This window comes from Burkholderia sp. Nafp2/4-1b (genome assembly GCF_003635165.1).
Lineage (GTDB): Bacteria > Pseudomonadota > Gammaproteobacteria > Burkholderiales > Burkholderiaceae > Burkholderia.
Genome location: NZ_ML058599.1, coordinates 1 through 114,716, shown reverse-complemented (window position 1 = coordinate 114,716; position 114,716 = coordinate 1). Strand labels below are relative to the sequence as shown.

99 protein-coding genes, 2 pseudogenes and 1 riboswitch (1 of these 102 running past the window's edge) are annotated in these 114,716 nt (G+C 66.1%); of the genes and pseudogenes, 43 read left to right on the top strand and 58 right to left on the bottom strand.

The window, feature by feature from the left end:
- The 7 genes from C7H84_RS07030 to C7H84_RS07000 all read left to right on the top strand — a co-directional run.
- On the top strand, positions 1-385 hold the 3' end of the coding sequence (locus C7H84_RS07030) for a type VI secretion system Vgr family protein (protein WP_121858292.1). It extends 2,384 nt beyond the left edge of the window; the window shows 385 of its 2,769 coding nt (coding positions 2,385-2,769); the start codon falls outside the window, past its left edge; its stop codon occupies positions 383-385.
- A 160-nt stretch (positions 386-545) separates the two neighbouring features.
- On the top strand, positions 546-2,717 hold the full coding sequence (locus tag C7H84_RS07025; protein ID WP_121858122.1) for a hypothetical protein: 2,172 nt from the start codon (positions 546-548) through the stop codon (positions 2,715-2,717).
- Positions 2,714-4,195: a virulence factor gene (locus tag C7H84_RS07020; protein WP_240461992.1), complete on the top strand. Its 1,482-nt coding sequence runs from the start codon at positions 2,714-2,716 to the stop codon at positions 4,193-4,195. The genes C7H84_RS07025 and C7H84_RS07020 overlap by 4 nt, the downstream gene beginning before the upstream one ends.
- A gap of 68 nt (positions 4,196-4,263) precedes the next feature.
- Entirely contained in the window at positions 4,264-4,521 is a 258-nt protein-coding gene (locus tag C7H84_RS07015; protein WP_121858120.1) for a PAAR domain-containing protein, read from the top strand.
- A gap of 18 nt (positions 4,522-4,539) precedes the next feature.
- Complete coding sequence (locus C7H84_RS07010) at positions 4,540-4,848, top strand: TrfB-related DNA-binding protein (protein WP_121858291.1); 309 nt, start codon at positions 4,540-4,542, stop codon at positions 4,846-4,848.
- A gap of 105 nt (positions 4,849-4,953) precedes the next feature.
- Positions 4,954-5,547, top strand: coding sequence for a hypothetical protein (locus C7H84_RS07005; protein ID WP_162999227.1), 594 nt, complete (start codon positions 4,954-4,956; stop codon positions 5,545-5,547).
- Positions 5,548-5,765: 218 nt separating this feature from the next.
- Positions 5,766-7,274, top strand: coding sequence for an aminotransferase class V-fold PLP-dependent enzyme (locus C7H84_RS07000; protein ID WP_121858118.1), 1,509 nt, complete (start codon positions 5,766-5,768; stop codon positions 7,272-7,274).
- Positions 7,275-7,355: 81 nt separating this feature from the next.
- Here the strand turns inward: C7H84_RS07000 and C7H84_RS06995 are convergent, their stop codons facing one another.
- Positions 7,356-8,444, bottom strand: coding sequence for a DJ-1/PfpI family protein (locus C7H84_RS06995; protein ID WP_240461991.1), 1,089 nt, complete (start codon positions 8,442-8,444; stop codon positions 7,356-7,358).
- 115 nt (positions 8,445-8,559) lie between these two features.
- On the opposite strand from C7H84_RS06995, the gene C7H84_RS06990 reads away from it, so the two are divergent.
- On the top strand, positions 8,560-9,570 hold the full coding sequence (locus tag C7H84_RS06990; RefSeq protein WP_121858116.1) for a helix-turn-helix domain-containing protein: 1,011 nt from the start codon (positions 8,560-8,562) through the stop codon (positions 9,568-9,570).
- 314 nt (positions 9,571-9,884) lie between these two features.
- A complete protein-coding gene (locus C7H84_RS06985) occupies positions 9,885-11,417 on the top strand; it encodes an amino acid permease (RefSeq protein WP_121858115.1) in 1,533 nt (510 codons plus the stop codon).
- A 147-nt stretch (positions 11,418-11,564) separates the two neighbouring features.
- Here C7H84_RS06985 and glyA read toward each other — a convergent pair whose 3' ends face one another.
- The 3 genes from glyA to C7H84_RS06970 all read right to left on the bottom strand — a co-directional run bounded on the left by glyA (position 11,565) and on the right by C7H84_RS06970 (position 15,200).
- A complete protein-coding gene (gene glyA, locus C7H84_RS06980; protein ID WP_121858114.1) occupies positions 11,565-12,812 on the bottom strand; it encodes a serine hydroxymethyltransferase in 1,248 nt (415 codons plus the stop codon).
- Between the two features lie 320 nt (positions 12,813-13,132).
- Positions 13,133-13,912, bottom strand: a complete 780-nt coding sequence (locus C7H84_RS06975; RefSeq protein WP_121858113.1) for an SDR family oxidoreductase — start codon at positions 13,910-13,912, stop codon at positions 13,133-13,135.
- Positions 13,913-13,952: 40 nt separating this feature from the next.
- Positions 13,953-15,200, bottom strand: coding sequence for a D-arabinono-1,4-lactone oxidase (locus tag C7H84_RS06970; protein ID WP_121858112.1), 1,248 nt, complete (start codon positions 15,198-15,200; stop codon positions 13,953-13,955).
- A 311-nt stretch (positions 15,201-15,511) separates the two neighbouring features.
- On the opposite strand from C7H84_RS06970, the gene C7H84_RS06965 reads away from it, so the two are divergent.
- Positions 15,512-16,465: a helix-turn-helix domain-containing protein gene (locus C7H84_RS06965; protein WP_240461990.1), complete on the top strand. Its 954-nt coding sequence runs from the start codon at positions 15,512-15,514 to the stop codon at positions 16,463-16,465.
- A 182-nt stretch (positions 16,466-16,647) separates the two neighbouring features.
- Here the strand turns inward: C7H84_RS06965 and C7H84_RS06960 are convergent, their stop codons facing one another.
- The 3 genes from C7H84_RS06960 to C7H84_RS06945 form a co-directional block, all read right to left on the bottom strand.
- Positions 16,648-17,043 carry a 2-oxoglutarate dehydrogenase gene (locus tag C7H84_RS06960; RefSeq protein WP_240461989.1) on the bottom strand — a complete coding sequence of 132 codons (396 nt, stop codon included), beginning with the start codon at positions 17,041-17,043 and terminating at the stop codon, positions 16,648-16,650.
- Positions 17,044-17,109: 66 nt separating this feature from the next.
- On the bottom strand, positions 17,110-18,981 hold the full coding sequence (locus tag C7H84_RS06955) for a peptidase S10 (protein WP_121858109.1): 1,872 nt from the start codon (positions 18,979-18,981) through the stop codon (positions 17,110-17,112).
- 838 nt (positions 18,982-19,819) lie between these two features.
- On the bottom strand, positions 19,820-21,631 hold the full coding sequence (locus C7H84_RS06945; RefSeq protein ID WP_121858108.1) for an ExeM/NucH family extracellular endonuclease: 1,812 nt from the start codon (positions 21,629-21,631) through the stop codon (positions 19,820-19,822).
- Between the two features lie 282 nt (positions 21,632-21,913).
- A riboswitch (yybP-ykoY riboswitch) is annotated at positions 21,914-22,089 on the top strand.
- Positions 22,090-22,162: 73 nt separating this feature from the next.
- Between C7H84_RS06945 and C7H84_RS06940 the strand changes: the two genes are divergently transcribed.
- Both C7H84_RS06940 and C7H84_RS06930 read left to right on the top strand, forming a co-directional pair.
- Positions 22,163-23,173, top strand: coding sequence for a sodium:calcium antiporter (locus C7H84_RS06940; protein ID WP_121858107.1), 1,011 nt, complete (start codon positions 22,163-22,165; stop codon positions 23,171-23,173).
- A 202-nt stretch (positions 23,174-23,375) separates the two neighbouring features.
- Positions 23,376-23,744: a hypothetical protein gene (locus tag C7H84_RS06930; protein ID WP_121858106.1), complete on the top strand. Its 369-nt coding sequence runs from the start codon at positions 23,376-23,378 to the stop codon at positions 23,742-23,744.
- 21 nt (positions 23,745-23,765) lie between these two features.
- Here the strand turns inward: C7H84_RS06930 and C7H84_RS06925 are convergent, their stop codons facing one another.
- The 3 genes from C7H84_RS06925 to C7H84_RS06910 form a co-directional block, all read right to left on the bottom strand.
- On the bottom strand, positions 23,766-24,686 hold the full coding sequence (locus tag C7H84_RS06925; RefSeq protein ID WP_121858105.1) for a LysR family transcriptional regulator: 921 nt from the start codon (positions 24,684-24,686) through the stop codon (positions 23,766-23,768).
- A 98-nt stretch (positions 24,687-24,784) separates the two neighbouring features.
- A complete protein-coding gene (locus C7H84_RS06920; protein WP_121858104.1) occupies positions 24,785-26,269 on the bottom strand; it encodes an FAD-dependent oxidoreductase in 1,485 nt (494 codons plus the stop codon).
- A 266-nt stretch (positions 26,270-26,535) separates the two neighbouring features.
- Positions 26,536-26,880, bottom strand: coding sequence for a cupin domain-containing protein (locus tag C7H84_RS06910; protein ID WP_121858102.1), 345 nt, complete (start codon positions 26,878-26,880; stop codon positions 26,536-26,538).
- A gap of 198 nt (positions 26,881-27,078) precedes the next feature.
- Here C7H84_RS06910 and C7H84_RS06905 point away from each other — a divergent pair, with 198 nt between their 5' ends.
- The 3 genes from C7H84_RS06905 to C7H84_RS06895 all read left to right on the top strand — a co-directional run bounded on the left by C7H84_RS06905 (position 27,079) and on the right by C7H84_RS06895 (position 30,589).
- Positions 27,079-27,966 (top strand): helix-turn-helix transcriptional regulator, encoded by an 888-nt coding sequence (locus C7H84_RS06905; protein WP_121858101.1) that lies wholly within the window; start codon positions 27,079-27,081, stop codon positions 27,964-27,966.
- A 160-nt stretch (positions 27,967-28,126) separates the two neighbouring features.
- Positions 28,127-29,077: an agmatinase gene (speB, locus tag C7H84_RS06900; protein WP_121858100.1), complete on the top strand. Its 951-nt coding sequence runs from the start codon at positions 28,127-28,129 to the stop codon at positions 29,075-29,077.
- 30 nt (positions 29,078-29,107) lie between these two features.
- Entirely contained in the window at positions 29,108-30,589 is a 1,482-nt protein-coding gene (locus C7H84_RS06895) for an aldehyde dehydrogenase family protein (protein ID WP_121858099.1), read from the top strand.
- Positions 30,590-30,896: 307 nt separating this feature from the next.
- On the opposite strand, the gene C7H84_RS06890 is transcribed toward C7H84_RS06895, so the two are convergent.
- Positions 30,897-31,301 (bottom strand): nuclear transport factor 2 family protein, encoded by a 405-nt coding sequence (locus C7H84_RS06890; protein WP_121858098.1) that lies wholly within the window; start codon positions 31,299-31,301, stop codon positions 30,897-30,899.
- A 147-nt stretch (positions 31,302-31,448) separates the two neighbouring features.
- Positions 31,449-32,261, bottom strand: a complete 813-nt coding sequence (locus C7H84_RS06885) for a methyltransferase domain-containing protein (RefSeq protein ID WP_121858097.1) — start codon at positions 32,259-32,261, stop codon at positions 31,449-31,451.
- Between the two features lie 265 nt (positions 32,262-32,526).
- On the opposite strand from C7H84_RS06885, the gene C7H84_RS06880 reads away from it, so the two are divergent.
- Positions 32,527-33,117 carry a GNAT family N-acetyltransferase gene (locus C7H84_RS06880; protein ID WP_121858096.1) on the top strand — a complete coding sequence of 197 codons (591 nt, stop codon included), beginning with the start codon at positions 32,527-32,529 and terminating at the stop codon, positions 33,115-33,117.
- Between the two features lie 27 nt (positions 33,118-33,144).
- On the opposite strand, the gene tam is transcribed toward C7H84_RS06880, so the two are convergent.
- The 3 genes from tam to C7H84_RS06865 form a co-directional block, all read right to left on the bottom strand.
- Positions 33,145-33,933, bottom strand: coding sequence for a trans-aconitate 2-methyltransferase (gene tam, locus C7H84_RS06875; protein WP_121858095.1), 789 nt, complete (start codon positions 33,931-33,933; stop codon positions 33,145-33,147).
- 157 nt (positions 33,934-34,090) lie between these two features.
- Positions 34,091-34,291: a hypothetical protein gene (locus C7H84_RS06870; RefSeq protein WP_121858094.1), complete on the bottom strand. Its 201-nt coding sequence runs from the start codon at positions 34,289-34,291 to the stop codon at positions 34,091-34,093.
- Between the two features lie 30 nt (positions 34,292-34,321).
- Positions 34,322-35,650, bottom strand: a complete 1,329-nt coding sequence (locus C7H84_RS06865; RefSeq protein ID WP_121858093.1) for a DUF3422 domain-containing protein — start codon at positions 35,648-35,650, stop codon at positions 34,322-34,324.
- A gap of 161 nt (positions 35,651-35,811) precedes the next feature.
- On the opposite strand from C7H84_RS06865, the gene C7H84_RS06860 reads away from it, so the two are divergent.
- Complete coding sequence (locus C7H84_RS06860) at positions 35,812-36,687, top strand: LysR family transcriptional regulator (RefSeq protein ID WP_121858092.1); 876 nt, start codon at positions 35,812-35,814, stop codon at positions 36,685-36,687.
- 30 nt (positions 36,688-36,717) lie between these two features.
- On the opposite strand, the gene C7H84_RS06855 is transcribed toward C7H84_RS06860, so the two are convergent.
- From C7H84_RS06855 to C7H84_RS06835, 5 genes are all read right to left on the bottom strand, one after another.
- The gene (locus tag C7H84_RS06855) at positions 36,718-37,284 is read right to left on the bottom strand and encodes a hypothetical protein (RefSeq protein ID WP_121858091.1); all 567 of its coding nucleotides are present in this window, start codon (positions 37,282-37,284) and stop codon (positions 36,718-36,720) included.
- A gap of 101 nt (positions 37,285-37,385) precedes the next feature.
- Positions 37,386-37,766 carry a hypothetical protein gene (locus tag C7H84_RS06850; RefSeq protein ID WP_121858090.1) on the bottom strand — a complete coding sequence of 127 codons (381 nt, stop codon included), beginning with the start codon at positions 37,764-37,766 and terminating at the stop codon, positions 37,386-37,388.
- Between the two features lie 467 nt (positions 37,767-38,233).
- Positions 38,234-38,824 (bottom strand): methyltransferase domain-containing protein, encoded by a 591-nt coding sequence (locus tag C7H84_RS06845; protein WP_121858089.1) that lies wholly within the window; start codon positions 38,822-38,824, stop codon positions 38,234-38,236.
- A gap of 503 nt (positions 38,825-39,327) precedes the next feature.
- Positions 39,328-41,049, bottom strand: a complete 1,722-nt coding sequence (poxB, locus tag C7H84_RS06840; RefSeq protein WP_121858088.1) for a ubiquinone-dependent pyruvate dehydrogenase — start codon at positions 41,047-41,049, stop codon at positions 39,328-39,330.
- A gap of 263 nt (positions 41,050-41,312) precedes the next feature.
- Entirely contained in the window at positions 41,313-41,840 is a 528-nt protein-coding gene (locus C7H84_RS06835) for an Lrp/AsnC family transcriptional regulator (protein WP_121858087.1), read from the bottom strand.
- Positions 41,841-42,005: 165 nt separating this feature from the next.
- Here C7H84_RS06835 and mdeB point away from each other — a divergent pair, with 165 nt between their 5' ends.
- On the top strand, positions 42,006-44,735 hold the full coding sequence (gene mdeB, locus C7H84_RS06830) for an alpha-ketoglutarate dehydrogenase (protein WP_121858086.1): 2,730 nt from the start codon (positions 42,006-42,008) through the stop codon (positions 44,733-44,735).
- 171 nt (positions 44,736-44,906) lie between these two features.
- Here mdeB and C7H84_RS06825 read toward each other — a convergent pair whose 3' ends face one another.
- A complete protein-coding gene (locus C7H84_RS06825) occupies positions 44,907-45,407 on the bottom strand; it encodes an Lrp/AsnC ligand binding domain-containing protein (RefSeq protein WP_121858085.1) in 501 nt (166 codons plus the stop codon).
- Positions 45,408-45,598: 191 nt separating this feature from the next.
- Between C7H84_RS06825 and C7H84_RS06820 the strand changes: the two genes are divergently transcribed.
- Positions 45,599-46,615 (top strand): 1-aminocyclopropane-1-carboxylate deaminase, encoded by a 1,017-nt coding sequence (locus tag C7H84_RS06820; RefSeq protein WP_121858084.1) that lies wholly within the window; start codon positions 45,599-45,601, stop codon positions 46,613-46,615.
- Between the two features lie 70 nt (positions 46,616-46,685).
- Here C7H84_RS06820 and C7H84_RS06815 read toward each other — a convergent pair whose 3' ends face one another.
- The 12 genes and pseudogenes from C7H84_RS06815 to C7H84_RS06760 form a co-directional block, all read right to left on the bottom strand.
- A complete protein-coding gene (locus C7H84_RS06815; protein WP_121858083.1) occupies positions 46,686-46,871 on the bottom strand; it encodes a hypothetical protein in 186 nt (61 codons plus the stop codon).
- Positions 46,868-47,443 carry a heparin lyase I family protein gene (locus tag C7H84_RS06810; protein WP_121858082.1) on the bottom strand — a complete coding sequence of 192 codons (576 nt, stop codon included), beginning with the start codon at positions 47,441-47,443 and terminating at the stop codon, positions 46,868-46,870. The genes C7H84_RS06815 and C7H84_RS06810 overlap by 4 nt, the downstream gene beginning before the upstream one ends.
- Positions 47,433-48,158, bottom strand: a complete 726-nt coding sequence (locus C7H84_RS06805) for a WecB/TagA/CpsF family glycosyltransferase (RefSeq protein ID WP_276208393.1) — start codon at positions 48,156-48,158, stop codon at positions 47,433-47,435. The genes C7H84_RS06810 and C7H84_RS06805 overlap by 11 nt, the downstream gene beginning before the upstream one ends.
- 56 nt (positions 48,159-48,214) lie before the next feature.
- The gene (locus C7H84_RS06800; RefSeq protein WP_121858080.1) at positions 48,215-49,207 is read right to left on the bottom strand and encodes a glycosyltransferase; all 993 of its coding nucleotides are present in this window, start codon (positions 49,205-49,207) and stop codon (positions 48,215-48,217) included.
- Positions 49,204-50,454 carry a hypothetical protein gene (locus C7H84_RS06795; RefSeq protein WP_121858079.1) on the bottom strand — a complete coding sequence of 417 codons (1,251 nt, stop codon included), beginning with the start codon at positions 50,452-50,454 and terminating at the stop codon, positions 49,204-49,206. Before C7H84_RS06795 ends, C7H84_RS06800 begins: the two co-directional genes overlap by 4 nt.
- Positions 50,451-51,734, bottom strand: a complete 1,284-nt coding sequence (locus C7H84_RS06790) for a hypothetical protein (RefSeq protein WP_121858078.1) — start codon at positions 51,732-51,734, stop codon at positions 50,451-50,453. The genes C7H84_RS06795 and C7H84_RS06790 overlap by 4 nt, the downstream gene beginning before the upstream one ends.
- 21 nt (positions 51,735-51,755) lie before the next feature.
- A pseudogene (gene wecC, locus C7H84_RS06785) lies at positions 51,756-52,987 on the bottom strand (UDP-N-acetyl-D-mannosamine dehydrogenase).
- A gap of 27 nt (positions 52,988-53,014) precedes the next feature.
- On the bottom strand, positions 53,015-54,193 hold the full coding sequence (gene wecB / locus C7H84_RS06780) for a UDP-N-acetylglucosamine 2-epimerase (non-hydrolyzing) (protein ID WP_121858077.1): 1,179 nt from the start codon (positions 54,191-54,193) through the stop codon (positions 53,015-53,017).
- Between the two features lie 19 nt (positions 54,194-54,212).
- Complete coding sequence (locus C7H84_RS06775; protein WP_346428373.1) at positions 54,213-56,420, bottom strand: polysaccharide biosynthesis tyrosine autokinase; 2,208 nt, start codon at positions 56,418-56,420, stop codon at positions 54,213-54,215.
- Between the two features lie 61 nt (positions 56,421-56,481).
- A complete protein-coding gene (locus C7H84_RS06770; protein WP_162999226.1) occupies positions 56,482-56,973 on the bottom strand; it encodes a low molecular weight protein-tyrosine-phosphatase in 492 nt (163 codons plus the stop codon).
- Positions 56,970-58,043: a polysaccharide biosynthesis/export family protein gene (locus tag C7H84_RS06765; protein WP_240461988.1), complete on the bottom strand. Its 1,074-nt coding sequence runs from the start codon at positions 58,041-58,043 to the stop codon at positions 56,970-56,972. Before C7H84_RS06765 ends, C7H84_RS06770 begins: the two co-directional genes overlap by 4 nt.
- 182 nt (positions 58,044-58,225) lie before the next feature.
- Positions 58,226-59,635 carry an undecaprenyl-phosphate glucose phosphotransferase gene (locus C7H84_RS06760; protein ID WP_121858074.1) on the bottom strand — a complete coding sequence of 470 codons (1,410 nt, stop codon included), beginning with the start codon at positions 59,633-59,635 and terminating at the stop codon, positions 58,226-58,228.
- A 705-nt stretch (positions 59,636-60,340) separates the two neighbouring features.
- On the opposite strand from C7H84_RS06760, the gene C7H84_RS06755 reads away from it, so the two are divergent.
- Both C7H84_RS06755 and C7H84_RS06750 read left to right on the top strand, forming a co-directional pair.
- On the top strand, positions 60,341-62,074 hold the full coding sequence (locus tag C7H84_RS06755; RefSeq protein ID WP_346428372.1) for a ShlB/FhaC/HecB family hemolysin secretion/activation protein: 1,734 nt from the start codon (positions 60,341-60,343) through the stop codon (positions 62,072-62,074).
- Positions 62,075-62,221: 147 nt separating this feature from the next.
- A complete protein-coding gene (locus C7H84_RS06750) occupies positions 62,222-65,656 on the top strand; it encodes a GLUG motif-containing protein (protein ID WP_121858073.1) in 3,435 nt (1,144 codons plus the stop codon).
- Positions 65,657-65,817: 161 nt separating this feature from the next.
- On the opposite strand, the gene C7H84_RS06745 is transcribed toward C7H84_RS06750, so the two are convergent.
- From C7H84_RS06745 to C7H84_RS06735, 3 genes are all read right to left on the bottom strand, one after another.
- Complete coding sequence (locus tag C7H84_RS06745) at positions 65,818-68,304, bottom strand: fimbria/pilus outer membrane usher protein (protein WP_205611403.1); 2,487 nt, start codon at positions 68,302-68,304, stop codon at positions 65,818-65,820.
- Between the two features lie 122 nt (positions 68,305-68,426).
- The gene (locus C7H84_RS06740; RefSeq protein WP_240461987.1) at positions 68,427-69,191 is read right to left on the bottom strand and encodes a fimbria/pilus periplasmic chaperone; all 765 of its coding nucleotides are present in this window, start codon (positions 69,189-69,191) and stop codon (positions 68,427-68,429) included.
- 20 nt (positions 69,192-69,211) lie between these two features.
- Positions 69,212-69,811 carry a fimbrial protein gene (locus C7H84_RS06735; protein ID WP_240461986.1) on the bottom strand — a complete coding sequence of 200 codons (600 nt, stop codon included), beginning with the start codon at positions 69,809-69,811 and terminating at the stop codon, positions 69,212-69,214.
- Between the two features lie 173 nt (positions 69,812-69,984).
- Here C7H84_RS06735 and C7H84_RS36255 point away from each other — a divergent pair, with 173 nt between their 5' ends.
- The gene (locus tag C7H84_RS36255; protein WP_162999224.1) at positions 69,985-70,224 is read left to right on the top strand and encodes a hypothetical protein; all 240 of its coding nucleotides are present in this window, start codon (positions 69,985-69,987) and stop codon (positions 70,222-70,224) included.
- A 400-nt stretch (positions 70,225-70,624) separates the two neighbouring features.
- Here the strand turns inward: C7H84_RS36255 and C7H84_RS06730 are convergent, their stop codons facing one another.
- The 6 genes and pseudogenes from C7H84_RS06730 to C7H84_RS37665 form a co-directional block, all read right to left on the bottom strand.
- Entirely contained in the window at positions 70,625-73,600 is a 2,976-nt protein-coding gene (locus C7H84_RS06730) for a hybrid sensor histidine kinase/response regulator (RefSeq protein ID WP_121858072.1), read from the bottom strand.
- Positions 73,601-73,681: 81 nt separating this feature from the next.
- The gene (locus C7H84_RS06725) at positions 73,682-74,341 is read right to left on the bottom strand and encodes a response regulator (RefSeq protein ID WP_121858071.1); all 660 of its coding nucleotides are present in this window, start codon (positions 74,339-74,341) and stop codon (positions 73,682-73,684) included.
- 341 nt (positions 74,342-74,682) lie between these two features.
- The gene (locus tag C7H84_RS06720; protein WP_121858070.1) at positions 74,683-74,871 is read right to left on the bottom strand and encodes a hypothetical protein; all 189 of its coding nucleotides are present in this window, start codon (positions 74,869-74,871) and stop codon (positions 74,683-74,685) included.
- 122 nt (positions 74,872-74,993) lie between these two features.
- Complete coding sequence (locus C7H84_RS06715) at positions 74,994-78,098, bottom strand: ATP-binding protein (RefSeq protein ID WP_121858069.1); 3,105 nt, start codon at positions 78,096-78,098, stop codon at positions 74,994-74,996.
- A gap of 401 nt (positions 78,099-78,499) precedes the next feature.
- Positions 78,500-79,477, bottom strand: coding sequence for a hypothetical protein (locus tag C7H84_RS06710; RefSeq protein WP_121858068.1), 978 nt, complete (start codon positions 79,475-79,477; stop codon positions 78,500-78,502).
- A gap of 93 nt (positions 79,478-79,570) precedes the next feature.
- Positions 79,571-79,749: pseudogene (locus C7H84_RS37665) on the bottom strand (sel1 repeat family protein); the annotation flags it as partial.
- A gap of 357 nt (positions 79,750-80,106) precedes the next feature.
- Between C7H84_RS37665 and C7H84_RS06705 the strand changes: the two are divergent.
- From C7H84_RS06705 to atsR, 3 genes are read left to right on the top strand one after another with little or no spacing between them, the layout of a single operon-like run.
- A complete protein-coding gene (locus C7H84_RS06705; RefSeq protein ID WP_121858067.1) occupies positions 80,107-80,985 on the top strand; it encodes a helix-turn-helix domain-containing protein in 879 nt (292 codons plus the stop codon).
- A 53-nt stretch (positions 80,986-81,038) separates the two neighbouring features.
- Positions 81,039-81,539, top strand: coding sequence for a molybdopterin-dependent oxidoreductase (locus tag C7H84_RS06700; protein WP_121858066.1), 501 nt, complete (start codon positions 81,039-81,041; stop codon positions 81,537-81,539).
- 9 nt (positions 81,540-81,548) lie between these two features.
- The gene (gene atsR / locus C7H84_RS06695) at positions 81,549-83,360 is read left to right on the top strand and encodes a hybrid sensor histidine kinase/response regulator AtsR (RefSeq protein ID WP_121858065.1); all 1,812 of its coding nucleotides are present in this window, start codon (positions 81,549-81,551) and stop codon (positions 83,358-83,360) included.
- 77 nt (positions 83,361-83,437) lie between these two features.
- Here the strand turns inward: atsR and C7H84_RS06690 are convergent, their stop codons facing one another.
- Both C7H84_RS06690 and C7H84_RS06685 read right to left on the bottom strand, forming a co-directional pair.
- The gene (locus C7H84_RS06690) at positions 83,438-83,857 is read right to left on the bottom strand and encodes a secondary thiamine-phosphate synthase enzyme YjbQ (RefSeq protein WP_121858064.1); all 420 of its coding nucleotides are present in this window, start codon (positions 83,855-83,857) and stop codon (positions 83,438-83,440) included.
- Positions 83,858-83,867: 10 nt separating this feature from the next.
- Entirely contained in the window at positions 83,868-84,194 is a 327-nt protein-coding gene (locus C7H84_RS06685; RefSeq protein WP_121858063.1) for a thioredoxin family protein, read from the bottom strand.
- A gap of 239 nt (positions 84,195-84,433) precedes the next feature.
- Here C7H84_RS06685 and C7H84_RS06680 point away from each other — a divergent pair, with 239 nt between their 5' ends.
- The 3 genes from C7H84_RS06680 to C7H84_RS06670 all read left to right on the top strand — a co-directional run bounded on the left by C7H84_RS06680 (position 84,434) and on the right by C7H84_RS06670 (position 86,520).
- Entirely contained in the window at positions 84,434-85,138 is a 705-nt protein-coding gene (locus tag C7H84_RS06680; RefSeq protein WP_121858062.1) for a flavin reductase family protein, read from the top strand.
- Positions 85,139-85,263: 125 nt separating this feature from the next.
- A complete protein-coding gene (locus tag C7H84_RS06675; RefSeq protein WP_121858061.1) occupies positions 85,264-85,596 on the top strand; it encodes a DUF2322 family protein in 333 nt (110 codons plus the stop codon).
- Positions 85,597-85,734: 138 nt separating this feature from the next.
- Positions 85,735-86,520, top strand: a complete 786-nt coding sequence (locus tag C7H84_RS06670; RefSeq protein ID WP_240462000.1) for a hypothetical protein — start codon at positions 85,735-85,737, stop codon at positions 86,518-86,520.
- On the opposite strand, the gene C7H84_RS06665 is transcribed toward C7H84_RS06670, so the two are convergent.
- The 3 genes from C7H84_RS06665 to C7H84_RS06655 all read right to left on the bottom strand — a co-directional run bounded on the left by C7H84_RS06665 (position 86,517) and on the right by C7H84_RS06655 (position 88,695).
- Positions 86,517-87,245 (bottom strand): YebB family permuted papain-like enzyme, encoded by a 729-nt coding sequence (locus C7H84_RS06665; RefSeq protein WP_240461999.1) that lies wholly within the window; start codon positions 87,243-87,245, stop codon positions 86,517-86,519. The two genes, C7H84_RS06670 and C7H84_RS06665, sit on opposite strands and share 4 nt — an antisense overlap.
- A gap of 145 nt (positions 87,246-87,390) precedes the next feature.
- Entirely contained in the window at positions 87,391-87,960 is a 570-nt protein-coding gene (locus C7H84_RS06660; RefSeq protein WP_121858059.1) for a hypothetical protein, read from the bottom strand.
- A 276-nt stretch (positions 87,961-88,236) separates the two neighbouring features.
- Complete coding sequence (locus tag C7H84_RS06655; RefSeq protein ID WP_121858058.1) at positions 88,237-88,695, bottom strand: Lrp/AsnC family transcriptional regulator; 459 nt, start codon at positions 88,693-88,695, stop codon at positions 88,237-88,239.
- A gap of 125 nt (positions 88,696-88,820) precedes the next feature.
- On the opposite strand from C7H84_RS06655, the gene C7H84_RS06650 reads away from it, so the two are divergent.
- The 3 genes from C7H84_RS06650 to surE all read left to right on the top strand — a co-directional run bounded on the left by C7H84_RS06650 (position 88,821) and on the right by surE (position 90,883).
- A complete protein-coding gene (locus C7H84_RS06650) occupies positions 88,821-89,558 on the top strand; it encodes an AzlC family ABC transporter permease (RefSeq protein WP_121858057.1) in 738 nt (245 codons plus the stop codon).
- A complete protein-coding gene (locus C7H84_RS06645; RefSeq protein WP_121858285.1) occupies positions 89,551-89,850 on the top strand; it encodes an AzlD family protein in 300 nt (99 codons plus the stop codon). Before C7H84_RS06650 ends, C7H84_RS06645 begins: the two co-directional genes overlap by 8 nt.
- A 253-nt stretch (positions 89,851-90,103) precedes the next feature.
- A complete protein-coding gene (surE, locus tag C7H84_RS06640) occupies positions 90,104-90,883 on the top strand; it encodes a 5'/3'-nucleotidase SurE (protein WP_121858056.1) in 780 nt (259 codons plus the stop codon).
- A gap of 149 nt (positions 90,884-91,032) precedes the next feature.
- Here surE and C7H84_RS06635 read toward each other — a convergent pair whose 3' ends face one another.
- The 5 genes from C7H84_RS06635 to C7H84_RS06615 all read right to left on the bottom strand — a co-directional run bounded on the left by C7H84_RS06635 (position 91,033) and on the right by C7H84_RS06615 (position 95,420).
- Positions 91,033-91,866, bottom strand: a complete 834-nt coding sequence (locus tag C7H84_RS06635) for an SDR family oxidoreductase (RefSeq protein ID WP_121858055.1) — start codon at positions 91,864-91,866, stop codon at positions 91,033-91,035.
- A 68-nt stretch (positions 91,867-91,934) separates the two neighbouring features.
- The gene (locus tag C7H84_RS06630) at positions 91,935-92,402 is read right to left on the bottom strand and encodes a cupin domain-containing protein (protein WP_121858284.1); all 468 of its coding nucleotides are present in this window, start codon (positions 92,400-92,402) and stop codon (positions 91,935-91,937) included.
- A 270-nt stretch (positions 92,403-92,672) separates the two neighbouring features.
- A complete protein-coding gene (locus tag C7H84_RS06625; RefSeq protein ID WP_121858054.1) occupies positions 92,673-94,025 on the bottom strand; it encodes a pyridoxal-dependent decarboxylase in 1,353 nt (450 codons plus the stop codon).
- Between the two features lie 20 nt (positions 94,026-94,045).
- The gene (locus C7H84_RS06620; protein ID WP_014900516.1) at positions 94,046-94,345 is read right to left on the bottom strand and encodes a helix-turn-helix domain-containing protein; all 300 of its coding nucleotides are present in this window, start codon (positions 94,343-94,345) and stop codon (positions 94,046-94,048) included.
- A gap of 190 nt (positions 94,346-94,535) precedes the next feature.
- Entirely contained in the window at positions 94,536-95,420 is an 885-nt protein-coding gene (locus C7H84_RS06615; RefSeq protein WP_121858053.1) for a LysR family transcriptional regulator, read from the bottom strand.
- Between the two features lie 129 nt (positions 95,421-95,549).
- On the opposite strand from C7H84_RS06615, the gene C7H84_RS06610 reads away from it, so the two are divergent.
- Positions 95,550-96,587, top strand: a complete 1,038-nt coding sequence (locus tag C7H84_RS06610) for an aldo/keto reductase (protein WP_121858052.1) — start codon at positions 95,550-95,552, stop codon at positions 96,585-96,587.
- A gap of 58 nt (positions 96,588-96,645) precedes the next feature.
- Here the strand turns inward: C7H84_RS06610 and C7H84_RS06605 are convergent, their stop codons facing one another.
- Entirely contained in the window at positions 96,646-98,124 is a 1,479-nt protein-coding gene (locus tag C7H84_RS06605; RefSeq protein ID WP_121858051.1) for a PLP-dependent aminotransferase family protein, read from the bottom strand.
- A gap of 131 nt (positions 98,125-98,255) precedes the next feature.
- Between C7H84_RS06605 and C7H84_RS06600 the strand changes: the two genes are divergently transcribed.
- The 3 genes from C7H84_RS06600 to C7H84_RS06590 all read left to right on the top strand — a co-directional run bounded on the left by C7H84_RS06600 (position 98,256) and on the right by C7H84_RS06590 (position 101,194).
- Positions 98,256-98,732 carry a GNAT family N-acetyltransferase gene (locus C7H84_RS06600; RefSeq protein WP_121858050.1) on the top strand — a complete coding sequence of 159 codons (477 nt, stop codon included), beginning with the start codon at positions 98,256-98,258 and terminating at the stop codon, positions 98,730-98,732.
- A 256-nt stretch (positions 98,733-98,988) separates the two neighbouring features.
- Positions 98,989-99,993 (top strand): hypothetical protein, encoded by a 1,005-nt coding sequence (locus C7H84_RS06595; RefSeq protein ID WP_121858049.1) that lies wholly within the window; start codon positions 98,989-98,991, stop codon positions 99,991-99,993.
- A gap of 391 nt (positions 99,994-100,384) precedes the next feature.
- Positions 100,385-101,194, top strand: a complete 810-nt coding sequence (locus C7H84_RS06590; protein ID WP_121858048.1) for a TlpA disulfide reductase family protein — start codon at positions 100,385-100,387, stop codon at positions 101,192-101,194.
- 146 nt (positions 101,195-101,340) lie between these two features.
- Here the strand turns inward: C7H84_RS06590 and C7H84_RS06585 are convergent, their stop codons facing one another.
- Positions 101,341-101,745: a peptide ABC transporter ATPase gene (locus tag C7H84_RS06585; RefSeq protein WP_121858047.1), complete on the bottom strand. Its 405-nt coding sequence runs from the start codon at positions 101,743-101,745 to the stop codon at positions 101,341-101,343.
- 753 nt (positions 101,746-102,498) lie between these two features.
- Between C7H84_RS06585 and C7H84_RS06580 the strand changes: the two genes are divergently transcribed.
- Both C7H84_RS06580 and C7H84_RS06575 read left to right on the top strand, forming a co-directional pair.
- Positions 102,499-102,888 (top strand): fucose-binding lectin II, encoded by a 390-nt coding sequence (locus C7H84_RS06580; RefSeq protein WP_121858046.1) that lies wholly within the window; start codon positions 102,499-102,501, stop codon positions 102,886-102,888.
- 168 nt (positions 102,889-103,056) lie between these two features.
- On the top strand, positions 103,057-103,791 hold the full coding sequence (locus C7H84_RS06575) for a fucose-binding lectin II (RefSeq protein ID WP_121858045.1): 735 nt from the start codon (positions 103,057-103,059) through the stop codon (positions 103,789-103,791).
- A 58-nt stretch (positions 103,792-103,849) separates the two neighbouring features.
- Here C7H84_RS06575 and C7H84_RS06570 read toward each other — a convergent pair whose 3' ends face one another.
- A complete protein-coding gene (locus C7H84_RS06570) occupies positions 103,850-105,220 on the bottom strand; it encodes a M23 family metallopeptidase (RefSeq protein WP_121858044.1) in 1,371 nt (456 codons plus the stop codon).
- Between the two features lie 331 nt (positions 105,221-105,551).
- On the opposite strand from C7H84_RS06570, the gene C7H84_RS06565 reads away from it, so the two are divergent.
- Positions 105,552-106,430, top strand: coding sequence for a mechanosensitive ion channel family protein (locus tag C7H84_RS06565; protein WP_121858043.1), 879 nt, complete (start codon positions 105,552-105,554; stop codon positions 106,428-106,430).
- 55 nt (positions 106,431-106,485) lie between these two features.
- Here the strand turns inward: C7H84_RS06565 and C7H84_RS06560 are convergent, their stop codons facing one another.
- Both C7H84_RS06560 and C7H84_RS06555 read right to left on the bottom strand, forming a co-directional pair.
- A complete protein-coding gene (locus C7H84_RS06560) occupies positions 106,486-107,631 on the bottom strand; it encodes a branched-chain amino acid ABC transporter substrate-binding protein (RefSeq protein ID WP_121858042.1) in 1,146 nt (381 codons plus the stop codon).
- A 69-nt stretch (positions 107,632-107,700) separates the two neighbouring features.
- A complete protein-coding gene (locus C7H84_RS06555; RefSeq protein WP_121858041.1) occupies positions 107,701-108,738 on the bottom strand; it encodes a histone deacetylase family protein in 1,038 nt (345 codons plus the stop codon).
- 125 nt (positions 108,739-108,863) lie between these two features.
- Between C7H84_RS06555 and C7H84_RS06550 the strand changes: the two genes are divergently transcribed.
- From C7H84_RS06550 to dbpA, 5 genes are all read left to right on the top strand, one after another.
- A complete protein-coding gene (locus C7H84_RS06550) occupies positions 108,864-109,352 on the top strand; it encodes an Lrp/AsnC family transcriptional regulator (protein ID WP_121858040.1) in 489 nt (162 codons plus the stop codon).
- A gap of 61 nt (positions 109,353-109,413) precedes the next feature.
- Positions 109,414-109,725, top strand: a complete 312-nt coding sequence (locus tag C7H84_RS06545) for a hypothetical protein (protein WP_121858039.1) — start codon at positions 109,414-109,416, stop codon at positions 109,723-109,725.
- Between the two features lie 455 nt (positions 109,726-110,180).
- Complete coding sequence (mqo, locus tag C7H84_RS06540; protein ID WP_205611402.1) at positions 110,181-111,842, top strand: malate dehydrogenase (quinone); 1,662 nt, start codon at positions 110,181-110,183, stop codon at positions 111,840-111,842.
- A 276-nt stretch (positions 111,843-112,118) separates the two neighbouring features.
- Positions 112,119-112,316 carry a hypothetical protein gene (locus C7H84_RS06535; protein ID WP_040140903.1) on the top strand — a complete coding sequence of 66 codons (198 nt, stop codon included), beginning with the start codon at positions 112,119-112,121 and terminating at the stop codon, positions 112,314-112,316.
- A complete protein-coding gene (gene dbpA / locus C7H84_RS06530; RefSeq protein WP_121858037.1) occupies positions 112,313-113,710 on the top strand; it encodes an ATP-dependent RNA helicase DbpA in 1,398 nt (465 codons plus the stop codon). The genes C7H84_RS06535 and dbpA overlap by 4 nt, the downstream gene beginning before the upstream one ends.
- Positions 113,711-113,753: 43 nt before the next feature.
- On the opposite strand, the gene C7H84_RS06525 is transcribed toward dbpA, so the two are convergent.
- Positions 113,754-114,578 carry a PhnD/SsuA/transferrin family substrate-binding protein gene (locus C7H84_RS06525; protein ID WP_121858036.1) on the bottom strand — a complete coding sequence of 275 codons (825 nt, stop codon included), beginning with the start codon at positions 114,576-114,578 and terminating at the stop codon, positions 113,754-113,756.
- Between the last annotated feature and the right edge of the window lie 138 nt (positions 114,579-114,716).

The following is a 114,716-nucleotide window of genomic DNA, read 5'->3' as shown; positions in this document are numbered from 1 at the left end:
GACTGCGGCCGGTGGACGGCTGGTCGGTACGGCAAGCGATGAAGTCGTGCTCGTCACGTCCGGCGGCGCATATCTCAAGCTGAGCGGCGGCGATATCGAGCTCGGCTGCCCCGGCACATTCGCGGTGAAGTCGGCGGGGCATGCTTGGGATGGTCCCGCCAGCATGACCGCGGACATGCCGGCGTTTGGTCAGGGCACGCTTGGCCGAGTGCCTAAGCTGGTTCGGGCTTCGGATGGCAATGCAGCTGCGGGATTCGACGGGCGGATTCACAAGGCTTCCGGTGCGCTGTCGGACTTGATCGGAGACGCGGCCGGCGAACTACCGGCGGTCGATACAGACCAGTTCGAGAAACTGGCGGTGAAGTTCATCAAGAAGAATGTTTAACGCACATGCAGGTGTCTGGATGACCGATTCGATTCTCGAACCGCGACCGACGGCAGACTCGCTCGCGGGCGAATCCGCTGCGAACCCCGATACATCAAGGGCGGTTGCATCGCGCCGTGAGCCACCACCGATCGTCGTCGGTCGGGGCGAAGGCGTAACGATGTTTGCGAAGAACACGCCGCTCATCTGCATCAAGCAAATGCCCTTGCCCGGTATCGTGATCTTCGTGCATGGGGTGAACTCCGAAGGCGAATGGTTCGAGGCAGCGGAGGAAGGGCTGTGCAAAGGGCTTAATCGGCGCCTCGGGCGGCTGGACGATCAGATGATGTATCACGGTGTCGATGCCGGGCAGTTGACGCCCGCCAAGTACACGGAGAGCGTGACACCGGATGGGTTCTTGAATCCCGAATTGCTGGCTGACTATTACATCAAGCCCGATCCGTCGTTCTCACCCGTCATCCACTTCCGGTGGGGTTATCGCGCGACTGCAGCGGAGCTGAAGGAATACGGCGACAAGATCTTTCTGAACGAAAAGGACTATTGGGGAGGCGGCCCGTTCACGAATGGCTGCGCGAGCCTGCCTGATCTCTGGCATGGCGGTCTCGATGATCGGACGATGGGCTGGATGACTGTGCAAGGCATCAATCCGACCAATCGACCGCTTTACCGCGCGCCGCCCCGCGCGTACGGCGTGCTCGCTGCATTGCGCCTGGCAAGGCTGATCGAATCGATCCGGAGCATGCAGGCTGACGTACCGATTACCGTCGTGTGTCACAGCCAGGGCAACATCGTTGGCCTCACGGCCGCGTTCTTCGGTGATGCGTTTCCCGACGTCGACGATCTGTGGGGGCGCAAGGGCCACTGCGTGGCAGATGCCTACGTGCTGGCTAACGCGCCATATAGCCTGGCGAACGCAGACGGCCCGTACAAATCCGACACGTTCATGGATACGTGGTCGCAACGCGCGACGAGGGATGTCAGCGGTCGTCGTGGTCGGCAAACCTACGCAGCGCGCACTAAGACGTTCGGCAAATTCCTGTCGATTATCGGCGCTCGGAAAGCATGCGAACTGCCCGCCGACAGGGTCGATGAAGACATGGCCAACGAGCGCGTATCGCCGACGAGCAATCGATCATATGCGACACAAGAAGATCGTGCGCGTCATGGCTTGAATGGCTCGACGTATGGCCGCGTCACTGCGTATTGCTGTCCGCACGATCAGGTGATTTCGGCGGTGACCGTCCAAGGCATCGGCTGGCGCGGGATCAGCAAGCATGAACTGGGCGATATCGGCGCGGCGGGAATCTTGACGCAGCGCGTGTTTGCGTCCGGGTTCCCCGTTGGCATTCAGAAACCATATCGATATTGGGAAGACGACTGGCGGTACGGCAAGCAAGGAACGAAACCAGGCTTCTGGTATCCGCCATCGGCGCCGGCCAAATTCAATCTGGTTGGTGCGATCAAGGGAAACGAGTCTGTTCTCGGCGTCGCAGCGACGCTGGTGACTGCGCCGCTCATGTTCGTCGCGACCGGCATCAGTTCGGCGTTGAACATGCTTCGCGTGAACGCCGATCCGCCGAAGGGCTGGACGGTGGTCGCCGATGCGCCCGCGCTTGATGGACCGTTCCCACCGAAGGCGTTGCGATTCGGCAAGCCCGTTGAAACGAAGGACGGTGATGCGATAAGCGACTTCAACGAAGGCAACGATCCGCCGGCTGCGTGGCGCGACGCGAGCAAGACCGACGCGGACAAGCAAGCCGATGATCCGTACGACCAGTACCAGCCGAAGAACGAGGACAGCGCCGCTCAAGGCACAGCCGAAACCGAGGCCGGGCAACGCTACGAGGATCGCGCACTAATGCGAATGGAGGCACGTCGAACGCTGAACACGGAATGGCTCGACCGCGACGGTCACGTGATCGGCGAGGACGGAAAAAGTGCGATTCCCGACGGCTACAAGGAATGGCGCGACAGGCAGATCGTCGACTGGCTCGATCGTGGTGCGACCAACAGCCCGACGAACCATTCGACGACGATGACGAACCCCGAACACGCAGAAAAGGCGCTCGCGTACGACGTTGCCGTGGGCCTCTGCTACTTGTCGGAGAAGCAACTGAGTTCGCTGCGTATTGAAGCGGATTGGAGAATGGGAGACGGCATTCCCGATACCAGCCCGAACAAGAAGTACACCACATACTTTGAATACGGAGCGCTCGATCAAATGCCGATCCACGAATGGGTATATGCGAACGGCAGCGAAGGCAAGATTCCCGACGCGATAGCGGACGAACGTGAGGATGAGTTCTATCTCAAGGTCGGGGGTGTCGTATGAAGACGCTGATTGCTACCTGGCCCCGACGTGTCGCCATTGCTATTTCGGTATGGCTGATCGTCAGCGTGCTCATGGCCATGATGATGGCGCACGTAGAACAACCCGACCCGGGACATTTGGAAATTGGAGATTGGATGAAACGATTCTTTGTTGTACCAGGCCTCGCTGCACTCGTGGCGCTAGTCTTCACCACCGCCATGACGCGCCCGGCACAAGCAGCCCCAATTCGACAACCTGCCGCAAACGCAGCACCAGCAGCCGAAGAGCCGGCAAGGCCGTTCTTCGCGCAAGTTGTCGGCTTGATTTGGTTAAATCCGCTGCAACGCATGGACTACCCGACCGAATGGCAATTGCTGTGGACGCAAGGGCTTGTCGCACCGAACAGGAATGATGACATGGTGCGAACGAAGCCCGAAAAATTTTCGTCACTCCGCTCCATCGGAGCATTGGTCTACGGCAACGAAGGCGAAGAAACGTTCAAGGGCTTCTATCACAAGTACGTAAGAAAATTTCTCTTGTTGCCGCGCTCGCGATATTTTGCAAATGATAGATATTTCTACACCGTTAAGCCTGAAAACTCGAAGAACTGGCGCGAGCTTGCCGGAACACGCATCGAGTTCGCGTTACCTCCGAGGCTAGATCCGATCGAAGCGAAGACGTACTTGATCAAGGCGTTTGTCGAATGCTTCGAGATCGGGCCGCCATCCCCGAAGTCACTATGGAGCCGCGACACGCCCCCTGACGTGCAAATCACCCAAGGCGGCGCAAACGCCGGCTTCACGTCGTTGAACAACGCGCTGGACTACTTGCAGCAGAACCCCGACAAGACCGTCTGGGCAATGAACTGGGACGCACCGAACTTCCCGCCCACCGACGCGCAGATCAACGAAAACCTCGTCGTGCTGTTCCTCGCCGGCCCGAACTTCAACACCGAGCGTGAACCGCTCGCCTGGATCGGCAAAGCCGCCGCTGGCAACACACAAGCGTTTTCGCCGAAGGTCGGCACGACGCGCGCCGTGCAGGCATGGAAAGCCACGATCGATGAAGCGGCACGCTACGCCGGCGTCGCGGTCGCGGACCTCAATTACATCGTCCACGACGCAGGTGCACCGAGTGGCGCGTCGTCGTCGCGTCTTGTGTCGCTCGCGCAGACCTTGACCGAAACGCTCCCGGAATATGACCACCGCAAACAGACGTTCAACACCGCCGCAATGCTCGGCGACATGGGAACCGGTAGCGCATTGACCAACGTCGCACTTGCGATCGGCCGAATCAACCACTTCGGCGGCAATGCTTTGGTGGCCGGCACGACCGATCCGGAGCACCCCGTCGCCGTTGTCGTAAGGCCGCCGTCGAAGCTCACGGCGATCGATCCGGACAAGGACTGGTTCCGCGCCCGAGGCGGCAACAACGCGTACCTGCCGTGGTGGGGACGCCGACACGATACCGACTACGGCATGCAGGGTTACTCGTGGTAACGCAAACCCGCGCAACGGTACATTGCGAGCAAAACGCACACGCGGAAAGCAATCGGAGAGCAAGTCATATGCGAGGAATCATCAGGGTAGGCGACAGCCATACCCACGGCGGCCGGGTCGAGTCCGGAGCCGAAATCAGCAAGGTGATGGGGCGTGCGGTCGCCCGCTTCGGCGACACGTGTTCGTGTCCGATCCACGGGGCCTGCACGATCGCCGAAGGTGATCCTGCATTCAACGTCGAAGGCGAAGCGGCCGCGTTCGACGGTCACGAGACCTCATGCGGCGCGACATTGATTTCTTCACTTCCGAACTCGGGGCGTACCTGAATGCAGGAGACACGACGCATGACCATCGACCAGTTCCGCCTGTTGCGGCTTCACGATACCCGCATCAATCCGTTGAACCAGTGGGCGCTATACCAGATTTTCGTGAAGGGCCGCTCACCACACGAGTTGGCAGCGAAACTGCATTTGAACCGCTCTGCAATGACGCAGCTGGTTCGCAAGACGTGGCAGCGGTATCTGGAACTGCCAGGCAATGCCACCCGCCTCACCACGCTCACAATTACGATTCCGTCGAAATACGAGCAAGCGCTGCACGGATGGGTGCGGGACGCGCATCGCTTAGCGAATCAGGCGGATCAAAAAAAATGACCTGACCTACTGCACCCGAGGCATTCACACCTATTCGATTCATCACTTCCTTTATATCGCATGAAATTTTCGATTAATCCCGATTCGGCTCGGTACGCGACAATCGTGTCGCTCATCTCGGCCGGTATCTCGATCGTCTCGGCGTGGTTTGCTTACCAGGCGATGAAAAGTAACGAACTCGTGTATCGCCCCTACGTAGTGGCAACTCAGCACTTCGACGAATCCGAGAACAGGCACGGCCTTTATCTTTCGAATGCAGGGCTCGGACCGGCCATCATCAAGGACGTGACCGTGACGATCGAATCGCGAAAATATTCCGGCCTCGGTGCGAGCATCTGGCCACGCTTTCAATCCGATGCGGGCATCGACGGTATCGGATGCTTCAGGACCGGCTGGCCGCGCCCCGCCGATCCGCTGAGAGCGGGCGAAATCATTCCGCTTTTGGCCCTGTCCGACAAGGCACCGCCCCAGTGCCTGCCGATGTTGCTCAAATTGCTGGCCATGAACGACATCTCCATCGAGGTGCAATACGAGTCCATTCACGGAGCCGCGTTCTCGTCGACGCGCGACGTCGGCATTCATGATCCAGACGTTCAGCGAATCGCACACCAATATGACGGCGTGCAACGGCGTCTGGCGGAATTGACCAAGCGCATCGAGGCCGAGCGCGCGCGCAATGTGCCGGCCACACGGCCCTGAATGTCGAGCCGGCGTACCTGCCCCGCCGGTCATCCGGCCATTCGCATGACGATTACCACCAAAGCCGCTCGACTCGATAGAAATTTCATTCCCCAATATACGAACACAATAAAACTTTTTTCCACGCCGAGCGGAATTCCCAGCCAACTTTGGATCCTTTTTCCCCGCCCTCCCTCGTATCATTTCCCCCGTTACAAAGAGAAGAGCCAGAGAAGGACATGAGCGATACCACCCCGCTGCACTACCTCGACTACGCAGCCACGACCCCGGCCGATCCCCGCGTGATCGAAGCGATGACGGCCTGCCTCGGTACCGACGGCATCTTCGGCAATCCCGCGTCGAGTTCGCATGCCGCCGGCCGGCTCGCGAAGGAAAAAGTCGAGCACGCACGCGGGCAGGTCGCCGCGCTGATCGGCGCGGATGCCGACGAGATCGTCTGGACGTCGGGCGCCACCGAATCGAACAACCTCGCGCTGAAGGGCTACGCGGAAGCCGCGACCGACAAGCGCCATCTGATCACGAGCCGCATCGAACACAAGGCCATCCTCGACACGATGGCCAGCCTGTCGAAGCGCGGGATGACCACGACCTACCTGACACCCACCGCCGACGGCGAAATCACCGTCGACGCCGTGGCCGCCGCGATCGGCCCCGACACGGGCCTCGTGTCGCTGATGCTCGTCAACAACGAACTCGGCACGCTGACCGACATCGGCGCGATCTCGCGGATCGTGCACGCGGCCGGCGCGCTGCTGCACGTCGACGCCGCGCAGGCGCTTGGCAAGACGCCGATCGACGTGCGCGCGCTCGGCATCGACCTGCTGTCGATGTCCGCGCACAAGGTGTACGGTCCGAAAGGCATCGGCGCGCTGTTCGTCCGCCGCGAGATCGCCGAACGCATCGCGCCGCAGATTCACGGCGGCGGACACGAGCGCGGCCTGCGCTCGGGCACGCTCGCGACCCATCAGATCGTCGGGATGGGCACCGCATGCGAACTCGCCGCGGAAAAACTCGAGCGCGAAGCCGCGCGGATCGCGGCACTCAGCGCACGCCTGACGAACGCGCTGCTCGCGCTCGGCAACATCACGCAGAACGCGGCAGCCGCACGCCGCATCCCGCATACACTGAGCCTGACGGTCAACGCGCCGGGCTTCTTCCCGTTCATGCTCGGCGACTCGCTCGCCGTGTCGTCGACTTCCGCGTGCAATTCGACGAGCGGCGCGCCGTCCCACGTGCTGACCGCGATCGGCCTCGATGCTGAGGCCGCCGGCCGCACGGTGCGCATCAGCTTCGGCCGCTTCACGACCGAGCAGGACGTCGATTTCGCGATCGCGTGTTTCGAACGCGCGCTCGAGCAATGCCGTGCCGCGGCAGCGACCGGCTTCACCGCGTCGCGACAGATCACGCCGGCGGACCTGAAGGCGATTTGCAACGCAGGCTTTCGCGCGGTGATCTGCAACCGGCCGGACGGCGAAAGCGCCGATCAACCGTCGTTCGACGAGATCGCAGCCGCTGCACGCGAACTGGGCATCGATGCGCGCTATCTGCCGGTCGAACGCGACCGGATCGGCGACGCGGAAGTCGATGCGTTCGGCGCGCTGGTCGATGCGCTGCCGAAGCCGCTGCTCGCGTATTGCGGTAGCGGGAGCCGCGCCGGGATGCTGTGGAATCGGCTGACGGCACGCCGGACGGCGGTGGCGGCGACGGCCGCAACGACGACGGCCTGAGCGCCGCACACACGTAACGAAACGAAACCCCGCCCGCGGGTGCGCACCAGGCCGACGCTTGGCCGATAACGCCGGCACCCGCTACTTCGCGTACTCGAGTTGCAGCGCCACCCAGGCTGACGTCGCATCGCCATAGCGCGCCGCGACGTCCTCGAGCACCGCGGGAAGCACCGCTTCGCCACGCTGCCCGTCCGGAATCGTCACGCGTGCGTGTCGCGCATTGGCGGGCTGCGTCAGCAACCGCAGCCCGTGCTTCGATTCGATCACGCGTGCGTCCGCCGTTGCGACCACATCGCTGCGCCACGTCCGCGCCCACGTATCGGCGGCAAGCGCAACCGAGAGCTCGTCGAAGCCGTTCACGACCGGCAGATCGAAAGTCTGATGCCGCCAGAACGCGACGCGATTCGTCAGCGCGGTGGCCACGGCCCGCGCGGTCAACCCGAATCGGCTGCCGTCGTGAACATCGCTCCATTCATCCGCGCCAAACTTGCGCGCCGTTTCGCGCGCCGCCGCCGGCCCCGCCAGCACGTCGACCAACGCGAGCGATGCGGGAATCGACGCCGACACGCCGGTCGTCGTCATCACGTTGCCATCCATCACATAGCGGCGATCGTCGACCCATGACGTATCGACGAAACGCCGGCGCAGCCCGTCGCGCGAATACCAGTGCGCGGTCGCGATGCGATCCCGCAACAGCCCGGCGTTCGCGAGCACCTCTGCGCCATCGCAGATCGCGACCATCGTCGCGCCGTCGGCAGCCTGCTTGCGCAGCCATGCCAGCACGGCCGGCCGGTCGGCGCGATGCAGCGCGGGGACGATCACGATGTCCGCGCCCGAGGGCACGGCCGCGTCGAAGCGGTCGAACGTGGTATCGGCCAGCATCCGCAGTGCGGGCATCAGTTCGACCTCGCCAGCGTCGGCCGACACGGCCACGACATCGACCGCGCCGGAAGTTTTCAAAATCGCGTACGGGACGATGAAGTCGGTCGTCTCCGTTCCCGCGTTGTCCGCGACGATCGCGACGAGCGGTCGCGTGCGGCCCGCCTTCGGGGCGTTCACGGTCAGCGTTTGCGTAACCGTGCGCGCGCCGTCCGCGACCGCCGGCCCCGATCCCCTCGATTCACACGCGCCCAACACCGCGCACACGATCAGCACGATCGTCGCGCGCATCACGCCGTTTCTGTTCCGTTCCCGCATCGCTCACCCGCGTCAATCGATTGCACGTCCGGAAAATTACAAGGATCATGCTCGCGGTCACAAGGACAACTCCACCGCACTTTCCGCCATGTCCCAGTCAACCGGTTCGGCACGCGACGTCGTCGTCGTCGGCTTCGAAGGCGTCCAGTCACTCGACATCACGGGCCCGATGGAGGTGTTCGCGGTCGCGAACCGCCATCTTCCCGGCCATGTCGCGCCCTATCGGCTCACGCTCGCGTCGCAACACGGTCACGACATCGTCACGCACGCGGGCCTGCGTCTTGCCGGCTCGACCGCGCTGGCGGCCCTACCCGAGCGCATCGATACGATCATCGTCGCGGGCGGCAGCGAGGCAGCGCTGCGCCACGCGGCGTCGGACGCCGGCGTGCTGCCGTGGCTGCGCACGCGGATCGCCGACACGCGGCGCATCGCGAGCATCTGCACGGGCGCGTTCGTGCTCGCCGCGGGCGGATGGCTCGACGGCAAGCGCGCGACCACGCACTGGAACCAGTGCGCGACGCTCCAGGCGCTGTGCCCCGACGTGCGGGTCGAGCCGGATGCGATCTACGTGAGCGATCCCCCCTTCCATACGTCGGCCGGCGTGACGGCCGGCATCGATCTGTGTCTCGCGCTGGTCGAGGCCGATTGCGGCGCGCAAACCGCGCTCGCGGTCGCACGCGAGCTCGTGCTCTTCATGCACCGTCCCGGCGGACAGACGCAATTCAGCGTCGGCCTCGACCTTCACGCAAGCGCGACGCCGCGCATGCGCGCGCTGCTCACGGAAATCGCCGACGATCCGGCCGGCGACCTCGGCGTCGCCGCGCTGGCCGCGCGCCTGCACATGAGCGAGCGGACGTTTGCGCGCAATTTCCTGAAGGAAACGGGGCTGTCGCCCGCGCAATTCGTGCTGTCCGCCCGCGTCGAGCGTGCGAAGGCGCTGCTGGAGCGCGCCGACTGGCCGCTGGAACGGGTCGCGGAACGTTCGGGGTTCGGCAGCGTGGATGCGTTGCAGCGGGCGTTCGCGAAGCGGGTCGGCGTATCGCCGCGCGACTACCGGGCGCGTTTCGGGCAGCGACACGGCAAGCGTCGGACGGAGTAGGTTCTAGCCTCGATTCGCATGTCGGCAACGATGGGGCATCCCTGACACGTCGAGGATTACTTACAAATACCTGCACCGCGATGCGATGCAATGCCCCCGAACGGTGCACGCAGCGGATGTTTCGCCCGATTGCCGAAATCCGATAGCGCCTCGAGATTTGGCTTCATACCGTTTCCGCATCGGACCGGAAAGCGACCGTCGTCATCGCATGACGTCGCGTGCCACCGACGAATTCCAGGAGCTGGCCGCGTTGCCGGCCCCGGCCAGCGATGACGGTCCTGCCGCGCAGGACATTCGTGACGGAGCAAACAAACATGGATGCGAAACTCCAGCCTGATGCAGGCATCGACAGCGATGTAAGCCTTCTCCACAAGATGGGATACGCGCAGGAGCTGTCGAGACGCATGAGCGGCTTCTCGAACTTCGCCGTGTCGTTTTCGGTGATCTGCATCCTGTCGGGCGGCATCACGGCGTTCCAGCTCGCGTTTTCCGCGGCCGGCGGCGCATCGATCGGCCTCGGCTGGCCGCTCGGCGCGCTGTTCGCGCTGATCGTCGCGGTGTCGATGTCGCAGATCGCATCGGCCTTCCCGACCGCCGGCGGCCTCTATCACTGGGGCGCGATCCTCGGCGGCAAGAAGTGGGGGTGGATGACGGCGTGGCTGAACCTGATCGGCCTGATCTTCGTGATCGCGGCAATCAACTTCGGCACCTACGATCCGTTCTTCAAGACGCTGATCGCGCCGATGTTCGGCGTCAGCCCGGACAGCCTGACCTGGTGGCACCAGACCGCATTCATCGCGTTCATCACGCTGTCGCAGGCGATCCTGAACGCACGCGGAATCAAGATCGCGAGCAAGATCACCGACCTGTCCGGCTATCTGATCTTCGTCGTGACGATCGCGCTGGTCGTGTCGCTGCTGGTCTACTCGCCGGTCGCGTTCGACCTGCATCGGCTCGTCACCTTCACGAACTTCACCGGTGTCGACGGCGGCGCATGGCCGAAACAGACCACGCCGCTCGCGTTCCTGTCCGGCCTGCTGCTGGTGACCTACACGATCACCGGCTTCGACGCGTCCGCACACACGTCGGAAGAGACCCACGACGCGGCGAAGAACGTGCCGCGCGGGATCATCGGCTCGGTGTTCTGGTCCGCGGTGTTCGGCTACGTGATGGTGTGCACGTTCGTGCTGGTGATGCCGGACCTGACCGCCGCGATGAAACAGGGCACCGGCTTCTTCGAAGCCATCCTCGCGCCGATTCCGAAGACGCTGCGCATCGTTCTCGAACTCGCGATGTTCTTCATCAACTACGTGTGCGGGCTCGCTGCGATCATGTCGACGTCGCGGATGATGTATGCGTTCGCGCGCGACGGCGGGCTGCCGGCGTCGAAGCTGCTGCGCAGCGTGAACCACAACCATCGGACGCCGGGCCCGGCAATCTGGACGTGCGCGGTGCTCGCGATCGTCGTCACGCTGTACGGCGACGCATTCTCGGTGTTGAGCGCGGGCAGCGCCGTGTTCCTGTTCATCTCGTATGCAATGCCGATCGGCTCGGGAATGCTCGCCGAAGGGCGCACGTGGACCGAGAAAGGTCCGTTCCAGCTCGGCATCTGGTCGAAGCCGTGTGCGTTTCTCGCACTGGTCGGCGCCTGCGTGCTCGCATACGTCGGCATCCAGCCGCCGAACGAGAAGGTGCTCTATGTGCTCGTCGCGTTCGTGGTCGTGCTGATGGTGATCTGGTACGGCTTCGGCGTACGCAAGTCGTTCGCGGGGCCGCCGGTGCTCAAGGATGCGCGCAACGACGAGCGTATCCGCGAACTCGAGGCGAACGTCGATCCGACGGTGTAACGCAAACCCGACTCGCACACAGCACAAAAAATCTGGCTCGCATGATGCGAGCCAGATTTTTTTACATCCATCATTTCGGACTTCAGGAGGTTCAACCGCGTCGACGGTCGAACCCGCTTGAACCCGCTTGAACCCGATTACGGCGACTTAGCCGTAAACCGGGAAGCGCTTCGTCAGCTCGGCGACCAGGCCGCGCACGCGTTCGATCGTCGCTGCATCTTCCGGTGCTTCCAGCACGTCGGCGATCAGGTTGCCGACCGTCTCCGCTTCCGCCGCGCCGAAGCCGCGCGTCGTCATTGCCGGCGAACCGAGGCGGATGCCGCTCGTCACGAACGGCTTTTCCGGATCGTTCGGGATCGCGTTCTTGTTCACCGTGATGTGCGCCGCGCCGAGCGCCGCTTCCGCTGCCTTGCCCGTGATGTGCTTCGCGCGCAGGTCCACCAGCATCACGTGGCTTTCCGTGCGGCCCGACACGATCCGCAGCCCGCGCTTGACCAGCGTTTCAGCCAGCACGCGTGCGTTCTCGACCACCTTCTGCTGATATTCCTTGAACTCCGGCGACAGTGCTTCCTTGAACGCCACAGCCTTCGCCGCGATCACGTGCATCAGCGGGCCGCCCTGGATGCCCGGGAAGATCGCCGAGTTGATCGGCTTCTCGTATTCCGACTTCATCAGGATCACGCCGCCGCGCGGGCCGCGCAGGCTCTTGTGCGTCGTCGTCGTCACGAAGTCCGCGTGCGGCACCGGGTTCGGATACACGCCCGCTGCGATCAAGCCGGCGTAGTGCGCCATGTCGACCATCAGGTACGCGCCGACCGACTTCGCGATCTTCGCCAGACGCTCGAAATCGATCTTCAGTGCGAACGCCGATGCGCCCGCGACGATCAGCTTCGGCTTGTGTTCGTTGGCCAGCTTCTCGGCCGCGTCGTAGTCGATGTCTTCGTTCTCGTTCAGCCCGTAGCTGACGACGTTGAACCACTTGCCCGACATGTTGACCGGCGAGCCGTGCGTCAGGTGCCCGCCGTGCGCGAGGCTCATGCCCATGATCGTGTCGCCCGGCTTGAGCATCGCGAAGAACACGCCCTGGTTCGCCTGCGAACCCGAGTTCGGCTGCACGTTCGCGGCTTCCGCACCGAACAGCTGCTTCACACGGTCGATCGCCAGTTGCTCGACCACGTCGACGTATTCACAGCCGCCGTAGTAACGCTTGCCCGGATACCCTTCGGCGTACTTGTTCGTGAGCTGCGAACCCTGCGCGGCCATCACGGCCGGGCTCGTGTAGTTTTCCGACGCGATCAGCTCGATATGATCTTCCTGGCGGCGGTTCTCGTCCTGAATGGCAGTCCAGAGTTCCGGATCGACGTTGGCGACGGTGCTGGTAGAGCGATTGAACATGATGATTGATCAAAAGAGAGTGATGGATTGACCCTGGTAGGCCGGACTTGCCCCGGATCCGCGAAGCCGGGCGCCGCACCGGCGCCCGATGACGTCGACAACCATGCCGCCCCGCGATGCCGGCTGAACGGTTATTCGGCATTGCCATTCCAACAGACGCCAATCCGTTCAGATAGAAGGATTACGACATTCCGCTAGGACGCATCGCGCGGCGCGTGGGCAAAAAAAATCGAAGGTCCGCATCGCTGCGGAACCTTCGACAGAACCGGCCGTTCCTGGAGAGGCTGTCTCCGACCGGCGGCTTCTTGCGAATATGGGGCCTAAACGGCCGAAAAGCAGTTGTCGACGAACAGATGCGTGCCGTTGACGAAGCTCGATTCGTCTGACGCAAGAAACAGCGCGGCGGCGGCCACTTCCGACGGCTCGCACAGCCGGCCTTGTTGCGCCGCGATCGCCGCTTCGGTCGCATCGACGCCCATCGCCTGCAGGTCCTTCAGTTCGCGCATCCCGTGCGGCGTGCGGATGAACCCGGGCGCGAGCGCGTTGCAGCGGATGCCGCGGTCGCGATATTCGACGGCGATCGCCCGCGCGAACATGTGGCACGCGCCCTTGGTCGCGTCGTACAGCACTTCGCCGGGTGTCGCGAGGACTGCCGAAATCGACGACGTGCAGACGATGCTGCCGCGCCCTTTTTCGAGCATCTGCGGCAGCACGGCCTTCGTCATCAGGAACATGCTCTTCACGTTCACGCCCATCAGCCAGTCCCACTCCGACTCGTCGATGTCGAGGAACGGTTTGACGATCAGCGTACCCGCGTGATTGAACAGGATGTCCGCATTGCCGTACTGCTTGCGGGCCGCGTCGACCGCGTTCTGCACGTCCGCCTGCTTCGACACGTCGGCGCCGAGGCCGATCGCCTGCAGGCCCGCCTCGCGCAGTCGCGACGCGAGCGTTTCGGCCGCATCGCCGTCGCGATCGATGATCGCCACCTTCGCGCCCTGCGCGGCGAACAGCTCCGATGCAGCGCCGCCGCAGCCGCCCGCGCCGCCGCTCACGATGGCGACCTTGCCGGCCAGGCGGCCGTCGATCTTCACATTCATGTTTCGTTCTCCAGTCTGGTTCATTCGGACCGCTCACCGCTCAGCTGAACAGCGTCCGAAGATGATCGTTGAGAAAATAGCCTTCGGGGTCCACGCTGCGGCGCAGTTCGCGGAACGCTTCGGCCTTCGGGAACCAGCGGTCCACGTCGTCGCGGTTCGTGAAGTGCAGCTTGCCCCAGTGCGGACGCGAGCCGTAGTCGCGCAGGATGTCGTCGACGTCCTTCAGGAACGGCCAGTAGTCGACGCCGTTCGGGCCGCCCGAGCACGAAATCGTCACGCTGTCCTGATGGTTGAACGGGCTGATCCACGCCGGATCGCCCTTCGTGAAGCGGTACTCGACCGGGAAGATGCAGTCGCGATGCTTCGTGAGGATCAGGTCGCGCACGCGGCGCAGCGCTTCCTTGCCGTGTTCGGCGGGCACCGCGTATTCGAGCTCGTGGAAGTTCGCGACGTAGTGGATCGCATAGACCTCGGCGCTGTACGCGATCTTCTCGTGCTCGCCTTCGTGGAAGGTGCGCTCGTCGGTGAAGTCCATCACCTTGATCTCGCACACGTCGTAATCCTTCTTCGAGTTCGACACCTTCGTGGTATCGGGCAGGCAGTACAGGTGACGGCTCTCGGACGTCGGGCACCAGAAGAAACTGAAATGCCGGTGCTTCGCCGCAAGGTCGTCATACTGTTCCATCAGCGCTTCGAAGTCCTCGCGCCACACGCGGTCGTGCAGCCAGAACGCGTCGGTCACCTGCAGCGTCAGCTCCGACACCACGCCGAACAGGCCGAGGTTCACCTGCGTCGCGTGCAGCAAGTCGAGGTCGCGCTGGTCGCTCACTTCCATGATCGAGCCGTCGGGGCGGACGATCCGCATCCCGACCACCTGCGACGACAGGTTGCTCAAGGTCGTGCCCGTGCCGTGCGTGCCGGTGGCAAGCGCGCCGGCGATGGCTTGCGAATCGATATCGCCCTGGTTGACGAGCGAGAAACCGATTTCCTTCAGGTGGCGCGTCACCGCATTGATTCGCGTGCCGGCCTTCACCGTCACGCGTTTTTGCTGCTCGTCGACCGCAACGACACCCTGGTAGTCCTGCAGCGACAACAGCAGCCCGCTCGTCGCGACGACCGGTGTGAATGAATGGCCCGATCCCGAGCATCGGACGTTCTTGCCCTGGCGCGTCGCCGCGTGCACCAGTTCGGCGATCTCCGCCTCGCCGGTGGGCGACGCCATGTGCGCGGCGACGCACGACTGATTGCCGACCCAGTTCCGCCAGAATCCGCCACGTGGAAGCTCCATCGACGTCTCTCCAGAAGTGTGCCGGCCGTCGTGCGCCGGCAACGATGTTCGGTTCGGCCGGCAACGCCGCGGTATGCCCGGCGCCGGCGCGACAAGTTGCGTTGCGTTGATGCCAAAGGTATTCCGCCGGACAATTTTTCACTATCGGATTTCGGCAAGCGGGGGTTTTCTCCGGGAATCGGGCCGACGGGGTTTTTGACCGGCTCGAGCAGCGGCTACAATCAATCGATCCGGCCAGCCCCCTCCCCACCCCGATGACGCCGTCCGCCAATCCGAGCGATTTTTCTGGCGCCCCGCCGTTCGCGCGAACGGTGGCGTTCTGCGCGTTCACCGACGTCGAGGAACAGGCACGGATCTTCGACGGCTGGAACCTCAACTACACGCAGATCTCGGGCGGCCTGTTTCATGGTTCGTCGTCGATCGTGTCGCTCGGCGGCATCCGGCTGCTGGTCGAGGATCTCGACAAGGTGATCCTGCAGCAGGGCGCGGTGCCGTCGGACCGCATCGCGGTGGCCGTGCCGCTGGAGCTCGAAGGCCATGCGCGCATGTGCGGCGAGAAGAGCAGCCGCGACAGCCTGCACGTGTTTTCGAGCCTGCCCGCGTTCGAGTTCTACTCGCCGGAGCGGCACGTGCTGGTGAACGTCGAGATCGAACCCGACAAGCTGTCGACGGAAGCGCTGCGCACGCTGGCCGCGTCGCTGCGCGCGCGCACCTTCGCTCCGCTGATCCCGATGACGAGCGAGGTCGCGGAGCGCCTGCGGGACCTGCTGCGCTACACGATGGCCGCGGCCGCGAAGAGCACGCCGATCGAGGATGTGACGACCCAGGACCGGATCGAACTGCTCGAACGAACCGTGCTGTATGCCATTTCCGAAGCGATGACCGTACCGCCGCAGGACGCGGACACCGCCGGCGCACGCGCGACCACGACCAAGTACTGGTCGCTCGTCAACGCGGTGCAGGAGCGGCTGCAGGATGCGTCGACGTGCCCGCTGTCGATCGCCGAACTGTGCGTGCAGCTCGGCATCAGCCGCCGTACCGCGCAATACGCGTTCAACGACACGCTCAACCTGAATCCGATCGCGTACCTGCGCGCCGTGCGGCTGAATCACGTGCGTCGCGAGCTGCGCCTCGGCGGGTCGGTCACGTCCGCCGCTACGAAGTGGGGCTTCTGGCACCTGAGCAGTTTCGCGCAGGACTATCGCGCGATGTTCGGCGAGTTGCCGTCGGCGACGGCGAGGCGCTACGCGCACCGGCGCGCGTAAGCGTCGCTCGTGCGATGGCGCGATGCATCGTGCGGCGTCGCGTTGATTAGCGTTGGCTAGCGGTGGTTCGCGTTGATGGCGGGCGTGCCGAACGTGCGCCGCGGCTTGCCGAATATAAGTCGCCACCGCGGTTGGACGGCCGGCCCACAATCGGCACCGGCCGCCCGCCCTCCCCTATACCCTCACTCCTGCTGCTCCTGTTCCTGCTGCGCCTGCACCTGCCGCTGCTGGATGAACTGCCGCACGTCGCTCATCGTCACGCGACCGGTGTGTTTCGCATCGATCTCGTCGAAGTGCTTCGAAACGAACCCCAGCCCGCTGCTCTGCGCCTGCGCTTTCGTCACCGCCGCGCCATTGCTCAGCACCGTGTTGCCGCCGAGCCGCGCATCGACGCGCTTCTGCGCCTGCTGCTGCAGCGTCGCGCCGGTCGACGGCAACACCGGCGCCACGCGAGTCGAGGGAAAGAACGGACCGTCGACGCCGTGCGCGCCGTGCGGCAGCTTCACCGGCGCCACCGCCTGCGGCGGTAGTGCGTAGGCGCTGCTCATCACGGCACCGACGACGATCAACGGAGACATACGCCGCATCAAATTGTTTAAGGACATGATCACTCGCATTCAATGGATGAATAGAGGGTTTCCTGTTCACAAGGAGTCCGTCGTTTGCGGTGCCGCCGCGAGCGTCGTCGCGGCCGTCGCGCCCGGCACGCTGCCGGTCGGCGTGCCGGCCGGGTTCTCGTCCGGCCACGGCGGCGGCAGCATGCGCAGCGTCAGCGCGGTCGGAATCCGCTTGCCCTGATAGAAGATCTTCAGGTCGCGCTTCATCTGCGGCCGAGCGACGTCATCCAGATACGTCATGTGACCGCCCTGGAAGAAGTTCACCTGCAGCTTCGGATTCAGGCCCTTCACCGTCTGCAGCCGCGCGAGCTGCTTCTCGGTGTTGAAGAACGGCGTCGCCAGGTCGTGCAGCCCGTTTTCCGCGAGCACGTGAAGCTTCGGATTGAGCTGCAACGCGCCGAGCAGATCGGGGATCGTGTCGGGCATCGGCTGGCCGTCATGCGAGAAGTCCCACACCTGGATGATGTTGTCGTTCAGCGGCAGGTAGGTCGCATTCGGCGCGGTGTAGCCGAGGTAGTCGGGCAGCTGCGTCGCGAGCGCGTTCGTGAACGGCTGCGAGATCAGGATGTCCGACGGATCGCCGTCCGTCTGCAGCCGCGGATCCGAGTTCGGCAACGACACGCGCCCGTCGTAGCGGCCGATCGTCGTGCCGGGCAGCAGGCTCGTACCGAACGGATTCGCGTTGAAGTACCCGCGCAACGCCTGCTGCGTCAGGCTGGACGGCACCGACCACAGCTTCAGCGTCGCATCGCTCGGGAACACCGGCGTGCCCAGCGCATCCGGAATGCCGAGCTGGCTCAGCACCCACGATTGCGAGTATTGCTGCAGCTGGTTGTAGATCAGCGTCGTGAACAGCTCGGTTTGCAGTGCGTACAGATACGGGTTGACCGGCGCCGGCGACACCTGGTTGAAGTACTCGGCGACCGCCGCGTAGCCAGGCAGGTAGCCGGCCACGGTATCGGTGTCGAGCAGCAGCCCTTCGGTCGACTGCGTGATCGCGACCGCTTCCACCGCATCCGCGAAGTAATTCACGATCGCCGACTGCAGCACGATGCCCGTCAGGTGCACGCCGGCCGATTCGAGCGCGAGCGCGAGCATATCGGTACGCGGCGTGCCGTACGACTCGCCGTACAGGTAGATCGGCGACGTGCCGCGGCCGTTGACGTTCAGGTAGCGCTGGATGAAGTCGCGCATGATGTTCACGTCCGCATCGGAGCCCCAGTACTTCTGGTTCGTGTTCGGCAGCACGGCTTCCGACAGCCCGGTGCCCGGCGGGTCGATGAACACGAGGTCGGTCGTGTCGATCAGGCTTTCGGCATTGTCGACGAGCGGATAGTTCGGCCAGTTGTTGCCGAACAGCGGGTCGGGCGTGGCGACGCGCGTCGGCGCGAACGAGCCGAGCCGCAGCCAGATCGACGACGAGCCGGGGCCGCCGTTATAGACGAACGTGACCGGGCGCGGCTTGCCGTTCGTGCTCGGCGCGGTGTACGCGACATACGACATCGACGCTTCCGCGTTGCCGTTCGCGTCCTGCGCGGTCAGGTGGCCGGTGGTCGTCGTGTAATCGACCGTCGTGCCGCCGGATTTCCACTGGTAGTGCATCACCGCCGCCTTCTCCGAGACCTGCGCGGGGGCGAGGCCGTCGGTCGCGTTCATCGAATAGGCGACGGTGTCGACGTAAGGCTGGTTCGCCGCCGGCGATTGATTCGCGGCTGCTTGCGCGCTGGCCTGCTGGCTCGCGGTGGTCTGCGCGAGACTCGACGCGCCCACTGACGACGAATCGTCGCCGCCGCAGCCCGCGAGCGTGAGTGCGAGCGTCGCGGCGGTCAATGCGCCTAGCCCGGCCAGCCGCCCGCGACGTTCGCGGCGGCTGCCGGTACTGCTCCTGTCTGGTTTCATGCCTCTGTCCTTGTGTTGGATCGGATATCGCTTCACACACAGGCCGTCATCGCCGGCGAAAAACGCGCAGGCATACCCGCCACTCGCGTTGCATGGTCGGCAGACGGCGATCGGGGATTGGACTACTTCGAGAGACTGAACGTGATACAGACACAGCAAACTGCGGGCGGAGAATGATGCGAGAACGCCGCCCCCTTGCAGCTTCAACGACTTTTGTATGACGAAAATTTACGACATGACAAAAATAGGCGGTGCTGCGCCGCGTTGTCAAAGATCATTCGGATATTAAAAAATCTCTTATGATGCGAACGACGATTAGTGTCTGGAATTTGAAAGAAAAACGATTGTTCGAATTGGGCGTGCGGCGGGAATGGTTTTTTCCACGAATATCATTGGTTTCGCGCGTGTCCCGCAGCGCTGAGCAGCTGGTGACAGCGCACGCGGGCGCCCTTCAAATCGACAGGATCTTTCTTTCATTTTAATTATCCCCAATCGATTAGCGCGAATCGTTGAATAAAGTCCGGCAGCATCCATAAAATACCGAATTCGGCGATTTATCGAATATTCGCCGGAATTATTTACGCGTTATCGGAACGGAATCGCAAGCCGCACGGACCGCGCTTTGATGCGTAATACGCGGGTATTCGCAATGAAGAAGCGATCATTCGTGCCGTAGATTGCGGACCGCATTGCCGCTATCGTGAATCGGGCACGTGATGCATTGGGGGGAGAGCGAGGCCGGCGAGCGGCAGCGCGTAATTCACGCACCACCGCGCCGACTCCCGCGCCGACGTGCGGCAGGTGCCGCACGCCGTACTTCAGATGCGCGATTCCGCGCTCAGCGCCCGCCGCCCGGCAGCGCGATATCGATCAGCACCGGGTCGTGATCCGACGAGCGATACGCATCCGGCGCGTAGTACGTCTTCTGCTGCTCGGCCGACTTGTACGCGAGCGTGTATTGCAGCGCGAGCGGCTCGTCCGCGTTGATGTGCCATTCGTGCACGGCCTTCACGTGCGACGCGAGCGGCAGCGACGCAAGCGCGTGATCGAGGTAGCCGGCTTCGCCGTTGTACACGTAGCTGTATGCGTTGGCGCCGATCCAGCGCGACACCAGGTTGCGGTAGCCGCGCGATTCGAGCAGGCGGATCGGGTCTTCATACGTGTAGCTGTTGAAGTCGCCGATCAGCAGCGTGCCCTGCCCCGCGACACCCGTCGGCGTGCCGGCGAGCCAGTCGGCCAGCTTCGCGGCCGCACGCGTGCGCGTGGGGTTCCAGCAGCCCTGGCCGTCGCCCTGGTCGAGGTCGTCGTTCGCCGCGTCCGGGCAGTTCTTCGACTTCAGGTGGTTGACCGCGATCGTGAGCGCCTGCTTGCCGCCGATGCGCCGGAACGACTGCGCGAGCGGCTGGCGATTCTTGTCGTCGATCGCGAGCGTCGACGCGCGGCCGACCGGCTCGACCGCGCGGCTGTCGTAGATCATCGCGACCGTAATCGCATCGCCGCCGAGACGCGACGAACCCGGATCGACGACGCGCCAGTGGCTACCCAGCTTCGCCGCGAGCTGATGCACCGCGCTCAGTTCGCCATAGCCGTTGTTCTGGATTTCCATCAGCCCGATCACGTCGGCATTCAGCGCCTTCAGCGCGCTGACGATCTTCGCTTCCTGACGCTGGAATTCCTGGTAGTTCTTCGCGCCACGGTTGTTCGGGTCGTCGAAACCGCCGCCCATTCCGTTGCCGTTGAAGTAGTTGAGCACGTTGAACGACGCGACGCGCAGGTTCGACTTCGGATCGCGCGCCGGTGCGTCAGTGCGCGGGTTCGCACGCGTGTCGAACGTCGGCGCGGCCGCGCCGGGCAGCGGCTGCACGCGCCATGCGCCGTAACGTACCTCGAGCACGCCTTCGACGTTGCGCACCGTGTAACCCGAGCGCAGCGTGTTCGTGGCCGACAGTTCCGGCGCGGGATACGGCACGGTGGCCGGGTTCTGCTTGTTCGAGCCATCGTCGAGGATCAGCTGATTGCGTGCGTTCGCATCGATCTGCGTGTGCGCCTGCGCCGGAGGCACCACGCTCGTCGGCGTGCGCAGGCGGCCGTTGCTCAACATCACGCTGCCGTAGCGGCCGAGTTCGTAGTTGTCGGTGACGTTCAGCGTCTGCGGCAGACGCACGAGCATCCCTTCATACGCGGCGAACGTGTTCAAATTGTCGACCGGCAGCGTGAGCGTGGCCGGCGTGACCGTCTGGCCGTTCGCGCACACCGCGATCGCGCCCGCCAGCGTGAGCTGCGTCTGCCCGTATTTTTCCTCGACCTTGCCCGTCACGTGCACAAGATCGCCGGCCTTCGCGCGCGCTTTCGGCGCATAGACGAACAGCCCTTCGGACACGCCCGGCTGGTTGCGGCGCTGGGCGTCCGCCTGCTGGACGAAGAAGCCGCCGAAGCCGTCGGTGCCGCCGAAATCGGCGGTGACGACCGCTTCGATCGACACGTTCTGCCCGGCGAGCGGCGACGGCGCGCCCGGGCCCTGGATGTCGGCGATCGGCGTCGTGCTGCCGCCGCAGTTCGGGCTGACGGGGGCCGCGGTGGCGGCGAGCACCGGTGCGGCGAGCGTGGGCAGCAGCAATAGCGGGGCAAACAGGCGGATTGTCGTGCGCATGACGGGGAATCCCGGTTGTGAGGGTGGCGAAAGCTTAGCGGCGCTCAATGACAGTTTTTGGTAATACGCGGATAGTTGGATGTAATGTGCGCGGCGATCCGCCCGACGCAGGCATGCATCTGGCTCACCGTGTGCCAGCGCGGCACGATGCGGGTTGCGGTGGTTGGACCATGCTCGCAAGCAGCCGCCGCGGACGCGCGAATGCGCCCGCGGTGCCGCCGGCGGTACGCGCCGCGGCGCGCGCATGCATGCTTGCCGAAAGCATTCGTCTCGGCTAGACTCCCCTTCGTCTTTGGGGAGTAGCCTGCTTTCCTGCCCCGGAAAGCGAACGCGTCAACACACTCGGCCTGCGGCCGTGGCGCGTTCGGCCGAATCGGTCTGGCGAGACCATGGACGCATCGCGTCGTTCCAGGTCGGACGTCGGCAGATGCGTCATGGCTCGTCCACGTCCGACCACGGAGTCCCCATGTTCCCTCCAGCTTTCCTCTCGCGTTTCGCTACTGCTCGCATGCCAGCCTGCGGAGGTGCCGCATGACGTTGATGCTCGTCGAACTGGCGTTCATGCTGATCGTCATCCTGATTGCCGCCGAACTCTTCACGAATGCGCTCGAACACCTCGGCGAACGCCTGAAGATTTCCGAAGGCGTCACGGGTTCGCTGTTCGCGGCCGTCGGCACCGCGCTGCCCGAAACGATGGTGCCGCTGCTCGCGCTCGCGGGCGGCACGTCGAACGCGGCCGTGAACGAGGAAATCGGCGTCGGCGCGATTCTCGGCGCGCCGCTGATGCTCGCGACGCTGACCACATTCCTGATGACGCTCGCCGTGATCCGCACACGCGGCCTGACCGGCACGATCGCGCCCGAACGAACCGGCTTCGTACGCGACCTCAACTACTTCCTCGCCGCGTTCGCGCTCGCCACCGTAGCGATGTTCGTCCCGCATCACGTGTGGGCGGTCCGCGCGCTGCTCGCCGCGATGCTGGTCGGCGTCTACGTGCTGTACGTCGTGATGACGTTCCGTGCGTCGACGCAGCTCGTCGATGCCGGGCACGGCACCGAAGCGCCGCATACGATGTTCCTGTCGCGCATCGGGCTGCCGACCAATCTCGCGACCATCGCGCTGCAGCTCGGGATCGGCGTCGCGCTGCTGGTCGGCGGGGCGAAGGGCTTCATTCACGGCGTCGAAGGCGTGTCGCACCTGCTCGGCATTTCCGCGCTGCTGCTGTCGCTGATCATCGTGCCGATCGCGACGGAGTTGCCGGAGAAGGTCAACAGCGTCCTGTGGATTCGCCGCAAGAAGGACACGCTCGCGTTCGGCAACATCACCGGTGCGATGGTGTTCCAGGGCACGCTGCTGCCGGCAATCGGCATCATGCTGACGCCGTGGGAGCCGCGCCCCGAAGTGCTGACCGGCGTAATCATCACGCTCGCGGCGGCGGCCTGGCTGCGCGTCAATGCGCGTAAGCGCGGGCTCGCGATCTGGGCGTTGCTGGCGAACGGCGCCGGGTATGTCGGTTATCTGGCCGTGACGCTGACGCGCTGAATCCGCCGAATCTTCCGAATACGCTGAAGCCGCCGTGCGCGTCCAGTACGATCTGGCCGCGGACGGCGGCCGGTTGCGGCCCCGTCGTCGTCCAGGTCATGCGTGAGTTCGAGTCGTGGCTGAAGGCGCGCGATGCGTACCGCGACGCGGAAGCAGAAACCGCGCTGCCCCGATAACCCACCTTCATACGCAGGAAAACATCATGGAACTACACGCCACCGTCGGCGCGGCCACATTCGATGGCGACGACGATGAAAGCTGCGCGAACATCTATTGCCACGACGCGGAGCAGAACTATTGCTTCTCGCTGCTGCGCTTTCCGGACGAAACGTCGATCGAAGTGATGGTGCTCGATCAGCTCACCGCGCACGTGAAGGATCTGACGGTGCGTCTCGCGGGCGACACGCTAGACGTCGAACTCGATGAACGTACCGCCGCGCGGCTCGACGGCAACACGCATTACGTGATCCATCTCGCGCCGGGCGAACACGATCCGGTCGTGCTGCGTGCCGCATTGAAGGAAATCTTCGACGGCAAGAACGGATATCGCGACGACAGCGCGAGCGTGTGATCGTCACACGGGCGGCGCGCGCTACGCAGCCAGCGCGACCGCCCTGATGTTGAACGCGCGCAGCAAGTCCTCGCGGAATGCATCGACGATCGGCTTGCCGCTCGCGTTGCGCTTCATCGCGAGATGCAGCGGCACGTCGAAGCTGAACGTCGCACGGCCGATGGCCTTCACGAGCCCGCGCTGCTCGAACGGCTCCGCGTAGTGCGCGGGCAAATAACCGAGATGGCCACCCGACAGGATCAGGATCGTCGCGGCCTCGATGCTGTCCGCACTTGCGGTCACGCGCCGCTCCGGCAGCGGGCACTGCTCCTCCGGCACCGGATACGTACGCCACACCCAGTCGTGCGCCTGCAGGTCGCTCACCGACACCGGCTGCGACGCATGGAACAGCGGATGACCGCGACCGCAGTAGATCACCTGTTCCTCGGTAAACAACGGCGTGTAGTCGAGCCCCGGCACGCGATGCCAGAAATACCCGATCGCGAAATCGAGCTGGTTGTTGACGAGGCCTTCCTCGAGTTCCTGCGGCGACGCGACCTTCATCGAGAACGTGACGGCCTGGTCGCGCTTGCGGAACGCGCCGATCGCGTCGGCGACGCGCGCATTCTCGACCAGCGGTGCCTGCCCGATCAGCCCGATCGACAGCGTGCCGACCAGCTTGCGGTCGATGTCGCGCACGCGCGCGACGAACTCCGACGTCGCCGCGACCAGCGTGCGCGCGGTGGCCGCGAAGCGTTCGCCCTTCGACGTCAGTCGAAAGCCGCCGCGACCGCGGTCGCACAGCTTGAAACCGACGCGCGCTTCGAGCGCGGAAAGCTGCGTGCTGATCGTCGACTGCCGCACGCCGAGCGATGCCTCGGCGGCCGTGATGCCGCGCGCATCGACGACAGCCAGGAAGACCCGGATGAGCCGGAGATCGAGATCGGTGGTATTCGAAAACATGCTTGAAGCCGTTGCGCGTTCGCCGATGGACCTGACCGGATGCGCGCCATCATCGGCAACGGCGCGCACCCTACCCGTCGTTCGTCAACGACCGTCACCTACATCGGGAAGCCCATCGCCTTGATCCCGTTGATCCATGCGCGCTTCCAGCCGCCTTCGTCATCGGCACCGTCGAACGCATGGAACGTGATCTTCGCGGCAACCCAGCGCATCGGCTCCGGCGGGATATAGCTCGGGCTCTGGTTCGCGATGTCGAGCTTGCGCTCCGGGCTGTCGCGATCGAACAGGATGTTCAGCCCCATGAACGCGCCGAACCGGCTCGCCGCGACGCCGAAGCCCGTGTAGCCCGCGACGAATACGGCCTTGTCGCCGAGATAGCGCTTCGCGAACACCGAGCCGCGCGAGCAGTAGTCGATCGGGCCGCCCCATGCGTGCGAGAAGCGCACGTCGCTCAGTTGCGGGAACGTGCGGTAGAACGCTTCCGCGAGCCGCGTGTAGGTTTCGCGCTCGCCGTCCTGATGCGGGTCGGGGTCGCCGTCGAAGTGATAGCTGACCAGCCCGCCGAAGATGATGTTGTTGTGCTTCGTCAGCCGGAAATAGTTGAGCTGCGTGCGCGTGTCGTACACGCCCTGGCGATTCTTCCAGCCGATGCGCGCGAGCTGCTCGTCGGTGAGCGGTTCGGTCGCGAGCACGTGATCGCGAACCTGCATCACGCGGCGGTTGATGTCGGGAATCCCGACCTTCGCGGTGCCGCTGCCGAACACGACGCGCGGCGCACGCACGCTGCCCTTCGGCGTCGTCACGAACACCGTGCTGCCTTCGTCGGTCACGGTCGTGAGCGGCGTGTGCTCGTACAGCTTCACGCCGAGCTGCAGCGCCGCGCGCTTGAGTCCCCACGCGAGCTTCGCCGGATGCACGATGCCGCTGCGGTTGCGCGACCACAGCGCGCCCGCGAACAGCGGCGAATTCAGTTGCTCGAGTGTTTCCTCGCGATCCAGCAGCACGACGTCGTGCCCGTATTCGCGATGCAGGTCGTAGTCGCCCTTCAGGTGCGCGATGTGCTCGGGGTCCACCGCGACGGTCATCTCGCCGTTCCACTCGATGTCGGCGTCGATGTCGTAGCGCTTCAGCGTGTCCTCGAAGCCGTCGAGATTGCGATGGCCGAATTCCTCGAGCTGCGCGATGTCGTTCGGAAACACCCGCACCGCGTTCGGCAGCCCGTGCATCACCGACGTCGAGATGATTCCGCCCGCGCGGCCGGATGCGCCGTGCGCGACCTTGCCGGCCTCGATCAGCACCACGTTCAGGTGCGGCATCTGTTCCTTCGCCTGTACGGCCGCCCACAGCCCGGTGAAGCCGCCGCCGACGATCAGCAGGTCGGCCGTCGCGTCGCCGACGAGTTCCGGCTCGGTGGCCGGCGCGGCCGGGTTGTCGAGCCAGTACGGGAACAGCTTCGTGTTCGCGAGCGCTTCGGTGGCGCTCAGCGCGACCGGTGCGCGACGCGCGGCGTGCGCGTTAGCCGGTGCGGGTTGCGTTGCGCCTTGTGTTGCACCTTGCGTTGCTTCGTTGACTTCCATTTCCATGATCCCAGCCATTCAACGTGATCGCGACCCGCGCAGGTGATGCGTGCACGGCGTGCCGAATTCGCCGATTTCCCCGATGTGCCCGCTTGCCGCGGTTTCGCCGATGGCGACGATCGGCGCGTGCACCGCAAGCCGCGATGCGTGCCGCCCGCGAAAACGCAACGGACGTCGACGTCGCTTGCGGTCGATCGAAACCGCCACCGCCGCCGGCCCTGCGTCAACCTGACGACGAACACGCCACGGCGGCGGTCGCTTACATCCTCACATCACGACTTCTCGAGCAGCACGTAGAACTTCTTCGCGTCCTCGATCGTCTCCCAGCGGCCCGCGAAACCGGCCGGCAGCAGGTAGCCCTGCCCCGGCGTGAATTCCTTGCGGTTGCCTTCGACGTCGGTCAGCGCGATCCGGCCCTCGACGAGCCACACGGCCTCGTCCGCCGCCGTTTCCGGGAACTCCACGGAGCCGGCCTTGCCTTCCCACCAGCCGATGAGGTAGTTGCCGCTCTTGCCTTCGGCCGCGCGCCAGTCGCTTTCGTCCATCCCGAAGTCGAGCTTCGTGAATTCGCCGATGCCTGCGCCGAGCGGCAGGATGTCCTTGATCAGTTTGGTCATCTGAATCTTTGTCTCTCGATTGAAAAAAGCAGAGACAAAGTTACTCATTTACACTGCCCCGGTATGCCCCCCTTCGGGGGGGACAAGCCGCGTTTTCCGGGTGTACGCGCGGCCCCAGGACTCCGTACGGTATTTCCCTTAATGACCTTTTCGGCGTTGAACGCTACAATCGCGCCCGCTTTTCACCCGGGGAACCGCATGCTGCTCAACGTGAACCCCTTCCACCGCGACACCGACCGTTTCAACGTGTCGTTCAAGGCGCTGGGCGAGCTGATCGAAACGGTCGGCACGCCGCACTTCGTGCCGCGCCTCACGCAACTGCTGAACGAGGTCGTACCGCTCGACGTCGCGCACGTCGAACGCTCGCGCGTCGATGGCTCGATGCCCACGGGCTATCGCTGCGAATGGATCGGCAGCAGCGGCATCGGCACCGAGGCCACCGAAATCTCCGACGTGATGACGCTCTATTACGAGCGCTTTCTCGACAGCGACCCGCTGTTTGCCGGGTTGCGCGGCAAGACCGGCACGATGCTCGTCGTGCGCGACATCGCGGCGATTCCGCCCGGCGAATTCCGCCAGCGGATATTCGACGACGTGCATATCGGCCACGAATGCGTGCTCGCGCGCGGCACCCGCTACGCGCAGCATTCGATCGCGCTGGAACGCGGCCGCGATCGCCCGCCGTTCACGCTCGCCGAGATGAACCGCTTTCGCAGCATCAGCGACGTGCTGTTCCCCTTGCTCGAACTGCACGCATCGACCACTGCCGCGCGGCGCGTCGCGCATCCGACGCCCGAAGTGCATCCGCTCGCGCAGTTCGATGCGCGGATCGCGGCCGACGGCGTGAAGCTGTCGAAGCGCGAATACGAAACCTGCAAGCACCTGATCTCCGGCAAGACCGTGCCGGAAACCGCCGACATCCTCGGCGTGCGCGTCGCGACGGCGGAGTCGTACGTGAAGCGCGCGTTCCAGAAGCTCGGCGTGCGCACGAAGCGCGAGCTCGCCGCATGGGGCGCGGCCACGCCGGCGTTTCCATCCGCCGGCACGCATGACGACGACGCCACCCCGCCTGCAATCGTCGGCTGAACGCTGACAGCCACGTCGCCGACGGTCGCGTCGCATCGATGCCGCGACACCGCTCGCATCGAGACCCGTCGATGTAAACGTTGCGACTTCAAAATCTTCTCACCCGCGTTCTCCTCTACCATCGGCCGATCGCTTTTCACCGGAAAGAGGAGACGGCCCCATGCACCACGAACTGAATCAACCGATGGGCGGCAACGAGATGCCGCGCTTTGGCGGCATCGCCACGATGATGCGCCTGCCGCAGGCGAGCACGACCGACGGCCTCGACGTGTGCTTCGTCGGCGTGCCGCTCGACCTCGGCACGTCGAACCGCTCGGGTTCGCGCTTCGGCCCGCGCCAGATCCGCACCGAATCCGTGCTGCTGCGCCCGTACAACATGGCCACGCGCGCCGCGCCGTTCGATTCGCTGCAGGTCGCCGACATCGGCGACGTCGCGACCAACCCTTACGACCTGAAGGATTCGGTGCGCCGCATCGAAGAGGCGTACGACGAGATCGTCGCGAACGGCTGCCGCCCGATCACGCTCGGCGGCGACCACACGATCGCGTGGCCGATCCTGCGCGCGCTGCACAGGAAGTACGGCCGGGTCGCCGTGGTGCACGTCGATGCGCACGCCGACGTCAACGATACGATGTTCGGCGAGAAGATCGCGCACGGCACGCCGTTCCGCCGCGCGGTGGAAGACGGCCTGCTGCAATGCGACAAGGTCACGCAGATCGGCCTGCGCGGTACCGGCTACCACGCGGACGATTTCGACTGGTGCCGTCAGCAGGGCTTCACCGTCGTGCAGGCGGAAGAATGCTGGAACAAGTCGCTCGCGCCGCTGATGGCGCAGGTGCGCGAGCGCATCGGCGACACGCCGGTGTATCTGAGCTTCGACATCGACGGCCTCGATCCGTCGTACGCACCCGGCACCGGCACGCCGGAAATCGGCGGGCTGTCGGTGCATCAGGGCCTCGAGATCATTCGCGGGATGAAGGGGCTGAACATCGTCGGCGCGGATCTCGTCGAAGTGTCGCCGCCGTACGATCCGACCGGCACCACCGCGCTCGTCGGCGCGAACCTCGCGTTCGAGATGCTCTGCGTGATGCCGGGCGTCGCGTACCGCTGATCCGCCCACCCGACCGACAGGAAAACCGTCATGTCCACCGCTGAGCTTTCCCCTTCCGCCGCAATGCTCGTGCTGCCCGCCGCCCGCATCGCCGGTGAGCCCGTACGCACGCATTCCGACGCAGCCGGCGCGCCGATCTTCAACGCATCGACCGGCGAGACGATCGGCTGGCAGGAATTCGCGACGACCGCGCACGTCGACGCCGCCGTCCGCGCCGCGCGCGACGCGTTCGCCGGCTGGCGCGACACGCAGCCCACCGAACGCGGCCGCCTGCTCGCGACGATCGCCGAGCGCGTCGAGGCCAACCGCGAGCGCCTGGCGGCGCTGCAGATGCAGGTGAGCGGCAAGCCGCCGTTCGAGGCCGATGCCGACGTCGGCGACGTCGTCGCGACCTTCGCGTACTACGCGCAACTATGCAACGACCCGGCACTGTTCGCGGCCGAGCCGGTCGCGCTGCCGAGCGACGCCGTCGCGGCCGAGCGCTTTTACGATGCGGTCGGCGTGGCCGCGCTGATCATGCCGTGGAACTTCCCGATGGTCACGACCGCGTGGAAGCTCGCGCCCGCGCTCGCGGCCGGCTGCACGGTCGTGCTGAAGCCGTCCGAACTGACGTCGCCGACCGAACACGCGCTGCTCGACCTGATCGCCGAAGCCGGCGTGCCGGCCGGCGTCGTCAACGTCGTGAACGGCGGCGTCGAAGTCGGCGCGGCGCTCACTGCCCATCCGCTGATCGACAAGATCTCGTTTACCGGCAGCACGGCGGCCGGCCGCAAGGTCATGCAGGCCGCCGCCGAGGACATGAAGCGCGTGACGCTCGAACTCGGCGGCAAGTCGTCGCTGATCGTGCGCGACGACGCCGATCTCGACGTCGCGGTGTCGCTCGCCGTCGCCGGCGCCTTCACGAACGCGGGCCAGATGTGCTCGGCCACCGCTCGCATCCTCGTGCACGACAGTCTCTACCGCAGCTTCATGGCCGCGTTCGAAACGGCCGTGCGCGCGCTCGTCGTCGCGCCGCCGGGCACCTGCCAGGTCGCGATGGGGCCGCTGATCTCGGCCGCGCAGCGCACGCGCGTCGAGGCGATGCTCGAACAAGGCATCGCGGCGGGTGCGCGTGTCGCGTTCACCGGCCGCGTCGCCGACGCGGGCGGCAACGGCTTCTTCATGGCGCCCGTCGTGGTCGCGGAACCGGCCGCCGACAACCTGCTGTGGACCGACGAGGTGTTCGGCCCGGTCGCGTGCGTCAAATCGTTCCGCACCGACGACGAGGCAATCGCGCTCGCGAACGACACGCGCTACGGGCTCGTCGCGACCGTCGTCACGCGCGACGGAGAAGCCGCGAAGCAGTTCCAGGCGCGCGTGCGCGCCGGGCTTGTGTGGATCAACGCGCCGCAACTCATCTATCCGCATGTGTGCTGGGGCGGCTTCGGGTTGAGCGGGATCGGCCGCGAACTCGGCGTGACGGGGCTGCGCAGCTATCAGGAATTGCGCCACGCGATGCGCGCGATCGATTGATCGGGGCAGCCGTGCAAGGCGCTGGTGGCGCGGTGCACGGTGCGTCGGCAGCGCTTTCTTTAGGGTGGCCGTTGCGGAATGGTGCGACGCACGGGAGAACCGGGTTGCATTCCGCACGGCGCTCACGCTGGCGCTCGCCGGCGACGCACCGCAGGTCCGAAGCCAGCGATGCGCTATCGATCGCGGCCAGCCACGGGATGCGATTCATGCTTCCGATGGTGACGATGTCCGCGCACGACAGCGGCGACTGGACGCGCTATCTTCCGAGGAATCCGGGCTTCAAGTGACATCGCTTCGCGCGACACCGTCACCGTCGATGAGCAGTCGCTTCGGCCTCGGTATCGTGATACTCGACGAACGCCGCGATCTTTCCGCCGTCGATCGTGAACAGATGCACCCAATCGTCCTCGTACGTACGCCCGGTCGAATGGACGCGCCAGCGCTGCGTGCCGAGCACCACGACGCGGTTGCCGCTGGCGATGAACTCGAGCGGCTCGAACCGTTCGGCGGTCTGCGTCGAGGCGAGCGCCGCGAAGAACGCCGCGACCGCCTGCGGCCCGTGTCGTCGGCCGACGAATGGAACGATGTCGGCCGGCCCCGGGATGAACCAGTCGATGCTGTCGGACAGCGTCTGCAGGATGCCGTCGATATCGGCCCTGCCGAACGCCGCATACGCCTGCTGCACCAGTTGCACGTTGGCTTGCTCGCTCATCGCGCCCTCCCGTCATCGCCGGTTCGCCGTATCGCGGCGCGGAGTCCGGGCCGCTGACAATTCAGCATAGGCGAACCGCCGCGCATCGCACCGGAGATTCGCGAGCAAGCCGGCCGAGCGGATTTGATGTGAGCAATCGACGCAGCGCTATCCCGCAGCCACGATCACGTGCGCCTGGATCTTGCCGGCCACCGGCCCGTCGCCGTGGCGCGCTGCAATGGCGTCCGTCGCGCGATCCATCGCGCTTTGAATCAGGCCGGCATCGCGCGAGACGATTTCGTCGTACAGCGGCGTGCCTCGACAATAAGCGACGGCCACGTCGCGTGCCGAGGCCGCATGACTCGTCTTCTCGCGCGTCGCGATGTCGACGTCGATAAAACCCGCGCGATGCAGCTCGTCGCGGATCAGCGCGACATCGTGATAGCCGTGCGGCGTTCGGGCGAGGAATCGCGGCGGGTCGTGCGGAAACAGCTCGGCGATCGCACTGGTGATTGCGTCGGCAAACGCGTTTTCCTCGATGCGGTCCCAGACGCTGAAGACGAAGTGCCCGTGCGGCGCCAGCACGCGCCGCGCCTCGGCGTAGCCGGCAACCCGGTCGGGAAAGAACATCGCGCCGAACTGACAGCAGACGACGTCGAACGACCCGTCGTCGAACGGCAGCGCGAGCGCGTCGGCCTGCCGCCATTCGATACGGCCGTCGGGCCCCTGCCGGGTGAGGGCGTAATCGAGCATCGGCTGGTTGAGGTCGGTCACCACATAGCGCGCATCGGCGCCGAGCCGCGGCGCAAGCGCCCGCGTGACCGCGCCGCTGCCGGCGGCCGTTTCGAGCACCGTGCGGGGCGAGAATCCGGCGACGAGCGCGGCCAGGTCTGCCGCATAGGCGTCGAAGATCAGCGGGACCATCAGCGTGTCGTAGAACGCCGGGATCGAGCCTGCAAACACCATGTCGCGATCGGTCATGACGGCCCCCTTCGTTCGCGCATTCGTTTCGGCACACGCCGGGCCATGCCGGCGCGAGACAAGCTTCATACATGATAGGTGCTGGAACGCTCGGATGTAGCGCGCGACGGAGGGATGCCAGCGCGTTCCTGTTGGCGACGATGACACTCGGCAATCGATGCGCTTCAGCGTTCGCGCCGATATCCCGCATAATCAGCCGTTGAACCGCCGCAACGGGGAAGCATTGTGAGAGCGCGGCAACTCGAAACACGAAGGACACCGACACATGGACCGAGCCGAGCACATCAGCATCGAACAGGCGGTCGATCTGCCCGCCGACGAACTGAACGGATGCGACTTCTCGTTCGAGATCGCGTGGGAGCTGAATGCGCCGTACCAGGATCTGCTCGATTTGCGCGCACTGCCCGTGCGGCGCAAGGACTACGGCTTCGACCCGGCCGGCTGGGCGCGCGAGGCGTGCGGCGGCACCGCGCTGTTCCGCGCGACTGCGAGCGGGCGCCTCGCGGGGTTCGTCGCGATCACCGAAAGCTGGAACGGGATGGCCGAGATCGCGGAACTCGCGGTCGAGCGCACCTGCCGGCGGCAAGGGATCGGCCAGTTCCTGCTGGCGGCCGCGGAAGCATGGGCGCGCAGCCGCGGCTTCGGCTTCATGCGGCTCGAAACGCAGGCGAACAATGTCGCGGCCTGCTGCACGTACGCACGCGCCGGCTTCGTCGTGGGCGGCCACGACCGCTTCCTGTACGCCGACGGCGCGAACGACGGGGAAGTTGCGCTGTTCTGGTACAAGGATCTGCGCGACGGGCAAACCGCGAAGAGCCGGACCGTCGATCCGGAATCGATGCGGCCGCTGTCCTGACGCGCGAACGCCTGCCTTACTTTTCCATTACTTTCGGGTCGCGACGATGAACAGGCGCGGGAACGGCAGCAGCACGGTGCCGTCGTCGAACACCGGATAGCCGCTCGGGCCGGCCAGTGCATCGCGATAGCGCGCGATGAATGCATCGCGCTCGCTGTCGTCGTCCAGCGCCGCGAGGAACGGCCGCAGTGCGCTGCCCTTGAACCATTCGACGACCGCATCGGCGCCGCCGCTCAGCGGATGGTAGTAAGTCGTGCGCCATACATCGACCCGCGCGCACAGCGGCGACAGCAGCGTGTAGTAGTACCGCGCGTCGAATCGCTCGGTGCGCGCCGCGTTCTTCAGCTTGTCCGCCCAGGGGCCGGCCGCCGCGACTTCGCGCATCAGCCGGTGCGCGGGCTCGTCGAGGTTGTCGGGCATCTGCACCGCCAGATGGCCGCCCGGCGCCAACCGGCCGGCGAGCGACGGAAACAGCGTGGCGTGCGCGGGCACCCATTGCAGCACCGCGTTCGACAGGATCAGGTCATAGCCGCCCGGATCATCCCAGGTGGACACATCCGCGACATCGAAACGCAGCGACGGCAGGCGCTTGCGCGCGGCGGCGATCATGTCCGCCGACGCATCGATTCCGCGGACCGTCGCGTCGGGTGCGCGCGCGATCAGCGCCTCGGTCGAGTTGCCGGGCCCGCAGCCGATATCGATCGCGGTACTGATGCGCGTGTCCGGCACCGCGGCCAGCAGGTCGCGCACGGGCCGCGTGCGTTCGTCTTCGAATCGCACGTACTGGTTCGCATATTGATCGAGTGGAATCGTCACGGTATGCCTCCTGATCGGGGGGACGGTGTCGGAAGGCTCGTCAGGCAACGTCGTTCATGAAGGGAAACGGCGGGATGCGCGGTCATGAATGGAAGGCGTGCGTGAATGGGCCGCCGGACGTGCTGCATCCGCAACGGGTTTCGCACGATATAGCGCGTCAGTTGTACCCGAGAATCGCCACGGCCGCGACCTCCGGCCGATCGATCGTGCTGCCGAAAAGCGACGTCATCGGCTCCTGCAGCGCGGCCTGATACGACGTCATGTACACCTCTTTCGGCGCGCCGCATTGGTCCCAGGCCGGCTCGTCGAATGCATCGAGGTCAGTGAAAAACTCAGATTGCGTTTGCATAACAGTCATCTCCACTCCTTTTGATATGTCGTCGATGTTCTAACCGGCCTGCTTCAATGCGGCAGCCTGCACGTTCGGCACGGGTGCGCCGTCATGCGCGGCCTCCGACCTGGCGAGCTGCGCGCGCGTGCGTCGCGTGATGTGAATCACCGCGAACACGACCGGCGCGATCAGCAGGCCTTCCGCCAGTTCGGGATCGACCGGCAGATTCATCACGTGCAGCGCCTTGAACGCCGCTGTGGCGAGCGACAGCACGTAGTACGAAATGGCTGCCACCGACAGCCCCTCGACCGCGTGCTGCAGATGAAGCTGGTTGCGCGCGGTGCGCTCCATGCCGGCCAGCAAGCGCGTCACATCCTTTTCCTGCGCGAGATTCACGCGCGTGCGCAGCAAGTCGACCGCCCGCGCGATCCGCGCGGCGATCTGCTCGTGGCGCGCCCATACGCTGCGGCAGGTTTCCATCGCCGGCGCGAAGCGGCGCTCCATGAATTCCGCGATCGTCGGCATCCCTTCGATACGCTCCTCGCGCAGTTCCTGGATGCGCGCGAGCACCAGCTTTTCGTACGCACGCGACGCGCTGAAACGGCCGCCGGACCCCGACAGCGCTTCGACCCGCACCGCGAGATGCGTGAGCTTCACGAGCAGCGCTGTGTCGTCGCCGTCGGCGCCGCTCGCGTCCATGCGCTGCATCAACGCATGCAACGCCGCGTGGATCTCGTCGAGTTCGCGGCTCATCCGGCGCGCGACCGGCAACGCGAGCAACGCCATCATCCGGTACGTCTCGATTTCATACAGACGCTGCAGCAGGCGGCCGCCCTGCTCCTCACGGAAATCCTCGTCGACGACCAGAAAGCGCATGAAGCCGTCGTCGCGCACATGCCAGTCGCAGAACACCTTGCCGCCGCCGAGCACGTTGCTGCCGACGAGCGCGGGCCCGTCGATCCAGCGGCGCAAGTCGCCGCACACGAGCCGCGCGGCATCGCCCGACAGCAACTCCATGCGCACCGCGACGAAGCGGATGCCCGCAAGCCGCGCGAACCATGCGGCCGGGATCCCTTCGATCGCAAGGTCGTCGAAATAACCGGTGTCGCGGCGCGGTGCAACGAACGTGAAGGTCGAGAACTCGGTGTGGCGTTCCCACTTCAGATGCCAGCCGGACGACGACTGCACCGCGTAGTGGGTCGCGCCTTCTTGCGGCGCGGCAATGCCGGTGTCGCGGCACAGCGCGTGCAGCAGCGTGTCGTGGATGTCGGGCTGGCCGTCGGTGTAGATCGCGTAATGCGTGAGCGACACGGCTTCGGCGAGCCGCAGGAACGGCCGGGCATGCAATTCCGCGGCCAGTGCGGCGCGCAACGGATGATCCATCATCGGTACACCACTCTTCCCTGTTCAACGCTGCGTGCCGGGCACGCCGGCGTGATGGCCGCGCCGCATCGCACGATGCAGCCGGCTCGATTCCACTATGGCAGACACATAGCGACAATAAAAACGCATAATGCTGATCGTTACGTTCAGTTTTCCTGATACCGATGAAGATGCTCGATCACGACGTGCTGGCCACTGTCGTCGCCGTCGCGGAAACCGGCAACATGACCCGCGCCGCCGAGGCGGTGAACCGCTCGCAGTCGGCCGTGAGCATGCAGATCAAAAGCCTCGAGGATGCAATCGGGCGGCCGCTGTTCGTGCGCAAGCCGCGCAGCATCGTGCTGACGCGCGAAGGCGAGGTGCTGCTGGGGTTCGCCCGACGCATGCTGGCGTTGCGCGACGAGGCGTGGGCGGCCGTGGTACGGCCGGAAGTGACCGGCAAGGTGGTGATCGGCGTGCCGGACGACTATGCGTCGTCGCTGCTTCCGTCGGTGCTGAAGAAGTTCTCGGCGACCTATCCGAAGGTCGAGATCCAGGTGATCGGGCTGCCGAGCAGCGCGCTCGCGCCGCTCCTGAAGGACGGCACCGTCGATCTCGTGTGCGGGACGCGCATCAAGGGGCTGTCCGGCGATTTCATCCGCCACGAGCCGATGGCATGGGCCGCGATGACGAACGGGCCGCGCGTGTGGGAGGAACGGCCGCTGCCGATCGCGGTGTTCATGCCGGGCAGCGTCGCGCGCGAGAATGCGATCCGCAGTCTCGAACTCGCCAAGCTGCCGTTCCGCACGTCGTACGAAAGCCCGAGTTTGCTGGGGCTGCTGAGCATGGTCGAGGCCGGCCTTGCGGTCGCACCGCTCGCGCGCTGCGCGATTCCCGCGCAACTGTCTATGCTTGGCCGCTCGCACGGGCTGCCCGATTTGCCGCCGCTCGAGCTGATCCTCGCGCGCAGCACGAAATCGAAGCGCCCGCCGTGCGACTTTCTCGCGGAACAACTGATGGAAGACCTGCAGCGGCAGACCGGCCAGAGCGGCGACGCCTGAACCACGTTCAGGCGCGCGCTGCGTGCGTCCTCACGAACCGCCGGGGCGCGGCTGGCCGGCCGCAAACAAGGCCGCGTTGACGATGCCCGCCACCGTGTCGACGAGCGCTTCGAGCGTATCGGCGTGCACGTGCCGTCCGGCGGGCGGAATGCATTCGTTGCGTCGGGCGCCCCACTGCGACCCGGCCGTCACCGACAGCGTCGCGCCGAACCGGTTGCCGTGCCGTCGGCCGAAGATGCCGACGCGCTGCTCGCCCATATACGCCTGCTCGGGAAGCGACAGCCGGATCTCGACCGTGACCTGATCGGGATCGCCGGCGCGCGCGTTCGCGTCGACCGACGGCTCGAATACCTTCGCGATGCGCAGCGTCACGTGCGAATCCCATGCGGCCAGCGGGCCGCCGGCCGCGTCGACGCGCTCGAGGTCGACCGACCACTGATGGCGGTCCGGCAGCCGGATCGCCTGGCGCAGCAGCACGTCCGCCGCGCGAACCGTCACCAGCAACTGCCGGGCGAGCTGCGGGCCCGACGGCAGCGTCACCACGCGCAGCCGACGGCTGACCTGGCGCGCGGTGTGTACTTCTTCCGTGAGATACATGGGTCCTCCTTGTCGAAGACCAGCGCCGCGTACGACGCAGCGCACAAACGACTACCGCAACCGGCCGACGGACAGCCCGGCGATCGGTAAAAAAACGGCAGCTAGTCGTAGGAGCAATCGGCGTGCCTCGACCGCCCGCCCGGTGTGTCGATGCGCATCCGCCGCGCGACGGGCCCGATCACCGCGTCGGCCTGCTGCGCGATCAGCATGTGCAGCGTGAAGTCGAGATCCTCCGGCGCGATGTCGAATTGCACATGGATCACGTCGCGCACGACGCGCGCGCTGCCCACATACACGCCGAGCGGCGAATGGAGGAGCGCCGCGAGCCTGGCGCGGGCGAGCGCGTCGGTGTCGGCCGTCAGCGTGACGGGCAACTGCAGGCGCGGGTGCTCCGGGGGAAACGGGATGCCTGGATGGCGGGCGCCGGCGCGCAGTTGGCGGCCGGCAACGTCGAATTGGGGGACGGGACGGATGAAAGTCATGGCACGGACGGCGAGCGCCCCGCTGTTGGAGACATTCGCAGCTTAGAAGGGGCCGGATAAAGACCGTGCAAAAAAACCGGAATGCGGTGCAAAAAACGCCATGCGGGAGGGTTCGCGCCACCGCGCGACGGGCGCACGGCCGCCCCGGCAACGGTGACAGAACATTCGCCCTTGCGCCACCGCTACGCCGTGTTCCGCCTCGATGCCCGGTGTCCGGCGTCCGGCGCCGCGCGCGTCGATGCACGGCGACGGCAAGCTCGTGTTCTCGTTGCGTATTGGCGTATCGGGTGTTGTCGGCCGGATCGAGCGCGGCCATCGCGCGCGACTGCGACTACGCAACGCCGCTCGACCGCTTCATCCGCCGGGTCGGGCCGCGGCCTGCGGCATGCGTGCCGAACGCGGCAACCTGAGCCGCGTCCGGCAGCATCTGCAGGGTCGATGAAAGGAAATGCAACGCCCCGCGACGATCACGCCGCCTGTTCGATGACGGCCCGGCACATGGTGACGATGCGCGCGGGCGGAATATTTGCCCACACGATCCGGCTCGCGTCGGCAACAAATGCGGGATCGCCGAGCGGATGACGATCGGGCGGTCGCAAATCGTAAGTGAACTGGATCATCACGCCGCCGAGCGCCAGCACGCGCTGGCACTGATCGACGATCGCCGTCACGGCCTCGCGCGGCAGCGTGCGCAGCGGCAGGCACGACACGATCGCGTCGACTCGCGCATCGGGCGGCAGCAGCCGCTCGAGCTGCCGCGCGTCGCCCGACACGATGGAAATACCGGGAAAGCGCCGTCGCAGATGCCGCACGAACGCCGGCGACCGCTCGACCACGACCAGCCGCCGCGGTGCGACGCCCCGCTCGAGCAACGCGGCGGTGATCGCGCCGGTGCCGCCGCCGAGCTCGACGACGAGCCCTTCACCGTCCGGCACGGCATCGGCCATCGAACGCGCGAGATGCCGCGAACTCGGGCACAACGCCCCCACCGCGGCCGGGCGGCCGACCCACTCGCGCACGAACAGTGCCGAGACACGCAATGCGTTCGGCCAGGTCATCGGCCGTCCTTGCGCGAGCGCGGGTTCGGCTTCGACGTGCCGATGACTTCAGGGAACCGGACTACGGCGACACGGGGTTCTATCACGTGCATCCTCCTGGGCAAATCGGTCTGCCGCGCAAGCGCGGCGATCAATCGATTCTAGGAAACGCAATCTTAAGGCGACGTGAAGATTGTCCCTGATTGCGTAGCCGCCGCCGATCTGGCGGCCCGGCAGCCCGTTCAACGGTCGACGCGCTGCTGAAGCTGCGCGGGATAGCGCTGACGATATTGCGGAAGTCGCTCGCATCGAAGGTCGTGTTCGCGTCGATCGCCCCCCGTCAGGAAGCCGTTGCCGAGCGAGCTGAACGGCACGAAGCCCGATGCCGAGCGCCTCAAACGTCGGCAGAATCCGCGCCTCGGATTCGCGCCACCACCGCCACCCGGCGGCCCCGGATCCCGCCCGCGCTACATGCGTACCGCCCGATGCGGCCGCGGGCCCATCGCCCACGCCGCCCGGCAACGTCACCGCAAGTTGGTCCTCGCCAGCTCGACGATCTCGTCGCCGCGCCCGCTCAGGATCGCGCGCAGCATGAACAGGCTGAAGCCCTTCGCATGCGCGATCTCGATCTTCGGCGGCATCGCGAGTTCGTACTTCGACGTGACGACGTCGACGACTGCCGGCCCGTCGTGCGCGAACGCGGTGCGCAGCGCATGCTCGACGTTCTCCGAATGCTCGACGCGCACGCTGAAAATCCCCGCGCCCTTCGCGATCGCCGCGAAGTCGGTCGGGCTCAGGTCGACGTTCGTGTCGAGATAGCCGGCCGCCTTCAGCTCCATCGACACGAAGCCGAGCAGGCTGTTGTTGTAGACGACGATCTTGATCGGCAGCTTCAGCTGGCGTGCGCTCAGCAGGTCGCCGAGCAGCATCGACAATCCGCCGTCGCCGGACAGCGATACCACCTGCCGCCCCGGATGCGCACCCTGCGCGCCGAGCGCCTGCGGCATCGCGTTCGCCATCGAGCCGTGGTTGAACGAGCCATGCAGCTGGCGCTTGCCGTTCATCGTCAGGTAGCGCGCGGCCCACAGCGTCGGCGTGCCGACGTCGGCGGTGAAGATCGCGTCCTCCGCCGCGACTTCGTCGACGATCTTCGTCAGGTATTGCGGATGGATCGCGCGGCCCGGCGGCTCGGCCACCGCGAGATCGTCGAGCCCCTTGCGCGCGGCCGCGTAGTGCTTCAGCGCGTTCTCGAGGAAGCGCCGCTGTGTCTTGCGCGTGAGGCGCGGCAGCAGCGCGGCGATCGTTTCCTTCACGGTGCCGACGAGCCCGAGCGCAAGCGGCGCGCGGTGCCCGAGCTGCGAGCCCTTCCAGTCGATCTGCGCGACCTTCGCATTGGTCGGATAAAACGGCCGGTACGGGAAATCCGTACCGAGCATCAGCAGCGTGTCGCACGATTCCATCGCGTGATAACCGGAGCTGAAGCCGATCAGCCCCGTCATCCCGACGTCGAACGGGTTGTCCCATTCGACGAACTGCTTGCCGCGCAACGCATGCACGACCGGCGCGCCGAGCGTGTCGGCCAGCGCGACCACCTCGTCGTGCGCGCCCTGCGTGCCGCTGCCGCACAGCAGCGTGACCGCGTCCGAGCCGTTGAGCAGCGCCGCGAGCCGGTCGAGATCGGCGTCCGCCGGCAGGATCGACGGCGGCGCCGATTCGCTCCACGCAGGCGCTTCTTCCGGGCCGTCGCCGAGCGCGATGTCGCCCGGCAGCACGATCACCGCGACGCCGCGTTCCTCGATCGCGGTACGCATCGCGCGCGCGAGCACGCGCGGGAACTGCGATGCGTTGGTCACGAGTTCCGCGAAATGACTGCACTCGCGGAACAGCTCCTGCGGATGGGTTTCCTGGAAGTAGCCGAGGCCGATCTCGGTCGACGGAATGTGCGCGGCGATCGCGAGCACCGGCTGGTGATTGCGGTGGCAGTCGTACAGCCCGTTGATCAGGTGCAGGTTGCCGGGGCCGCAGCTGCCGGCACACACCGCGAGCCGCCCGGTCGACGCGGCATCCGCGCCGGCCGCGAACGCGGCGCTTTCCTCGTGCCGCGTATGCATCCAGCGAATCGTGCCGAGCTGGCTCAGGCTGAACGACAGGCCGTTCAGGCTGTCGCCCGTCACGCCCCAGATGCGCTCGATGCCCGCTGCCGCCAGCGTCTTCGCCAGGTATTCCGCCATCGTCTGTCTTGCCATGATGCCCTCGCTCGTTGATCGGTCGTCACACGATTGATCCGGCTCCGGCAGCCGCCTTCGCCGCTGACGGGACGAGCATACGCGATCGTGTCGCGCGGTGTCGCGACGGTGCAAGGCGTGATGCGCGGCGGCCCCGGACGGGGTGCGGTCCGTCCGTTTGAGTGGAGCGAGGCAATTGGCGGCGCGTTGCGGTCGCGCTCGTCGTCTGGTGTCAGGCGTCTGAAGTCCGCCACCGGACGATACGCACGCCGGCGGTTCCGCCGTCAGCCCCAGTCGGACGCCGCTTCGTCCGGATCGACGAGCGTCAGCCCGGACGCCGGCAGCGGCAGCGCGGTCTTGTAGCGCACCTGCTTCAGCGCGAAGCTCGACCGGATGTTCGACACGCCGGGAATCGTCGTCAGCCGCTCGATGATGAAGCGCTCGAGCGTACGCATGTCGGGCATCACGACACGCAACAGATAGTCGGCGTCGCCCGACATCAGGTAGCACTCCATCACCTCCGGCCGCTGCGAGATCGCTTCCTCGAAACGCTGCAGCGCATCCTCGACCTGCTTTTCGAGGCTGACCTGGATGAACACGTTGATGCGCAGCCCGAGCGGCTCGGGATCGAGCAGCGTGACCTGCTGGCGGAACAGCCCGAGCTTTTCCAGCGCGCGCACGCGGTTGAAGCACGGCGTGGCCGACAGGTTCACCGCACGCGCGAGTTCCGCGTTGGTGATGCGCGCGTTCTGCTGCAGCTGGTTCAGGATGCCGATGTCGATGCGGTCGAGCCGCCGCGGGTTTGTGCTCATGGTCGAAATATTCCGGAAGAGTGGCCACGACCAGAATATTTACACTATCCACGCAGGAAATCCCAATGAATTCAGACGCATATTTTGCGGATCGACGGGTAGCATGACCTGACTGATTTCCAACCGATTGCGCGCCGCTCCGAATGGGTGCGCGGGAGACCTGCGATGACGGACCTGTCGAACGGAATCGACGCCACGCGGCGCGCGGGCGCAGCCCACACGGACGCCGACCCTGAAGAAACCGCCGAATGGCTGGAGGCGCTCGACGCCGTCGTCGCGCACGTCGGCAAGGATCGCGCGCAATACCTGCTCGGCCGGCTCGCCGCGCATGCGCACACCCGCGGCCTCGCGGCACCGCGTGGCCCCGTCACGCCGTACGTGAACACGATCGCCGCGCATGAACAGCCGCCGTATCCGGGCGACGCCGATCTCGAGGAACGGCTGTCCGCCGCGCTGCGCTGGAACGCGCTCGCGATGGTCGTGCGCGCGAATCGCGCGTACGGCGAACTCGGCGGCCACATCGCGAGCTACGCATCGGCGTCCGACCTGTTCGAAGTCGGTTTCAATCACTTCTTCCGCGCGGCGCCGGCCGATGCCGACAATGAAAGCGGCCCGGGCGGCGATCTCGTCTACTTCCAGCCGCATTCGTCACCGGGCGTCTATGCGCGCGCGTATCTCGAAGGCTTCCTCACCGAGGATCACCTGAAGCACTACCGCCGCGAGATCGCCGGGCCCGGGCTGTGTTCGTATCCGCATCCGTGGCTGATGCCGGACTTCTGGCAGTTCCCGACCGGCTCGATGGGCATCGGCCCGATCAATGCGATCTACCAGGCGCGCTTCATGCGCTACCTGCAGCATCGCGGGCTCGCGAACACCGCCGGGCGCACCGTGTGGGGCTTCTTCGGCGACGGCGAGATGGACGAACCCGAATCGCTCGGCGCACTGTCGCTCGCCGCGCGCGACGGGCTCGACAACCTCGTGTTCGTGATCAACTGCAACCTGCAGCGGCTCGACGGCCCGGTGCGCGGCAACGGCCGCGTAATCGACGAACTGGAGGCGCTGTTCACCGGCGCCGGCTGGAACACGATCAAGGTGCTGTGGGGCTCCGACTGGGATCCGCTGTTCGCACGCGATCACGCCGGCGCACTCGCGCGCGCGTTCGCCGATACCGTCGACGGCCAGTTCCAGACCTTCTCCGCGAACGACGGCGCGTACAACCGCGCGCGCTTCTTCAGCGGCGACCCCGCGCTCGAAGCGCTCGCCGCACAGCTCACCGACGCGGAGATCGACCGCCTGCGCCGCGGCGGCCACGACGCACGCAAGCTGCACGCCGCGTATGCACGTGCGCTCGCCCATCGCGGCCAGCCGACCGTGATCCTCGCGAAGACGATGAAGGGCTACGGAATGGGCGCGGCCGGCCAGGGCCGGATGACGACCCACCAGCAGAAGAAGCTCGACGTCGACGACCTTAAAGCGTTCCGCGATCGCTTCCGGCTGCCGCTGTCGGATCACGACGTCGAGCAGCTCACGTTCTACAAACCACCCGAAGACAGCCCCGAGATGCGTTACCTGCATGCTCGCCGGGCTGCCCTGGGCGGCTATCTGCCCAGAAGGCGGATGGCGGCGTCGCGAGGATTGACCGTCCCGCCGACGCCGGCCTGGGGTGCGTTCGCGCTGGAGGCGGCGGGCCGCGAGATGTCGACGACGATGGCGCTCGTGCGGATGCTCGCCGCGTTGCTGAAGGATCCCGAACTCGGCCCGCGCGTCGTGCCAATCGTCGCCGACGAGGCCCGCACGTTCGGGATGGCGAGCCTGTTCCGGCAGGTCGGCATCTACTCGCCGCTCGGACAGCGCTACGAGCCCGAGGATCTCGGCTCGATGCTGTACTACCGCGAGGACACGCGCGGCCAGATTCTCGAGGAAGGGATTTCCGAAGCCGGCGCGGTGTCGTCGTGGATCGCCGCGGCGACCGCCTACAGCGTGCACGACCTGCCGATGCTGCCGTTCTACATCTACTACTCGATGTTCGGCTTCCAGCGGATCGGCGACCTGATCTGGGCGGCCGCCGACCAGCGCTCGCGCGGCTTCCTCGTCGGCGCGACGTCGGGCCGCACGACGCTCGGCGGCGAAGGGCTGCAGCATCAGGACGGCAGCAGCCATCTCGCGGCGTCCGCGATTCCGAACTGCCGCGCGTACGATCCGGCGTTCGCGTACGAAGTCGCCACCATCGTCGATGCCGGCATGCGCGAGATGGTCGAGCAGCAGCGCGACGTGTTCTATTACGTGACCGTGATGAACGAGAACTACGCGCAGCCGTCGATGCCCGACGACGATCCGGCTGCACGGCGCGACGGCATCCTGAAGGGCATGCATCGGCTGCCGTCCGCATCGAACGCGACCGCGCGCGTGCAGCTGTTCGGCGCGGGCGCGATTCTCGGCGAAGCGCTCGCCGCGCAGCGGATGCTGAAGGACGACTGGGGTATCGACGCGGCCGTGTGGAGCATCACGAGCTTCAGCGAACTGCAGCGCGACGGGATGGAAGCGGAGCGTCGGTCGCGGCTCGGTGACGAATCGGCAGCGTCGTATGTCACGCGGATGCTCGACGGAACACACGGCCCGGTGGTTGCCGCGACCGACTATGTGCGCGCGGTGCCGGAGTTGATCCGTGCGTACGTGCCGCGCCGCTACGTGACGCTCGGCACCGACGGGTTCGGGCGCAGCGATACGCGCGACGCGCTGCGCGCATTCTTCGAGGTCGATCGTGCGAGCATCGTGCTCGCCGCGCTGAAGGCGCTCGCGGATGACGGCGAACTCGACGCGGCGGTCGTGCACGCGGCGCGCGAACGGCTCGGCAAGGCGGAGCGGCAGCCTGGCGCGGCGCCGTGGCAACGGTGAGCGTGGGCTAGTCGTTTTCAGCGCGGAGCGCGGCCCTTCGCGGCGGCGCGCTCCGCTTCCGCACCGCTTCTTTCGCGCTTCATTAGCGCTTCCCTCCCGCTCTTCCCCCCTTCATTGCCGTTGCCCGCATGCCGCCCACGCAGCATGCGCGGTCAACCGCGTCACCGTGCGCTACACCGGCAGCGCATGCGTCGACAGAATCTCCTTCAGCACCATGAACGAGCGCACCTGCCGCACACCGGGCAGGTACAGCAATTGTTCGGCATGCAGGCGATTGAAGCTCTCGTTGTCGCGCGTGCGGACCAGCATGAAGTAATCGAATTCGCCGGTCACCACGTGGCATTCCACGCATCCCGATACTTTCTGCGCGGCCTTCTCGAATTCGGCGAATCCCTCGGGGGTCGAACGATCGAGCACGAAGCCGATCACGACCAGCATCCCGGCACCGAGCGGCTTCGGGTCGAGCAACGCGACGATGCCGCGGATCAATCCCATTTCCTTAAGCCGCTCGACGCGCCGCAGACACGCCGGCGCACTCAGCTTCACCTTCGCGGCAAGGCTCACGTTCGAAATCGATGCGTCCTGCTGCAATTGCCGCAGGATCGCGCGATCGATGCGATCGAGCACCGGCGCGGCGTCGGCCGGCTGCGTGCTGCGGCGATCTAATTTCATTGCGCCTCCAATCACTTTTACGAATCGAAATTATTCAAAATCTCATCATCACATCGATAACGTAGGTCCCCGTTATTTATTTCGCAAGCTCATTTCGCGCGGTCATCCCTATCATTTTTACATCGGGACACGGCTCGACGGCCGCTCCCGAACGATTCGAATTCCCGTCCACCGTCATCCGGAGCCTGTCGATGAACCTGCAACGTTTCCCCCGTTATCCGCTCACGTTCGGCCCGACGCCGATCCAGCCGCTCAAGCGCCTGAGCGCGCATCTCGGCGGCAAGGTCGAGCTGTATGCGAAGCGCGAGGACTGCAACAGCGGCCTCGCATTCGGCGGCAACAAGACGCGCAAGCTCGAATACCTGATCCCCGATGCGCTCGCACAGGGCGCCGACACGCTCGTGTCGATCGGCGGCGTGCAGTCGAACCAGACCCGCCAGGTCGCCGCCGTCGCCGCGCATCTCGGAATGAAGTGCGTGCTCGTGCAGGAGCACTGGGTCAACTACGAGGATCCGGTGTACGACCGCGTCGGCAATATCCAGCTGTCGCGGATGATGGGCGCCGACGTGCGGCTCGTTTCCGACGGCTTCGACATCGGCATTCGCCGCAGTTGGGAAGACGCGATGGAAAGCGTGCGCCAGGCGGGCGGCAAGCCGTATCCGATTCCGGCCGGCTGTTCCGAGCATCCGCTCGGCGGGCTCGGCTTCGTCGGCTTCGCGGAGGAAGTGCGCGAGCAGGAAGCGCAGCTCGGTTTCAAGTTCGATTACGTCGTGGTCTGCTCGGTGACGGGCAGCACGCAGGCGGGGATGGTCGTCGGCTTCGCGGCCGACGGACGCGCGGATCGCGTGATCGGCATCGACGCGTCGGCGACGCCCGAGCGCACGCACGAGCAGGTCACGCGGATCGCACGGCACACGGCCGAGCTGGTCGGCCTGGGGCGCGACATCGAAGAGAAGGACGTGGTGCTCGACACGCGCTATGCCGGGCCGGAGTACGGGCTGCCGAACGACGGCACGCTGGAGGCGATTCGTCTGTGTGCGCGGCTGGAAGGGATGCTGACCGATCCCGTCTATGAAGGGAAATCGATGCACGGGATGATCGACAAGGTGCGGCGCGGGGAATTCGAGCCGGGGTCGAAGGTGCTGTATGCGCATCTCGGCGGGGTGCCGGCGTTGAGCGCGTATAGCGGGATTTTCCGGGAAGGTTGATGCGGGATGGCAGGCGGCCGGCGACGCGTGCGTGAACGCGGCGTCGGCTCGCTGGCGAGCGGGCGGGCGGCTATCGCAATTCCTTCATCTCGATGTCGCCGTAATACATCGTCCGCTCGGCCGCATCGGACGCGCGCGTCTTCCACCACCATTTGTAGAGACCGAGCTTGAAATACGCGTGGCGATCATTTGGAAACGCGTTGGGTACACCCGCGGCATGCACCACACGTTCGTCGTTCCGAAACACTTCGGTCAACGCGTGAATGCCGCGATCGTCTGGCCGATACCGCAGCACCCACCGGACCGGTTTTCCGCGGTCCGCCGCCGGGTCGCCGAACGCGAACGACGGCTCGGCGCGCCCGGTGCACCACGCACGTCGACCTCATATTTCCCGTCGTTCAGCAGCAACGCGAATGGTGGCGACCCGTCGTTGCCGCCCTGATGCAACTGCGCGATGAGTTCCGGTTGTCGAGCATCAAACCGGTAGTCGGCGGGAATCACCGTCGACCAGCGCACTTCGTAGTCGCGTCCGTTGACGAAGCGAAACACGGGGAAGAAGCTGATCTCCGAACGCGGGGTTCCGCTCGCCACGCCGCCAAAGTTCTGCGAGCGCTGCATCGTCACCTTCAGCAGCGTGCCGGGAACACGCGGCAGTTCGCCGATCGTGATGTTCTGCGGCGCCGGTTCCTGCAGACGGAGCCGCGGGTCGATGCCGCTCGCCCAATCCGACCGATAGAAATGCGATGCCTCCGGCAAGCCACGTTGCGGGCCCGCGTGGCACCCGACAACGACGAGCACGCATGCCGCCAGCACGGCGTTACCGCGCATCGACCGCACCCTTGCGCCGCAACACGCGCGACACGTAAGCGCCCGTCAGCATCATCAGGAACCGGATGTTGGTCGACAGGTAGCGCTTCCACATCCGTCCCGGCTCCTGGATCACCCGGAACGCCCATTCCAGGCCGCTGCGCTGCATCCACAGCGGCGCCCGCTTCACCTTTCCGGCCACCACGTCGAACGTCCCGCCGACGCCCATCACGAAATCGACGCCCAACTGCGACTTCCATCGATTGATGAACTTTTCCTTGTGCGGCGACGTGATTGCGACGAACAGCAATCGCGCGCCCGAGCGGCGAATGTCGTCCACGACCGCCTGTTCGTCGTCCCAGAAATAGCCGTGGTGATATCCGGCGATCGGCAGCCGCGGATAGCGCTCCGCCGCCACCGCGGCAACCCGCTCGACCACTTCCTGTGTCGCGCCCAGCAGGTACACCGGCAGACCTTTCGTTTCGGCCAGTGCCAGCAGACGCTCGAACAGATCCACGCCGGCGACGCGCTCCGGAACCGGAATGCCGAGCAACCGCGCGCCCCACACCACCCCCATGCCGTCGACGTTGACGATGTCGCATTCGCGGATCGACGCGGCGAGCTGCGCATCGCGCTGAAGATTGACGATCTTCGCGACGTTGACGGCAGCATGTTGCGTGAACTGACGTTTATCGACTCTCGTGCCAATCCAGGCCACCGTATCGTTCATCGTCATCAGATGAATCGAGCACGAAAATAACTCGGTGCGGTTCATTACATTCCTTTATCTCATTATTGGTTATCCGAAGCATTCCGGACAAATCGAGATCGTCGGTGAATCGATGCATACAGCGCCATGAGTCGCGCCGACACATCGGAGGAGAAATACCCGAGCGACTCGAGCTTCTCGCGCCCGTTGGATCGCACGCCCGCGTTCAACACGTCGGCAAGCTCGTTCGTGAGGCGGCCGGTATCGTGGTCGAACACCACCATGCCCGGCGACACGCCGTCGAGCAGCTGGCGCACGTTGCCCACGTCGACCGACACGACCGGCAGGTCGAGCGCCATCGCCTCCTTGACCGATTGCGGCGATCCCTCCCGGGTCGACGTCATCAGCAGGCACGCGGCGCGTGCGAGCAGGTCACGCACTTCGTCGCGGTCGAGACCGTCGATATGCCGCTCCTGCACCTCGATGCCGTGCTGTTCCGAAAGCTGCCGCAATACCTGCGAAAACAGCGGATAGTTCTTCTCCGGACGCTTCGGCGACGATGGAAAGACGACGATCGGCACGGCGGCGGCCGGGCGTGCGTCGTCGCGACGCGCGACGAAGACCGCTTCGTCGACGCCGCACGGAATCGTCGCGACGCGACCGCACAGCCGAAACAGGTGCGACGAGATTTCCGCACTCACGCCGATACAGGCATGTGCGAAGCAGGCCATCGATTTCGACACCGCCCGCATCCATCTCGGGCCGAGAATGTCCGTTCCGTGGAACGTGATGACGACCCTGGCATTCGTGAACAATCGAACCAGCGGCGCCGAGCACGCGCTCAGGCCGAAGTGGTAATGCACGACGTCGTACCGGCCCGCTCGGGCCGCCTTCCACACCTGACCGATCGATCGCAGGTACTCCGCCTTGTCGCGATACCCTTCGATGACCAGCACGTCGACCGTGCAATTGCCGGAACGCCGCAGCGCGTCGACCTGCTCGGTCACGAATACGCCTTGCCACGGGTTCGCGCGGTTGCTGTCGAGATACATGTTGGTGACGACGAGAATTTTCATGAGCGTCCTTGCGCCGCGCCGCCGCGATCCGCGGAAGCGGCACCCGGCCGCCCCCACGAGAACGCATACATGACCAGCAGCGCGGAAAATACGTAAGACGGCGACACAAACGCCATCGAAAAGATGTTGTCGAAGCAGAACGCGCCGACGATGTACAGCCACACGGTCGGCTTGCGCCGCCCCTGCCCGTAAGCAAGCACGAACGCAAGCCAGGCGATCGCGCCGAACACGCCCATCTCGACGAACAGATGCGGGTAGAACGTGTCGGTGGTCTTCAACAGGCCGCCGAGCCCGTACCAGTCGAAGCGATAGAGCTGATACAGCGGCGAAGCGAATTTCACCGAAGCCGGTCCGCCGAAGCTGCCCAGGCCTTCGCCGAGCAGATTGCCGTTGCCGATCGACTCGAACATCACGCGATAGGACTCCGCGCGCGCCGAGTTGCCCGCGACGACGTAGAACAGGATCTTCGCCATGCCCACCTTCAGCAATGAATCGAGGACGCCCGTCGCCGCAAGTACCAGCATCCCGCCCGCGATGCCGGCGGCGGCCAGCCACGCGCGCACGTCCCGAACATTCCCGACGAACGGATACACGGCCAGTACCGCGAACAGCTTGAACGAGAATCCGAGCAAGCCGAAGAGCAGGAAGCCCCAGGACGCAAGCGCGGCGCGACGACTGGACCAGTACCGGCGGCACAGCAGGAACGCGCAGAAGTTGATGAAGCTGAATTCGGAAAAGAACCCCATCCAGCCCTGCGCGCGCAGGAACAATCCGGAGTCGATCCGCACCGGCATGAGCAGCGGCAACCCCGTCGCATACGACACGTAGAAATACAGCTGGAACAGATCGTTGCTCACGACCACGCCGATGAAAGTCTTGAGCAGTACGTCGAGCCGGTCGCGATACGGGAAGATCGCCACCGTGATCGCCACCGGAAAAAGGAAGCGGACGAGTTCCTCGATGCCTGCGTCCGCGTTGAACGACAGCAGCATCCCGATGCAGAGCGACACGGCGACGGGAAGCGCGACGCCGGCCAGCCGATGAAAACGCGGGCGCAGAAGGATCGCGGCGAACACCAGGCCGAACGCGCCCATCTTGACGGTCTGCGAGCGCGGGTCGTCGAGCGTGAGCAGCGTGTCGCTCACGCAGAAGACGACATACGCGAGCGCCAGCAGGCCGGCGCCCGCGTCCGCGACCCGTGAACGGACGCACGGCGCAATCGCCGGCGCTCGAATCGCCGCGCTCATGAGCGCGCTCCGGATGCTGCGGAACCCGCCGCCGGATCGACTGCATTCGCCGCCGCAAGCGATGCCGCATACGCCGCGCACACGCGCCTCGCCTGCATCACGACGATCCCGTTGCGGATCAGCGTGACGACGAGCGCGGACGCCAGCAAGCAGAAGAACCCGGCTTCACCGCCAATCGCGACGCTGCCGCCGAACAGCGCGACGAACAGCGTCGACGTGCCGATGTTGATGCGCGCCGTGACGGCACTCTTCTCGAACGCCATCATCACGTTGCTGCCGACGACACCGAGCACGCCGGCCCCGCACTGGATCGCCAGCAGCACGCCGCCCGCAAGCACCAAGTGTGCGCCGCCTTCGTGGCCGTAGCGGTAGGTCAGTCCCGCGACGACGACGAGGTTCGCAACGAGCACGACCAGATTCGACAGGCCGATGTCGCGGCGCATCGCGCTCAGCGTCGCATCGAGCCGGACCTTGTCCTTCTTCCGCCGCACGAGATCGGGCAGTTGCGCGATCGAAATGGCGCGCGGCAGCAGATTGCCGATCGCGATCACCGACGAGAACAGCGACAGCGTCCCCGCAAACGCCGCGCCGCACATCGCCTTCGCCGCCGGCACGGTCACGAGCGCGATGCCGCCGGACAGGAAATTGGTCAGCCCGAACTGCAGCCCCTTCACGTCGATGCGCATCGACAGCGCACGTCGCTCCGGCTTGCCGATCGCGACGAACATCGTGGCCGCCACCGCGATCAGCACGATGGCCAGGCACAGCGACGCGGAATAGCCTCGACGCGTGCCGATCCAGAGCAGCGCGCAGGAACCGGCGATCAGCACGCAGTCGAATGCGATCGTGATCCGGTAGCGGCGATACGACACGAAGAAGTGCCGCGCGAGCTGATATACGGTCCAGCCCCACATCAGCGCGACCACACCGCCGAGATCGAATGCGGCGAGACGGGTGGCGGACACCAGCACGCACGCCAGCGTGGCGACCACGGCAGTCCATCCCGCCATCGACACCAGCGAATAGAACTCGGCACACGCCGCGCGTTTCCCGTCGCTCGCCGGCACGCGCACCAGGATCAGCGTCGCCCAGCCGATGGCCGTAAAAAAGCCGATCATCTGCGCGATCGACAGGTTGGACGCCGCATGCCCGAGTTCGTCCAGCGAATAGAGCCGCTGAATGACCCAGAACGTCAGCACGCGATAAAGGCCCGGCGCCCCCGTGCAGACGAGCGCCTCGAGACGACCCAGCAGCTTCCTGACATCGACGTTCCGCATCATGGCTTTCGCGTATCGCACCCGTTACCCGTGCGCCAGCACGCCGCGCGTGTCGATCACGACCTTGGTCTGCAACCGCACGGCATCCATGCGCCGGAACGGCGTGTGATCGACGAGGATCACGATCACGTCCGCGTCGGCCAGCGCCGTGTTGAGCTCGCATAGCGTGGCCTTTCCTTCGAGTGACGCCGGCAGCGCATCGATATTCGGCTCGACGACCAGCAGCGTCGCGCCGGTGTTCTCTGCCAGCGCCTCGACGATCTCCATCGCCGGACTCTCGCGCAGATCGTCGATATCGGCCTTGAACGCCACACCCAGGCACGCGATCACCGGCTCGCAGCCCTTCGCACGCGCTCGTACACGAAGTGCGGCTTCTCGTCGTTCACGGTGCGCGCCGTGCGAATCAGGCGCGCGTGTTCCGGTGCCGAATCGACGATAAACCACGGATCGACCGCGATGCAATGCCCGCCCACACCCGGCCCCGGCTGGAGCACGCTGACCCGCGGATGGCGGTTTGCCAGCCGGATCAGTTCCCACACGTTGATGTCGAGCTGGTCGCAGATCACCGACAGTTCGTTCGCGAACGCGATGTTCACGTCGCGAAACGAGTTTTCGGTGAGCTTGCACATTTCGGCCGTGCGCGCGTCGGTCAGAATGCACTCGCCGCGCACGAATACCGCGTACAGCTCTTGCGCACGGGCGCCGCATTTGCGCGTCATGCCGCCGATCACGCGATCGTTTTCCACGAGTTCGCGCACCACGTGGCCCGGCAGCACGCGCTCCGGACAATGCGCGATACGGATGTCCGAGCGCTCGCCCGCGTGTTGCGGAAACGTGAGGTCCGGGCGCTGGGCCGCGAGCCACGCGGCCATCCTTTCGGTCGCACCGACCGGCGAAGTCGATTCCAGCACCACCAGATCGCCCTTCTTCAGCACCGGCGCAATCGACCGGCACGCGGCCTCGATGAAGCTCAGGTCCGGCTTGTTGCCGTCGGTAAACGGCGTCGGCACCGCGATCAGGAACGCATCCGCCGGTTCGGGCTTCGTCGCCGCACGCAGGTAGCCTTGCGCGACGGCCGCATGAACCAGCATGTCGAGTTCGGGCTCGACGATGTGGATCTGGCCGCGATTGATCGTGTCGACAGCGTGTTGCGACACATCGATGCCGATCACGCTTTTACGACGCGCGGCAAAGGCCGCCGCGGTGGGCAGGCCGATATAGCCCAGCCCGATGACGGAAACGGTTTCGAATGACATGAATGAAGTTCTCCAGACGTCGGGATTTCAGCAGAGGGAGCCGGGCAGGTACGCCGGCACCTGCGTAAGGATCGGCGGCGACACGAGCAGATCCGCGATCCGCTCGCTAGCGCGGCCGTCGCCATAAGGGTTGTGGGCGCGGCTCATCGCGCGATAGGCACCGCCGTCCTCCCACAGCTCGACCACCGCGCCGACGAGACGCTCGACCTCGGTACCGACCAGCCGGACCGTGCCGGCCGCGACGGCCTCCGGCCGCTCGGTCGTGTCGCGCATCACGAGCACCGGCTTGCCGAGCGACGGGGCCTCTTCCTGGATCCCGCCGGAGTCGGTCAGGATCAGCCACGCACGGCTCATCAGATACACGAACGGCAAATACTCCTGCGGTTCGATCAGCACCACGTTGCCGATGTCGCCGAGCAGTCGCGTGACGGGCTCGCGCACGTTCGGATTGAGGTGCATCGGATACACGATCCGGGATTCCGGATAGCGCTTCGCGACGGTCGCGATCGCCTCGCAGATCTGCTCGAATCCGCGGCCGAAGTTCTCCCGGCGATGGCCGGTGACGAGGATCATGCGCCGCTCGTCGTCGACGAACGGGAACCGCTCGCGCATCTGCCGCACCAGTGCGCTGTCGTGTTTCAGACGGTCGGTGACGGTCAGCAACGCGTCTATCACGGTATTGCCCGTCACGTGCACGCGTGAGGTCTCGACGCCTTCGGCCAGCAGGTTGGCCCGCGACGTTTCGGTCGGCGCGAAGTGATGCAGTGCGAGTGCGCCCGTCACCTTCCGGTTCGCCTCTTCCGGCCATGGCGAATAGAGATTGCCGGTGCGCAGGCCGGCTTCCACGTGACCGACCGGAATGCGCCGGTAATACGCCGCCAGTGTCGCGCCGAGCGTCGTGGTCGTATCGCCGTGCACGAGCACGAGGTCCGGCCGGAACGAATCGAACACCGGATCGAGCGCATTGAGGATGTGCGCGGTCAAACTGCCGAGCGTCTGCCCGGAGCGCATCAGGTCGAGATCGAAATCCGGCACGATGCCGAACAGGTCGAGCACCTGATCGAGCATCTGGCGATGCTGGGCCGTCACGCAGACGCCGCAGCGCACCCCTTCACGGGCCCGCAGCGCGTGAACGAGCGGCGCCATCTTGATGGCTTCCGGGCGGGTGCCGAAGGTAACGAGAATGTTTTCGTGGCGATGGGTCATCGGTTTCTCCGTCGGCGCATCACGCGCGCTGCGCCGCGGCCGTCGCGGCGGGGGTGGATCGGGCGTCGTCGTACGCGTATGCGCCGTAGTTGCCGTACTGGGCCGAGCGCAACCCCGGGCGGAAGCCGTTGAACACGACGTCGGTCGTGCGCGCGCCGACGCGGTCGATCCGCTTCGCCGATTCGAGCAGTTCGCCCGCGGTCGTCACGCCGGAACGCGCGACCAGCAGGATCGCGTCCGCATGTGCGGTCAGCACGATGGCGTCCGTCACGGGCAGCAGCGGCGGCGCATCGATCAACACGAAGTCGTAATCGCGCGATACGTGCGCCAGCAACGCCGCAAGCCGGTCCGACGACAGCAGTTCCACGGGCCGATCGGCGCGCGAGCCGGCGGACAGCAGGTCCACACCCGGCACGACCTCGCGAACGATCGCGTCGTCGGCGATCGCGCCGCCGCGAAGAACGGCAGACAGCCCGACATCCCCGCGCACCCCGACGCGCTTTGCCAGTTCGCCGCGACGCAGGTCGGCATCGATCAGCAGCACACGCTTGCCGGACTGGCCGAGCAATGCCGCCACGTTGGCCGACACGAACGATTTGCCGACGCCCGCGGACGGGCCGGTAACCAGCACGCGGTTGTGCTCGGGACGATCCATCAACTGGAACCGGAGTGCCGTGCACAGGCTGCGCAGCGCCTCGACCGCAGGCTCGTGGGGTTGCGCGAGCGACAGGAGCGAGGCCCCGCCGTCGACCGCCGCGCGCCGCACCAAGCGGCGTTGCGCGGGGCTTTGCGGAATCGTCGCGACCACGTCGAGGCGTGTATCGCGTTCGATCTCGGCCGGATCGGTAATACCGCCGACCAGCACGGCGCGGCCGACGACGGCGGACGTACCGAGCACGAACCCCACCAGCGCGGCAATCATCGTGATCAGCGCCGGTTTCGGTCGCACGGGCTCGTCCGGCACGATCGCGCGATCGATCACGCGCACATTGCCGATCTTGCTCGCGGTCGCGAGACGAAGCTGCTGGATGCTGTTCAGCAAGCCGACATAGATTTCGGTTTGCACCGTCACGTCGCGACGCAGACGCACGACGTTGCGCTGGGCGTCGGGCAAGCGCCGGATCGACTCGTCGACCGCGCCGATCTGCGCCCTGGCGGCGGCAATCTGCCGATCGAGCGCCACGCGTTCAGGGTGAGCTGGTGTAAGCGTCGATGCCAGCGCGAGTCGCTTTTGCTCGAGTTCGAACAGCGACGTCTGCACCGCTGTCGACTGCGTCAGCATTGCCTTCGCCTGCTCGGTCAGATCCACGATTTCATGGCGGGCCTGGTATGCGTTCAGACGGTCCTCGGCCGTACGCAACTGGTGCTCCACCGTCGGCACCCGGTCGCTCAGGAACGCCAGCGACTTCTCCGCAGTGGCCGCCTTGCGGTTCGCGTTCTGCTGCACGTAGTTGTCGGCGATCGCATTCAGCACGGCGGCCGCGCGCACCGGATCGCGGCTTTCGTACGACACGCCGATCACGCCCGACTGATCCTTGCCGCGATTCGCGATCGACAGTTTTTTCTGCAGCTCCGCGAGCACCGCGTGCTTCGAATCGGCCTGCACGACGAACTGCGCACCGGCCCGCGCGTCAATGCGCGCGACCTGCAGCATCACGTCACCGGCAGCCGTATTCACGCGCAGCGGTTCGCCGAGCACGCCGTCCACATCGGCATCGAGATCGGCGCCGGACAGCCGGTAGCGTCCGTCGCCCAGCGACGTGACGATGAACGTGTGCTGCTGAAATTCGCGCGGCACGTCGAACACCGGAATATCGATGTGTTCGCTGCCCCAGACGAAGCCGCCGATCCCGAACAGGCCGGGTGTCGACAGCCCGCGATTGAAGCGCGCGACCGCTGCGCCGACCACGGGCACGCGACGCGGTCGCGCGTCGATGTGCAGCCGCTGCATGTCGACGACCGGTTCGGTCACGAGCCGCGAGCGCAGGATCTCCATTTCGCCGTCGTCGGTCGACTTCACGTCGAACAACGCGCCGAGACCGCCGACGAGCCCGCCTTCCGCCATGCTGCGAAGATCGGATCCGCCGCTTTCCACCTGCACGGCAATGTCCGCCTTGTATACCGGCGCCGCGACCAGCGCATAGCCGGCACCGAGCGCCGCACATGTAGCGGTGATTGCGACGATGCGGCCTGCGTGCCCGATCAGCACGTCGAGAATGCCTCGCACGTCGATTTCGTCGGCGTCGCGTGAGAATGATCGGCTTGGGTTCGATGCGTTCATGTGAATCTCACTGCAAGGGTTCCGGTGCAGCCGCGCCGGTATCCGGATGTCGCGGCCATTTCTGATCGAGGCGGACGATTCGCGCGGCCCAATCGGCCACACCGTGCTCGATCAGCTTCATCGCGTGGTCGTAGACGTTGCGGCTTCGGCGATACGGATCCGGAACGTCGGCCTGGTACCGCTCGGCGAGGCGATACACGCGACCGCGCGTCGCCGGGTAGGCGCGCTGGATCAGGTCGCGCTGTGCGCTCTCCATGACGAGAATCAGGTCGGCCCAACGGCAGGTCCGGTCGTCGATGCGGCGAGCCCGATGCGCGGACGGATCGAAGCCGCGCCCGGTCAGCAACTCGCTCATTACCGGGTCGATCGCGGTCCCAACGATCGCCGCGATGCCGGCCGACTCGATCGTGCGACCCGGCAATTCGCGCGACATCAGCGCTTGCGCGGCCGGGCTGCGGCAGACGTTGCCGGTGCACACCACCAGGATCCGATTCATCATTTCGTGACGATCGCGGCGGTCAGGCCCGCGTTGATGGCCGGCAACAGTTGCGCAAGCACGCGGCCGAAGCGTGCAAGCTTCGTGCTGTCGACGTAGACGACGTCGTGCGGCTGCAGCTCGAACTGATTGGCAAGCACCATCGACACCGGCGAGCGGCCGTCCAGATGAAACACGTGCGCCTGCCGGTCCGCGCCGGCGCGGATCACGTAGGTTTGCCGTGCATCGGCCGTGCCCTGGTTCACGCTGCCCGCCTGCGACAGCGCGTCGGCCAGCGTCAGGCGGCCGTTGCGAAGCGGCAGCGCCGTCGTCGGCTTGTTGACTTCACCCATCACGTACACACCGAACTGATCGCGCGCGGCGACCTGAAGCAGATCGCCGTTGCGCAACACGATGCGCGACGGATCGGCCCGCTCGCGGATCAGCCCGGGCAGATCGATCGGATAGGCGGCGCCGGCGCGCACGAGCGTCATGCGGCTCTGGTCCGCATTGGCCGTGAAACCGCCCGCGCGCGTGACAGCCTCGAGCAGCGTCATCGGCGTGTCGTTGACCGGATGCGCGCCCGGCGTGCGAACTTCGCCGTCGATATAGACGCGATTCGCACGATACGAAGCGACGCGTACCGTCAACTGCGGCGCGATGAACCACTTCGCGAGCCGCGCGCGCAGCGCAGCCTGGATTTCGCTCGTGCTCATGCCCGCGACGTGCAGTTCGCCCACGTACGGAAACGTCAGATTGCCGGCCTGATCGACGATGAAGCCCGCCGGCGGGTCGGCCGGGCGCGCCTGCTGGTTGCCCGGATTGCCCAGTGCCGCGGCCAGCTCGGGGTGATCCCACACGGTGATCTGCAGCACATCGCCCGCATCGATCGCGTAAGGTTCCGGCACAGCAAAAAGTGCGGCGCGCGTGCGCTCAGACTGCGCGCGGACATCGCATCGCTGGGCCGCGATCAGCGCACCGTCGATCGTGTCGATCGGTACCGGCAGCGCTTCGCGCGACCCGGGCTCGCCGAGCGATGTCGCATCGATCCGATGCATCGACACACTCAGGCCGCCAGCGTCGGTTCGCGTCATGACATCGCCGGTCGGGCCGACATCCCGCGTGACGTTCATGTGCATCCCCGGCTCGACCGCGCACGCAGACAGCAGCACGACGGGCAAGACCGCCATAGCCGATTGCAAGCCCCGCGCCCATGAGCGCGACCATTTTTCAGTTTCCATTCCCGTTATCCCGACCGCGTGCGTCGACGCGTCATTCAATAAGCGTTGCGATGCGTGAATCCGCACAGAACCGTCGCCGCAACAATCCGCATATCCAGCGAGAACGACCAGTTGTTCAGGTAATAAAGGTCGTGCTCGACCCGCTTCTGCATCTTCTCGACGCGATCCGTCTCGCCGCGATGCCCGTTGACCTGGGCCCAGCCGGTGATGCCCGGCTTGATCCGGTAACGCTGGATGTAGCCGTCGACGAGATGCTGGTAGAAGCGGTCATGCTCCACCGCATGCGGACGCGGGCCGACCACCGACATGTCGCCTTTCAGCACGTTGAAGAACTGCGGCAGCTCGTCGAGGCTGGTCCGCCGCAGCAGCCGGCCGATGCGCGTGATGCGCGGGTCGCCGCGCGTCGCCTGACGCACGTCGCCCGATGCGCTCGCGTCGTGAATGCGCATCGTTCTGAACTTGTAGATCGTGAAGATGCGTCCATACGCACCGCGTCGTTGCTGGCGAAACAGCACCGGCCCCGGCGACGACAGCTTCACGGCGATCGCGATGAGCGCCATCAGTGGCGCGATCGCAATCAGCGCGAGACCGGCGAACACACGATCGAAAACCGCCTTGGCGGCCAGCGCGCGCACCGACAGCGGCGCGCCGACGAGATCGAGCGCGCGGCCGGGTGCCGTCCGGCGCGGCTGCAGCGGCGTCACACCCGTCAGATCCGGCATGAAGCGGATATCGACGAGATCGTTGTCGAACGCGCGAACGATCGCGCCGACGCGATCGGCTTCCGACAGCGGCAGCACGATCCAGATCTCCGCGACGCGCGCTCGCCGCACGCAGTCGACGAACCGGCCCAGATCGACATGCACTTCCAGCGTGCCCGCATCGATCGCCGGTGCATCGGACATGTCGAAGATCGCGGCCACCTGGAACGGCGGCGCCGCGGCGCGCGCATCGCGGCTCGCCAGCGCCAGGCATCGTTCGCGATGCCCGACGAGCGCGACCGGCTTGCGCCTGGCATCACGCGCCGCCATATGGACGCCGAGCCATTGCCGCAACGCGTGCGACACGACGAGCGCGACCGCCGACAACGCGAACCAGCCGATCACCCAGCCGGGGGCTGCTGCACTGGAATGCCATTCGAGCGCCGTGACGGCCATCACGCCGACGCACACGGCGACGGCAAGTCCGGCCGGCACCCGCCACATGCGACGCCACGGCGTGCGGTGCGCGAAATTGCCGTACACGCCGATCAACGGAAGCAGGACGAGCGCACATGCGATCGAAATGGCGATCAGCACCGCATCGCCGGCCGAATACGACGAACTGTCGAACCAGCGCTTTGCTGCCCATGCGGTCGCGACGAGCAGGCCGCAATCCGCCAGCCGGAACCAGGAAAACCTCCCGCTAACAACGGGCGCGTAGCGAACAGAGTCGAACGAATGCATATCTGAGCGATCACCCGTCGAAATCGAACGGCGTCAGGACGGCGGCATGCGTTTACGCGATGCGGCCGTGCCGACACGTGTCGATTGTCAGATCGACGAAGGGTCTTATCCTGTTATTTAGCAATACGGATTGTTATTTATGGCGAATGACCTGCAGAAACGTCATAAATATTTAAATATCGGATTTGCGCGATGCGATTTGGCGCGACAAGAGCAACAGACTCATCTCATGCGCTTCCATCACACCTCGTATCAAAGCGATGCGAGTCCGTATACTGCCATCGAGAAAACCGGTTTTTAATCGGACATGTCCTAAAGAAATTGGGATTAGTGCGCGTTATGTCCTATTCCACGATGAGGCCGCGCCCCTACTCAAAGAACCGATCGTGGTCAAGCGGCTGCAGGATCGGCCCATTGCCGTGCGTCGTCGTTGCATGATTGCGTTTCATCTCGATTCGACGGAGCCGCGCACAACGCCAGCGCGTCTCGTCCCAAAAATCGTGCAAGACAGAGCGATTTCGTCCATGCGCTCGTACTTGTTCAATATCCACGCCATCGCGCCTTTCGTAATATCCCCTGCATTCCAAACCAATCCTTGGCAATTCATAGGATTGGTCCGCAATTCATTCTCCAGGGCACGATATTCAATTGATCCGTCGTACGCAATCGCCGGCGGTTGCCGACTCGCCGGCAGCAGTCTTCAGCGTGGCGAGACAGCCGCCGACGTCGCATGCCGTCTGTTCCCGCAGTGCTGCCCTGCCGAGCGCAACGCAAGCCGTGCACGCGCTCGGCCGCCGCACGCGATGCATCGCTGCTGCGCTGCTGCTGCCCGGCGTCGGTGTCGCGCAGGCACAGGTGCCCAGCGCAGGGCAATCGATGCGCGACATCGAAGCGGTCCGTCCGTCGCTGCCGGCCGCCACGCGTCCGGACATCGACATCGCGCCCGCCGATTCCATGCCGGCCGCGGCAGACGACACCGGCCCGCGCGTCGCGGTCCGCGCGTTCGTCGTCGAAGGCAACACGACGATTCCGGCGGAACGGCTCGAAGCGTTGCTCGCCGATCTCCTCGGTCGCGATCTCGGCTTCGGCGAGCTCCAGCAGGCGGCGCACCGGATCACGGCCTACTATCGCGAGCACGGCTACGTCCTCGCCCGTGCGTATCTGCCGCGGCAGGACATCGACGACGGCGTCGTGCGCATCGCCGTCGTCGAGGGCCGCTACGGGAAAATCGAACTGCACAACCGCACCCGCGTGTTCGATCGCGCGCTGCGCCAGCCGCTTGCCGCGCTGCATCCCGGCGACATTGCTCATGGCGCGAGCCTCGAGCGCAGTCTGATGCTGCTCGACGACATGCCCGGTGTCGACGCGAAAGGCACGTTGCGGCCCGGCAGCGATCCGGGCACGACCGATCTCGTGATCGACGCGCAACGCAGCCCGTTCGCCACCGGTTCGATCGAATTCGACAACTTCGGCGATGCGTTGACGGGCCGCTACCGCGCAACGGGCAGCGTCGACGTCAACGCGCCGCTGCGCGTCGGCGACCGCTTCTCGCTGCGCGGGCTGACCAGCAATACGCACCAGCGCTATTACCGCGCCGCCTATCAGTTGCCGGTCGGTCCCGCGTCGACACGCATCGGCGTCGCCTATTCCGACATGAACTTCCGGGTCGGCGGCAGCCTGAAGGATCTCGACTATCACGGCAGCGCCGACGTCCGGTCGGCGTTCGTCACGCAACCGCTGATACGCAGCCGCCGCGCCAGCCTCAGTGCCCAACTCACGTACGACAACAAACACCTGCGCGACAGCTACGGCTATTTCGACGTCGACAACGACAAGCGCATCGACCTGTGGACGGTCGGCGTGAGCGGCAACAGCCAGGACAGCCTGGGCGGCGCCGGCCGGAACGGCTTCTCGGTCACGGTCGGCACCGGCCGCCTGGGCGGCAATGACCGACTCGACACGAATTCCATCACGCACACGCACGGCCGCTTCACGAAGCTGAACGTGAACGCGCTACGGCTGCAGGCGCTCGGCACCCGGTTTCAGCTCTATACGCAGTTCAGCGCGCAACTGTCGTCGCGCAATCTCGACGCATCCGAAAAATTCAGCCTCGGCGGCCCTTACGGCGTGCGTGCGTATGCGCTCGGTGCCGGCAACGGCGACCAGGGCTGGCAAGCCAGCATGGAGCTGCGCTATCTCGCCGCGCCCGGGTGGCAGTTCAGCACGTTCGCCGACACGGGGCGCGTCCAGCTCTCCCGGCAACCGTGGTCCCGCGAGCGCAACACGGTGCAGCTGTCGTCGCTCGGCATCGGTGCGAGCTGGTTCGGCACGCGCCATCAGATCAACCTGAGTGCCGCGCTGCCGCTGGGCCCGGCGTTTTCGGTCGCATCGGCGACACGCTCGCCGAGCGTCTGGTTGCAGGCTGCCACGTACTTCTGAGCGGCCTACAACGGACGATCCCGGTTCGCGCCGGATCGTCCGCATCATCGGAAGCGGAAACCCGTTCGCATCCGAATACGTGTCTTCCTAAGGTTTACTGATCATTTGGAAGACATCATCCTTAACCATAGAGAGCGATAACAAACGATGAACAAGACCTACGCACTGGTCTGGAATCAGACCCAGGGTTGCTGGAGCGCAGTTGGGGAAACCGCGCGCCGCCGCGGCAAATCGGCGGGCGGCAAGCGCGTTGTCGCCGCGGCCGCTGTCTCGCTGCTCGGCTTCGCGGCGCTGCCCGCATTCGCGCTGCCTACCGGCGAAAACATCATGCACGGCAGCGCCGACATCCTCCGCGACGCGGACGGCAAGTCGATGTCGATCAATCAGCATACCGACAAGCTCGTCACCAACTGGCAGGACTTCAGCGTCGCCGGCGGCGAACGCGTGTCGTTCCACCAGCCCGGCAGTCAATCCATCGCGCTGAACCGCGTGATCGGCAACAACGGCAGCCAAATCCACGGCAACATCGACGCGAACGGCAAGGTGTTCCTCGTGAACCCGAACGGCGTGCTGTTCGGCTCCGGCGCGCAAATCAACGTCGGCGGTCTCGTCGCGTCGACGCAGAACCTCAGCGACGCCGACTTCCTCGCCGGCAACTATCGCTTCGAGGGCAACTCGAACGCGTCGATCGTCAACGACGGCCGCATCAACGCAGCCGACGGCGGCAGCGTCGCGCTGCTCGGCGCGCGCGTGTCGAACAACGGCGTGATCCAGGCGAAGATGGGCCGCGTCGCGCTCGGCGCCGGCAACGCGTTCAAGGTCAACTTCGACGGCAGCGATCTGCTCAGCCTGCAGGTCGACGAGGGCGCAGTGGACGCACAGGCGACCAACGGCGGTCTGCTGAAGGCCGACGGCGGCGAGGTGCTGATGTCCGCGCGGGCGGCCGGCAACCTGCTCAATGCGGTGGTCAACAACACCGGCACGATCGAGGCGAAGGGGCTCTCGGGCCGCGGCGGCAAGATCACGCTCGACGGCGGCACCGTCAACGTCGCCGGCAAGCTGGATGCGAGCGGCGATGCAGCCGGCACGGTGCTCACGCGCGGCGAGCGCGTGAACGTCGCGGCCGACACGCAGGTCGACACGCGCGCAGGCAACACGGCCGGCACATGGACGATCGAGGCGGCCAACGCCGGCGTGAACGCCCAACACGGCGACCTTTCCATCGGCGCCGACACGTTGTCGCGCAGCCTCGATACCACCAACGTCGCGCTGACGAACACGCGTAGCAACCTGACCGTCGACGGTCCCGTCGCGTGGAACAGCGACCGCGCGCTGACGCTCACCGCGCAGCACGGTGACGTCGAACTGAAGCAGGCGCTGTCGGCTGCCGGCGATAACGCCAGTGTCGTCGTCAATGCCGCCGACAAGATCCGCGTGAACGATGCGATCAAGCTGACCGGCAACAACGCGCACCTCGAACTCAATTCGACGAACGGCCACACGTTCGCGGGCGATCAGGCCGCGGTCACGCTGTCCGGCGACAACGCGTCGTATCGCTCGAACGGCGAAGACTACAAGGTGCTGCATACGATTGACGACCTGCGCAATGTCGACGCGAACCTGAAGGGCCGCTACGTGGTCGGCAACACGATCGACGGCAAGCTTGCCGGGTTCCGCAGCATCGGCGGCAACGGCGCATTCTCGGGTGTGTTCGACGGCCTCGGCAATGCGATCAGCAACCTGAGCGTATCGAATCCCGGCTCGACCACGGTCGGCCTGTTCAGCCAGAATGCCGGCCGCATCGCGAACCTCGCGTTGCGCAACGTCGTGGCAAACGCAGTGGGGCAGCGCTACGGTAGCCCGGTTCTCGTCGGTGCACTCGCCGGCGTCAACACCGGCACGATCTCGAACGTGACGGCGCACGACGTAACCGTCTCGGCACAGGGGCGCACGATCATCGGGGGCCTCGTCGGCGGCAACTACGGCGGCACGATCGAGCACACGACGGTATCCGGCAGCGTGCGTGGCGATCGCGACGCACTGGCGATCGGCGGTCTCGCGGGCGAGAACATGACGCGGTTGAACCAGCCGCCGGTCTCGGCGATGATTCGCGACAGCCATGCCGACGTACAGGTCACCGCCGAGGCCGATGGTCCGGCAGGCGGCCTCGTCGGGCGCAACACCGGAACGATCGAGCGCTCGTCGAGCGCCGGCAGCCTGACCGCGTCGGGTGATGCCGCGATGGTCGGCGGCCTCGTCGGACTCAACCTCGAGCGCGGCATCATCACCCACTCGTCGTCTTCGGCATCCGCGACCGTCACCGCACGGCACAACGCGGTCGCCGGCGGTCTCGTGGGCACCAACCTCGGCGCCATCGAAGCGTCGCGCGCCACCGGGAAAGTATCGGCCGGCGACGGCTCGACCGCAGGCGGCCTCGTCGGCCTGAACTTCGGCTCGATCGAGTCGTCCGCGGCCGACGGCGACGTCGTGGCCGCGCAATCCGGCACGCTGGGCGGGCTCGTCGGCTCGAACCACGGCCGGATCCGCGATTCGCAGGCAAACGGTCACGTTTCGGCGGGCGATTCGACCTGGGCAGCCGGCGGGCTCGTGGGCGTCAACGCGGGTGAAATCGATGCATCGACCGCGACCGGTGACGTCGTCGTCGGCTCGAACAGCGCGGCCGGCGGCTTCGTCGGACGCAACGACGGCACCGGACGCATCCATGCGTCGAAGGCGACCGGCAACGTGACCGCGTTGAGCGATTCGAAGGTCGGTGGCTTCGCGGGCGTGAACGACGGTTTCGTCGAAACGTCCCGGGCGCTCGGCAGGGTCCAAGCCGGCGGCGCCAGCATCGCAGGCGGCTTCGTTGGCACCAATAGCACCGGCACGATCAAAGCCTCCAGCGCTTCCGGCGACGTGGTTGCCAGCGACGGCGGCACGGTTGGCGGCTTCGCGGGCTTCAACGCCGGCAACATCGCCTCGTCGACGGCCACCGGCAACGTCACCGCCCGCTATGCGAGCAACGCAGGCGGCTTCGCGGGCCAGAACACCGGTGTGATCTTCGAGGCCGAAGCAAGCGGCAACGTGTCGGCCGGCCATTCGAGCGCGGCAGGCGGCCTGGTCGGGCGCAATCGAGGGCGTGTCATCGCATCGCGAGCCAGCGGCTTCGTGAAGGCCGGCGATAATTCCATGGTCGGTGGCCTGGTCGGCGCCAACCAGGGCGGCTCCGTGTTGATGTCGAGCGCGTCGGGGAATGCCGAGGGCGGCACGAACTCCAACGTCGGCGGTCTCGTCGGCCAACTGACGGGCACCGTCGACCAGTCGAACGCGACGGGCTCGGCGAAGGGCGGCGACTTCAGCTTCGTCGGCGGCCTCGTCGGCAATAACGGTGGCGTGGTCACCGCGTCGTCGTCGGGCGGCACGGTTTCCGGCGGCCGGTTTGCGCGGCTCGGCGGTCTCGCCGGCGGGAACTTCGGTCGCTTCTTCGGTTCGTCGACCACCAGCCGGATCGACGTCACCGCTGGCTACAACCAGTTCCACGGTTCGCTGGTCGGTACGAACTACGGGCAAGTGAAGCCGTAAGCGTCACCGGCGTGGCGTCCGGCGTATTCGGTTCGTACCGATGGCCGGACGCCATCACGTGTCGCCAGCGGCATGACGCATAACCAGTGGCGTATGAGCCACCGGACAAAAGGCCGCCCGACCGGGGATACCGGGCGGGCGGCCTTTCGAATTTTCAGGGTTTAGCGATCCGCCAGCCTGCAGCGCATTGCCACGCGGTCGTATGCGACCGTTTTCCTCTGCTCCGGCAGCACGTAGTTGCCTTCGCACGAACCCTCGCTCCAGCGAATCGACATGCGGCCCTCATCCTTGACGCCAAACACGAGTACGCGCGACGCGTTGTCGACCATGCCGAGCACCTTGTCGTTCTCGTCATAAGCGGTCGCCCCGAACGGAACCTTGCCGCCCGTGCTCGTCGTCACGTCGAACTGAACGCGACGGCCCGTCTCCGCGGCGAAGCGTGCCTTGACGATCGCACCCCGCGTCGGCACCACCGACTTCGTGTTGTCGGTCAGGTCCGTGTCGAAGCCGAGGCTTTCCGTGTCGACGTTCAGCCAGTTGAAGCGATACGGTTGTGCATACGGCACGATCGCGAAGCCGCGGCGGTCGGTGCTGATGCTCGCCGACGAGAAGCGTGCACCGCGTACACCCGGCACTTCGACAATCGCGAAGGTTTCGCCCACCGTCTGACCCAACGTGATGCCACCGCTGTGCGCGACGATAGAACCCGCCGCACCGACGTCCACGTGCTTCCCGTGCCCCGACTGGTTGTAGTTCGACGTCAGTTTGGCCATCGGCGTATCCCAGCCAAGGCCCACGCCGCCCGAGCCGCCCGAATCCTTGCGGTAATCGCCTTGTACCGAATAGTTGACGGTGTTGGAATCGTTCATGAACCCGCTCACGCCCGCCTGCACGTTGACATCGCCGCCCGTCGAAGCCACCGTGTTCGCGAACGCGCGATGCGAACGCGCGCCGCCGCCGATCGGGATGCTGACCGATGCGGAAAACTGGGTGTCCGCTCGGCCGAATGCGCCGGTATCCCGCGTATGTGCAATCGAAACGCTGTAGCTGAGCTTCTTCAGCGCACCGCTGTAGCCGAACTGGATGTTGCGGCTCGAGCCGCCGCGGTTCCAGTAGCTCGTGTCGCCAACGCTCGCATACAGCGACCCGCTCGTGCCAAGCGACTGGTTGATGTTCAAGTCGATGCGGCTCTTCTGCCGACGATACCCGCTCCCCCACTGGCGATCGAGATCGTCGACGTGCTGGCTGAGCGTGCGATAGCCGTCGGTCGAGTAGCGATAGCCGACCATCGTGAAGGTCGTTTCGGTGGCCGACAGTGTTTTCGAATACAGGAAGCGGAGACTCTGCCCGCTCGCCTTGCGGCCCGACGCGTTCGACTGGCTGTGCGTGACGTCGAACGAAACCCCGCCGAACGGTGAGTTGTAGCCGACGCCCAGCGCAATCGCCGCGTAGCGTTCGGCGCCGATGAAGCCACCGTATCCGGTCAGGTTGTCGGATACCCCGTAGACCAGCGAGCCTTGTGCGAACTTGGGACGAGACTGGCCGAAGCCACGATATTGACCTGCCGAAAACGCGTAGCGCATCGTGCCGCGACGAATCATGACGGGCAGATACGAATACGATTGCCGGAAGGTACGCACGCTCCCGTCGGACTCGATGATCTTGATCTCGAGGTCGCCGTTCGAGCCGCTCGGGTAAATGTCGCGGAACTCGAATGCGCCGGGCGTTACCGACGCCGAGTAAATCACGTAGCCGTTCTGACGGACCTCGACCACCGCATTGCTTTGCGCGATGCCGCGCACGACCGGCGCATAGCCGACATCGTTGTCCGGCAGCATCCCGGTGTCGGAACTGACCTGCACGCCGAGGAAACGCACGCTGTCGAAGATCTCGCTGGACGAATACACCTCGCCCGCGGCAACTCGACCCTTGATGCCTTTCAGGTCGCGCTCGACATAGCTGCGGTTGGCACTGAATTCGGATGGCGAACCGCGCCGCCACGACAGCGACGACTCGTTGCGCAACCGCCAGGCACCGATGTTCACGCCGTTGCGCAGCCCGAGATACCCATAGTCGCTGCGATACCCGGAATCCGTATCGTGGCTGAAGTTCGCCTGATAGTTCGAATAGGCCGCAACGACGCCCTCGTCCCACAGCGACGGATCGACGACGCTGCGTGACTGCCCCGGCGCATAAATCTGCGGGACGCTGACATCGACGGTCAGCGTGCCGACGTCGAAACTCGACGACGCGCCCTCGACCAGCACGTCGAGATCGACGATCGCGTTGTCGTCGAGCGCCGCTTCCAGCTTGTGCTCGCGCTCGAGGCGCTTTACGTCCACGCCGAGCGACTTGAGCAAGCCATAGGTAATCACGGGCCGGACTTCGCCCGATGCATCCGCCTTGAACAAGATCGACTCGCGCTTCGCGCGCCGCTGGTTCAACGAGACGTCGACGTCGTACACGCCGGGTGCGACCGAACTGCCGCGCTCGAAATAAGTGAGTTCGACGGGCCCGTCCCCCTTCTTCAGGAACATCTCATTGAACTCTGCCGCATGACCGGCAACTGGTGCAATGACGGCGCCGAGCGCCATCAGACATGACGTGCGCTGGCAAGCTTCGGCCATTTTCTTGACGGTGGTGTTCATGTCCTTGAATGCGTGCCCCTCTCACTCGGTCGAGCTACCGGAAATGCGCGCCTCTCTCCTTCATTAGTAGAACGTATTGACGTATCTCGAATAACTCAGACCGCTCGCGCGCGCCCGGCGCGTTACTTCGACAAGTCGGCCTGCCTGTCGACGGTTGCGCCGAAGTCGTTGATCGAGCTGAATTCCACCGTGGCATTCGCCGGCAGCGCCTGCCCCGTGAGCTCCTTCACTGCAAGCCGTTTCACGGATTTGGGCGCAACCATTTCGGTCACGATCGGGTAGGTGTTCGTACCGGCCTTGACGCGTGCGTGACCGAGCGAAACGAAGTAAGGCGTGTCGTTGATGACATCCAGCGCAGGTTTGCCGCCGTCGCCGCTCCACCGCCACTTCAACTGGGCGGGTGCCTGGTCGGGCTCGCCGGGCAGATCGGCAGGCCGATAAAAAAGCTTGATACGTTGACGCACCGCGATCTGCAGCGAGTTGTCACCCTTCGCGCGTTGCGGAATTTCCTGCACGCTCAACCAGAACACGGACTCACGATCGGCCGGGAGCCCTTCACCCGCGTAGAAAATCCGCAGGATCTGCTGCTTGTCGCCACCCAATCGACTCAACGACGGCGTGATCGCAAACGGCAGATCGCCCTTTTTTTCATCCGGCGATTCGAGCCACGACTGGATCATCACGTCGTCTTTCGCCTGATTCTTGACGACCACGGACACTTCCTTGCTCGTCGCGGGATAGACGACGCGCGTGCCGGACAAGGAAACGCCGGCATGCAATGGCGCCGACAAAAACAACATCGAGCTGGCCGCGACCAGCCCGGCAATGAGGGATTTCGTCATTTGGATTTGAACCTGCAGGCGGCGGCGAAGCGGCGTGCCCGCCATTTCGCCGCTCGATGGGGGATTTACTCGTACGTCAGCGTGAACGGCAGCGTGCCGTTCGCCGAACCGGCCACGACCTTTTCGCTGTTGGCGACATAGCCGGCACGCATGCTGATTGAAGCGGTGTAAATCGGTGCCCCGGCCGTGCCGCCCTTGACCAGCGGTGCATCGACCGTTTCGTTCGCCGCCAAGTTCACCAGCTGGTTGTTAGCGTCGTAGATGCCGATGCCGACGCCCTTCGCCGTACCCGAGATCTTCAGCAGGCGGTTGTTCGCGGCGTCGACGCCCGAGCCGCCCTTCGGGTCGAACTTCATCTTGACGAGCGTCAGGTCGGTTGCGGTGTTGCCGCAATTGAGGTTCAGGTTGATCGACGTGCCGCTCGCGACGCCACCACCGGCCGTGCCGCCGATCGAGTCCGCGCTGACCTTGCCGAGGTTGACGTCGATGGTCTGCTTGCCCTTTTCACCCGTCACACCCGTGCCGGCGCCACCCGTGATCGTGCACGATGCCGCGGTGATGGTGCCGGTGAAATTGATCGTGCCGTCCGCCGCCATGGCCGAACCTGCCGCGAACATGCCCGCGACTGCTGCGAAAGCGAGAATCTTGTTATTGAAAGTCGTCACTATCTTCTCCAGTTTTGATCAAAATTAAGAACACCTTATCGAGTAGCTGAGACCTCGCGAAAGGCGGGATGAATGATGACAACTTATCGAGATTCGGTATCTAGGTTTAGAACGATATTCACTCATCAATTGACCGTACTGGAACGAATAACCATCACCTCGGAATCGAGCAATTGATTCGCGAATGGGCTTTCCGGATCGGAATTTCACAAATTTATATAATTCAACCAATCATTGCTGGACGGATCCGCGAAAGCCGCGCATGGGCGAGCCGCGGGCCGTCACGACAAGCAATGTCGGTGGTTGGCGGCAATCACAGTCAGAGCATCGCGGCCCTGCTCGACCCGGATCGGATCATCATGTTGAGACACGGGCATGCCGCCGATATGGTCAGCCCGATTATTTTTCAGTAGTACCGGACTAAAACCATTGATAAAAATCATTTTTCGCAATAGATCAAATGAATTGATGCGACAACGCATAATTCAATTGTTATTTTCCAATCGATCCGCGAACCCATGCGACCGGTCCTAAATTAAAATCCGGCAACGCGCATCTCGTCGGGCCGATTCGTCCGGACGCCTACGTCAAGGATTGGAAGAACCGCAACTTCCGTGAGGTTCGATTTGCCGTGTCGACGGGCTGCGTCGCCATCGTCGCGTTGACTGGGTGAGCCCCGGTTCCTGCTAGGATTTCGACAGATCAATCTTCAGTGCGCGGGGAGGGGGACCCGAGGCGCGACAACGCGGACGTTACCCGATCAGGATCAGGACCCGCGCCGCCCGCGCCTGCCCGGTTCGCACCGGGAGCTGCTTAGCGATCGACGGCGCGTGCGATCTCGTCCCGGAACGCCGGCCAGCGATCCCTGAGCGCGTCGGTTCCGCCCTCATTGACGATTCCTTCCATCGCGGCACACGCGTCCCGCGCCGCCGTGTCGCCGGCCAGCGCGAAGCCGCCGCGCAACGAATGCAGCTCGATCCGGACCGGATCGATTGCATCGAGCGACAGCGCGTCGTCAATCACGGCCAGCGAGCGCTGCGTCGCCGTACGCAGCGCGTCGCGCATCTCGTCCGTCATGACGGGCGTGGCGCTCGCCATCGCCGGATCGGCTCCCGCCGCCAGCTCGCGTTGGCCGTGCCGGCGCAGCACCGCATCGAGTGCCGCGATCGACAGCGGCTTGAGCACCACCTCCGCAGCGCCCACCTCCGCGCACCGTCGCCGATCCTCATCGGTCGCATGCGCGGTCATCGCGATCACCGGCACCGTCGCGCCCTGCTCGCGCAGGAAATTTGCGAGCGCGAAGCCGTCGAGCTTCGGCATGCCGAGGTCGGTCAGCACCACGTCGAACGGCTGCGCGAAGTACGCGCGCATCGCCTCGATGCCGTTCGTCACGATCGTCGCATCGTAGTGCAACGCATCGAGCTGATCGCGCAGCAACGCGCGGCTTGCCGGGTGATCTTCCGCCACGAGCACGCGCAGCGGCGCGTCGTCGTCGGCCACCTGCACCGGCAGCGCGGCCGCCGGCGCGTCGTCGAACGCGGCGCGCCACCCCGACGGCGCCTCCGCCAGCGGCAGCGCCGCGACGAACGTCGTGCCCGCGCCGGGCCGGCTGTCGACCGTCAGCGCGCCGCCCATCAAGCGTGCGAGACGTCCGCAGAGCGGCAGCCCCAGCCCGGTTCCGCCGAAGCGCCGGTAGATCGACGGATCCGTCTGCACATAAACGTCGAACAGCGTCGGCAACGCTTCCGGCGGAATGCCGATCCCGGTGTCGCGCACCGAAATGTCGACGCCGTCGGCTGGGCCGGCGGGGGCCGGATGCGCGTCGATAGTCACGCTGCCGCGCTCGGTGAACTTGATCGCGTTGCTGACGAGGTTCGACACGATCTGGCGCAGGCGGGTCGGATCGCCGACATAACCGTCGGCCAGCTCCGGCGCGATCCGGCATTCGAATACGAGCTGCTTCGCGTCGGCGAGCGGACGAAAGATCGCCGCGACGTCGCGCAGCATCGCACGCAGGTCGAACGGAATGGCCTCGAGCACCATCTGGTTGGACTCGACCTTCGACAGATCGAGCACGTCGTTGATCATGCGCAGCAACGCGTCCGACGACGAGATCACCGTCGCCAGCCGTCGTCGCTCGTCGGCCGGCAACGGCGCGCGCTCCATCAGCTCGAGGTTGCCGACGATCGCGTTCAGCGGCGTGCGGATCTCGTGGCTCATCGTCGCGAGGAAGGTCGACTTCGCCTTGTTGGCATCGTCCGCGGCCTCTCGTGCCTCGCGCAGCTTGTCCTCGGCCAGCTTGCGCGCAGTGATGTCGGTGAGCGTGCAGAGCAGCACGTCGACGCCGCGAAAACGCGTACGGACGATCTGCGCGGCGAGATAGGTCGTGCCGCCGTCGGCGCGTTCGACCGGCAGTTCGTGCGTGACGACGCGCGGCGCCCTCCCGCCCGCGATACTGCCTTGATAGGCCTGCCAGATGCGCTTGCCGAGCGGCGGCGCCGTTCCGGTGTCGCCATAGGCCTGGGCGGCTTCATTGCGCACCATGGTTTCGCCGTTCGCGAGCGACAGCAGCATGAGTCCGGCCGGCGCCGTGCGGATCAGCGTGCGGTTCAGCGCCTCGCTTTCGATCAACCGGATGGCGCGACGGTTTGCGGGACGCAGCGCACGCCGATCGAACATGACCACACCCACCCACAGCAACGCGATGGCGGTCACTGCCAACCCCAACGCGGCGCTTGTGCCGGCAAGCGTGGCCTTCACGACGCTGCGCCATGAAAAGGTCGTCATCATCACCAGGCGCGACTCCGGCAAGCGGTCGCTTACGACGAAGTGCATGCCGACTCGCCGCACGACCACGTGCTCGCCGAACGGGGCGTGCGCATTGCTCAACCCCTGATCGATCATGGCCCGGTCGCGCAGACGCCCGAACACGATATTGTTGCGCGCATCGACCACCGCCGTGTCCTCGTCGCTCGATTGCGGTGCCATGATCTTGTCGACCTCGTACCCGGCATTGATGACGAGCCACCCTAACGGTCGACCGTTCGCGTCGTCCAGCCGCCGCGCGAACCGGATGATCGAGCGCCCGATCACCGGATCGAAGCGTCGGTCGATCGTGAAAACGCCGTTTGGCTTCCGGATCTGTGCGCCTGTCGGGATCAACGCGGAAATCAACGACGGCAGGCTGCCGCCGCTCCGCAGCCCGAGCGACTGCGCACGCGCGACGAGCCGCGCTCCAAGCACACCGAGAAAGTTGCCGTCCAGACCAATCAGATAGCCGCCGAGCGGTTCGTCGCCGGGTAGATCGGTCGGTGGCGTAATCGAATCACGTTGATCGATCAGCGCCGCCAGATAGCGCCCATACGACGCGGCCGGGCGCTCCGCGGTAATCTCGGCCAGGACGAGAAACTGCTCGACGCCACCGGTGTCGGACACGGTTAGCGTGCCGCGTCCGTCGTCGAGGTTCCTGAGAACGGCCGGCGCGACCTCGACGTCGCGTCTCCACGACTGTTCGACCCCGTTGCCATGGACCGACAGCATTTCGTCCACCTTCCGGAGACTTGCGTAAAATCGCGTCTCCCGCTGAAGAAACGCCGAACGCACCTGCGCCAGGTAATCGTGCACCTCGAGCCACGCGACAAGCACCGTGCAAACCAGAATGAACGCCGTGATGGCCGCGCCGCTGCCGTACAGCATCGTCTGCTGCTGGCGCCGCACGCGCCCCGGCTCGAACGGCTTGCGGCCCGCGGCGGCGGCATGCGCGATCAGCGTTTTCAGTTTGGTGGGCATACGTGTCGGCGAAATCGTCTCGGCGCCGGGACGGCGTCATGCGCCGCGCGGTTCACTGGGTACGCCCCGCCGCGTGCCCGCCTATGCATCGGCCGCAGGCAAGTCGGGCAACTGGCCCTCGCTCGCATAGCGGATCAGGTCCGCGTCGCGGACGACGCCGAGCTTCTTCATCGCACTCGACTTCTGCGAGCTGATCGTCTGCTTGCTGCGATGCAGCTGGACGGCGATCTCGCCGACCGTCAGGCCGGCACCGTAAAGCCGTACGACTTCGATCTCGCGGGCGGTCAGCGTGCGGGTGCCGGCCGACGGCTGGCAGTCTTCCAGCAGCTTCTTGACGAACGGAGACAGGTAGCTTGCACCGACGAAGGCCGCATGAACCGCGCCGACCAGGTGCGAGATCGCATCGGATTTGCTCAGGATGCACCCGACGCCCTGCTTCTGGATCGCAAGCAGCACGCTCGGGTTGTCGATCATCGTGATCGTCACGAGACGCAGCGCCGGATAGCGCCGCTGAAGGAACGACAGCAGCGACAGGCCGTCGCCGTACTTGCCGCCCGGCATCACGTAATCGACGACGAGCACGTCGCTTTGCTGCTCGTCGAGCAGCGCCACCAGATCGGTCGAATTCGAGACAGTCCCGAGCAGCTTGATCGTGCTGCTGCCCGCGAGTGCCTGCGACATCCCGAGCGCGGACGAAGGATGATCGTCCGCGACCATCACCCGCACAAAAAATTCATCCATCTCTATTCTTCTCCCGATACACGCGGCCCGACGTGCCATGTTGTGCGACGCGCCAGGATTCGAGGTGATCCCGCAACACGGTTACGTTGCGGTGTTCAGCGACCCAGGCGGTGCGCAGCGTAATTTTAAGATAATAGGCGGGTTCTGCGTCGCGGTGGTGCACTCCGGCATGGCTGCCTGCGCCCGCACCGATCCGATCCAATCGCATCCGCGCCGGGCGGCGCACCCGAGCGCGGTGTTGCCGCATGAACCTGCACTGATCCGACGCCCACGCGCGAGCGATCGGCGGCGCCCCCACGCCACCGATCGCTCGCGTCCCGCGGGACGGCCGGACTCGCCGCCTAACGTTTGACCACGGATTTTTCCGGGTCGCCCGACCCGTCATCCGCGGCGTGCTGCCACTCGGTGATGGCGCGCCGCTTCTGCGACGGCGACATCATCATGAATTCGTTCAGCTTCGTGAGGAAGTCGCGTCTCGACTTCTCAGGCAACATCGCGAATCCAAGCAGCAGCCCGAACACCTTTCCCATATAGCGCACGGCCTTACCCTTCCTTCTTCAGTCGAAATCACGCGGCACCGAACCGATGCGGCGTGTCTGCCTTCCCCGTTTGACCCCGGCGGTCTGCGCTGCCGTAACGTCGCGTTTTATCTTTATCGTCCCGGCCAGTGCGATGCTGGCACAACCACCGCCCTCGATGCCGCCCGCTCGCCCGTCGCACCGGCGGCGAAGTCGATCCCGCGCCGACGCGCAATGCGCGTGAGGCCGCGACGCAGATCGGCCAGCGTCACAGGTTTGGTCAATACGCATTCGACGCTCGATGCCGCATAACGCCGTGCATCGTCGGGCGCGAGGTGCGACGCCACGACAATCATGTCGCACGGCAGCGCGCGCGCATGGACGGCCTCCGCCAGTTCGCCGGCGCGCATGTCGGGCAGGTCGGCACCGAGCAACAGCACGTCCCATGCGCCGTTCGCGGCCGTGTCGAGCGCCGCGACGCCGGACGACACGCACCGCACCACGCAGCCGAGCACATCGAGCTGCTCGCGGAAGATCGATCCGTTGACGGACGCATCGTCGGCAACCAGCACCCGCAGCGCGCGCGGGCCGGAGGCGGGCACCGCCGGTTGGCCGGCATTCACATCGCCGCGCGGCCCATACGGCTCATACGGCTCAGCCAGCGCCTGCGGCGCGTCGGCAGTCGCGTCCCGCGCCTGCTCGATTGCTGTGCGCAGCCCGTTCAGCGAATAGCTCGACACGCGAATCGCGCGTCCGGCAACATCCGGCTGCAGCGGGCCGTCCGGCGTGGCCAGCACGACGGGCGTGCCGCCGCCGAGGCTGTCGAGCTCCTCGCGCCGCCATTGGTCGGAATCGCCGAAGAGCACGATCGCGTGAGCACGCGCGAGGCACCCGGCGGCAATGCCGATCGCACTCGGATGCATCGCGACATCGAAACCCCATGCACGCAGATGCGGAAACGCGAACGCGCGCCACGCGTCCTCCGGCGACACGACGATCAGCGTCCGGCCTGCGCCGGCACCGTCCGCGCATTTCGGCGCGATACCCATGCGCAGCGGCAGGCAAACGGTGAAGCGGCTGCCGACACCCGGCGCGCTATCGACGGCGATCGTCCCGCCCATCGCCGTGACCAGCCGATCGCACAGCGCGAGCCCGAGCCCCGTGCCGCCATACCGCCGCGTGATCGATGCGTCGACCTGCGAGAACGGCTTGAACAGCCTCGCCTGCTGCGCGACGTCGATCCCGATGCCCGTATCCTCGATGCTGATCGCCAGTTCAGGGGCGCCGCGCGCATTTCGCCCCACCGCCACGCGCGCGACGATGCGCCCCTCGCTCGTGAACTTGATCGCATTGCTCAACAGGTTGCCGACGACCTGCGCGAGCCGCGTCGGATCGCCGCGCATCCGCTGTGCGCCGCACGCGTCGATATCGGCGAACAGCGGCAGCCCTTTCGCCTTGGCGACCGGCGCGAAGGCCGCGAGCTCGCGCTCGATCACGGCGATCACGTCGAACTCGATCGACTCGACCGACATCGCGCCGGCTTCGATCTTCGAAAAATCGAGGATGTCGCTGACGATCGCGAGCAGGCCCTCGGCCGATGCGCGCAGCGTCTGCACGCGGCTCTGCTGCGATGCATCGAGCGCCGTGCGTTCGAGCAGCTCCAGATTGCCGAGGATCACGTTGAGCGGCGTGCGGATCTCATGACTCGTCGCGGCAAGAAACGACGACTTGGCCGCGTTCGCGGAATCCGCCGCGCGCACGGCTTCCTCGAGCTGATGCACGAGGCGGCGCTGCGCGCTGGTATCCGCGAACGCCGCGATCAGCACGTCCTCGCCCTGGTAGCGCGCGCTGTGCGCGATGACCTCCAGGTGCAGCGGCGACGCGCCGTGTTCGTCGAGCACCAGCTCGGTCATCATCGTGCGGCCGGCACCGCCGGTCGCGACGAACGCGTCGTACTTGTCGAGCACCCGTGCGGACAATGCATCGTGGTCGCCGCCGTGCGGCTGCAGCATCTGCGTGAGCGCGTCGCTCGCGAGCATCACGCGACGGTCGGACAGCGACACGAGTTCGATGCCGACCGGCGCCATCGCGATCACGCTGCGGCACAGCGCCTCGCTGTCGAACACGCGCGCCGAGCGCGCGTAGACCGGCACCAGCACGCGCCGGTGGAATCGCACGAGCAGCAGCCACATCACGGCGATCGCGACGAGCGTCGCCGCCGCGAGCACGCCGGCCTGCACGCCGATGCCGGCCGCCACGTCGGCCCACGACAGCGCATACGCGATCGTCCACCCGGTGGCCGCCAGCGGGCTGCGGAACACGATCGCACCGTCGCGAAAGAGCGGCTCGCCTGGCGCCTGGCCGCCGTTCGCGACGTCGAGCTTCAGCAGGCGTTCGGTCAGCGCGTTGGTGCGCTCGACGCCGGGATCGATCGCAATGAGGCGATTGTCCGCGGACGTGATGAAGAACGCGCCGGCCGGCGCGCGTTCGGGCAGCCACGACAGCAGGTATTCCGGCGCGTATTCGGTGACCAGCACGGCGAACGGCTGGCCGCCGGCACGCGCTTCGGCCGCGATCCGGATGCGCGCCTGCCCGGTCACGGGATTCACGTAGGGCGGCAGCCAGCGCACATGCGGACGGCCGTCGTTCGACGCCGGCGCCGGGCCGTCGAAATCGATATGCAGCGCCGCGAGCACGCGCGCGCGCGCGTCGGCGGACGCGAGCGCCGGATTGTCGCGCGACAGATGCGGCACGAAGCCGAACATCCCGGTGCGCGTGCTGTAGTGGTAGCCCTCCAGCGTGCGCCCGCGATTGATCGAGCTCGCCGCGCCGATGCGCGACAGCAGGAACGACAGCGCGAGATAGCGCGCGACCTCGTCGTGCTGCGCGGTTTGCCCCGGCACACCGACCACCAGCGACGGATACGGTTTGATCGCGAGCTGCTGGCCGTTGGCGAAGAACGCCTTCGTGACGTCCGGCGGCGCCGCGCCGATCTCGCGCCAGATGAGTTGCGTGTTAGAGACGCCGTTGCGGAACGACGCCTCCGCCACCTGCACCTCGTCGACGGTTTCCTCGACACCGTTCAGGAAGTTGCGCCGCTCGCCGTCCAGGTAGCCGTACACGATCGACGTGATCCCGAGCCCGCAGGCAATCAGGATCAGTATCGTCACGACGATGCCGCCCCCGAACATCGAGATGCTCTGGTAGCGGCGGATGGACTGGAGCGTGCTGTATGGCATGGCTTGGCGTGACGGCGCCCTGCGTGCGGATACGCGACAGATTCACTGCCGGGCCGGACGTCACGATGGAATCATTCGGGATAGTGGTATCCCGATCATGCCAAACGACATGGCAAAAATCAGTCGTGCATTATCCTTTTAGTACACGTCCGATTCGTTTGAGCGAGTGTTTTGAACTAGAACGAATTTTCGCGGCAACTTCGGGTGCAGGACCCTGTCCGGTCGGACAAGCCGCTTCGCGAGATCGCGGCACGCCGCGCAAGAGAAGAAACGCCGCCAGCACGCCGGCGGCAAACGATGCGCCGACGGATCACGTGGCGCACCGGAGGCACTCGATTCGATACGCGCGCGGCGTCCGGACAGGCACGATCAGCGCGATGCCGTTGCGCCGGTGGCGCCGCTCAGTTCTGCGTGAGCGGATTCAGCGTCGTGCACAGGAAGCCCGTGCAGTTTCCGGCTTTGAAATAGAATGACCCGATCTGCATCGCCGCCGTCGGCGGCACTGTGAACGCCAGTTCGCCGAGATGCGCATTGGCCTGCGCACCGAGATCGTTTGCCTGCTGGACGAAGCCCGCGCTGGTCATCTGATTCTCGACCGACTGGTACGCGAAGGTCGACGATTGCGTCTGGTCTTTCACGTAGACCCATGCCGCGCTCGTCCCGAACATCATCGCGCCCTTCGCGCGATAGCCCTTCGCGCCCTCGCCGTTGGCCTGCGCCACGAAGTCGTTGACGTTACCCGGCGGCGTCAGCGCGTCGTACGCATAGGTCGCGCCCGACGCGTTGTTCTTCATGTACAGGTTCGCCTGGCCGGAACCCGCCATCACCGGACCGACGAGCCAGAAACCCGCTTGGCCCTGGCCGTTCGCCTGCGTGACGAACGCAGCAGGATCGGCTGGCAGCGCCGCCGTCACATACGTGTACGTGGCGGACGTTCCACCATCCTTTCGATAGAGATCACCGTACGTGAGGGGCCCCTCGTAGCGGTATCCTGCGGCGCCTTGCGCATTCGCCTGATTCAGCAAGCCGGCCAGGTCGGCCTGAGCGGGCTGCAGCTGGTACGTGTAGGTCGGTGCGGCCCCGTCGCTCACGAAGATCGATCGCGTCGCCCGCTCATCGGCATAGTAGGTGTCGCTCAGGTAGCGGTAGCCCTTCGCGCCTTCACCGTTGACCAGCGTCAGGAAGCTTGCCGCATCCGACGCCGCCGGCAGCGCCTCGTAGCGCAGCGTGAGCGTACCGCCGCCCGAACCGCCGGTTCCACCGGTCCCGCCGTCGTTGCTCGCTCCGGATCCTGTGCCCGCAGACGGCGAGGCGCTGTCGTCCCCGCCGCAGGCGGTGAGGGCCATGCAAGCCAATACGATCGATACGACCGTCTTCATCGGATTCACCTCGAAGCAAAAAGACCAACGGCGCCGGCACGCACACACGATATCGCATGCACGAACCGGCGTGTGTCGGATTGACGGGCAGCGTGCCGCAGGTCGAGCTTCGTCGTGGTCGTCCGAATCGCCCTTTTTTATAGGAGACCTTATCTTTAGGGCGATCAGAACAGCCCGCGTCATCGCGGATCCGCACCGTACCGATCGTGACGGTCGGATTCCCGCGCACACGCGGCCAACACCAACCCCGGCGCGAGTAAACGGCGAACCATTTGCGCTCTCCCCGCTTTTCTATTTGCGCCGCCCTGCTTCGCGTTATCCCGTCTCTGCAAGCGCGTACCCGGCTTGCGCGCGGCGAGGCGAATACAATTCGCCAACGCCGACACGCAGTCCAAGGCTCTCTCAGGCTCTCTCTTTGATTGGTTCAGTCACGCGCCGCTGCGGCTTTTCGCTCGTCCGACTGTGGTCGAACCGGCCGTCAAACATGACGCAGCAAACAATAGTGACGTGGTGAGCAATAATAATCGAGAAATATGGCATGTCAAGGTCCTTCGCGATTTCATAGTTTGCGTATCGCGTCACTTTTGAATATGCTCTTCGTCGCTCAACGCCCAGGAGACCCTTTCGAGATGCCCAATAGCGAGCAAGCCAACGCCGATCTCATCACCGCCACCAAGGTGCGTGATCTGCTGACGCGCAACGGCATTCCGCCGCGCAGCCACAACACGACCATCGCGAACGTGCTGGGCCTCAGTTTCTCGGTCGTCACGCGCAAGATGAAAGGCCTGATCCCGTGGAACCTGTCGCAGTTGCAGGACATCGCGACGCACTTCGGCGTGCCGCCCGCGCTCCTGCTGGACGACAAGGGCACGCAGCCGGCCGCCGCCGAGATGATCGACGCGACGCTCGTGATCGAATCGCGCCGCTTTCGCTGCCGCGCGGCGATCTCGGCGAAGGCCAGCAGCCAGATCGACACGGATTTCGTCGCGCTGCAGTGGCAGGGCGAATGGATCGTCACCGAACGCCAGCACGCACGCGAAGGCCGCATCTATCCGGTCGACGTCATCGAGCTGCGCTCGAGCCAGCCGACCGTCTATGCGGCGCGGATCGCGGTGGTCGACGATTCGCAGGACGTCGCCGAAACGGTGTGCGAATACTTCATCGAAAAAGGCGTGAACGCGATCCCTTACTATGACGGCGCGTCGTTCCGCAAGGCGCTGGAAGTCGAGGATTTCGACGGCTACATCCTCGACTGGATGCTCGGCGACCAGACGGCCGCCGAACTCGTGCGCGGCATCCGGTCGAGCGAAAACGGCGCCGCGCCGATCTTCCTGCTGACCGGCAAGATCTCCACCGGCGAGGCAAGCGAGGACGAGATCGCGCACATCGTGTCGCACTACAACGCGCGCTGCGAGGAAAAGCCGGTGCGCCTGCCGATCCTGTTCGCCGAAGTCGCGCGCGAGCTGAAGATCACGCTGCCGGCCGTCGCGGCTGCCGTCGCCGGCTGAGTTCCCATCGCGGCCAAAACCGTCCATCACACGAATACGACGAAGGAAAAGACATGCGAATTTCGACGATCTGGATCAAGAGCCTGGTCACGGCCGGCCTGCTCGTCATGGCGGCCGCGAGCTGGGCTGCGTCATTTACGTTCACCGTCGACGGCAAGATCGGCCGCAGCAACCAGCCCGGCAAGACGACCTTCGTCTTCTCCGAACAGGCGCTGATGGCGCTGCCGCAGCACACGATCGTCACGTCGACGAGCTGGACGCCGAAGGCGACCTTCACCGGCCCGCGCCTGTCCGACGTGCTGAAGACGGTCGACGCGCACGGCACGCAGATCGAGTTCCGCTGCATCGACGAATACACGTTCACGATTCCCGTCTCGGATGCCGACAAGTACGGCGTGATCCTCGCGCGCACGATGAACGGCAAGGTGCTCGGCAACGACAACTATGGCCCGCTGTGGATCATGTATCCGCGCGACGATTATCCCGACGAGCTCAAGACGCCGCTCGGCGAAGCCAAGTTCGCATGGCAGATCATCGGCCTGACGGTCAAGTAAGCGCGCGACATGAAGCGCGGGCGGTGGAAAAACAGGAAAATCATCCTGATCCTGGGATCACTGTGGATCCTGGGATTTGCCGCGTGGGCCTTCCTGCTGTGGGATCTGCTCGCGACGTCGGTCAACGAGGGCGTGCTCGAAGGGCCGCGTGAAGGCGTGTTCTGGACCGCCGCGCAATACCGCAATGCCTACACGCGCTTCGATCGCCAGCTGATTCTCTACGCCACGCACGTGGACGACGACTTCGAGCACGTGCAGATGCAGCTCGACAGCCTGTCGGTGTCGTTCGGGTTCCTGCAGCGGCCGTCCGAAGTGTCCGAATACTGGCTGCGCATCCCGCGCGCGCGCGCCGAGATCGCGGCGCTCGGCGCATTCATGGCGCGCCTGAAGCATGACGTGCCGCTGCTGCGCACGGCACCGAACGATGCGCCGCGCATGATCGACGAGGTGAACACATACTGGCCGAAGGTAAACGGCCTCGCGAACTACTTCCGCGCGATCGAGATGGCGCAGCGCGATTTCACGTTCCATCAACTGAAGGAAAGGCAGCGGGCGATTCTCGCGCTCGGCATCATCCTCGGTGTGATCCTGTGCGCACTGTTCCTGCTGCTGTTCTACACGATGCGCACGCGCGACGACCTGCTCGAACGCCAGAACGCCGCGCTCGACGCGGAACGCAAGGCGTCCGATCGCGCATTCGAGATGATCGAGGCGAAGAACGCGTTCCTCGGGATGGTCAGTCACGAACTACGCACGCCGCTGCAGGCGATCTGCGGATCGATCGAGATCCTGCTCGCGCGGCCGCAGTCGGACGCGAACCTGAAGACGATCCGGCGGCTGCAGAATTCCGCATCGTCTCTCGAGGCGCTGGTCAAGGACCTGACCGACTACATCAAATTGCGCTCGACCAAGCGTCTTGCCGAAGCCGAAACCGTCGGCATGGCATCGCTGCTCGCCGAGGTGCTCGATCCGCTGCGCGACAAGATCGCGGCCAAGCGGATCGCGATCTCGCAGCAGGTCGAGCCGCGCGACCTCGCGATCCGCTCCGATCGCAAGCTGTTGCGGCAAGTGCTGTCGAACCTGATCGAGAATTCGGTGAAGTACACCGCCGGCGGCTCGATCGACGTGTCGATCCTGCTCGTCGACGCGCCGGCCGGCCGGCAGCTGACACTCGCCGTGCGCGACACGGGCGCCGGCATCGGGAAGCAGCATCTGTCGAAGATCTTCGAACCGTTCTACCGCGCGAACGACGCGGTCGGCCTGCATGTGGACGGCATCGGGATGGGGCTCGCCGTGGTGCGCGAGATCGTGACGACGCTGCGCGGTCACGTGGAGGTGCGCAGTACCGTGGGCGAAGGCAGCGAGTTCATCGTGACGCTGCCGGCCGAGGTGCCGGATGCCGGCGACACGACCGGCGACGCGCCCCCGTGGCCGGCCGCTGCCGCGCCTCGCAACCGCCGCGCGCTGGTGGTCGACGACAACGACAACGCGCGCGAAACACTCGGCGCGATGCTGTCGGCGCTCGGCCTCGACGCCGATCTGTGCGGCACCGGGCACGAAGGCGTCGCGCGTTTCGGCGACGCGCATTACGACCTCGTCGTGCTCGACCTCGAACTGCCGGACCTGAGCGGCCTGGATGTCGCGCAGCGCATCCGGATGGTCGCGCAGCCGGACGACGACGGCCGATTCCCGGCGATCCTCGGCGTCAGCGCGTACGAATCGGCCGCGCTGCGCGAGAACCAGCGCGTGTTCGACGAATTCCTGCCGAAGCCCGTTCACCTGCGCGAACTCGGCGCGCTCGTCGAGAAACTGCTCGGCTGAACGCCGTTACCCCGTGCGCCGCGGCGCCGGATCTCCGGCCCGCTCATTCGTGCTTCCTCGCTTCCGCGTTCACTCGCCTATTCGCCGATCAGATGCAGCACGATGTCGCGCCGATGCGCGGCGCGGCGATGCTCGAACAGATAGATGCCCTGCCACGTACCGAGCACCATGCGGCCATGCTCGACCGGAATCGACAGCTGCACTTGCGTGAGCGCCGTACGCAGATGCGCAGGCATGTCGTCGGGCCCTTCGGTGTCGTGCTCGTAGCGTGAGTCGTCCTCGGGTGCGAGCGTCGCGAAGTAGCGTTCGAGATCGCGCTGCACCGACGGATCGGCGTTCTCCTGGATCAGCAGCGACGCGGACGTGTGGCGGCAGAACACGGTCAGCAGCCCGGTGCGGATCGCCTGCTGTTCGACGAACGCACGCACCTGCGGCGTGAATTCGACGAGGCCGCTCCCGCGCGTTTCGACGCCGATGTGCGTGATGGCCTGTTGCATGACGAGAACCTCAGGCCAGTGCGGCGAAGCCGTCGGCTTCGATTTGCTTCGCGTTGGCGGGGCGCACGACACGCGCGACTTCGACCCCGTCGCGCAGGAAGACCAGCGTCGGCCACAGCTTCACGCCGAACGACCGGCCGAGCGGCCGGCCTGGGCCATCCTCGATCTTCAGGTGCCGCACGGCCGGATGCGCGGAAAACGACGCGACGATCGCAGGCTGCGCGCCCGCGCAGATCCCGCACCAGTTCGCGCCGAATTCGATGACGGTGGCACCGGCGAGTGCGTCGACTTCCGCGCGCGTCGGCGCGTTGGCGGTGTAGCGTTGCTCAATATCCATCGGGGCCCTCGTATGCAATTGCGGAACGGGGCCGTCACGTGCCGGCGTTGGCGGCACATGCGGCCGGGGGTGTTCTCCTACTGTAGCGGAAAAGCACGCGCGATGCCGTCGGTGCCCGCGTCGCGCGGACGGCCGTCCCGGACGCGCCGCGCCGCTCGAATGACACGACAAGATTCGGAGCGCCATGCGACGGCGACGCGCTCAGCATGGGAACCGAACCCGTCAACGAAGGAGCGACCATGAACACCCCGCATCGCGTCACCGAACCGAACATCCTTTATTTCGGCACGCCCGTCGTGCTGATCAGCACGCTGAATCCGGACGGCACGGCCAACCTTGCACCGATGTCGTCCGCGTTCTGGCTCGGCTGGCGCTGCATGCTCGGGCTTGCGGCCAGCTCGCAGACCACGCTCAACCTGCTGCGCACCGGCGAATGCGTGCTGAACCTGCCGTCGGCCGCGCAGGCGCACGCGGTCGACCGGATCGCGCGTACCACGGGCACCGATCCGGTGCCCGCGTCGAAACAGGCGCGCGGTTATGTGTACGACCCCGACAAGTTCGGCACGGCCGGGCTCACCGAAACGGCGTCGCAGACCGTCGCGCCGCCGCGTGCGCTCGAATGTCCGGTGCATCTCGAAGCGGTGGTCGCCGCCGCGCACGGCATCGGCGACGACGCGCCCGACCTGCGCGGCCACATCCGCGTGTTCGAAGTGCGCATACAACGCGTGCATGTGCATCCCGATCTGCTGATGGACGGCCGTCCGGACCGCATCGATCCGGACAAGTGGTCGCCGCTGATCATGAGCTTCCAGAAGTTCTACGGCCTCGCGCCGCGGCAAGTCCATCCGTCGCGGCTCGCCGACATTCCCGAGCGCGCGTATCGAAGCCCGGACATCGACCGCGCACGCGAAGCGGGCATGTCGATGGATGCCGACGAGCGATAGCGCATGGCGCGCGGCGCGCGGCCTGCGTGCGCGGGCCGGTGCGCCGCGGCCGGCCGGGTAGCGATCGGATAAGATACGGGCCGATTGGGGCCGCGTGGCCCATGACCGACCAACGGAGTGTTTCAGTGATTCAACCGACCCAAGTATTCAAGGACAACCTCGCGCAACTGCCGGCCATCGACGGCGTCGCGCGCATCGATCTCGTCGGCGCGAACGGCGACGTGGTCGCCAGCATCGAGAACCAGCCGGGCAAGCAGGGCTCGCTCGCGGTGTACAACTACCTGAAGCAGGCGTTCGGCACGCTCGACGCGAAGGCCGCCGAGCACGGCCTCGCCGTGTTCGCGGAGCACACCGCCGACGCACGCAACCGCCCGGGCGCGCACCCGAACGTCGATCGTCTGCTGGCGATCGTCGACGGCGGCGAAGCGCTGCGAATCGACGTGATCGCGAAGGGCTGAATGCCCCGCGACAGGCGTCTGCGCGCTCATTCCTCGGTGACTCCCGACGTGTTTCCTATCGCTGTCCGGCCGTTTGCCCGCCCGCTCGCCCGCCGCGTTGTATCGATCGCGGCACTCGCGTGCGTCGCGCTCGGCGGTATGGCGTCGGCCGAAACGCTGCGTACGGCTTCCGATATCGCCGGCGCGTCGCTGGTTCCGCTCGGCGTGTTGCCGCACTCGCCCGAGAACGGCTCGCTCGACGCGTTTTGCGCGCAATATCGCGCGAAGACGACCACCGCGGCTGGCCGCGACGTCGCGAAGCTCGGCTGGATCGTGACGTCGGAAGCACCGCTCGGCCGCTACACGGTCGTCACGTTCGCGAGCGGCTTCAAGCCGGGGACGAGCGCGATCTGCTTCGCACGCAACGCGAACATCGGCGTGTTCGACGGCACGGCCCTCGTCGCGCTCGGCTATACGACGCGCGCGGCCCGCTGGCAGTTGGGCACGGTCGACCAGCAGGAAAGCGGCACGCTGCTGGTCTGGGGCGGCGACGGTCCGTCGGCGCCGGTCGGCGAGTTGCGCGCGGAGCATGGCGGCTTGCGGCTGACCGCGGTCGCCGCGCAGCACACGTACTGTCACGGCCGTGCGGTCGTGCCCAACGTGTACGGCAAACCGCTCGACCAGGCGCGCACGATCCTGATCTCGCAGGGCTGGCAGCCGCTGCGTCCGAAAGAAAAACCGGATCCGATGGACGGCGCGGCGACGCTCGCAAAGCATGGGATCGTCGAAGCCGAAGCGTGCTCCGGCACCGGGATGGGGTACTGCGCGCTGCGATATCGGAGCGCGGCCGGCGTGCTCGGCGTGACGACGGTCGGCGGCGAGCCGGATACGCCGTCGGCGAATACCGTGATCGATTATCAGGTGGCTTGCCGGACGCGATCCTAAACTGACCTCCCTTTCACGCCGTTCCGGTACAAAGGGGCTTCCGTGATCGAGCTCCCCGGCGCAATCTCCGTGCGCCCACGCGTATCCATCACCACACGCAACGCACTGCTCTCGAACACGCTCGCCGGCGTCACCGTCCGGCGCTGCCACGGAATCCGGCCGAAATACCAGATCTTCCAGAATCCCAGCGGATGATCGGGATTGCGGCGCAGCAGCGCATCGAACGTCTCGACGTCGCCGAGCACGATCCGCGTCGCATCGCGCACCACTTCGCGCACGAAACGCGAGCAGAACTGCCGGCGCGACGCGAGATTGAAACCCGTGTCGTACACCACGCCGATCCGGCGCATCGCCGCGTCGACGAGGCGGCGGCGCTGCGCGGCGTCGAGCGGCTGCTTCAGCCGGGCGATCACGCATGCGCCGCGATTCGAGCGCGCGAGAAACCGCGACATCGTCTTCACGCGCGACAGCGGAAACGTGCTCTCCGCGATGAGCGGCTCGCCGCCGCGCTCGCCGACGACGATCCCCACGTGATTCGTCCACGAGCGCGTCGTGCTCGCCACTTCGAGAAACCGCCGCACCGTCACGCGGATGAACACGATGTCGCCGATCTCGAGTTCTGCCGGCAACAGCAAAGTGTCGGCAGCGGCCGTACCGACGGCGAACAAGCGCCTTCGGCGCACATCCGGGCAGCGCATCGTGAGCGGCCCGAAATCCCTAACGATCGACATGCGAACCTCGCGCGAATGGAGATGACCGCGAGCATGTCAGCCGCGGCCGCATCGCGCATCCGCTGCGTGCGGGAAGGGATCGATCCGTACCGCCAGGTAGCGAATTCCGATACCGGCGAGCGGCGCGCGTGCGGCGCCGTTAGCGATTTGCGCCAAGTGCGAAGCGCAGCCGTTCCATCAGCCGCGTGTAGTACGCCAGCACGTCGGCCTTGTCCGTGACGTTCGCGGTCGAGAAACGCTCGGCCCACGCCGCCTTCCATTCATAGGTGCCGTGCACGCTGCGATCGCCGTCCGGCGCGTGGATCAGCGAGCGGATCCGCGCATCGCGCCCCGGCCCCGTGTGCATCTCGAACAACGCATGAATGAAGGTGTGATACGCGTCGTACACGTCGTCGTCGAACAGGTAGCGGTAGATGTGAAACGTGCGGTCGAGCTCCCGCTTCGCGCGGATCACGTCGTCGGGCGAAATGTCCTTCCAGTAGCCGATCCACGTGTAGAAGCACAGCAGCGCATTGAGCTGCGGCGCGACCGTGTCGTACAGCGACAGCCGCTTCTCGATCAGCCGCTGATTGGTCCACTGCACGAGCTCGAGCCGCTTCAGCCGGCGCGCGACGAGCCACCCGAGACATGCGACCGACAACGGCGTCAGCACGCCGAGCACGAGCTTGACGATTTCCAGCGAATTCCACGGCGTGTTGAATGGCTGCATGAATGGCTCGACAAAAAAGACACACCGCCCGGCTGATCGCATCGCGCGCGGCGCGCGCGTTCGTCGATCGCTTCGCGGTTGACCGTTAGTTGCTTGCAACGCGCAATCGCACGGCATGCAGTCGGTGCGCGGCGATGCGGCTTGGCCCTTCAGTGTATCGGCCGATTGTCACCGACCGGTGACGATCGGCCTATTCGCCGATTCGCCGGATCGCCGGATCGCGGTCGCGTGCCGCGCCGTGCCGCGCCGTGCCGCGCCGCGCCGCGCCGCGCCGCGTTACGTCGGCAGCGCCGACGTGAGCTTGACCTTCTGCATCGGGATATCCGTCTTCACGCTCAACACACCCGGAATGCGCGTCAGGGTCTCCATCTGGAAGCGCCGGTAGTCGTCGATGTCGGCGGCCACCACGCGCAGCAGGAAATCGCAATCGCCGGCCATCAGGTGGCATTCGACCACTTCCGGCATCTGCTGGACCGCATCGGCGAAGCGGTTCACGGATTCCGCGTCCTGCCCCTTCAGCCAGACACGCGTGAAGATCGTCAGCCCCTTGCCGACCTTCGCCGGGTTCAGCACGGCCACGTACTTCTCGATCACGCCCGCTTCCTCGAGCAGCCGCACGCGCCGCAGGCACGGCGACGGCGACAGCCCGACCTCTTGCGCGAGCTCCACGTTCTGCATGCGGCCGTCGCGCTGCAGCGCGCTGAGGATCCGCCGGTCGATCGCATCCAGCTTCATTGGCATCGAATTCCAAAAAAATCGCAAATCACTCGTTCAATGCCAAATTCTCCAGAATCTTGGTCCGCAACGCAACCCGATTCGAGTCAAAAAAGCAGACAATCCTACTCCCCGAAGGAGGAGTAATGAGCAGTAGCGTTTCAACGTCGTCCGGGCTTCGCGACAAGCCCGCCTATGTCGCCGAGATGGGTCGCGGATTGCGCGCGGCGCTGCCCGTCATGCTGGGTTTCGTGCCGTTCGCGCTGGTACTCGGCGCGCAGGCCGCGCAAAAAGGTCTGAGCCTGTTCGAGGTCCCGATGATGACGGGCCTGAACTTCGGCGGCGGTTCGGAATTCGCGGCGATCCATCTGTGGACGTCGCCGCCGCACATCGCGCTGATCGTCGCGATGTCGTTCCTCGTGAATTCGCGCCACATCTTGATGGGTGCGGCGTTCGCGCCGTACATCCGGCGTCTGCCGCGCCGCCGCGCGTTCGCCGCGCTGTTCTTCATGTGTGACGAGAGCTGGGCGATGTCGCTCGCCGACGCGCGCTCGCGCGCGGCCACGCACATCAGCGTCCCGTATTACGCCGGCGTCTGTTCCGGGCTCTACCTGACGTGGATTTCGATGACGACCCTCGGCGCAGCAGTCGGCCCGACGATCGGCAACGTCGAGCAGTACGGCTTCGACATGGCGTTTACGGCCGTGTTTCTGGTGCTGCTGCGCGGCATGTGGAAAGGCATGCGCGCGAGCCGCCCGTGGTTCGTGAGCCTCGTCGTCGCGGCCGCCACGCACCTGGCCGTGCCCGGCGCATGGTATGTCGCGGCCGGCGCGTGCGCGGGGCTGATCGCTGCGCTGCTGTGGGAGCCGCGCGATGCTGCCTGATTTCGCGACGGTCGCGACCATCGTGTTGATGGCGTCGACGACCTACCTGTCGCGCGTGCTCGGCTACGTGCTGCTGCGCAACCGCACGCTGAGCCCGCGGATGGCATCGGTGATGGAGAACGTGCCCGGTTGCGTGCTGATCTCGGTGATCGCGCCGGCGTTCGTGTCGACGCGCCCCGCCGACCTGCTCGCGCTCGCCGTCACGCTGATCGCGGCGACGCGCCTGTCGATCCTGCCGACCGTCATCGTCGGCGTCGTGTCGGCCGGCTTGCTGCGGCATCTGCTCGGCTAACGCGGGCGACGCCGGGAACGCGGGCAACGCGGTTCCCACCCGCCGTATGGGCGGCTTTTCGAAGCCGGGAACGGGCGCACGATGCGCCCGTTTTCGCATCCGCGCGCCGCGCCGCGCGTCACGGCACGGCACGGCTGAGCTCAGCTCAGCTCGGCACAGCTCGACACGACACACGCCGCGACGGGATGCTAGCCTTGCGGGTGTACCCGCGATGCCTTTCCCCTCCCATCGCCACCCTGCGAGGATCGTCCCGATGCAAGAAACCCGCCCGCTGTTCGACCGCGTCCTGCTCACCAACGACGACGGCATCGACGCCCCCGGCCTTGAAGTGCTCGAACAGGTCGCCACGCAACTGGCGCGCGAAGTGTGGATCGTCGCGCCGGCGGAAGACCAGAGCGGCACGTCGCACTCGCTGAGCCTGCACGAACCGCTGCGCGTGCATCGCAAGGGCGAGCGCCGCTTCGCCGTGCGCGGCACGCCCGGCGATTGCGTCGCGATCGCGGTCAGCCATTTGATGAAGGGTGCGCGACCCGACTTCGTGCTGTCCGGCGTGAATCGCGGTGCGAACCTCGGCACCGAGACGGTGTTCTCCGGCACGGTTGGCGCCGCAATGACGAGCATGCTGGTCGGCGTGCCGGCCATCGCGCTGAGCCAGGCGTTCAGCGAACGTAACGCGGTGCCGTGGGATACGGCGCGCACGCACGCGCCGGACGTGATTCGGCGGCTCGTCGCAGCCGGCTGGGACAGCGACGCATGCCTCAACGTGAATTTCCCGGCGCGGCCGGCCGACGACGTGCGCGGCCTGAAGGTGACGAACCAGGGCGCCGGCACGCTGCAAGGCGTCGACATCGTGTCCGGGCGCGATCCGCGCGACATCGAATACCACTGGCTGAAGCTCACGCGCGCACCGCGCGATGACGACGCGGATTCGGAGACGGTCGCGCTCGGCGAAGGCTATATCGCGGTCACGCCGCTGAAGTTCGAACGCACGCATGACCAGGCGCTCGCGCGGCTGCGGTCGAACCTCGCTTGAATGCGGAATCCGCGAGCGGTGAGCGGCGAGCAGCGAAGCCGGCAGCCGGTTTCCCCGCCGGCGCATGACGCCCATGTGAGGCCGATACGAGGCCGTAGCGCGTTGCTGCCTCAACCGCACTGACGTCGCGGCCCCCGCAACCGTCCGGGTCAAGTCAGGTTCATTCCCCCGTCGAGCATCACGATCTCGCCGGTCACGTAATCGGACGCGACGAGCATCGCGACCGTCTGCGCGACGTCGTCCGGCGTGGCCGCCCGGCGCATCGGCGCGCGCTCGCGCCAGAGCTGCTGCGCTTCGGTCCAGTCCGCAGTGAGGGGCGTATCGACGAGCCCCGGCGCGACCGCGTTGACGCGAATCGCCGGCGCCAGCGTGCGCGCCAGCAAGCGCGTCGTGTGATTAAGCGCGGCCTTCGCCGCCGCATACGGAATCGACGCACCCTTCGGCCGCACGCCCGCATGCGAGCTGACGTTGATCACGCACCCGGCGCGCCCGCTCGACGCCGCTTCGAGCAGCGCGGGCTGCGCTTCGGCGACGAGCCGAAACGGTGCGATCACGTTGATCTCGTGCATCTCGCGCCACACGTCCGGCGTCGCGGCGGCGAGATCGTCATGCGGAATCACGCGGCTTGCGCCCGCATTGTTGATCAGCACGTCGAGTCGCCCGTGCACCGCGCGTGCGTCGCGGATCAGCCGCACGCGCTGCGCATCGTCCGCGAGATCGGCCTGCACGTAGGCCGCACCGAGCTCCCGCGCCATCGCGCGGCCGGTCTCGGCAGAGCTGCGCGAATGCAGGATCACCGCGTAGCCGTCCGCGGCCAGGCGCCGCGCAATGGCCGCGCCGATCCCCGACGTCGAGCCGGTGACGAGCGCAACCGGCCGCTGCACACGCGACGCGCGCGGCTCGGCGACGGTTTCGGTGTCGGGTTCCGTGTCGGCTTCCATCTCGGAAACCGGGGCATTCATCGGCGGATGCGGCGCGTCCATGGCGGGGATCCTGTCGGTGGTATTTCCGCATCATAAGCGCGACGACGGTCGATGCGGATACGTGCGGCCTACGGCTGTTTGGGTAGCTCGACGAAATCCTCGAGCGCTCCGGCGACATGAAGCCGCTTGCCGATGCGCGGGTATTCGCAAACATCGTGCTCGAGGCGCTGGCCCATGATCAGCAGTTCGAGCGGCGCATTGCCCGTATTCTCGAGCACGTGCGCTTCGCCGCCGCGCGCGAAGCCGAGAAAATCGCCCGGCCCGACGTCGTGGCGGCGCTCGCCGATCGTGACGGTGCCCGTGCCGGACAGCACGTACACGCATTCTTCCTCGTACAGGTGACGGTGATATTCGGACGATTCGTGACCGGGCAGCAGCGTGAGCAAATGAGCGCCGATTTGCGTGAGGCCGGTCAGGTCGCTGAGTTGTCGTTTGAGGCGAACGGCATTGGGATTCAGTGAATGCACCGCGCGCGTCGGTTCCATCTTCGCGATGTCGGCGGCTTTCAGCAGTTCCCGGGGAGGTGTCGTGGACATGGGGATCTCGTCAGCGTGAATGCAGCGGTTGAATGCGCCGCCCGCGCCGGCGCGGCGCGCATGCCGCGCCATTGTCCGACATTTTCGCGCGGACGAGAAAGGCGGCGCTGCACGCCGACGCACATCGACACGCCCCGCTACCGCGCGCAATCGGCCGGCAGGTGCGCCAGCGCCGACGCGCGTTGCGCGAGGCGCGCCGCATCGGCATCCTCGGCATCGTTGTGGCTCAGGGCCGCCCTGCACGGGACACGCGCGCGCCGCTGACGCGAGTCAGCCCACGTGCACGCCGCGCAGCTTCGTCAGCAACGCGACGAGACGATCGATGTGCTCGTCCTCGGTGCGCCACGACGACACGCTGATCCGGAACGCCGTCCGCCCCTGCCACACGGTCTGCCCGAACCATACCTCGCCTGAATCCTGCGCGGCCTGAAGGATCGCGAGCGTCTCGTCGTCGGTGCCGGCGCGCACCAGCACCTGGTTCAGCACGACACGGTTCAGCACGTCGTAGCCGGCCGCGCGCAGGCCGTCCGCGACGCGCTGCGCCTGCGCACAATGCCGCTCGACCATCGTCGCCACCCCGGCGCGGCCGAGCGCGCGCAGCGCGGCCCACACCGGAATGCCGCGCGCGCGCCGCGAGAATTCGAGATTGAGGTTCTTCTGCGCGTCGTGCGCGCCGCTCAGGTAGACGGCATCGCTGTTCATCGCGGTCGCGAGCGCGGCTGCGTCGCGGCAGATCACCATCGCGCCATCGTACGGCGTGTTGAGCCACTTGTGACCGTCGGTCGTCCAGCTGTCCGCGCCGTCGATGCCGTCGGTCAGCGCGCGCTTCGACGACGCGCGCGCCCACAGCCCGAACGCGCCGTCCACGTGCACCCACGCGCCGGCGGCCTGCGCGGGCGGAATCAGCGCCGCGAACGGATCGAATTCGCCGGTGTTCACTTCGCCGGCCTGCACGCACAGGATCGTCAGGTCGTCGAGCGACGGCAATTGCGCGGGATCGATCCGGCCGTGCGCATCGACCGGCGCGACGATCAGGCGCTTCATCCCGAAACCGAGCACGCGCAGCGCCTTCTTCACCGTGATGTGCGCGAGCTCGGAGAGCACGACCTTGACCTCGGGCGCGCCGATCAGCCCGTCTTCGTCGACATCCCAGCCCTTGCGCGCGAGCAGCGCACGCCGCGCGGCAACCAGCGCGACGAGCGTGCAGGCCGTCGCGCTCGTGCCGAAGCCGACCGCGCTGCCTTCGGGCAGGCCGAGCACGTCGACGACCCAGCGTGCGGCCTGCCGCTCGATCGTCGCGGCCACCGGCGAATTCGCGAACGACGACGCGCACTGGTCCCACGCGAGCATCAGCCGCTCGGCCGCTGCCGCCGCCGGCAGCGTCGCGCCGATCACGAAGCCGAAGTAGTTCGGGCCGTTCGATGCGACGGTCGCGGGCGTGCCGCGCGTGTCGAGCAGGCGCAGCACGTCGTCGGCCGGGTGGCCCGTGTCGGGCAGCGGCTCGTCGAATGCGGCGAGGCCGGCGAGCGCGGCTGCGTCCGGATACGCGCGGCGTTCGTTCACGGCGGCGAGATACGCGTGCGCGCGCCGGTCGGCGTCGGCCAGCAGGGCGAGTTCATCCATGTCGATTGCCTCTGTGAAGGTCAGAGTTGCAGGAGATCGCGGCCCAACTGATGCAGCGCATCGTCGATCCGCTTGTAGTACGTGAACTTGCCGACGCGCGTGGCCTGCACGAGCCCGGCATCCGCGAGGATGCGCATGTGGCGCGTGGTCGTGGCCGGCGCGATACCGAGCTTTTCGGTGATGTAGGTGCAGCACACGCCCAGTTCGTCGAAATCGCCGTGCGGCTGCGGCGGGAAATGCCGGCGCGGCTGCTTGAGCCAGCGCATCACGGCCAGGCGGCTTTCGTTGGCGAGTGCGCTGATGCGGGTGACGTCGTCCATGGGTTCGGCCTCGTTTAACGTTTCGAATATTAGCTAAATGACGAAACGTGGGCAACCGGATGGCCGGGCCATGCATGCGTTCGCGGCCGCGGTCGATGCGGCCGGGTTCGCGACTGCATCCCGTTCGACGTCATCGCGTCGGAGTGGACACGAACGAACCTCGGTGCGCGCCGCAATCGGCTTGCGCTCACTACACCGCCAGCGCCTGCGCCAACCGCTCGATCAGCGCCCGTACGCGCCGCGGTTGCACGGCACCGCCCGGATAGACGATCTGCAGGTCGACCTCGCCCGGCGAGAAGTCGCGCAGGATTTCGACCAGCGCGCCGGACGCCACATCCTGCTCGACGTCGAGCAGCGACTTCAGCGCGATCCCATGCCCCGCGATGCACCACGCACGCACGAGCGCGCCGTCGTTGGCCACGCGCCGGCCGCGCACCGTCACGCGCTTCGGCGCATCGTCGATGCGGAACGGCCATTCGGCATACCGCTCCTGGCCGAAGCGCATCACGATGCAGTCGTGCGCGGCGAGTTCGTCCGGATGCCGCGGCGTGCCATGCGCGGCCAGATACCGCGGCGCGGCGCACACCACCCGACGCGAGCGGCCAAGCGAGCGGCTGTGCAGCGCGCTGTCCGCGAGCGTGCCGCGCCGGATCGCGAAATCGAGCCCCTGCCCGACGAGATCGACGTAGCCGTCGCCGAGATGCAGGTCGACCGTGACGCCCGGATGCTCGGCCAGGAACGCGTCGACCACGGGCACGACGCGCGCCTGCCCGAGATCGGCCGGCGCACTCAGCCGCACGGGCCCCGACAGCGTCTGCGCGCCGAGCCGCACGCGGCTTTCGAGCTCGTCGGCCTCGGCGAGCAGGCGCCGTGCGCCCTCGACCAGCGTGCGGCCTTCGTCGGTCAGGCTGATCGCGCGGGTCGTGCGCGTGAGCAGCGCCGCGCCGTAGTAGCGCTCGAGCGCCGCCAGCCGCTCGGACACCGTGGCCGGCGACAGCCCGACCTCGCGGCCGGCCGCCGCCAGTCCGCCTTTCTCGACGATGCGCAGGAACAGCGCGAGGTTATCGAGCAGCATTATTCGCCTTCTCCGAAGGATATTTTCGAAGTCTGCCCAATTATCCGGACGTACTGCAAGCGTTACAGTGAATCCAGATCGGGCACGTATCCCGCACGCGCCGCCCTCTCCATCACGAAAGGATCCGACATGGAATACCGCACGCTCGGCCGCTCCGGCCTCAAGGTTCCCGTGCTCAGCTTCGGCGCCGGCACGTTCGGAGGCACCGGCCCGCTGTTCGGCGCATGGGGCAACACGGGCGTCGACGAAGCGCGCCGCCTGGTCGACATCTGCCTCGAAGCCGGCGTGAACCTGTTCGACACGGCCGACGTGTATTCCGACGGCGCATCCGAGCGCGTGCTCGGCGCCGCGATCCACGGCCGGCGCGACCAGGTGCTGATCTCGACCAAGACGGCGCTGCCGACTGGCGACGGCCCGAACGACGCCGGCACGTCGCGCGCGCGGCTGATCCGCTCGGTCGACGCCGCGCTGCGCCGCCTCGATACCGACTACATCGACCTGTTGCAGCTTCATGCGTTCGACGCGGCCACGCCGGTCGAGGAAGTGATGTCGACGCTGGACGACCTGGTGCGCGCGGGCAAGCTGCGTTACATCGGCGTATCGAACTTCGCCGGCTGGCAGATCATGAAATCGCTCGCGGCGGCCGACCGGCACGGCTGGTCGCGCTACGTCGCGAACCAGGTCTACTACTCGCTCGTCGGCCGCGACTACGAGTGGGACCTGATGCCGCTCGGTGCGGATCAGGGCCTCGGCGCGCTGGTGTGGAGCCCGCTCGGCTGGGGCCGGCTCACCGGCAAGATTCGCCGCAACGCGCCGCTGCCCGAAGGCAGCCGCCTGCACGCCACGGCGAGCTTCGGGCCGCCGGTCGACGACGAACGGCTGTACGACGTGGTCGATGCACTCGACGCGATCGCCGAGGAAACCGGCAAGACCGTGCCGCAGATCGCGCTGAACTGGCTGCTGCAGCGCCCGACCGTGTCGTCTGTGATCATCGGCGCACGCAACGAGGAACAGTTGCGCCAGAATCTTGGCGCGGTCGGCTGGTCGCTGACCGATGCGCAGGTCGCGAAGCTCGACGCGGCGAGCGCGGTCGAAGCGCCGTATCCGTACTTCCCGTATCGCCGGCAGGACGCGTTCGCGCGGCTCAATCCGCCGATGCGCGGGTAAGCGGATCGCGCATCGGCGCATCGGCGGGCCGTCGCGCCCGGCCGCGACGCGACGGCCGTCACCGCGCGGCCAGCACGCGGTCGATCATCTCGCCGATCCGCCGTGCGAGCGCATCCATCCGCTCAGCCGGCACGCCGCCGTAGCCGAGCACGAGCCCGTTGTAACCGTGCGCGGTTCCCGGCAGGCAGAACGACGACAGCGGCCGCAGGACCAGCCCGTGCGCCTGCGCGACGCGGCTCAGTTCCGTGTCGGCGACCGGCACGTCGAGCCGCGCGGACAGATGCATGCCGCCCGCGCCGCCCGACACCGTCAACTGTGTGCTCAGACGCCGCGCCAGCGCGTCATGCAGTGCGTCGCGCCGCTCGGCATACACGCGGCGCATGCGCCGCAGATGCCGCGTGAAATGCCCGGCATCGATGAAATCCGCGAGCGCGCGCTGCTCGACCGCGCGGCCCTGCAGCATCAGCGCGCCGGCCGCATCGCGCAGCGGCTGCGCAAGCGCAGGCGGCACGACCATGAAGCCGAGCCGCAACGCGGGAAACATCACCTTGCTGAAGGTGCCGAGGTAGATCACCGGCGCGTCGTCGGCGAGCCCCTGCACGGCCGCGAGCGGCGTGCCGTGGTGACGGAACTCGCTGTCGTAGTCGTCCTCGACGATCCAGGCACCGGCCGCCCGCGCGTGTGCGATCAGCGCGAGCCGCCGCTCGAGGCTCATCACCGCGCCGAGCGGGTACTGGTGCGACGGCGTGATGTAGACGAGCTTCGGAGGACGTTCGCGCCAGTCGTCCGGATGCGGCGCGAGCCCCTGCGCATCGACGCCGATCGGCTCGACGCGCAGGTCGGCCGCGAGAAACGCGTTGCGCGCGCCGTGGTAGCCGGGGTTCTCGATCCACGCGACGTCGCCCGCATCGGCCAGCGCGCGGGCGCACAGATCGAGCGCGCCTTGCGTGCCGTCGGTGACGATCACCTGCGCGGCGTCGCAGCGCACGCCGCGCGATGCGCGCAGATAGCCGGCGATCGCGTCGCGCAGCACCGCATCGCCTTCCGCCGGCTGGTAGCCCAGCTGCGCCGGGCCGGCCGCGCGCCATGCGCGCTCGATGCAGCGCCGCCACTGCGCGAGCGGGAATTCGTCGACGGCCGGCGCGCCGGGCATGAACGGCAGCGATTCGTCGAGGCCGCTGGTCGCGCGCTCCGTCTGCACGATACGTCGCGACAGCACCGCCGTATCGTCGGCGGGCACCGCAGCCGTGATCGGCGAACCGCGCAGGCCCATCCTTGCGACCACCGTCCCTTGCCGCGTGCCGGCCACGAACCCTTCCGACGCAAGCCGCTCGTACGCGTACAGCACCGAGTTGCGCGCGATGCCGAGTTCGTCGGCGAGCGTGCGCGACGCGGCGAGCCGCGCACCTTCGGCGATCCGGCCGCGCAGGATCGCATCGCGCAGGCACGCATATAGCCGCTGCTGCTGCGACATGCGCGTAGTCGCGCGCAGCCCCGCTTCGCGCTCGAAGGTTGATAGCAGGACCGCATAGTCCATCGTGGCTCCAGAATGTGCAGGCGTCATGGGTCTACACATGGTGCCACGAACTTTCTATCGTAGCGGTCTGCACGCGTTACCGGCCGCGCCGGCAACGCTTCATTCCATCCATCCTCGAAAGGTTCGCGACCATGAACGCCACCGACACCAGCCTGACCGTGCGCCCCGTGCGCGAAGACGATTTCGACCACTGGCTGCCGCTATGGGACGGCTACAACCGTTTCTACGGCCGCTTCGGCGATACCGCGCTGCCGCGCGAGATCACCGAACTCACGTGGGCGCGGTTCTTCGACGGCTACGAGCCCGTGCACGCGCGTGTCGCGGAACGCGACGGCCGGCTCGTCGGGCTCGTGCATTTCCTGTATCACCGCAGCACGACGCTCGCCGGCCCGACCTGCTATCTGCAGGATCTATTCACGCTCGACAGCGAACGTGGCAAGGGCGTTGGCCGCGCGTTGATCGAAGCCGTGTACGACGCCGCGCGGCAGCATCGCGCCGAACGCGTGTACTGGCAGACGCACGAGACGAATCACACGGCGATGCGGCTCTACGATACCGTCGCCGAGAAAACGGGGTTCGTGATCTACCGGAAGGTGTTGCCGCGCTGATCGTATTTTGTAATGGCTTGGGTGTCGGACATGTTGGTTCCTGATCTGAGGGTGTCGTGCCGGCCAGGATGCGCACGGTAACGAACGAAGCGGCGAGCGGCCGCGTTGTGCGCCCTGTCGATGCCGCGATCGGTTTCCGTTTTCGGCGATGGCGTTCTACAGTTACGACAGACGACGTGCAGCGCAGCCGGTCGTTCGCATTCGGTTCGCAGCCGGTCCGCGTTTGCCGATACGCACCCGATTTCGAGGAAAGTCCATGCCGAGTATCGTCGCCGGTCCCGCCACGGTTCCACCGAGCCCTGTCGCCGCCGAAACGCGGATGGTGCACGACGTCGCCACGCTGCAGCCGTCCGACTACCGTTCCGCCGACGGTGCATCCTGGGTCATCGCCACCATCACGCCGGCTGCGGACAGCGGCGCGATCGTGACCGGCACAACCTACTTCGATACCGCGAAACAGCAAACCGTCGAGGTGCCCGATGCGCGCCGCCGCTATGCGAACCGCGGCACGTGGCAGGTTGTCGCGAGCTCGAGCCCGTCGGTGCCCGCCACCGGCCGCTACGACTGGCTGACGCTCGCGTGGCTGCCGCTCAACCGGCGGCCGCTGCCGCAAACGCCCGAGCATCTGTATTCGCCGTTCATTCACGGCGGCACGATCGTCTATCGGTGGAATCCGGCCGCGCAAGGCGGCGAGCAGTTCGGCAACGTGCGGATGATCTTTCCGGCGTGGCGGCAGCAGGTGGCCGACGTGCTGCGCGCCACCGCCGCCGACGACGCACAGGCAGCGGCCGCTGCGCCCGCCTCCGCACTTGATCGCGTGAAGCAGGACGGCAATCCGATGGCCGCCGTGCTCGATTTCGGCACCGCGCTACGCGAGGAACCGGCGGACCGGATCGCCGCGCGCCTGCCGGCGTTGCTGCGCGCGAGCGACCTGCACGAAGTGTCGGCGATCGTGTTCCAGTGCGTCGCCGAGTCGCGTGAAACAGATCGGCCGCGCTTCGTCGAAACGATCAGCGATTCGATCTTCTCGATCGACGACAGCGCGCGCCTGCTCGCAATCGCGTACGGCGCGTTCGCGGCCGGCAGGGTGAAGCCGCGTCCGTTCAGCGATGTCGCGCAGACCGCGCGCGTCAACGACGTGTTCACGGCCTTGAAGCAGCGGACGTCGGCCCTGCATGTGCCGGTCGCGGAAGGTTCGCCGTGGTACGAGTTCTTCACCGCGTATCGACTTGGTGCAGCGGTATCCGCCAACGCACGGTAACCGCACGTCAATCGCCGGCGCCGCGACAGAACGGCCAATCTCCAGCACCCGTCATCGCTCACCGCACTCGAGTTCGGGAAGAGCGGCCGTCAACGAGCGATCCCTGTACGGAATACCGGCGCGTCCACACCCGACCGGCGTATGTGTTCTTGACGACCGGCATCGCGCCGCCCTCAGCCCAGACCGACTCACCGGCCGTCCGCATCGAAACGGCGGTGTCCTGATTACCGCCCACCCATCCGCGCGACGGACATCCATCATATCGTCGGAGGTGAAACGCGCCGTTACCGCCGCCGCGGGAACCCCGCATCCGATGTCGGGTCGAAACGCCACCTGACCCACGACGGCCTCTCTTCACCGGTCGATTCTCCCTCCCCAGCCTCCCGTTCCCATGTTGAGCATCGGCCCCTTATCGATCCGCGTCGTCGCGGTAGCCGCCGCCGCGCTGCTGGCGTGGCTCGTTGCCCGCTTCGTCCAGCGCCGCCCGCCGGACGGACATCACAAGACCGCGTCGAGCCTGATCCTCGACGCGCTGCTGCTCGGGTTGATTGCCGCGCGCATCGGTTACGTCGCGCAATGGTGGCGGGACTATGCGGCCGCACCGCGCTCGATCGTCGCGCTCGGCGACGGCGGCTTCGACTGGCGCATCGGCATCGCGGCCGCGCTCGTGTTCGCGGTATGGCGGCTGCGTCGGCTGCCCGCGCTGCGCAAACCGGTAGCGGCCGGCATCGTCGCGGGCCTCGCCGCGTGGGGCATCGCCCAGGGCACGCTGGCGACGCTGCAGCGCACCGCGCCGCCGTTCGCCGCGATGCAGTTCGAAGCGCTCGATGCGTCGCCCGTGCTGCCGCAGCGCTTCGCCGGCAAGCCTGTCGTCGTGAACCTGTGGGCAACGTGGTGCGCGCCGTGCCGGCGCGAGATGCCGATTCTCGAACAGGCGCAGCGCGAACATCCCGGCATCGCGGTGCTGATGCTCAACCAGGGTGAGAACGCGCAGGCGGTGCGCGCGTTCCTCGAACAGCAGGGGCTGCGCTTCGACAACGTGCTGCTCGATCCGTCGCTGCGGGCGATGCACACGTACGGATCGCGCGGCCTGCCCACGACGCTGTTCTTCAATGCGAAGGGCGAACTCGTCGAATCGCATATGGGGGAGTTGACCGCCGCGCGGTTGAAGGACGCGGTGGCGCAGCACTTCGGACAGTGACGCGCCCGGTGGCCCGATCGCGGCGGTGGTCGATGGGCGCCGGCAACGCGCATTCTGCGCGCTATCGCTGCCACATTCGACTCAACCGATCGGCTCAACCGGCTCGGCCGATGCCATGCCGACACCTCGACGACCGCCCGCGATCCTTACGGCCTCGACAACACCATCACGCGCCCCGACACACGCTGCAGCTTGAGCCAGCCGGTGTCGGCGGTGAACCTGAGCTGTTGCAGCGGGAAATCGAATCCTGCCTTCTGCGCGGCGCTGACCACTGCATCGGCGATCCAGCGGATCAGCTCCTTGCCCTCGTCGGTCGTCTGATGGCCGTTCTGCACGCCGTAGAAATAGCGATTGCCGGCGTTCACCTCGTTCTGCAACTGCATCCAGTGCCCGGGCAAGCCGGGCAGCGTCTTGAACAGGTCGGCCACCCGCTGCGTTGTCAGTCCGCGCGCCCATAACGCGCCGTTCACGGCGGGCCGCGCCAGATTATGGCGATCGGCTTGCTGAGCCTGTTCCTTGATTTCGCCTTTCAGCGCATCGGGTTTCGTCATCACGCATTCCTCATGAGGGCCCCGCAACGGGCCGGTTCAGTGACCATGACCGCCGGAAAACGAGGCGCCCGCAACGGGCGATGGCCCGCCGGCACCCAAGACGGTCGCAAACGACAGGCCGGCGCCCCACGCCGGTACGACCGCGCGGGCGAACCGCGCGATCGCACACGCGCGGGGCACCCGGCTGCGCGGAGAGAACGATACGCGCATTGCGAGCGTTCATCGCCTGTCAGCTATGTCAGGCCCGAATCCCGCGGCATAACCGGCACCGGCATCCGCGCCGGCCGTATCGCGGCGCTTCGCCACCTTCACTCGATGCGCCGATATGCACAATACGCGGCAGTGCAGACAATATCGTTCTAGTCTGATAGGCGATGACGTGCGCTGCCGATATGCTTGTCGAGTGCGGTGCCGGCGAAAATCCTGTCTACATCGGGATGGTGTGCATCAACGATCTTCGTCGGTCACCGCACCCCTCTTCGTTGCGATCCCGCCATTTATCCGACGCGCCGCTCATTGTTTCTGAAGCTGCGACACACGTCGATATAGTTTTACGGATATATCGCCTGATTTCCCATTTAATTTAATCCAGTAGATCGTATCGTTTCGATTACCGATTTACTGAATACCTCCCATTCCAATCCGAATATTTTCTTATTTATTTTTCGCCATGCTGGTCGAACTGTGTTTGAAACGACAAACGTTTGCGTGACACGGTGAAGCAATTTATACATCCACCTTCAGGAGGCAAGCATGGCCGACTCTCAAACGTCCTCGAATCGCGCCGGCGAGTTTTCGATTCCGCCGAATACGAATTTCCGCGCGATCTTCTTCGCGAATGCCGCCGAGCAGCAACACATCAAGCTGTTCATCGGCGACAGCACGGAACCCGCCGCGTATCACAAGCTGACCACGCGCGACGGCCCACGCGAGGCCACGCTCAATTCGGGCGACGGCAAGCTGCGCTTCGAGGTGACGGTGAACGGTAAGACGTCGGCCACCGATGCGCGTCTGGCGCCGATCAACGGCAAGAAGTCAGACGGCTCGCCGTTCACGGTCAACTTCGGGATCGTCGTGTCGGAAGACGGTCACGACAGCGACTACAACGACGGCATCGTCGTGCTGCAGTGGCCGATTGGCTGACCAAACCGCCGATGCCGGCGCTCCGGGCCACGCACCACTGCCGATAGCGCGATGGCGACGGGGAAATGTAGTGCCGAACGATTGCGGTTCAACGCATTTCGCACACGCGACACGGTGAATCGCTTCACCTGCCGCAGATAGACGAACAATCCATCAGACGAGGACGACATGTCACAACCTTTTACCCATGACGATCTGTACGCATTGCTGCAACTCGCCGGCAACGATGCGACCGCCGTGCAGTCGAACGGCGACCAGGCGGTGCTCGACCGGATGCGTCAGTTCATGACCGCGCAGCTCGTGGAGAAGTTGCCGCAATACGACGTGTTCGTCGACATCGCGACGATCCCGTACAGCTTCGACGTCGGCAGCTGGCAGAACAAGGTGAAGGCCGATGCCGCCGGACAGGTGATCGCGTGCACGGTGACGTGGGCAGGCGCGCCCGGCGTGCTGCCCGGCGCGGCGGCGAAGTTCGGCGTCGGTGCGGTCGTCAACTACTTCTCGAAGGCGACGCCGCAGCCCACGCAGCCGGACCCGACGTCGAACGGCGGCGGCGAGCGCGACGGCATCTTCAACCTGCCGCCGAACATCAAGTTCGGCGTGACCGCACTCACCAATTCGTCCGCACAACAGACGATCGAGGTGTTCGTGGACGACAACCCGAAGCCGGCCGCGACGTTCCAGGGCGCCGGCACGCAGGACGCGAACCTGAACACCCAGATCGTGAACTCGGGCAACGGCAAGGTGCGTGTGGTCGTGACGGCGAACGGCAAGCCGTCGAAAATCGGCTCGCGTCAGGTCGATATCTTCAAGAAGACGTACTTTGGGCTCGTCGGGTCCGAAGATGGCACGGACGGCGACTACAACGACGGGATCGCGATCCTGAACTGGCCGCTGGGTTGATGGTTTAGCCGTCGCGAACGACGGAGTCGCCGGGTTTCGGCTACCCGGCGATTTCCGATCAGCCGTCGTGTGACGCACCACCGTTCGACATCGCGAGCGACGGCGTCAGCACGGCCGCAGCCAACTGTGTGCGCGCCGCATGCGCCACACGGTTGAACGCCACGCGCTGCGGCCCCTTCAGCACGTCCGCATTCGTCGCGTGCACGAGCGCGACCGGATCGATCACGCGATTGTGTCGCCGCACCTCGAAGTGCAGATGCGGCCCCGTCGCCGTCCCGGTGCTGCCGACCGCGCCGACCCGCTGCCCGCGCGCGATCCGCATGCCGGTGCGCAGCGTCGGCTCGAACGCCGACAGGTGTGCGTAGTACGACGCATAACCGCCGCCGTGGCGCACCACCACGTATTTGCCGTAGCCGCCAGGCTCGGTACCGATGAACGACACGACGCCGCGCTCCGACGAGTGCACCGCGCGACCTGCCGGCGCGGCGAGATCGACACCGGAATGCACATGGCGGGCGCCGGTCACCGGATGCACGCGCGCGCCGAAACGCGAACTGGTTCGCGTCGCGCTGACCGGCATCGCGAACCGTGTGCCGACAAGCGGCACACCCTTGAGGTCGTAGTACGCCCCCGGCGATCCGGGCGCGGCGGAGAACCACACCGCCGCGACGCGCTGCCCGCGAAGGCGGACATCGAGCGCCGTCACACGCTGGCGACCCGGGCGCGACGCGTCGCCGGCCGGCTCGAACGCCACGCGGAACGTATCGCCCGCGGCGCCGCGCTGTGTCACGTCGAGCCGACCGGCCAGTATCCGCGAGACCTGCGCGGCGACGCCGGCCGGCAAATCGGCACGCGCGAGCGATGCCCGCAGGCTGCCGATGATCGCGCCGGCGCGCGCGCCGCCTTCGGGTTGCGCGAGCATGAACGGTTCGGCGGAGGCCAGATTGGCATGACGCGGCGCGAATGCCGAGCGCGTGGCGCTCGCCGGCAACGGCGACGCGAAACCATAGTCGAAGCGCTCCGCGTAACCGCGCTCGATCGCGCCGCGCGCAGCATCGCAGAGCACGACATACGGCGCACACGCACCCGCGCGAACGACGAACATGCCGGGATAGACATCCGCATGCACGCGCGCCGCAGGCGATTCCAGCATGACGCCGGGCGCCGCCGGCGATGCCTGCAAGCCGCCCCAGATCGTCCGGGCGGAATTGAAAAAGGGCACGTCGACAAGATCGGCCGCTTGCGCCGTCACGGGCGCGACCGGCGTGGCATCGTAAGACGCCAGCGCTGCCGCACCTTGCGTGCCGGCAACCCAAGCCGCTGCCGCGACGCCGCACAACAGCGCGCGGCGAACCGGAAAGCGTTGCGCACCGCGTTGCACGGATCGACCTTGTTCGCGTGCGAGACTGAAACCCAGGTCGAACCGCATCGCGTCGTCACTCGCTATCAATGAAAAATCGGGAAAGAACCGGGCCTCGCGGAGGAACCATCATCGCGGTCCGGCAACAGGGAATCGAGTGTATCGACGTGACCGACATGGCTGAATAGGACCAATCCTATTTGCGTTTATACCGGCTTCGTACACGAACGAAATCGCGATTTCACCGCGGAAACGCACGGGAATCCGGCGCCGCGCACGCTCGCGACACCGCCCATGCCGTGTAAAGTCGAGAGCTGCGCGACGCGCGAGCGCCTGCCGGTCCGACGATCACGGAACGCGCCGCCCGTCGCGCCTTCTGTCTTCAACCCGGAATCCCGTCATGTTTCTCGATCATCTTCATCCGGAACGCTGGACGTTCCTGTGGAACGCGTTGTCCACACTGTCGATCCGGCTCTGTGCCGCCCTCGCGCTGCTCGTCGCCGGCTGGTGGCTGTCCAAACGCGTCGGCAACTGGCTGAGCCGGCTGCTCGCGAACAAGGAGCGCGTCGACGACACGCTGCGGCCGATCCTCTGCGACGTCGCCGTGTGGGGCATCCGCATCGTCGCGATCGTCGGCGCGCTGTCACGGCTCGGCATCGAGACCGCGAGCATCGTCGCGGTACTCGGCGCGGCCGGCCTCGCGATCGGGCTCGCGCTGCAGGGCACGATGCAGAACATCGCGGCCGGCATCATGCTGTTGCTGCTGCGGCCGTTCAAGGTGGGCGACTACATCGACGGCGGTTCCGGCGTTGCGGGAACGGTCGACGAGGTCGGGCTGTTCATGACGCGGCTGACCAAGCCGGACGGTATCTGCGAATACGTGCCGAACAGCGCGCTGTGGGGCAGCGCGATCCGCAACTACACGCGCAATCCGACGCGCCGTCTCGATCTCGAAGTGGAAGTGTCGGTGCACGACGACATTGACCGCGCGCTTGACGCGCTGCGCGCGCTGGCCGAAGCCGACCCCGACGTGCTGCACGAGCCCGCACCGGACGTGATGGTGATGCGCTTCGACGACAGCACCGCGATCGCGAACGTGCGCGTGTGGACGCACACCGAGAAGTTCTGGGCGATGCGGTGGCGCCTCGCGCGCCAGGTGCGCAAGACGCTCGCCGATGCCGACTGCGCGCTGCCGATCCGCACGCGCGAGCTGCACATCGTGCACGACGTCGAACAGCCGACGCGGCAAGCCGACCCACGCCGCGTTCAGGCGTCGTAACGGCAACTGGGCGTGCGACCGCACGACATTGCGCGTCGGCAGGCCCCCGCCTGCGTCACATCCTGACGATATCGAGCAGCGCCTTCCTGCCGCTCTTGTACGTGAACACCGAGATCGCGCCGTGCTTCAGGTCGCCCTGCGGCGTGAAGCTCGTTTCGCCGATCACGCCGCGATAGTCGGTTCCCGGCATCGCGGCCAGCACCTTCGCCGGGTTCGTCGAATTCGCGCGCTTCATCGCATCGACGATGATGTGCACCGCGTCGTACGAGAACGGCGCATACACCTGCATCGGCTGGTGGTAGCGCGCCTCGTAGCGCTCCACGAACGCCGCACCGCCCGGCATCTTCTCGAGCGCGATGCCGGCTTCCGAACACACGACATTGTCCGACGCCGGGCCCGCGAGCTTCGGCAGGTCGGTCGAGCACACGCCGTCGCCCGCGAGGATCTTCGCGCGCATGCCGAGCTGGCGCGCCTGCTTCGCGAGCGGGCCGCCGGTGGCGTCCATCCCGCCGTACATGATCGCGTCCGGGTTCGCGCCCTTGATCTTCGTGAGGATCGCGCGGAAATCGATCGCCTTGTCGTTGGTCGCATCGCGCGAGATCACCTTCATTCCCGCCGCTTTCGCCGCCTTCTCGAACTCGGTCGCAAGTCCCTGCCCGTACGCGGTCGAATCGTCAACCACGGCCACGGTCTTGATGCCCATGTGCTTCGCCGCGTACATCGCGAGTGCGGGCCCCTGCTGCGCATCGGTCGCGACCACGCGGTAGGTCGTCTTGAAGCCCTGCTGCGTGTACATCGGGTTGGTCGCGGCCTGCGAGATCTGCACGACGCCGCCGTCGCGATAGACGCGCGACGCCGGAATCGACGTGCCCGAGTTGTGATGGCCGACGACGCCGACCACCTTGTCGTCGACCAGCCGCTGCGCGACCTGGGTCGCGGTGCGCGGGTCGCCCGCGTCGTCCTGCGCGTCGAGTTGCAGCGTGACTTTCTTGCCGTCGATCACGAGCCCCTTCGCGTTGATTTCCTCCACCGCGAGCCGCGCGCCGTTCTCGCTGTCCTTGCCGAGGTGCGCGATCGCGCCGGTCAGCGGCGCGACGTGCCCGATGCGCACGACCTCATCCGCATGCGCGGGCAGCGCCGACAATGCGCACGCCAGCGCGGCCGCAATCGCGCATGCCGTGTTCTTCTGATGCCGATTCATGTTCGTCTCCTTTCTTGTCGCTGTTGGTTCGTGATCAGGACCGCCATTGATGCAGGCACAGCGATGCGGTCATGCGCGCCCTTCGAAGCCGAGCAGCACGTTCACCGCGTTGATACCGATTTCGTCGACCATGTAGCCGCCTTCCATCACGAACAGCGTCGGCAGGTTCAGGCGCGCGAGCGCTTCGCCGATCCGCAGGTAGTCGGGCGAGCGCAGCCGGAAATGGCTGATCGGGTCGTGCTCGAACGTGTCGACGCCGAGCGACACGACGAGCAGATCGGGCGCATGCGCGGCGATCGCGGCGGCCGCATGGTCGAGCGCCGCTGCGTAGGTGTCCCACTGCGTGCCCTTCGGCAGCGGCAGGTTCAGGTTGAAGCCCTCGCCCGCGCCGGCGCCGCGCTCGTTCGCATAACCGGAGAAGTACGGATACGACACCGCCGGCTCGCCGTGGAGCGACGCGAACAGCACGTCCGAGCGGTCGTAGAAGATGTCCTGCGTGCCGTTCCCGTGGTGGAAGTCGACGTCGAGCACCGCGACGCGCGCCGCGCCGCTCGCGATCCCGTGCTGCGCGGCGATCGCCGCGTTGTTCAGGTAGCAGTAGCCGCCCATGTACTCGCGGCCCGCATGGTGGCCGGGCGGCCGGCACAGTGCGAACGCCGCGCGCGCGCCGCCGTTCGACAGCAGGTCGGCGCCGGTGAGCGCCGAGTTCGCGCTCGCGCTCACCGCGTCCCACGTGCCGGCGTTGATCGGCGCGCCGGCGTCCATCGCGAAGAAGCCGAGCTTGCCGTCGATGAAGTCGGGCAGCGTCGCGGCCGACGGCATCGCGCGCACCGGCCACACGAGCGGCAGCGCCTGGCAGGTGCGGCCGGTGGCGGCCCATTCGTCCCATGCACCGGCGAGGAAGTCGACATAGCGCGCGCTGTGCGCGCCGGCGTAGCTCGCGCGGTCGAACGGGCGCGGCGCGATCACGTCGCCGAGGCCGGCCGCGCGGACCTGCGCGAGCACCGTCTCGGCGCGAAGCGGGTTCTCGAATGAATCGGTGATCGCGCCGTCCTTCAATTCGACGCCGCGATGCAGATGATGATCGCTGCTGTAGACCGTGAGCATGGTTGACCGTTGCAATAAGAGCCGTGAGGGATGGCAACAGTCTATTGACGCCGGACGGTAATAACTTTGCTTTTCGCTTCTTCGTTTCGTACACTTTTGAGAAAACCGCCTACGGAGACCCTGGAATGAGCAAAAATCGCGCTTCGGTGGAACTGGACGGCGTCGACCGCGCGATGCTCCGCCTGCTGCAGGAAGACGGGGCACTGTCGAACGCGACGCTCGGCGAACGGTTGTCGTTGAGCGTCACGCCGTGCTGGCGGCGGCGCAAGCGGCTCGAGGACGAAGGCGTGATCACCGGCTACCAGGCGAACCTCGACCGTCGCACGCTCGGGATGAACGTGTTCGCGTTCGTGCAGGTCACGTTCAACATGCATTCGGGCCAGGACTCGGATCACTTCGAGGATGTGATGCGGCGTCACGACGAAGTGACGTCGTGCCACAAGATCACCGGCGCGGCCGACTACATCCTGCAGGTCGTCGCCACCGATCTCGATGCGTATGCGGACTTCGTCGAGCGCGTGCTGCGCAAGCAGGCCGGCGTATCGTCGATCCAGTCGAGCCTCGCGCTGCGCGAGATCAAGTTCTCGTCGCGCGTGCCGGTGCCGGACGCGTGAACGCCCGTTCGCCCGTGCACGGGCATCCGCTGTCGATCGTCATCCCATGGAGTGCTACCCGATGAAATCCTTCACACCTTCGCTGTCGACTGCCGCGACGATCGCCGTCGCGTTCGCACTGGGCGCCTGCGCGACGCAAGCGCCTTCGCCTCTCCCGCCCGATGTCGCCGGGCGAGACACGCAGACCGCCCAGGCTACCGCGCCATTGGTCGGCGGCGATCGCGATGCGCATGGTTGCATCGGCTCGGCCGGCTACGCGTGGTGCGAACAGACGCAGCAATGCGAACGCCCGTGGGAACTCGCGAAGCAGAAGGGATTCCCGAATTCGGCGCAGGCATACGAGCAGTTCTGCCGCAACAATTTGGCGAAGTGACGGTTCGCGGCGCGATGCCGCGACGTCTCCGCTCCCCGTCCCCTTTCCCATTCCGCGCTCCCGCGTTTCCGGAAACCCGGACACGCAAAAAACCCCACGAAAACAAGGATATTTAGCGCGTGCGACACGGCAATCGAGTTCGGTTATATTACGCGCCCCTTGCCGTCCCGCCGCCGCTGACCGCATTGCGCGCAGCCCCTTTCGGCACTGCCTGAAGCACCGTCCGGCGAGCCCCGCCGCACGGGCCCGCATGCGCCGCGCACGACCGCGGTGAACGCGTCCGCATGATCGTACGGGGCCGATTCGAAGGTGTCCTTCGCAACGGCTTCGCGTGCGCAAATGCAACGGTAAACGCGGCTGATCCGGATTTCCGGATTCGCAGTCCGGATCTCCGGATACGGAAACCGGTCGCAATCCGACACGGCCGGGCGAGGTGGCAAACCGATGCATCCAAGTTGAAAAAGGGATCTGCTGTGATCAAAACGTTACGGGTAATACTGTCGGCGCTCGCGCTGTGCGTCGCCGCGTCGTCCGCGCACGCCGCCGATACGAAGAAGGTCGACGTCCTGCTGGTGGGCGGCGGCATCATGAGCTCGACGCTCGGCGTGTGGCTGCACGAGTTGCAGCCCGACTGGTCGATGACGATGGTCGAGCGCCTCGATGGCGTCGCGCTGGAGAGCTCGAACGGCTGGAACAACGCCGGCACCGGCCATTCGGCGCTCGCCGAGCTGAACTACACGCCGGAGAAACCGGACGGCAAGATCGACATCTCGAAGGCGATCGAGATCAACGAGTCGTTCCAGATCTCGCGCCAGTTCTGGGCGTGGCAGGTCCGCCAGGGCGTGCTGAAGAACCCGCATTCGTTCATCAACTCGACGCCGCACATGAGCTTCGTGTGGGGCGACGACAACGTCCGCTTCCTGAAGAAGCGCTACGACGCGCTGCAGGCGAGCCCGCTGTTCCGCGGGATGCAGTATTCGGAAGACCATGAGCAGATCAAGCAGTGGGTGCCGCTGATGATGGAAGGCCGCGACCGTTCGCAGAAGGTCGCCGCCACCTGGACGCCGATCGGCACCGACGTGAACTTCGGCGAGATCACGCGCCAGTTCGTCGGCTACCTGAAGACGCAGCCGAACTTCACGCTGTCGCTGTCGAGCGAAGTGCGCGAGATCTCGCGCAACGCGGACGGCACGTGGCACGTGTCTTGGGTCAAGCTGCATTCGGATGAACCGCCGCAGGCCGTCGACGCGAAGTTCGTGTTCATCGGCGCGGGCGGCGGTGCGCTGCACCTGCTGCAGGCGTCGGGCATCCCCGAGGCGAAGGACTACGGCGCGTTCCCGGTCGGCGGCTCGTTCCTCGTGACCGACAACCCCGAGGTCGTGAAGCGCCACCTCGCGAAGGCGTACGGCAAGGCGTCGGTCGGCTCTCCGCCGATGTCGGTGCCGCACCTCGACACGCGGCTCATCGACGGCAAGAAGATCATCCTGTTCGGGCCGTTCGCGACGTTCTCGACCAAGTTCCTGAAGAACGGCTCGTACTTCGACCTCGCGAAGAGCACCAACCTGCACAACGTCGCGCCGATGATGCGCGTGGGCGTCGACGAATTCCCGCTCGTCCAGTACCTGGCCGGCCAGCTGATGCTGTCCGACGACGATCGCTTCAACGCGCTTAAGGAGTATTTCCCGGACGCGAAGAAGGAAGACTGGCGCCTGTGGCAGGCTGGCCAGCGCGTGCAGATCATCAAGCGCGACCCGAAGAAGGGCGGCGTGCTGAAGCTCGGCACCGAGATCGTCAGCTCGCAGGACGGCAGCATCGCGGGTCTGCTCGGCGCATCGCCGGGCGCGTCGACGGCCGCGCCGATCATGCTGAGCCTGATGCAGAAGGTGTTCAAGGACAAGGTCGCGACGCCCGAATGGCAGCAGAAGATCCGCCAGATCGTGCCGAGCTACGGCACGAAGCTGAACGACAGCCCTGCGAAGGTCGTCGAGGAATGGACCTACACGAGCGACGTGCTGCAGCTGTCGCCGCCGCCGAAGATCGACATGGCGACGCCGGCGCAGGCCGCCGGCACGGCGCCCGCACGCCCGGCGAAAGCGGCGGCCGACATGGCGCTGTAACGCACCCGACGCCGCGCGGCAATCGCGCGGCACCGTTGCGCCGCCCGACACGGCCGCCCTCCAGGGCGGCCGTTTTTCGTGGCACACACCGGGCGGAGGCACCGGCTTCCGCTAGAATTGCGGCACGCGCGACCCCGTCGCCGCCCGATCCATTACCCGCATCGACACAACCCGAGCCACCGCCGGTGCGGCCCGCGCCCGAGCCGCGCGAGCGCCGCCCGCCATGGCCGCGCCCGCCCGGGCGCGCCATCAACCGAATTCAGCTGGAGAAAGACCGTGTTTACCTGCCGAAACCAGAGCTGCGGCACGCAGTGGGAGACGTCCGACGTCGTCATCAAGGACGAAGGCCAGGGGCTGCTGTTCCGCTGCCCGCTGTGCGGCGCCCGCAACTATCTCGAACGCTTCGAGGACGACGAAGGCAACGTCGTCTACGAGCAGATGGAAGGCCGCCCCTACCTCGGAGACCTGTCTTGACGCAATCGACCGCCACGCCGTTCAGCGCACTGCCGCTGACGCCCGCCGCACTCGCGAACCTCGCGCAGCTCGGCTATGTCGACATGACGCCGATCCAGGCCGCGAGCCTGCCGATCGCGCTGGCCGGCCATGACCTGATCGCGCAGGCGAAGACGGGCAGCGGCAAGACCGCCGCGTTCTCGCTCGCGCTGCTGTCGCGGCTCGATACGCGCCGCTTCGACGTGCAGGCGATGATCCTGTGCCCGACGCGCGAGCTCGCCGACCAGGTCGCGCAGGAAGTGCGCCGCCTCGCCCGCGCCGAGGAAAACGTGAAGGTGCTGACGCTGTGCGGCGGCACGCCGATGCGTCCGCAGGCGCAGAGCCTCGAGCACGGCGCGCATATCGTCGTCGGCACGCCGGGCCGCATCATGGATCACCTCGACCGCGGCAACCTGAAGCTCGACGCGCTCAACACGCTCGTACTCGACGAAGCCGACCGGATGCTCGACATGGGCTTCTTCGACGACATCGCGAAAGTCGCGCGGATGTGCCCGACCACGCGCCAGACGCTGCTGTTCTCGGCAACCTATCCCGACGGCATCGCGAAGCTGAGCCAGCAGTTCCTGCGCAATCCGAAGGAAGTTAAGCTGGAGGAGCGCCACGACAACAGCAAGATCCGCCAGCGCTTCTACGAAGTGACGGAGACCGAGCGCCTGCACGCGGTCGGCCAGTTGCTGAACCACTACCGGCCGGTCAGCACGATCGCGTTCTGCAACACCAAGCAGCAATGCCGCGACCTGCTCGACGTGCTGCACGCGCAAGGCTTCCACGCGCTCGCACTGCACGGCGAGCTCGACCAGCGCGAGCGCGATCAGGTGCTGATCCAGTTTGCGAACCGCAGCTGCTCGGTGCTGGTCGCGACCGACGTCGCCGCGCGCGGGCTCGACATCGCGCAGCTCGAGGCGGTGATCAACGTCGACGTGACGCCCGATCCCGAGGTGCACGTGCACCGCATCGGCCGCACTGGCCGCGCGGACCAGGAAGGCTGGGCGCTGAGCCTCGCCAGCATGGACGAGATGGGCCGTGTCGGCGCGATCGAGCAGGCGCAGAAGCGGGAGGTCGAATGGCATCCGCTCGCCGAGCTGAAGCCGGCCGGCAACGACACGCTGCTGCCGCCGATGGAAACGCTGCAGATCCTCGGCGGACGCAAGGACAAGATCCGCCCGGGCGACGTGCTCGGCGCGCTGACCGGCGATGCAGGGTTCGACGGCAAGCAGATCGGCAAGATCAACGTGACCGAGTTCTCGACCTACGTCGCGATCGAGCGCGGCGTCGCGCACGACGCGCTGCGCAAGCTCAATGCGGGGAAAATCAAGGGCAAGCGGGTCAAGGTCCGGTTGATGGACGAAGAGTAATCGCAAGCGGTGCGGCGGCTGTCACGGCAGCCGCGCCGCCGCGTTACGCCAGCGTGGCATATCCGTGAGCGGCCGCGTCGCTCGCGAACCGGGCAATCGTGTCGTATGCGCCCGGCGACAACCGTTCGAATCCTTTCAGCCGCAGCACCGCCGCCCGTTCCGGGTCGAACGCGACCGCGTGATCGAGCGCATCCTGCAACGCCTCCACCCACCTTCCTTCCAGCGCCTTCGAAGCAATCAACGGCAAGCCCGGCGCCGAAGCCGTCATGCCGATGATCCGGATCTCATTCAACAATTCTGGCATTGCGTCGCGCACATACGCGAACGTCACGCAGTCGATCGCGGCGCAATCGGCGGCGCCGTCAGCCAGTGCACGCAGCACGTTCAGGTGCGAGCCGAACGATACGACCGAACCGAAGAAACGTCCGTCGTGCGCATGCGGCGCGACTGCATGCCGGAACGCATTCATCCCGCTGTGCGAATCGCTGCCGTTGAACGCGGCCCGCAAACCGCGGCAGGCGGCCAGCGTCGTCGCGCCGCCCGCATGCGCGCGCGCCGACACGACCAGCACGCTGCTGTAGCACGCGCCATCGCAGCCGGGCGCATCGAAGGCCGGCGTCGCGATCAGATGCACGGTGTCGCGCAATCCGAGCATCCGGTACGGATAGCCGCACGTCTGCGACAGCAGCAGATCTTCGCGCCGCCACAGCGTGTGCAGATCTTCGAACGGTTCTTCGAGCAGCGCGACGCCGGCCGGCCCGCCGGCGCGCGCGAACGCATCGAGCGCATCGCTCAGCAACGCGCGCCACAGTGCGGCGTGGCGCGGCGTCACGTTGTACATCGGCAGGGCGGCGATCCAAGGGTTCATCCGGGCATTCTACGCATCGGTGGCGTCTTGGAGGAAGCGGGTTCTATCGGGCCTTGGCGCCTTCGCCTTGGCGGGTTGGCGGGTTGGCGGGTTGCGGGTTGCGGGTTGCGGGTTGCGGGTTGCGGGTTGCGGGTTGCC

Excerpts from the sequence above, each read along its gene's own strand:
- C7H84_RS06660 (WP_121858059.1), bottom strand. The coding sequence starts at position 87,960 with ATGCAGCCATTCAACACGCCGTGGAATTCGCTGGAAATCGTCAAGCTC.
- C7H84_RS06825 (WP_121858085.1), bottom strand. The coding sequence starts at position 45,407 with ATGAAATTAGATCGCCGCAGCACGCAGCCGGCCGACGCCGCGCCGGTG.
- C7H84_RS06740 (WP_240461987.1), bottom strand. The coding sequence starts at position 69,191 with ATGGCGGGCACGCCGCTTCGCCGCCGCCTGCAGGTTCAAATCCAAATG.
- C7H84_RS06880 (WP_121858096.1), top strand. The coding sequence starts at position 32,527 with ATGGACCGAGCCGAGCACATCAGCATCGAACAGGCGGTCGATCTGCCC.
- C7H84_RS06545 (WP_121858039.1), top strand. The coding sequence starts at position 109,414 with ATGAAATCCTTCACACCTTCGCTGTCGACTGCCGCGACGATCGCCGTC.
- C7H84_RS06870 (WP_121858094.1), bottom strand. The coding sequence starts at position 34,291 with ATGACTGTTATGCAAACGCAATCTGAGTTTTTCACTGACCTCGATGCA.
- C7H84_RS06985 (WP_121858115.1), top strand. The coding sequence starts at position 9,885 with ATGGATGCGAAACTCCAGCCTGATGCAGGCATCGACAGCGATGTAAGC.
- C7H84_RS06575 (WP_121858045.1), top strand. The coding sequence starts at position 103,057 with ATGTCACAACCTTTTACCCATGACGATCTGTACGCATTGCTGCAACTC.
- C7H84_RS06605 (WP_121858051.1), bottom strand. The coding sequence starts at position 98,124 with ATGGACTATGCGGTCCTGCTATCAACCTTCGAGCGCGAAGCGGGGCTG.
- C7H84_RS06680 (WP_121858062.1), top strand. The coding sequence starts at position 84,434 with ATGAACACCCCGCATCGCGTCACCGAACCGAACATCCTTTATTTCGGC.
- speB (WP_121858100.1), top strand. The coding sequence starts at position 28,127 with ATGCACCACGAACTGAATCAACCGATGGGCGGCAACGAGATGCCGCGC.
- C7H84_RS06630 (WP_121858284.1), bottom strand. The coding sequence starts at position 92,402 with ATGTCCACGACACCTCCCCGGGAACTGCTGAAAGCCGCCGACATCGCG.
- C7H84_RS06940 (WP_121858107.1), top strand. The coding sequence starts at position 22,163 with ATGACGTTGATGCTCGTCGAACTGGCGTTCATGCTGATCGTCATCCTG.
- C7H84_RS06600 (WP_121858050.1), top strand. The coding sequence starts at position 98,256 with ATGAACGCCACCGACACCAGCCTGACCGTGCGCCCCGTGCGCGAAGAC.
- C7H84_RS06955 (WP_121858109.1), bottom strand. The coding sequence starts at position 18,981 with ATGAAACCAGACAGGAGCAGTACCGGCAGCCGCCGCGAACGTCGCGGG.
- C7H84_RS06670 (WP_240462000.1), top strand. The coding sequence starts at position 85,735 with ATGGCGTCGGCCGAAACGCTGCGTACGGCTTCCGATATCGCCGGCGCG.
- C7H84_RS06715 (WP_121858069.1), bottom strand. The coding sequence starts at position 78,098 with ATGCCATACAGCACGCTCCAGTCCATCCGCCGCTACCAGAGCATCTCG.
- C7H84_RS06610 (WP_121858052.1), top strand. The coding sequence starts at position 95,550 with ATGGAATACCGCACGCTCGGCCGCTCCGGCCTCAAGGTTCCCGTGCTC.
- C7H84_RS06565 (WP_121858043.1), top strand. The coding sequence starts at position 105,552 with ATGTTTCTCGATCATCTTCATCCGGAACGCTGGACGTTCCTGTGGAAC.
- C7H84_RS06710 (WP_121858068.1), bottom strand. The coding sequence starts at position 79,477 with ATGAAGACGGTCGTATCGATCGTATTGGCTTGCATGGCCCTCACCGCC.
- glyA (WP_121858114.1), bottom strand. The coding sequence starts at position 12,812 with ATGTTCAATCGCTCTACCAGCACCGTCGCCAACGTCGATCCGGAACTC.
- C7H84_RS06625 (WP_121858054.1), bottom strand. The coding sequence starts at position 94,025 with ATGGATGAACTCGCCCTGCTGGCCGACGCCGACCGGCGCGCGCACGCG.
- C7H84_RS06550 (WP_121858040.1), top strand. The coding sequence starts at position 108,864 with ATGAGCAAAAATCGCGCTTCGGTGGAACTGGACGGCGTCGACCGCGCG.
- C7H84_RS06555 (WP_121858041.1), bottom strand. The coding sequence starts at position 108,738 with ATGCTCACGGTCTACAGCAGCGATCATCATCTGCATCGCGGCGTCGAA.
- C7H84_RS06990 (WP_121858116.1), top strand. The coding sequence starts at position 8,560 with ATGTCCCAGTCAACCGGTTCGGCACGCGACGTCGTCGTCGTCGGCTTC.
- C7H84_RS06855 (WP_121858091.1), bottom strand. The coding sequence starts at position 37,284 with ATGTATCTCACGGAAGAAGTACACACCGCGCGCCAGGTCAGCCGTCGG.
- surE (WP_121858056.1), top strand. The coding sequence starts at position 90,104 with ATGCAAGAAACCCGCCCGCTGTTCGACCGCGTCCTGCTCACCAACGAC.
- C7H84_RS06905 (WP_121858101.1), top strand. The coding sequence starts at position 27,079 with ATGCTGCTCAACGTGAACCCCTTCCACCGCGACACCGACCGTTTCAAC.
- C7H84_RS06810 (WP_121858082.1), bottom strand. The coding sequence starts at position 47,443 with ATGCGCGGTAACGCCGTGCTGGCGGCATGCGTGCTCGTCGTTGTCGGG.
- C7H84_RS06745 (WP_205611403.1), bottom strand. The coding sequence starts at position 68,304 with ATGAACACCACCGTCAAGAAAATGGCCGAAGCTTGCCAGCGCACGTCA.
- C7H84_RS06615 (WP_121858053.1), bottom strand. The coding sequence starts at position 95,420 with ATGCTGCTCGATAACCTCGCGCTGTTCCTGCGCATCGTCGAGAAAGGC.
- C7H84_RS06655 (WP_121858058.1), bottom strand. The coding sequence starts at position 88,695 with ATGAAGCTGGATGCGATCGACCGGCGGATCCTCAGCGCGCTGCAGCGC.
- C7H84_RS06795 (WP_121858079.1), bottom strand. The coding sequence starts at position 50,454 with ATGAGCGCGGCGATTCGAGCGCCGGCGATTGCGCCGTGCGTCCGTTCA.
- atsR (WP_121858065.1), top strand. The coding sequence starts at position 81,549 with ATGAAGCGCGGGCGGTGGAAAAACAGGAAAATCATCCTGATCCTGGGA.
- C7H84_RS06835 (WP_121858087.1), bottom strand. The coding sequence starts at position 41,840 with ATGAGCACAAACCCGCGGCGGCTCGACCGCATCGACATCGGCATCCTG.
- poxB (WP_121858088.1), bottom strand. The coding sequence starts at position 41,049 with ATGGCAAGACAGACGATGGCGGAATACCTGGCGAAGACGCTGGCGGCA.
- C7H84_RS06920 (WP_121858104.1), bottom strand. The coding sequence starts at position 26,269 with ATGGAAATGGAAGTCAACGAAGCAACGCAAGGTGCAACACAAGGCGCA.
- C7H84_RS07015 (WP_121858120.1), top strand. The coding sequence starts at position 4,264 with ATGCGAGGAATCATCAGGGTAGGCGACAGCCATACCCACGGCGGCCGG.
- C7H84_RS06650 (WP_121858057.1), top strand. The coding sequence starts at position 88,821 with ATGAGCAGTAGCGTTTCAACGTCGTCCGGGCTTCGCGACAAGCCCGCC.
- C7H84_RS06720 (WP_121858070.1), bottom strand. The coding sequence starts at position 74,871 with ATGGGAAAGGTGTTCGGGCTGCTGCTTGGATTCGCGATGTTGCCTGAG.
- C7H84_RS06595 (WP_121858049.1), top strand. The coding sequence starts at position 98,989 with ATGCCGAGTATCGTCGCCGGTCCCGCCACGGTTCCACCGAGCCCTGTC.
- C7H84_RS06975 (WP_121858113.1), bottom strand. The coding sequence starts at position 13,912 with ATGAATGTGAAGATCGACGGCCGCCTGGCCGGCAAGGTCGCCATCGTG.
- C7H84_RS06820 (WP_121858084.1), top strand. The coding sequence starts at position 45,599 with ATGAACCTGCAACGTTTCCCCCGTTATCCGCTCACGTTCGGCCCGACG.
- C7H84_RS06860 (WP_121858092.1), top strand. The coding sequence starts at position 35,812 with ATGAAGATGCTCGATCACGACGTGCTGGCCACTGTCGTCGCCGTCGCG.
- C7H84_RS06690 (WP_121858064.1), bottom strand. The coding sequence starts at position 83,857 with ATGCAACAGGCCATCACGCACATCGGCGTCGAAACGCGCGGGAGCGGC.
- wecB (WP_121858077.1), bottom strand. The coding sequence starts at position 54,193 with ATGACCCATCGCCACGAAAACATTCTCGTTACCTTCGGCACCCGCCCG.
- C7H84_RS06895 (WP_121858099.1), top strand. The coding sequence starts at position 29,108 with ATGTCCACCGCTGAGCTTTCCCCTTCCGCCGCAATGCTCGTGCTGCCC.
- C7H84_RS06585 (WP_121858047.1), bottom strand. The coding sequence starts at position 101,745 with ATGACGAAACCCGATGCGCTGAAAGGCGAAATCAAGGAACAGGCTCAG.
- C7H84_RS06580 (WP_121858046.1), top strand. The coding sequence starts at position 102,499 with ATGGCCGACTCTCAAACGTCCTCGAATCGCGCCGGCGAGTTTTCGATT.
- C7H84_RS06995 (WP_240461991.1), bottom strand. The coding sequence starts at position 8,444 with ATGCGCGCGACGATCGTGCTGATCGTGTGCGCGGTGTTGGGCGCGTGT.
- C7H84_RS06960 (WP_240461989.1), bottom strand. The coding sequence starts at position 17,043 with ATGTCTCCGTTGATCGTCGTCGGTGCCGTGATGAGCAGCGCCTACGCA.
- C7H84_RS06725 (WP_121858071.1), bottom strand. The coding sequence starts at position 74,341 with ATGGATGAATTTTTTGTGCGGGTGATGGTCGCGGACGATCATCCTTCG.
- C7H84_RS06750 (WP_121858073.1), top strand. The coding sequence starts at position 62,222 with ATGAACAAGACCTACGCACTGGTCTGGAATCAGACCCAGGGTTGCTGG.
- C7H84_RS06800 (WP_121858080.1), bottom strand. The coding sequence starts at position 49,207 with ATGAAAATTCTCGTCGTCACCAACATGTATCTCGACAGCAACCGCGCG.
- C7H84_RS06730 (WP_121858072.1), bottom strand. The coding sequence starts at position 73,600 with ATGCCCACCAAACTGAAAACGCTGATCGCGCATGCCGCCGCCGCGGGC.
- C7H84_RS06590 (WP_121858048.1), top strand. The coding sequence starts at position 100,385 with ATGTTGAGCATCGGCCCCTTATCGATCCGCGTCGTCGCGGTAGCCGCC.
- C7H84_RS07025 (WP_121858122.1), top strand. The coding sequence starts at position 546 with ATGTTTGCGAAGAACACGCCGCTCATCTGCATCAAGCAAATGCCCTTG.
- C7H84_RS06805 (WP_276208393.1), bottom strand. The coding sequence starts at position 48,158 with ATGACGATGAACGATACGGTGGCCTGGATTGGCACGAGAGTCGATAAA.
- C7H84_RS06885 (WP_121858097.1), bottom strand. The coding sequence starts at position 32,261 with ATGACCGATCGCGACATGGTGTTTGCAGGCTCGATCCCGGCGTTCTAC.
- C7H84_RS06635 (WP_121858055.1), bottom strand. The coding sequence starts at position 91,866 with ATGGACGCGCCGCATCCGCCGATGAATGCCCCGGTTTCCGAGATGGAA.
- C7H84_RS06790 (WP_121858078.1), bottom strand. The coding sequence starts at position 51,734 with ATGATGCGGAACGTCGATGTCAGGAAGCTGCTGGGTCGTCTCGAGGCG.
- C7H84_RS07000 (WP_121858118.1), top strand. The coding sequence starts at position 5,766 with ATGAGCGATACCACCCCGCTGCACTACCTCGACTACGCAGCCACGACC.
- C7H84_RS06770 (WP_162999226.1), bottom strand. The coding sequence starts at position 56,973 with ATGATGAATCGGATCCTGGTGGTGTGCACCGGCAACGTCTGCCGCAGC.
- C7H84_RS06685 (WP_121858063.1), bottom strand. The coding sequence starts at position 84,194 with ATGGATATTGAGCAACGCTACACCGCCAACGCGCCGACGCGCGCGGAA.
- C7H84_RS07020 (WP_240461992.1), top strand. The coding sequence starts at position 2,714 with ATGAAGACGCTGATTGCTACCTGGCCCCGACGTGTCGCCATTGCTATT.
- C7H84_RS06970 (WP_121858112.1), bottom strand. The coding sequence starts at position 15,200 with ATGGAGCTTCCACGTGGCGGATTCTGGCGGAACTGGGTCGGCAATCAG.
- C7H84_RS06865 (WP_121858093.1), bottom strand. The coding sequence starts at position 35,650 with ATGATGGATCATCCGTTGCGCGCCGCACTGGCCGCGGAATTGCATGCC.
- C7H84_RS06620 (WP_014900516.1), bottom strand. The coding sequence starts at position 94,345 with ATGGACGACGTCACCCGCATCAGCGCACTCGCCAACGAAAGCCGCCTG.
- C7H84_RS06765 (WP_240461988.1), bottom strand. The coding sequence starts at position 58,043 with ATGACGCGAACCGACGCTGGCGGCCTGAGTGTGTCGATGCATCGGATC.
- C7H84_RS06890 (WP_121858098.1), bottom strand. The coding sequence starts at position 31,301 with ATGAGCGAGCAAGCCAACGTGCAACTGGTGCAGCAGGCGTATGCGGCG.
- C7H84_RS06705 (WP_121858067.1), top strand. The coding sequence starts at position 80,107 with ATGCCCAATAGCGAGCAAGCCAACGCCGATCTCATCACCGCCACCAAG.
- C7H84_RS06925 (WP_121858105.1), bottom strand. The coding sequence starts at position 24,686 with ATGTTTTCGAATACCACCGATCTCGATCTCCGGCTCATCCGGGTCTTC.
- C7H84_RS06525 (WP_121858036.1), bottom strand. The coding sequence starts at position 114,578 with ATGAACCCTTGGATCGCCGCCCTGCCGATGTACAACGTGACGCCGCGC.
- C7H84_RS06570 (WP_121858044.1), bottom strand. The coding sequence starts at position 105,220 with ATGCGGTTCGACCTGGGTTTCAGTCTCGCACGCGAACAAGGTCGATCC.
- mdeB (WP_121858086.1), top strand. The coding sequence starts at position 42,006 with ATGACGGACCTGTCGAACGGAATCGACGCCACGCGGCGCGCGGGCGCA.
- C7H84_RS06760 (WP_121858074.1), bottom strand. The coding sequence starts at position 59,635 with ATGCATTCGTTCGACTCTGTTCGCTACGCGCCCGTTGTTAGCGGGAGG.
- C7H84_RS06930 (WP_121858106.1), top strand. The coding sequence starts at position 23,376 with ATGGAACTACACGCCACCGTCGGCGCGGCCACATTCGATGGCGACGAC.
- C7H84_RS06700 (WP_121858066.1), top strand. The coding sequence starts at position 81,039 with ATGCGAATTTCGACGATCTGGATCAAGAGCCTGGTCACGGCCGGCCTG.
- C7H84_RS07010 (WP_121858291.1), top strand. The coding sequence starts at position 4,540 with ATGACCATCGACCAGTTCCGCCTGTTGCGGCTTCACGATACCCGCATC.
- C7H84_RS06845 (WP_121858089.1), bottom strand. The coding sequence starts at position 38,824 with ATGACCTGGCCGAACGCATTGCGTGTCTCGGCACTGTTCGTGCGCGAG.
- C7H84_RS06560 (WP_121858042.1), bottom strand. The coding sequence starts at position 107,631 with ATGAATCGGCATCAGAAGAACACGGCATGCGCGATTGCGGCCGCGCTG.
- C7H84_RS06910 (WP_121858102.1), bottom strand. The coding sequence starts at position 26,880 with ATGACCAAACTGATCAAGGACATCCTGCCGCTCGGCGCAGGCATCGGC.
- C7H84_RS06945 (WP_121858108.1), bottom strand. The coding sequence starts at position 21,631 with ATGCGCACGACAATCCGCCTGTTTGCCCCGCTATTGCTGCTGCCCACG.
- C7H84_RS06850 (WP_121858090.1), bottom strand. The coding sequence starts at position 37,766 with ATGACTTTCATCCGTCCCGTCCCCCAATTCGACGTTGCCGGCCGCCAA.